The organism is Sulfitobacter sediminis (assembly GCF_040811725.1).
In the GTDB taxonomy this organism is placed as follows: domain Bacteria; phylum Pseudomonadota; class Alphaproteobacteria; order Rhodobacterales; family Rhodobacteraceae; genus Sulfitobacter; species Sulfitobacter sediminis.
Genome location: NZ_JBFNXX010000014.1, coordinates 1 through 108,706 on the forward strand (window position 1 = coordinate 1; position 108,706 = coordinate 108,706).

General features: G+C 61.0%; 99 protein-coding genes and 3 pseudogenes. 73 read left to right on the plus strand and 29 right to left on the minus strand.

What is annotated here, in order from left to right:
• The first annotated feature begins 263 nt into the window (after positions 1-263).
• Positions 264-884, plus strand: coding sequence for a sulfotransferase family protein (locus tag AB2B41_RS16690; RefSeq protein WP_367878955.1), 621 nt, complete (start codon positions 264-266; stop codon positions 882-884).
• A 233-nt stretch (positions 885-1,117) separates the two neighbouring features.
• On the opposite strand, the gene AB2B41_RS16695 is transcribed toward AB2B41_RS16690, so the two are convergent.
• A complete protein-coding gene (locus tag AB2B41_RS16695) occupies positions 1,118-1,768 on the minus strand; it encodes a hypothetical protein (protein WP_367878956.1) in 651 nt (216 codons plus the stop codon).
• Positions 1,753-2,235, minus strand: coding sequence for a hypothetical protein (locus AB2B41_RS16700; RefSeq protein ID WP_367878957.1), 483 nt, complete (start codon positions 2,233-2,235; stop codon positions 1,753-1,755). The genes AB2B41_RS16695 and AB2B41_RS16700 overlap by 16 nt, the downstream gene beginning before the upstream one ends.
• Positions 2,236-2,433: 198 nt before the next feature.
• Between AB2B41_RS16700 and AB2B41_RS16705 the strand changes: the two are divergent.
• Positions 2,434-2,631 (plus strand): annotated as a pseudogene (locus AB2B41_RS16705) (transposase); the annotation flags it as partial.
• Between the two features lie 139 nt (positions 2,632-2,770).
• Here the strand turns inward: AB2B41_RS16705 and AB2B41_RS16710 are convergent.
• Entirely contained in the window at positions 2,771-3,649 is an 879-nt protein-coding gene (locus AB2B41_RS16710) for a LysR family transcriptional regulator (protein WP_367878958.1), read from the minus strand.
• A 163-nt stretch (positions 3,650-3,812) separates the two neighbouring features.
• Here AB2B41_RS16710 and AB2B41_RS16715 point away from each other — a divergent pair, with 163 nt between their 5' ends.
• The 3 genes from AB2B41_RS16715 (at position 3,813) to AB2B41_RS16725 (ending at position 8,405) form a co-directional block, all read left to right on the plus strand.
• Positions 3,813-4,064, plus strand: coding sequence for a DUF4242 domain-containing protein (locus tag AB2B41_RS16715; protein WP_367879051.1), 252 nt, complete (start codon positions 3,813-3,815; stop codon positions 4,062-4,064).
• A gap of 422 nt (positions 4,065-4,486) precedes the next feature.
• Complete coding sequence (locus tag AB2B41_RS16720; protein WP_367878959.1) at positions 4,487-6,406, plus strand: elongation factor G; 1,920 nt, start codon at positions 4,487-4,489, stop codon at positions 6,404-6,406.
• Between the two features lie 115 nt (positions 6,407-6,521).
• Positions 6,522-8,405, plus strand: coding sequence for an SLC13 family permease (locus AB2B41_RS16725; protein WP_367878960.1), 1,884 nt, complete (start codon positions 6,522-6,524; stop codon positions 8,403-8,405).
• 137 nt (positions 8,406-8,542) lie between these two features.
• On the opposite strand, the pseudogene AB2B41_RS16730 reads toward AB2B41_RS16725, so the two are convergent.
• Positions 8,543-8,839, minus strand: a pseudogene (locus AB2B41_RS16730) (transposase); the annotation flags it as partial.
• A gap of 545 nt (positions 8,840-9,384) precedes the next feature.
• Here AB2B41_RS16730 and AB2B41_RS16735 point away from each other — a divergent pair.
• The 15 genes and pseudogenes from AB2B41_RS16735 to AB2B41_RS16805 all read left to right on the plus strand — a co-directional run bounded on the left by AB2B41_RS16735 (position 9,385) and on the right by AB2B41_RS16805 (position 28,243).
• Positions 9,385-10,299: a sulfotransferase domain-containing protein gene (locus AB2B41_RS16735; RefSeq protein WP_367878961.1), complete on the plus strand. Its 915-nt coding sequence runs from the start codon at positions 9,385-9,387 to the stop codon at positions 10,297-10,299.
• Positions 10,300-10,581: 282 nt separating this feature from the next.
• On the plus strand, positions 10,582-11,475 hold the full coding sequence (locus AB2B41_RS16740) for an EamA family transporter (RefSeq protein ID WP_367878962.1): 894 nt from the start codon (positions 10,582-10,584) through the stop codon (positions 11,473-11,475).
• 325 nt (positions 11,476-11,800) lie between these two features.
• Positions 11,801-15,541, plus strand: coding sequence for a nitrate reductase subunit alpha (locus AB2B41_RS16745; RefSeq protein WP_367878963.1), 3,741 nt, complete (start codon positions 11,801-11,803; stop codon positions 15,539-15,541).
• A complete protein-coding gene (gene narH / locus AB2B41_RS16750) occupies positions 15,538-17,061 on the plus strand; it encodes a nitrate reductase subunit beta (RefSeq protein ID WP_367878964.1) in 1,524 nt (507 codons plus the stop codon). The genes AB2B41_RS16745 and narH overlap by 4 nt, the downstream gene beginning before the upstream one ends.
• Position 17,062: 1 nt before the next feature.
• The gene (gene narJ, locus AB2B41_RS16755) at positions 17,063-17,767 is read left to right on the plus strand and encodes a nitrate reductase molybdenum cofactor assembly chaperone (RefSeq protein ID WP_367878965.1); all 705 of its coding nucleotides are present in this window, start codon (positions 17,063-17,065) and stop codon (positions 17,765-17,767) included.
• Between the two features lie 12 nt (positions 17,768-17,779).
• Entirely contained in the window at positions 17,780-18,571 is a 792-nt protein-coding gene (gene narI, locus AB2B41_RS16760) for a respiratory nitrate reductase subunit gamma (protein ID WP_367878966.1), read from the plus strand.
• A 5-nt stretch (positions 18,572-18,576) separates the two neighbouring features.
• The gene (locus tag AB2B41_RS16765; RefSeq protein WP_367878967.1) at positions 18,577-19,374 is read left to right on the plus strand and encodes a peptidylprolyl isomerase; all 798 of its coding nucleotides are present in this window, start codon (positions 18,577-18,579) and stop codon (positions 19,372-19,374) included.
• 15 nt (positions 19,375-19,389) lie between these two features.
• On the plus strand, positions 19,390-19,941 hold the full coding sequence (locus AB2B41_RS16770) for a hemerythrin domain-containing protein (protein WP_367878968.1): 552 nt from the start codon (positions 19,390-19,392) through the stop codon (positions 19,939-19,941).
• 42 nt (positions 19,942-19,983) lie between these two features.
• The gene (locus AB2B41_RS16775) at positions 19,984-21,252 is read left to right on the plus strand and encodes a molybdopterin molybdotransferase MoeA (RefSeq protein WP_367878969.1); all 1,269 of its coding nucleotides are present in this window, start codon (positions 19,984-19,986) and stop codon (positions 21,250-21,252) included.
• A gap of 11 nt (positions 21,253-21,263) precedes the next feature.
• A complete protein-coding gene (locus tag AB2B41_RS16780; RefSeq protein WP_367878970.1) occupies positions 21,264-21,854 on the plus strand; it encodes a DUF2478 domain-containing protein in 591 nt (196 codons plus the stop codon).
• A gap of 60 nt (positions 21,855-21,914) precedes the next feature.
• Positions 21,915-22,495 (plus strand): annotated as a pseudogene (locus tag AB2B41_RS23885) (DDE-type integrase/transposase/recombinase); the annotation flags it as partial.
• A 244-nt stretch (positions 22,496-22,739) separates the two neighbouring features.
• Complete coding sequence (locus tag AB2B41_RS16790) at positions 22,740-23,057, plus strand: cupin domain-containing protein (RefSeq protein WP_367878972.1); 318 nt, start codon at positions 22,740-22,742, stop codon at positions 23,055-23,057.
• Between the two features lie 130 nt (positions 23,058-23,187).
• Positions 23,188-24,150 carry an AraC-like ligand-binding domain-containing protein gene (locus tag AB2B41_RS16795; RefSeq protein ID WP_367878973.1) on the plus strand — a complete coding sequence of 321 codons (963 nt, stop codon included), beginning with the start codon at positions 23,188-23,190 and terminating at the stop codon, positions 24,148-24,150.
• Between the two features lie 100 nt (positions 24,151-24,250).
• On the plus strand, positions 24,251-26,278 hold the full coding sequence (locus AB2B41_RS16800) for a hydantoinase/oxoprolinase family protein (RefSeq protein ID WP_367878974.1): 2,028 nt from the start codon (positions 24,251-24,253) through the stop codon (positions 26,276-26,278).
• Between the two features lie 3 nt (positions 26,279-26,281).
• Positions 26,282-28,243, plus strand: coding sequence for a hydantoinase B/oxoprolinase family protein (locus tag AB2B41_RS16805; RefSeq protein ID WP_367878975.1), 1,962 nt, complete (start codon positions 26,282-26,284; stop codon positions 28,241-28,243).
• A gap of 32 nt (positions 28,244-28,275) precedes the next feature.
• On the opposite strand, the gene AB2B41_RS16810 is transcribed toward AB2B41_RS16805, so the two are convergent.
• Entirely contained in the window at positions 28,276-29,199 is a 924-nt protein-coding gene (locus tag AB2B41_RS16810; RefSeq protein ID WP_367878976.1) for a LysR family transcriptional regulator, read from the minus strand.
• 135 nt (positions 29,200-29,334) lie between these two features.
• Here AB2B41_RS16810 and pxpA point away from each other — a divergent pair, with 135 nt between their 5' ends.
• The 6 genes from pxpA to AB2B41_RS16840 all read left to right on the plus strand — a co-directional run bounded on the left by pxpA (position 29,335) and on the right by AB2B41_RS16840 (position 34,949).
• Positions 29,335-30,105: a 5-oxoprolinase subunit PxpA gene (gene pxpA / locus AB2B41_RS16815; RefSeq protein WP_367878977.1), complete on the plus strand. Its 771-nt coding sequence runs from the start codon at positions 29,335-29,337 to the stop codon at positions 30,103-30,105.
• Between the two features lie 41 nt (positions 30,106-30,146).
• The gene (locus tag AB2B41_RS16820) at positions 30,147-30,383 is read left to right on the plus strand and encodes an acetyl-CoA carboxylase (protein WP_367878978.1); all 237 of its coding nucleotides are present in this window, start codon (positions 30,147-30,149) and stop codon (positions 30,381-30,383) included.
• 6 nt (positions 30,384-30,389) lie between these two features.
• Positions 30,390-31,748, plus strand: a complete 1,359-nt coding sequence (locus AB2B41_RS16825; protein ID WP_367879052.1) for an acetyl-CoA carboxylase biotin carboxylase subunit — start codon at positions 30,390-30,392, stop codon at positions 31,746-31,748.
• An 84-nt stretch (positions 31,749-31,832) separates the two neighbouring features.
• On the plus strand, positions 31,833-32,708 hold the full coding sequence (locus AB2B41_RS16830) for a 5-oxoprolinase subunit B family protein (protein WP_367878979.1): 876 nt from the start codon (positions 31,833-31,835) through the stop codon (positions 32,706-32,708).
• Positions 32,698-33,669: a 5-oxoprolinase subunit C family protein gene (locus AB2B41_RS16835; RefSeq protein ID WP_367878980.1), complete on the plus strand. Its 972-nt coding sequence runs from the start codon at positions 32,698-32,700 to the stop codon at positions 33,667-33,669. The genes AB2B41_RS16830 and AB2B41_RS16835 overlap by 11 nt, the downstream gene beginning before the upstream one ends.
• Complete coding sequence (locus tag AB2B41_RS16840) at positions 33,669-34,949, plus strand: ABC transporter substrate-binding protein (protein WP_367878981.1); 1,281 nt, start codon at positions 33,669-33,671, stop codon at positions 34,947-34,949. The genes AB2B41_RS16835 and AB2B41_RS16840 overlap by 1 nt, the downstream gene beginning before the upstream one ends.
• Here AB2B41_RS16840 and AB2B41_RS16845 read toward each other — a convergent pair.
• Positions 34,885-35,901 carry a GntR family transcriptional regulator gene (locus AB2B41_RS16845; RefSeq protein WP_367878982.1) on the minus strand — a complete coding sequence of 339 codons (1,017 nt, stop codon included), beginning with the start codon at positions 35,899-35,901 and terminating at the stop codon, positions 34,885-34,887. The two genes, AB2B41_RS16840 and AB2B41_RS16845, sit on opposite strands and share 65 nt — an antisense overlap.
• Before the next feature lie 240 nt (positions 35,902-36,141).
• On the opposite strand from AB2B41_RS16845, the gene AB2B41_RS16850 reads away from it, so the two are divergent.
• The 14 genes from AB2B41_RS16850 (at position 36,142) to AB2B41_RS16915 (ending at position 52,837) form a co-directional block, all read left to right on the plus strand.
• On the plus strand, positions 36,142-37,239 hold the full coding sequence (locus AB2B41_RS16850; protein ID WP_367878983.1) for an ABC transporter ATP-binding protein: 1,098 nt from the start codon (positions 36,142-36,144) through the stop codon (positions 37,237-37,239).
• Positions 37,236-38,147, plus strand: coding sequence for an ABC transporter permease (locus tag AB2B41_RS16855; RefSeq protein ID WP_367878984.1), 912 nt, complete (start codon positions 37,236-37,238; stop codon positions 38,145-38,147). The genes AB2B41_RS16850 and AB2B41_RS16855 overlap by 4 nt, the downstream gene beginning before the upstream one ends.
• 14 nt (positions 38,148-38,161) lie before the next feature.
• Positions 38,162-39,013, plus strand: a complete 852-nt coding sequence (locus tag AB2B41_RS16860; RefSeq protein WP_367878985.1) for an ABC transporter permease — start codon at positions 38,162-38,164, stop codon at positions 39,011-39,013.
• Positions 39,013-39,762 (plus strand): SDR family NAD(P)-dependent oxidoreductase, encoded by a 750-nt coding sequence (locus AB2B41_RS16865; RefSeq protein ID WP_367878986.1) that lies wholly within the window; start codon positions 39,013-39,015, stop codon positions 39,760-39,762. The genes AB2B41_RS16860 and AB2B41_RS16865 overlap by 1 nt, the downstream gene beginning before the upstream one ends.
• A 21-nt stretch (positions 39,763-39,783) precedes the next feature.
• Positions 39,784-40,536, plus strand: a complete 753-nt coding sequence (locus tag AB2B41_RS16870; RefSeq protein ID WP_367878987.1) for an SDR family NAD(P)-dependent oxidoreductase — start codon at positions 39,784-39,786, stop codon at positions 40,534-40,536.
• 45 nt (positions 40,537-40,581) lie between these two features.
• Entirely contained in the window at positions 40,582-41,796 is a 1,215-nt protein-coding gene (locus AB2B41_RS16875; RefSeq protein WP_367878988.1) for an ABC transporter substrate-binding protein, read from the plus strand.
• Positions 41,797-41,875: 79 nt separating this feature from the next.
• Positions 41,876-42,985, plus strand: coding sequence for an ABC transporter ATP-binding protein (locus tag AB2B41_RS16880; protein WP_367878989.1), 1,110 nt, complete (start codon positions 41,876-41,878; stop codon positions 42,983-42,985).
• Positions 42,986-43,185: 200 nt separating this feature from the next.
• Positions 43,186-44,559, plus strand: a complete 1,374-nt coding sequence (locus tag AB2B41_RS16885) for an amidase (RefSeq protein WP_367878990.1) — start codon at positions 43,186-43,188, stop codon at positions 44,557-44,559.
• 27 nt (positions 44,560-44,586) lie between these two features.
• Complete coding sequence (locus tag AB2B41_RS16890) at positions 44,587-46,680, plus strand: hydantoinase/oxoprolinase family protein (RefSeq protein ID WP_367878991.1); 2,094 nt, start codon at positions 44,587-44,589, stop codon at positions 46,678-46,680.
• Between the two features lie 11 nt (positions 46,681-46,691).
• Positions 46,692-48,461, plus strand: a complete 1,770-nt coding sequence (locus AB2B41_RS16895; protein ID WP_367878992.1) for a hydantoinase B/oxoprolinase family protein — start codon at positions 46,692-46,694, stop codon at positions 48,459-48,461.
• Positions 48,462-48,523: 62 nt separating this feature from the next.
• On the plus strand, positions 48,524-49,225 hold the full coding sequence (locus tag AB2B41_RS16900; RefSeq protein ID WP_367878993.1) for an isochorismatase family protein: 702 nt from the start codon (positions 48,524-48,526) through the stop codon (positions 49,223-49,225).
• A gap of 30 nt (positions 49,226-49,255) precedes the next feature.
• Positions 49,256-49,699: a DMT family transporter gene (locus AB2B41_RS16905; protein ID WP_367878994.1), complete on the plus strand. Its 444-nt coding sequence runs from the start codon at positions 49,256-49,258 to the stop codon at positions 49,697-49,699.
• 39 nt (positions 49,700-49,738) lie between these two features.
• Positions 49,739-50,929, plus strand: coding sequence for an oxidoreductase (locus tag AB2B41_RS16910; protein WP_367878995.1), 1,191 nt, complete (start codon positions 49,739-49,741; stop codon positions 50,927-50,929).
• Positions 50,930-51,184: 255 nt separating this feature from the next.
• Positions 51,185-52,837 (plus strand): alpha-glucosidase, encoded by a 1,653-nt coding sequence (locus AB2B41_RS16915; protein WP_367878996.1) that lies wholly within the window; start codon positions 51,185-51,187, stop codon positions 52,835-52,837.
• A 6-nt stretch (positions 52,838-52,843) separates the two neighbouring features.
• Here the strand turns inward: AB2B41_RS16915 and ggpS are convergent, their stop codons facing one another.
• From ggpS to AB2B41_RS16930, 3 genes are read right to left on the minus strand one after another with little or no spacing between them, the layout of a single operon-like run.
• A complete protein-coding gene (ggpS, locus tag AB2B41_RS16920) occupies positions 52,844-54,358 on the minus strand; it encodes a glucosylglycerol-phosphate synthase (protein WP_367878997.1) in 1,515 nt (504 codons plus the stop codon).
• Positions 54,359-54,370: 12 nt separating this feature from the next.
• Positions 54,371-55,153, minus strand: coding sequence for an HAD-IIB family hydrolase (locus AB2B41_RS16925; protein WP_367878998.1), 783 nt, complete (start codon positions 55,151-55,153; stop codon positions 54,371-54,373).
• Complete coding sequence (locus AB2B41_RS16930; RefSeq protein ID WP_367878999.1) at positions 55,150-55,401, minus strand: hypothetical protein; 252 nt, start codon at positions 55,399-55,401, stop codon at positions 55,150-55,152. Before AB2B41_RS16930 ends, AB2B41_RS16925 begins: the two co-directional genes overlap by 4 nt.
• Positions 55,402-55,667: 266 nt before the next feature.
• Between AB2B41_RS16930 and AB2B41_RS16935 the strand changes: the two genes are divergently transcribed.
• A complete protein-coding gene (locus AB2B41_RS16935) occupies positions 55,668-56,126 on the plus strand; it encodes a sugar phosphate nucleotidyltransferase (RefSeq protein ID WP_367879000.1) in 459 nt (152 codons plus the stop codon).
• A gap of 369 nt (positions 56,127-56,495) precedes the next feature.
• Here AB2B41_RS16935 and AB2B41_RS16940 read toward each other — a convergent pair whose 3' ends face one another.
• The gene (locus AB2B41_RS16940; protein WP_367879001.1) at positions 56,496-57,212 is read right to left on the minus strand and encodes a DUF1194 domain-containing protein; all 717 of its coding nucleotides are present in this window, start codon (positions 57,210-57,212) and stop codon (positions 56,496-56,498) included.
• A gap of 294 nt (positions 57,213-57,506) precedes the next feature.
• Between AB2B41_RS16940 and AB2B41_RS16945 the strand changes: the two genes are divergently transcribed.
• Positions 57,507-58,043, plus strand: a complete 537-nt coding sequence (locus AB2B41_RS16945; RefSeq protein ID WP_367879002.1) for a histidine phosphatase family protein — start codon at positions 57,507-57,509, stop codon at positions 58,041-58,043.
• A gap of 147 nt (positions 58,044-58,190) precedes the next feature.
• Here AB2B41_RS16945 and AB2B41_RS16950 read toward each other — a convergent pair whose 3' ends face one another.
• Positions 58,191-59,786, minus strand: coding sequence for a gamma-glutamyltransferase family protein (locus AB2B41_RS16950; protein WP_367879003.1), 1,596 nt, complete (start codon positions 59,784-59,786; stop codon positions 58,191-58,193).
• 164 nt (positions 59,787-59,950) lie between these two features.
• Between AB2B41_RS16950 and AB2B41_RS16955 the strand changes: the two genes are divergently transcribed.
• Positions 59,951-60,982 (plus strand): acetamidase/formamidase family protein, encoded by a 1,032-nt coding sequence (locus AB2B41_RS16955; protein ID WP_367879004.1) that lies wholly within the window; start codon positions 59,951-59,953, stop codon positions 60,980-60,982.
• Here AB2B41_RS16955 and hemN read toward each other — a convergent pair.
• The 9 genes from hemN to ccoN all read right to left on the minus strand — a co-directional run bounded on the left by hemN (position 60,887) and on the right by ccoN (position 70,388).
• The gene (gene hemN, locus AB2B41_RS16960) at positions 60,887-62,239 is read right to left on the minus strand and encodes an oxygen-independent coproporphyrinogen III oxidase (protein ID WP_367879005.1); all 1,353 of its coding nucleotides are present in this window, start codon (positions 62,237-62,239) and stop codon (positions 60,887-60,889) included. The two genes, AB2B41_RS16955 and hemN, sit on opposite strands and share 96 nt — an antisense overlap.
• Positions 62,240-62,246: 7 nt before the next feature.
• On the minus strand, positions 62,247-62,438 hold the full coding sequence (ccoS, locus tag AB2B41_RS16965; protein WP_367879006.1) for a cbb3-type cytochrome oxidase assembly protein CcoS: 192 nt from the start codon (positions 62,436-62,438) through the stop codon (positions 62,247-62,249).
• The gene (locus tag AB2B41_RS16970) at positions 62,435-64,627 is read right to left on the minus strand and encodes a heavy metal translocating P-type ATPase (RefSeq protein ID WP_367879007.1); all 2,193 of its coding nucleotides are present in this window, start codon (positions 64,625-64,627) and stop codon (positions 62,435-62,437) included. Before AB2B41_RS16970 ends, ccoS begins: the two co-directional genes overlap by 4 nt.
• Positions 64,624-65,088, minus strand: a complete 465-nt coding sequence (locus AB2B41_RS16975; RefSeq protein ID WP_367879008.1) for a FixH family protein — start codon at positions 65,086-65,088, stop codon at positions 64,624-64,626. Before AB2B41_RS16975 ends, AB2B41_RS16970 begins: the two co-directional genes overlap by 4 nt.
• On the minus strand, positions 65,085-66,701 hold the full coding sequence (gene ccoG, locus AB2B41_RS16980; RefSeq protein WP_367879009.1) for a cytochrome c oxidase accessory protein CcoG: 1,617 nt from the start codon (positions 66,699-66,701) through the stop codon (positions 65,085-65,087). The genes AB2B41_RS16975 and ccoG overlap by 4 nt, the downstream gene beginning before the upstream one ends.
• 182 nt (positions 66,702-66,883) lie before the next feature.
• The gene (gene ccoP, locus AB2B41_RS16985) at positions 66,884-67,780 is read right to left on the minus strand and encodes a cytochrome-c oxidase, cbb3-type subunit III (protein ID WP_367879010.1); all 897 of its coding nucleotides are present in this window, start codon (positions 67,778-67,780) and stop codon (positions 66,884-66,886) included.
• Positions 67,777-68,001 carry a cbb3-type cytochrome c oxidase subunit 3 gene (locus tag AB2B41_RS16990; protein ID WP_367879011.1) on the minus strand — a complete coding sequence of 75 codons (225 nt, stop codon included), beginning with the start codon at positions 67,999-68,001 and terminating at the stop codon, positions 67,777-67,779. The genes ccoP and AB2B41_RS16990 overlap by 4 nt, the downstream gene beginning before the upstream one ends.
• 12 nt (positions 68,002-68,013) lie before the next feature.
• On the minus strand, positions 68,014-68,772 hold the full coding sequence (ccoO, locus tag AB2B41_RS16995) for a cytochrome-c oxidase, cbb3-type subunit II (protein ID WP_367879012.1): 759 nt from the start codon (positions 68,770-68,772) through the stop codon (positions 68,014-68,016).
• Between the two features lie 11 nt (positions 68,773-68,783).
• Positions 68,784-70,388, minus strand: a complete 1,605-nt coding sequence (gene ccoN / locus AB2B41_RS17000; protein ID WP_367879013.1) for a cytochrome-c oxidase, cbb3-type subunit I — start codon at positions 70,386-70,388, stop codon at positions 68,784-68,786.
• Between the two features lie 199 nt (positions 70,389-70,587).
• Between ccoN and AB2B41_RS17005 the strand changes: the two genes are divergently transcribed.
• Positions 70,588-71,427, plus strand: coding sequence for a universal stress protein (locus AB2B41_RS17005; protein WP_367879014.1), 840 nt, complete (start codon positions 70,588-70,590; stop codon positions 71,425-71,427).
• A gap of 13 nt (positions 71,428-71,440) precedes the next feature.
• Here the strand turns inward: AB2B41_RS17005 and fnrL are convergent, their stop codons facing one another.
• Positions 71,441-72,187 (minus strand): transcriptional regulator FnrL, encoded by a 747-nt coding sequence (fnrL, locus tag AB2B41_RS17010; protein ID WP_367879015.1) that lies wholly within the window; start codon positions 72,185-72,187, stop codon positions 71,441-71,443.
• 191 nt (positions 72,188-72,378) lie between these two features.
• Between fnrL and AB2B41_RS17015 the strand changes: the two genes are divergently transcribed.
• From AB2B41_RS17015 to choV, 3 genes are all read left to right on the plus strand, one after another.
• Positions 72,379-73,302, plus strand: a complete 924-nt coding sequence (locus AB2B41_RS17015; protein WP_367879016.1) for a choline ABC transporter substrate-binding protein — start codon at positions 72,379-72,381, stop codon at positions 73,300-73,302.
• 82 nt (positions 73,303-73,384) lie between these two features.
• Positions 73,385-74,218: a choline ABC transporter permease subunit gene (gene choW / locus AB2B41_RS17020; RefSeq protein ID WP_367879017.1), complete on the plus strand. Its 834-nt coding sequence runs from the start codon at positions 73,385-73,387 to the stop codon at positions 74,216-74,218.
• A complete protein-coding gene (gene choV / locus AB2B41_RS17025; RefSeq protein ID WP_367879018.1) occupies positions 74,215-75,231 on the plus strand; it encodes a choline ABC transporter ATP-binding protein in 1,017 nt (338 codons plus the stop codon). Before choW ends, choV begins: the two co-directional genes overlap by 4 nt.
• A 15-nt stretch (positions 75,232-75,246) precedes the next feature.
• On the opposite strand, the gene AB2B41_RS17030 is transcribed toward choV, so the two are convergent.
• Entirely contained in the window at positions 75,247-76,272 is a 1,026-nt protein-coding gene (locus tag AB2B41_RS17030; protein WP_367879019.1) for a LacI family DNA-binding transcriptional regulator, read from the minus strand.
• A 134-nt stretch (positions 76,273-76,406) separates the two neighbouring features.
• On the opposite strand from AB2B41_RS17030, the gene AB2B41_RS17035 reads away from it, so the two are divergent.
• From AB2B41_RS17035 to AB2B41_RS17095, 13 genes are all read left to right on the plus strand, one after another.
• Positions 76,407-76,592 carry a hypothetical protein gene (locus AB2B41_RS17035; RefSeq protein ID WP_367879020.1) on the plus strand — a complete coding sequence of 62 codons (186 nt, stop codon included), beginning with the start codon at positions 76,407-76,409 and terminating at the stop codon, positions 76,590-76,592.
• Positions 76,593-76,617: 25 nt separating this feature from the next.
• A complete protein-coding gene (locus AB2B41_RS17040; RefSeq protein WP_367879021.1) occupies positions 76,618-77,766 on the plus strand; it encodes a TRAP transporter substrate-binding protein in 1,149 nt (382 codons plus the stop codon).
• Positions 77,767-77,876: 110 nt separating this feature from the next.
• Positions 77,877-78,389, plus strand: coding sequence for a TRAP transporter small permease (locus tag AB2B41_RS17045; RefSeq protein WP_367879022.1), 513 nt, complete (start codon positions 77,877-77,879; stop codon positions 78,387-78,389).
• Positions 78,390-78,401: 12 nt separating this feature from the next.
• On the plus strand, positions 78,402-79,730 hold the full coding sequence (locus AB2B41_RS17050) for a TRAP transporter large permease (RefSeq protein WP_367879023.1): 1,329 nt from the start codon (positions 78,402-78,404) through the stop codon (positions 79,728-79,730).
• 11 nt (positions 79,731-79,741) lie between these two features.
• Positions 79,742-81,049, plus strand: a complete 1,308-nt coding sequence (hisD, locus tag AB2B41_RS17055) for a histidinol dehydrogenase (protein WP_367879024.1) — start codon at positions 79,742-79,744, stop codon at positions 81,047-81,049.
• Positions 81,042-81,803, plus strand: coding sequence for an SDR family NAD(P)-dependent oxidoreductase (locus AB2B41_RS17060; protein WP_367879025.1), 762 nt, complete (start codon positions 81,042-81,044; stop codon positions 81,801-81,803). The genes hisD and AB2B41_RS17060 overlap by 8 nt, the downstream gene beginning before the upstream one ends.
• Positions 81,800-82,780 carry an alcohol dehydrogenase catalytic domain-containing protein gene (locus AB2B41_RS17065; protein WP_367879026.1) on the plus strand — a complete coding sequence of 327 codons (981 nt, stop codon included), beginning with the start codon at positions 81,800-81,802 and terminating at the stop codon, positions 82,778-82,780. Before AB2B41_RS17060 ends, AB2B41_RS17065 begins: the two co-directional genes overlap by 4 nt.
• A 21-nt stretch (positions 82,781-82,801) precedes the next feature.
• A complete protein-coding gene (locus AB2B41_RS17070) occupies positions 82,802-83,212 on the plus strand; it encodes a universal stress protein (protein ID WP_367879027.1) in 411 nt (136 codons plus the stop codon).
• A 47-nt stretch (positions 83,213-83,259) separates the two neighbouring features.
• Positions 83,260-83,766, plus strand: coding sequence for a sulfopyruvate decarboxylase subunit alpha (locus tag AB2B41_RS17075; protein ID WP_367879028.1), 507 nt, complete (start codon positions 83,260-83,262; stop codon positions 83,764-83,766).
• A complete protein-coding gene (gene comE, locus AB2B41_RS17080) occupies positions 83,763-84,317 on the plus strand; it encodes a sulfopyruvate decarboxylase subunit beta (RefSeq protein WP_367879029.1) in 555 nt (184 codons plus the stop codon). The genes AB2B41_RS17075 and comE overlap by 4 nt, the downstream gene beginning before the upstream one ends.
• Positions 84,317-85,423: an alpha-hydroxy acid oxidase gene (locus AB2B41_RS17085; RefSeq protein ID WP_367879030.1), complete on the plus strand. Its 1,107-nt coding sequence runs from the start codon at positions 84,317-84,319 to the stop codon at positions 85,421-85,423. The genes comE and AB2B41_RS17085 overlap by 1 nt, the downstream gene beginning before the upstream one ends.
• A gap of 117 nt (positions 85,424-85,540) precedes the next feature.
• A complete protein-coding gene (locus AB2B41_RS17090; protein ID WP_367879031.1) occupies positions 85,541-86,620 on the plus strand; it encodes an OmpA family protein in 1,080 nt (359 codons plus the stop codon).
• Complete coding sequence (locus tag AB2B41_RS17095) at positions 86,621-88,219, plus strand: caspase family protein (protein WP_367879032.1); 1,599 nt, start codon at positions 86,621-86,623, stop codon at positions 88,217-88,219.
• Positions 88,220-89,123: 904 nt separating this feature from the next.
• Here the strand turns inward: AB2B41_RS17095 and AB2B41_RS17100 are convergent.
• Together AB2B41_RS17100 and AB2B41_RS17105 are read right to left on the minus strand one after the other, a co-directional pair.
• Positions 89,124-89,444, minus strand: coding sequence for a c-type cytochrome (locus AB2B41_RS17100; protein ID WP_367879033.1), 321 nt, complete (start codon positions 89,442-89,444; stop codon positions 89,124-89,126).
• A 552-nt stretch (positions 89,445-89,996) separates the two neighbouring features.
• The gene (locus tag AB2B41_RS17105) at positions 89,997-90,548 is read right to left on the minus strand and encodes a recombinase family protein (RefSeq protein ID WP_367879053.1); all 552 of its coding nucleotides are present in this window, start codon (positions 90,546-90,548) and stop codon (positions 89,997-89,999) included.
• A 189-nt stretch (positions 90,549-90,737) separates the two neighbouring features.
• Here AB2B41_RS17105 and AB2B41_RS17110 point away from each other — a divergent pair, with 189 nt between their 5' ends.
• Entirely contained in the window at positions 90,738-90,929 is a 192-nt protein-coding gene (locus AB2B41_RS17110) for an adenylate/guanylate cyclase domain-containing protein (RefSeq protein WP_367879034.1), read from the plus strand.
• A 14-nt stretch (positions 90,930-90,943) separates the two neighbouring features.
• Here the strand turns inward: AB2B41_RS17110 and AB2B41_RS17115 are convergent, their stop codons facing one another.
• The gene (locus AB2B41_RS17115) at positions 90,944-92,203 is read right to left on the minus strand and encodes an adenylate/guanylate cyclase domain-containing protein (protein ID WP_367879035.1); all 1,260 of its coding nucleotides are present in this window, start codon (positions 92,201-92,203) and stop codon (positions 90,944-90,946) included.
• The gene (locus tag AB2B41_RS17120; protein ID WP_367879036.1) at positions 92,181-92,534 is read right to left on the minus strand and encodes a GIY-YIG nuclease family protein; all 354 of its coding nucleotides are present in this window, start codon (positions 92,532-92,534) and stop codon (positions 92,181-92,183) included. Before AB2B41_RS17120 ends, AB2B41_RS17115 begins: the two co-directional genes overlap by 23 nt.
• Positions 92,535-92,943: 409 nt before the next feature.
• Here AB2B41_RS17120 and AB2B41_RS17125 point away from each other — a divergent pair, with 409 nt between their 5' ends.
• Positions 92,944-94,089 carry a tyrosine-type recombinase/integrase gene (locus AB2B41_RS17125; RefSeq protein WP_367879037.1) on the plus strand — a complete coding sequence of 382 codons (1,146 nt, stop codon included), beginning with the start codon at positions 92,944-92,946 and terminating at the stop codon, positions 94,087-94,089.
• 63 nt (positions 94,090-94,152) lie between these two features.
• The gene (locus tag AB2B41_RS17130) at positions 94,153-94,353 is read left to right on the plus strand and encodes a helix-turn-helix transcriptional regulator (RefSeq protein WP_367879054.1); all 201 of its coding nucleotides are present in this window, start codon (positions 94,153-94,155) and stop codon (positions 94,351-94,353) included.
• Between the two features lie 254 nt (positions 94,354-94,607).
• Here the strand turns inward: AB2B41_RS17130 and AB2B41_RS17135 are convergent, their stop codons facing one another.
• Positions 94,608-96,158 carry a recombinase family protein gene (locus tag AB2B41_RS17135; protein ID WP_367879038.1) on the minus strand — a complete coding sequence of 517 codons (1,551 nt, stop codon included), beginning with the start codon at positions 96,156-96,158 and terminating at the stop codon, positions 94,608-94,610.
• 460 nt (positions 96,159-96,618) lie between these two features.
• Between AB2B41_RS17135 and AB2B41_RS17140 the strand changes: the two genes are divergently transcribed.
• The 3 genes from AB2B41_RS17140 to AB2B41_RS17150 all read left to right on the plus strand — a co-directional run bounded on the left by AB2B41_RS17140 (position 96,619) and on the right by AB2B41_RS17150 (position 98,041).
• The gene (locus AB2B41_RS17140) at positions 96,619-96,963 is read left to right on the plus strand and encodes a helix-turn-helix transcriptional regulator (protein ID WP_367879039.1); all 345 of its coding nucleotides are present in this window, start codon (positions 96,619-96,621) and stop codon (positions 96,961-96,963) included.
• A complete protein-coding gene (locus AB2B41_RS17145) occupies positions 96,953-97,432 on the plus strand; it encodes a hypothetical protein (protein ID WP_367879040.1) in 480 nt (159 codons plus the stop codon). Before AB2B41_RS17140 ends, AB2B41_RS17145 begins: the two co-directional genes overlap by 11 nt.
• Before the next feature lie 78 nt (positions 97,433-97,510).
• The gene (locus AB2B41_RS17150) at positions 97,511-98,041 is read left to right on the plus strand and encodes a DUF3768 domain-containing protein (protein ID WP_367879041.1); all 531 of its coding nucleotides are present in this window, start codon (positions 97,511-97,513) and stop codon (positions 98,039-98,041) included.
• Between the two features lie 15 nt (positions 98,042-98,056).
• Here AB2B41_RS17150 and AB2B41_RS17155 read toward each other — a convergent pair whose 3' ends face one another.
• Positions 98,057-99,235, minus strand: a complete 1,179-nt coding sequence (locus AB2B41_RS17155) for a type IV secretory system conjugative DNA transfer family protein (protein ID WP_367879042.1) — start codon at positions 99,233-99,235, stop codon at positions 98,057-98,059.
• A gap of 483 nt (positions 99,236-99,718) precedes the next feature.
• Positions 99,719-100,603, minus strand: coding sequence for an HAD-IIA family hydrolase (locus AB2B41_RS17160; RefSeq protein ID WP_367879043.1), 885 nt, complete (start codon positions 100,601-100,603; stop codon positions 99,719-99,721).
• A 237-nt stretch (positions 100,604-100,840) separates the two neighbouring features.
• On the opposite strand from AB2B41_RS17160, the gene AB2B41_RS17165 reads away from it, so the two are divergent.
• The 7 genes from AB2B41_RS17165 to AB2B41_RS17195 are packed head-to-tail and all read left to right on the plus strand — an operon-like array spanning position 100,841 to position 108,171.
• Positions 100,841-101,617 carry a DeoR/GlpR family DNA-binding transcription regulator gene (locus AB2B41_RS17165; protein WP_367879044.1) on the plus strand — a complete coding sequence of 259 codons (777 nt, stop codon included), beginning with the start codon at positions 100,841-100,843 and terminating at the stop codon, positions 101,615-101,617.
• Positions 101,614-102,663, plus strand: a complete 1,050-nt coding sequence (locus AB2B41_RS17170; protein WP_367879045.1) for an ABC transporter ATP-binding protein — start codon at positions 101,614-101,616, stop codon at positions 102,661-102,663. Before AB2B41_RS17165 ends, AB2B41_RS17170 begins: the two co-directional genes overlap by 4 nt.
• Positions 102,664-102,685: 22 nt before the next feature.
• Positions 102,686-103,942, plus strand: a complete 1,257-nt coding sequence (locus AB2B41_RS17175) for an ABC transporter substrate-binding protein (RefSeq protein ID WP_367879046.1) — start codon at positions 102,686-102,688, stop codon at positions 103,940-103,942.
• Between the two features lie 60 nt (positions 103,943-104,002).
• Positions 104,003-104,896, plus strand: a complete 894-nt coding sequence (locus tag AB2B41_RS17180; protein WP_367879047.1) for a carbohydrate ABC transporter permease — start codon at positions 104,003-104,005, stop codon at positions 104,894-104,896.
• Entirely contained in the window at positions 104,893-105,702 is an 810-nt protein-coding gene (locus AB2B41_RS17185) for a carbohydrate ABC transporter permease (protein ID WP_367879048.1), read from the plus strand. The genes AB2B41_RS17180 and AB2B41_RS17185 overlap by 4 nt, the downstream gene beginning before the upstream one ends.
• Before the next feature lie 4 nt (positions 105,703-105,706).
• A complete protein-coding gene (locus tag AB2B41_RS17190) occupies positions 105,707-106,504 on the plus strand; it encodes a phosphodiesterase (protein WP_367879049.1) in 798 nt (265 codons plus the stop codon).
• Positions 106,505-106,515: 11 nt separating this feature from the next.
• A complete protein-coding gene (locus tag AB2B41_RS17195) occupies positions 106,516-108,171 on the plus strand; it encodes a Na/Pi cotransporter family protein (protein ID WP_367879050.1) in 1,656 nt (551 codons plus the stop codon).
• The last annotated feature ends 535 nt before the right edge of the window (positions 108,172-108,706 follow it).

A 108,706-nucleotide genomic window follows, 5' to 3' on the forward strand; every position in this document is an offset into this window, starting at 1 on the left:
CCCATCATCGCCGCACCTCCACTCTTAATCAGAGTGAATCAGCGGCAGACCAACCAATCAACGGACTTTTTCAACACCATCTCCGCTCAGCGGACCTCGATACCAAGCGCAGCTAAAGGCAGGAACGAGCCCATTGCTTCCGCGCTATCCAACACCCCCTGTTTCGCATTATTTCAATTGCTATGCGGTGCCGTCGGTTCCAGTGTGCTTGGTGCGTGTTGCTGATACTTTGAGACGACTGATCATCACAAGGATATTGACCTATGGCACTGGACGTTATTGGCGCGGGCTTTGGCCGGACCGGGACGGATTCACTCCGGGAAGCTCTAAACATCCTTGGTTTGGGGCCCTGTCACCATATGCACGAGATCCGAGATAACCCGGAGAAAGCCCAACCGTGGCACGACTATTTCTGCGGCGGGGCACCCCTCGATCTAGACCTTCTATTTGAGGGCTACCGTTCGCAAGTGGATTGGCCAGGCGCCCATCTTTGGCGCGAATCCGCTGAGCGATACCCGGAGGCGAAGATCATCCTTTCTATCCGTGACCCCGAGGATTGGTGGGCGTCCTACTCCAAGACGATCAAGGTCTTTCGTGAGACCGAGATGCCGCCTGAAGCACCACACATGCGTCAGATACAGGAATTTGTGGATGTTTTTCTCGGCGACCGCTTCGCCACTAAGGACCGTGCGATTGCAGACTTTGAGGAGCACATTGCTGCTGTAAAGTCAGCCATACCAGCAGACCGACTCCTAACTTACGAGCTTGGATCAGGCTGGGAGCCGCTTTGCGCATTCCTTGAAGTGCCTGTCCCGGAAAAGCCTTACCCTCACACAAACGCAACGAAGGCTTTCCAGGAGCGTAATATCGAACTGCGGGAGTAGTCGCGGCAAGCTACCCTAGATCTACTGAGCGGCTTGTGCATGTGTCGCTGCAGAATGACAGTGCATCCGCTCAAAGGACCTTAATTTTGAGCGCAGCTAAGGGCTGGGAAGAGCCTTTAAACGTCAATGGGTGAAGCTGCAGAATATGTCTCAAGAGCGGACACCGGCCGTTCGCTGAGACGACTGCTAAGGATGGCCCCGCTCACTAAGTGGCCGTTTGCACTGAAACGGGGTTACAGCTCCAGGACCACAAACATTAAAGGAAAAGGTGCGACAGCGATCAGTACGGTGATCAGAAAAGCCCAAAAACTGTAGATCCCGGACAAGCCCGCCATGAACGCAAGACCGCCTCCGCCACCAATGACCGAGTTTACCGGCAGGTTCAGAAGGAGAGCCAAGACAACGTATCGATTCCTGACAGCTAGATGGCTGAGGCGACTGTTGAGCTTTTCCGAGATCATCTTTGGGCGTTCGTGTCTGGGTGTTTTGGCCAAGGCGTCAACAAAGCTGGCGGTGCGCCTCAGCCTTAACCAGAATGACAACCTCGCAAGCGAGTGAAGCGGTACGAAGCGGGCGATGCTAAACGACAAAACAAGCGCGCCGACCATGCCAGCATACACGATGGGGGATGCCTTGCCTCCAAACATCAGCAACAAAGCGAACCCAATTTCTGCACCCGGTACAAAGGGAATTGCAGCAGTCACCACAAACAGGACCAGAGACCCCATAACCAGCCTGTGGATCAAAGGCTCGTTCATTGGCCGCATCTCTGGGATGGTGACGCTCAAAAAGGTTTCTCCCGCGATCCAGCCCGCAGCCAGAAGGGTAACGTATAGCGCAAATGCGCGCGGAGCGGCCCACAGGCGCTTCAAAAGCGCGCGCATAGTGGGTTCTCGGTCGGATCGAAGCCTTGCATCTCGCTTCGAGCTTCAGCCAGAGAAGGATCAGCAGAGGGCGTTTGGGACCCCCGAAAAGTGATGTCCCGGCTCGAAGTCCAGTACCAGCGTTTGCGCTCCCAACGGATGGAAACCGTGATCGCGCCATTGTCTCGGACAAGGCCGTCATATTTGAAGTGTCCGCGATCGTCGCTTTCGAGAACGCCTGAGAGGCGCACACCATCATCCGTCCCTTCAGACACGTAGCGGCCCGGCACAAAGCCGCAGCGGGTGCAGATATCGGACCAGAAGTGTCCGTCGCTGAAATGGAGGCTGTCTTCAAGATCAGGGTTTTCTTCGGGCCCGATCATACCCATGAAAACGCGTCCATCCAGGACGCCTTCGGCCTGGGCGAGACAGGCGCAGAATATCCATGCAGTGAAAGTCGAGAAAATAATTTGGACTGCTGGTTTCATAGCGCACCCATTTTACCTATCCGAAAACCATAGCCGCTCAGGCCAAATCGAAAAAGACCAACTCGTGAGGTTAGCAGTTGCGGTACAAAATTGTTTGGGCATTCAGCGTGGCATCTGCTATTAGGAGTAAGCAAATATTTGAGCTGAATGCCTCTAAAATGCAAAGATGTCCAAGCGTGAGGCAGTGGACACGGTTGCTGGTTCCTGTTCTTACCGCCTTACAGCCCGGACCTGAACCCGATCGAGATGGCGTTCTCAAAACTCAAAGCCCACCTGAGGCGTATTGGAGCGCGATCATTCACGGGGCTGTTCGAAGCCCTCAGCGAAATCTGTGATCTCTACACCCCGCAAGAATGCTGGAACTACTTTTGCGAGGCCGGATATGCTTCTACGTAAACTGGAAAAGCTTTAAGCCGCAATCAGAGAGCTCGGATGACCCAAAGGAGCCCCATTGCGGCTATTCTATCAGACTTCTGCGGTTGCGCGGCAGCGAATGGTTACACGGAGCGTGAAAGCAAACGAAAACGCGCTGCGATTAACCTGGCCAAGCAAATGATTGAGACGCCCGCATCAACGCTCCAACTGGCGGCGAATGTTTGCGCCCCGGGACCGTTACGGCGGCAATGGTTCTCTCGACAGATGGTTCGACTAGTGGCCTTTGCAGCAAACCTGGAAGTGTCACCGAGTATTCCGGCATGAATGCGAACCCAATACCAGCGAGAACCATCGCCTGTACCCAATCTTCGCGTTCGGATCGAAACCTCGCGTAGAGCTCCACGCCGTCCGTTTGGCAAACCGACATAACCATCTCACGCATTTCGCAAATGAGTCGATCAACGTAATCCTCGCCAGACAGCTCTTTCAATGGGACTGCATTCAGACGACCAAGACGGTGTTCCGGAGGAAACACAACGATATATCGCTCTGTATAGAGCGGGTGAACTCGGAAATCGTTTTCCAGTTCTTCAGTCACGGTCATGAAGGCTACATCAATCTCCCCCTCAGACAGCTTGTCTTTTAGCTCCGACAGATTGGCCTCGCTTACAGACAACTCCATTCCTGCGTGCTGCTTTTCGAAATTGGCAAGAAACCGCGCTAGTCGAACATGGCCGACCGTCGACAGAACGCCCAGCCTTACCGGTACCTTCTCAAGAAGCCTAAAGTTCTGTGCCAACGCGCGTGTTGCTTCAGCCTCATCAGCAATGTGCTGAAGGTGCGGAAGCATAGATTTTCCGAAATCTGAGATGAGTATTCGCCGCCCTTCGCGATGAAATACCGGCGCACCCAACTCTTCCTCCAGCGTCTTGACACCCTTGGTCAGAGCTGGCTGGCTGACGTTGCACTCAGCTGCAGCTTTGGTGAAGTTCAGGTGCTTTGCTGCGGCGAGCATGTATCTGATCTGTGACATCTCCATAGTGCAGGTCCTTGGCTTCGAAATCGACACCTACAATACACGATTTCACTCAAACCTTGAGTTGTTGAACCATAACGAATTGCTCGTTCCTTCCGGGAACTTCTGATGCTGAAATGGTGGTGTTTCAAAAATGATTAGGAAAGGAAGGCCCATGCCAGTGTATATGGTGGAAAGAAACCTTGCTGGGATCAGCATGGAAGATTTAGGCGGCGCCCAAAAGGCCGCTATTTCGCAGGCTAAGCAGATGTCTGATCAAGGTGAAGCTGTAAGCTATATCAGGTCGACTTTTGCACCAGAGGATGGGCGTTGTATGTGTCTGTTCGAGGCTAGTGACGAGGCCCAGGTTCGCAAACTAAACGATACGGCAGGTCTGCCATACGATCGAGTGGTGTCAGCGATGGACCTAACGCCCTAGTCAAAGAGCCTTTTCGAAAAAGCATGTGAGCGGACACCAGACAGAATCTCTGGTGTCTGCTTCGTCCGCAACTGAGACGTCTGAGGCATCCGCAGCGAATGGCTATTGCTGTTACGAGCAGACGGTCGCCGCGCTCAAATGGCCAGGAGTCGTCATTCAAGGCAACTCGGCGGACAACTGAGAAAATCCGCAGTTGGCAGCTGCACACTGCTGCAGCACGTTGCAGACCTACGCAAGAAGACTTGCCGCAGGCCTTGACCTGACCGACCCTAATGTCAGAGGCTTTGATGAAACGCGCCGCAACTTGTTTGACGGGCGATTGCAAGAGGCAGAGAGCCGCTACAGGCTATTATGCAGTGCGCAAGCCACCTGAGCACAGCAGGCATTGTTATGAATGTCGAAAATGCACAGGGGGTATTAGCATGAGAGCCATTGGAGTCATAGGGCCGTCGCAGTCCGGGAAATCAACGCTGATTGATGGCATTGCGGGCATTGATGGAGCCCGATCAAGTTCACTGACATTTCTAGGTGAAACGGCAATAACCCCGTTCGACTACATAGGGGACGCCTGGGCGGCACTTGAGGTGCCCGGGGGCCATGATGCGCAGTCGCAGATCGGACCTGTCCTTGCTGCGTGCGATGCCGCTGTCCTGTGCGTTCCGGCCGCAGTGGAGGCAGCTGTCTTGGCCGCTCCTTATCTTCGTCTACTTGATGAAGCGAAGATTCCAACTTTCCTGTTCATCAATAAGATCGACGTAACTTCTGAGCGAGTCGCAGATATCGTCGCGTCTCTTCAGCACTACTGCCGCCACGGCATAGTCTTGCGACAGGTTCCCATCCGTGTAGGGGATGAGATCACAGGGGTAATTGACCTTATCTCAGAGCGCGCTTGGGCCTATCACGAGGGATGCAGATCATCTCTGGTTGAATTGCCTGAAAACATGCGCGAACGCGAGGAGCAGGCTAGGTCTGAACTGTTAGAAGCCTTCGCGGACTACGATGATAGCCTGCTTGAACAAATCATTGAGGACAAGGCCCCAGTCGCGAAAGACGTCTACTCGATCTCGACCAAGGTGCTACAGCACCGCGATTTGGTGCCTGCTTTCCTAGGCTCTGCAACCCTCTGTAATGGTTTTCAAAGACTGCTCAAGTCGCTTCGCCACGAAGTGCCTTCTGTCGGCACGCTTCGCGATCGACTTAGTCCCGAAAACAACGTGCGTGCTGTTGGCTGCCTTGGAGATTTCAAGAAGCATCTAGGAAAAATTAGTCTCGTTCGCGCATTGGAAGACGGTCTTAGACCTAAAAGCCGGCTTGGGGGTAGTGAACTAGGCAACCTCAATTCACTTGACGCCAAGTCGCCGATCAATTCGCCTCTCAAAGCGGGAGAGTTCGCTGTCGCAATCAAGAGCGATCACATCTCTCCCGGAGGTTTATTTACAGAAAATGAAGCATTGCGACTTCCTGCATGGGCCTCAGCGCATTCTCCGGCGTTGAGACTTCGTATTCATCCCAAGCACGAGAAAGACGAAGGAAAACTTGCGACTGCGTTGCCGCGACTTTCCGAAATTGATCCGGGCCTGGAACTCACTCAAGATGAGCTTAGCGGTTCTCAGGTCCTCGGCGTTCAAGGGCCACAACACCTGAACGCGATCATCTTAAAGTTGGCTGACGCATTCGGCATTAACGTTGAATCTAGCTCACTTCCCGCGGAGCTGCGGGAAACGATACAGAGCAAGATCACAATCTATCACAGACACCGGAAGCAATCCGGTGGAGCAGGACAGTTCGCGGACGTGGTGGTCGATGTCTCCCCGCTCAGACGTGGAAGTGGCTTTGCATTTGCTGAAACAGTTAAGGGGGGCGCGGTACCGCGAAACTACATTCCATCGGTTGAGGCCGGAGCGCGCGATGCGCTGTCCAAGGGTCCGTCAGGCTTCCCGGTCGTTGATATCAAAGTAGAGCTGAAAGACGGGAAATCGCACTCGGTCGACAGCTCGGATTTCGCCTTCAGGACGGCGGGGTACAATGCAGTCAAGGAAGCCTTGGAAACGGCGGGAACGACAATCCTGCAACCAATTACAAAGCTTGAAATTCAAGTCCCATCAGTCTTTGACGGAGCCCTTGTGCAGCTCGTGAGCAGCCTCAGGGGACAGGTTCTAGGCTTCGACACGCATCCGGCCTCCGAGGGGTGGGATGTCTTCGGAGCTCTCCTGCCGATGGTGGCGGAGGAAGAGTTCTCGCTTGCGCTTAGCAGCGCGACGCGCGGAACGGCGTGGTTTCATAGCGAACTGGATCATTTTGAGGAGTTGAGAGAGCCGATGAAAAGAGAGACTGTAGGATGACCGATCCATATGCCTCTCTTGCATCATCAGAAATTCGCCTGAGGTTTTCTGTCCAATACAAATATCTACAGCCTGACAGCATTCAGCCGAAGGACGAAAGCGAGGAGGGAACACCGTGGACGTGATCATACTGACCTATCCAATGATCGTCGTCTTGGGCCTGCTGGCCTTTACAGTCGTTCTTTTCGTTTCCGAGGTTGTGCGCATTGACCTTGCGGCGATACTGGTGATGGTTCTTCTCGGCCTTTTGAGCCAGCTCCCGGGCTTGCATTCTCTTGCCGATGTGAGCCAACTTTTCGACGGTCTTGCGTCAAATGCGGTCGTATCAATCATAGCGGTTATGATTATAGGCGCCGGTCTGGACAAGACCGGCCTCATGAGCAAGGTCGCAGCAATCATTTTGCAAAAGGGCGGGAACACCGAAGGCCGAATTGTGCCGATCATTGCCGGCACTGTTGGCGTCATCTCGTCATTCATGCAGAACGTGGGAGCAGCAGCGCTGTTTCTGCCAGTTGTTAGTCGCATTTCTGTGCGCACTGGTTTGCCCCTGAGCAGGCTACTGATGCCTATGGGCTTTTGTGCGATCCTCGGAGGGACGATGACAATGGTTGGATCGTCTCCCCTGATACTCTTGAATGATCTCATCCTTACCGCGAACGTCGCGCTTCCGGACGCAGAGCAGATGGAGACTTTTGGTCTCTTCTCGGTAACGCCTATCGGGCTGGCTTTGGTTGCAACTGGCATCCTCTATTTCTTGATCTTTGGTCGTTTCGTTCTTCCGAGCGAACAAAAAGACGGCGATGCGACAAGCGGCCAGTCCATGAAAGAATATCTTAAGAATATCTATGGACTGAAAACAGACATCTTTGAGGTCACGATCCCTGAAGGACATCCTGTCGAAGGCCAGACATTCGATGACGTCATTCAGCGTTATCATATCTATATCATTGGAAGCGCATATCAGGGAAAGACCTGGTTCGCCCCGGTCATTCAAACGAAAATCACCCCGCCTTGCAGACTTGCCGTGCTCGGCCGCGAAAAAGAAGTCCGCTTTATGGCCGAGGATGCAGGGTTTACGCTCCACGACAGACTGGATGTCTTCGCCGAAGATTACGCCCCCACTAGGTCTGGCGTTGCCGAGGTTGTCATCCCACCTGGCTCTTCGCTGATTGGCAAGTGCGCGCACGATGTCGTGTTTCGGACTACTTATGGAGCAAGCATGTTGGCAATTCACAGGGGGGAAGAAACGCTAAGTCTCGTGGCGACCGAAGATCACGCGCCGACCCAAATCGCCGAAGTCCCTTTTCGCGCGGGAGATACACTGGTTATTTTGACAACTTGGGAAGCGCTCACCAGGCTAAGCAGAAATCGTGATTTCGTTGTTGTGACAACAGATTTTCCTCAGGAGGAACTGCGCCCAAAGAAAGTCGGCTGGGCTCTTCTGTTCTTTGTGATTTCTCTATCACTTATTCTGTTCACCGACTTGCGTCTCTCGCTTTGCTTGCTCACGGGCGCCGCTGGAATGATCTTGACCGGAGTTCTAGATATCGACAACGCCTACGAAGCCGTGAGCTGGAGTACAGTGTTTCTCTTGGCAAGCCTGATACCACTTGGCCAAGCAGTGCAAAGCTCAGGCACCGCCTCATGGATCGCTCAACAGATTCTATTGCTGCTAGAGGGCTGGCCTTTGTGGTCTCTGCAAGCGGGGCTGGCGATACTCGCCACCATCTTTACGCTCATCATGTCAAATGTTGGCGCAACCGTTCTACTCGTACCGCTCGCAGTATCAATTGCCGTTGCGGCAGGCGGCGACCCGGCGCTGTTCGCCTTGACGGTCGCGATCTCGACTTCGAACTCGTTTCTAATTCCAACGCATCAAGTCAACGCTCTCATCATGGGACCTGCTGGCTATAAAGTAACGGACTTCATTAAGAGCGGCGGGATCATGACTGTACTGTTTCTCGTCGTGTCTCTGACAGTAATGAACCTTTTTTCATGAGCGCGCCGACACAAGTAAGCGCCTAAATCCAGCCCGCTTTGATATCGTGACGAGTGACTGTTTTGTCCGGATAGTGTTGAAGAAGTCTGGGTCAGAGCTGCCGATGAGCGAAGCCCAAAGCCGCAAGGCCGCTCCTCTCAGCCTGTTAGTTCTGGTTGCGGGACCAGTTTGGCGAGTTTTCTGAGGTTCTGTGCTGTGGCTGCGAGCTGGAACTGTTCGTATGCGCCTTTGGGTCCTCGAAGTCGCATCATCGGCACGCCAATGTATCTCTTCAGGTGTGCGAACAGCATTTCGACTTTCCGCCTTTGAATGAACGAGGTCATGTAGGCGTCTGTTTTTCGGATATCGCGGGCAACATCTCTGGCTGCTTCGTGGACTGACCGCATGACGCGTCGCCCGGGATCACCTGGGCAGCATTGCGGTTTGAGCGGGCACGCATCATCGCCGCACCTCCACTCTTAATCAGAGTGAATCAGCGGCAGACCAACCAATCAACGGACTTTTTCAACACCATCTCCGCATCTGAGACATCGATCGTGTCCGCTGCGAATGGCCGAAGTTAGTAAGAGCTGTCGTTGTGCGCAAAAGCGGACTTTGCCGCGCCGCGAGCTAGGCATAATGACTGCTGACGGCGGCTTTGAGGTCATCCGATAGAAAGACTCGGATGTCTCAGAAGAGCCCAATGAGGTCCTTTTGTAAGGGTGCGGCGAAGGCACAGCAGGCACAGTTACGTCTTTTCGAGAACGTTGACGCGACGAGCGCGGCAATTCTTCTGTTAAAGACGAAACAAACATGTATCTTGCACCGTTTGGACGAATACCCCAAATTAAGAAATTTTCGATCACATCCTGGCTTGACCGCTGCGCATCTTCGCTTCACGCTTTTTTGCGAGGAGCGAGAGTAGAAATTTTCGATGATAGAGGTTCTTCACAGTCGCGTGCCTTTAGGCAAACGGCAGCTAGGCTCGGGGCAACGCTAATTGCGCACTTACAAGGGGTTTTTAATCGATAGCTCGCGGTGGGAAAGATTTCTGCCACGGCCGGACGACGTAATCATTGCAACGCCCGCGAAATGCGGGACCACATGGGTGCAGCACCTCGTAGGCATGCTCCTAATGGGGACCACAGAATTTGGGCAACCATTGACGCGCATCTCGCCATGGCTGGATGCCCTGTTCACTAGCGAGCAACAGGTCTTCGAGACCCTCGGCGATCAGACCCATCGCCGGTTTATCAAGACCCACACGCCGCTCGATGGGCTGCCATGGCGTGACTCTTGGATCTATATCACCGTTTTCAGGCATCCGCTCGATGCCGCGTTATCATGGCGGAACCATATCGAGAATTCTGACCCGATCCATATCCGCGAGTTGGTGGCCCAGGTAACGGGCCGTCCGCCAGAGCCGCCACCGCCGCCACTGCCTACCGACCCGGCGGCCTACCTTCGATACTGGATCGACAGCGAGGTCGAACCGAACGGCGCAGGCCTGCTCGGGCTAAGCGATTATGCAAACACGCTCCGCGCAACTTGGGAGCGCCGACACGAGTCGAACGTTCATCTGTTCCACTACGATGCGTTGTGGGGCGATCTGGGCGGGCAGGTGGGTCGACTGGCCGACATCCTCAACGTTGCCTTGGATGCGGATCGTCTCAGTGCGATCGTTGAGGCGGCAACGCTCGATGCGATGCGTTCGCGCGCCCGCGAAACTGCACCCTACGGTGACGCCACCGTTTTCAAACAGGCAGAAGCATTCTTCCGCAGCGGCGGGCGGCGTGAGTGGCCTGCCTTGCTGACGTCTGACGAAATATCGGAGGTTGCTCGACGGCTTGAGGCTATGGTCGGTCGCGAGGCCGCAGCCTGGGCGCTTCAGGATAACACCGCAAATAGAGATTGACGCCGCGGCGTAGGCTTGGCTTCGGTCACCGACATATATGCATGCCGTGTGTCCTGAGATGAAAGCTCTGCACCTCACCTGAGTGACCGCACTGAAAAAGACCTGATCGTTGCGCACGAACGGATGGGTGTGCGATTCGCCCGCTCGCATTTATCTGTGATATCCGGCACCTTGGATGCTCGGCACAAAATACCTGTAGCGCAAACGGCTGGAAGCCGTCATCTTGTAGGCAGGCCGGACTCCGAAATCCACCGCATGTCGCCCTAATTGCAAGGCCAGCAAATGGAGCTGATGGGGAAAATGGCGCTTTCCGTTCTTTTCTCTTTGGTCGCGGCCATCGCATTTTCACTGTCGTTACACGTCCAGAGGCATGCCGTTCGGCATCTTGAGGACCTTGCCGGTACGCTCGTGAGCGTCGCAACCATGGCGGCGATGTTCTGGCTTGTCGCCGGGTGGGGGTTTCGGCGGGACTTCTGGACGTCCGAGGCCGTCATATTCTTTGTGATTGCCGGCATCTTCTTCCCGGCAACCGCGCAAAGGCTCCAGATCTCGGCAACCAAGAACGTTGGACCGGCCCTGACCTCGGCCTTCGGTGCGTTTCTGCCGTTGTTTGCGGCAGCGCCGGCTGTGGTGTTTCTTGGGGAACCGGTAACGCTGCAACAGGCCTTGGGAATCGCTCTGCTGATGGGCGCGCTGTTCGCAGCGGCCGCTGCGCGCGGCCTGAACTGGAGAAACCGCGCTTTCTACGTTCTTCTGCTGCCCTTGTTTGCCGCTTTGGCCCGGGCACTCGGCATGCCGCTCGCCAAGGCCGGATACAATTACCTTGCCGAGCCGATGTTTGCGATGACTGTCATGTCGACTGTCTCGGTTCTGGTCATCTTCCTGATGGTGGTCGGCTCAGGCACGCTGGGAAGAGTCGTGAATCTCAGTGTCGGACACCGGCTATTCGTTTTGAATGGTATTCTCGTCGGGCTTGGGTTCGCGCTAGTCCAGCAATCACTGGCAATCGGGTCGGTGACCATTACCACGTCGATTGTTGCAACGGTCCCTGTCTGGACCTCTCTGATGGGGGCGTTGGTCTTCAAGAACGAGACATTGAAGTGGTGGCATGGGGCGATTGCAATTGTCGTATGCGCCGGGGCCATACTCATCGTTACAGGCGCTGGGATGCATTGAGGAGCGACTTGGGCCAGCCACTTCTATCCGCAAGAAGGCCTCTTGGAATGAAAGCAGCGGGCTAGACCAAAGAATTCCGCCAAGTCGGGTGTGGATGGCCGCATTGGGAAAAAATGCGCCCATCACGGAAGGGAACCAAACGGCCGCTTCGTCCGCATCTGAGACGTGGGACGCAGTCGCAGCGAATGCCCGGTGTTGGCAATAGCGGTCGTCGCGGTGCAAGAGCGGACAGCCGCAAAGGCGCACCGGTTCCCTGCTGACCCCATGACCATGTTGCCGCGCTGCCATCCGTGGCGCGGCCCCCGCGATCCAAGGAGACAACGACATGAGCGATCTGCTCGACAGATTGAACTTCCTCCAGTCCGCGACCCTCGAAGAGTTCTCGGACGGGTTCGGCAAGGCTACCAGCGAAAGCCGCGCCTGGGAGGAGACCTACCGCAACCGCTGGCGGCACGATAAGGTCGTTCGCTCCACCCACGGGGTCAACTGCACCGGATCGTGTTCGTGGAAGATCTACGTCAAGTCCGGTATCGTGACCTGGGAGACGCAGCAGACGGACTACCCGCGCACCCGCGCCGATCTGCCCAACCACGAGCCACGCAGATGTGCAAGGGGCGCTTCCTACAGCTGGTATCTTTACTCCGCGAACCGGGTGAAGAACCCACTGATCCGCGGCCGTCTGATGAAAGCCTGGCGCAAGCTGCGCGAGACGATGGAACCCATCGAGGCATGGACCAAGCTTCAGTCCGACCCGATCCTCCGCGCCTCCTACGTCCAGACCCGCGGAAAGGGCGGTTTTGTACGTGCAAGCTGGGACGAGGCAACCGAGATCGTCGCCGCCGCAAACGCCTACACGGCGAAGACCTACGGCCCGGACCGCGTCTTCGGCTTCTCGCCGATCCCGGCGATGTCGATGGTCAGCTATGCCGCCGGCTCCCGCTACCTCAGCCTGATGGGTGGCGTGTGCATGTCGTTCTACGACTGGTACTGCGACCTGCCACCGGCTTCGCCCATGACTTGGGGCGAGCAGACCGACGTGCCCGAAAGCGCGGACTGGTACAATTCCGGCTACCTGCTTCTCTGGGGCTCGAACGTTCCGCAGACCCGGACGCCAGACGCGCATTTCTATACGGAGGCGCGTTACAAGGGCACCAAATCCGCCGTCATCTGCCCCGACTATTCCGAGGCCGCAAAATTCGGTGATGTCTGGCTGAACGTCAAGCAGGGCACCGACGCCGCACTCGCCATGGCCTTCGGCCACGTCATCCTGCGCGAGTTCCACCTGGACCGTCAGGCCGAGTATTTCGAAGAGTACACGCGCAAGTATTCCGACTTCCCGATGCTCGTGCGGCTGGACGAGAAAGACGGCAAGCTTGTCCCCGGCCGCTTTCTTCGCGCTGACGATCTGGACGGAAAGCTGGGGGAAGAGAACAACCCCCAATGGAAGACCGTCGCTTTCGATGAAAAGTCCGAGACGCTGGTCGCTCCGAACGGCTCGGTCGGCTATCGCTGGGGCCAAGAGGGCGAATGGAACCTCGAGGAAAAGGCCAAGACGACCGAAACCCGGCTGAAGATGTCGCTGGTGCTCGAAGAAGATCACGACGACGTTATCGGTGTCGACTTCCCCTATTTTGGCGGTGAGGCCTATGGCCAGTTCAAGACCGATGCAAAGCACCCCAATGTCCTGACGCGCAACATTCCGGTCAAGAGGATCAAGACGGAAGGTGGGGAGATTGCGGTCGCGACGGTTTTCGACCTGTTCTGCGCCAATTACGGACTGGATCGCGGCCTCGGCGGCGATTGGGTCACGTCCGATTACGGAGACGACATGCCCGGGACGCCCGCATGGGCCGAGAAGATCACCGGCGTTCCCGCGGACAAGATCATTCATGTCGCCCGCGGTTTTGCCGACAATGCCGAAAAGACCCAGGGCAAGTCGATGATCATCATCGGCGCCGCGATGAACCACTGGTTCCACATGGACATGAACTATCGTGGCGTCATCAACATGCTGGTGATGTGCGGCTGCGTCGGGCAATCCGGCGGCGGCTGGGCGCATTACGTAGGCCAGGAAAAGCTGCGTCCGCAAACGGGCTGGCAACCATTGGCATTCGCGCTCGACTGGAACCGTCCGCCGCGGCACATGAACTCGACCTCGGCCTGGTATGCCCATACGGACCAGTGGCGCTACGAGACGCTGAAGGCCGATGAAATCCTGTCCCCCACGGCCCCCGAGGGCGATTGGGATATCAGCCTGATCGACTACAACATCCGCGCCGAGCGCATGGGCTGGCTGCCATCGGCACCGCAGCTCAAGACCAACCCGCTCGAGGTGGCCAGAGCGGCAAAGGCGGCAGGCAAGGAGATCCCGGCCTATGTCGCGGAAAACCTGAAGTCGGGCGACCTGGAAATGTCCTGCGAGGATCCGGACAACCCGGCAAACTGGCCGCGGAACCTGTTCGTGTGGCGTTCGAACCTTCTGGGCTCGTCCGGCAAAGGCCATGAATACTTCCTCAAGCACCTTCTGGGCACCGACAACGGCGTCATGGGCAAGGACCTGGGCGAGGAGGGTGCGCAACTGCCGAAGGAGGCCAAGTGGCACCCAGACGCGCCGCGCGGAAAGCTCGACCTGCTGGTGACCATCGACTTCCGGATGAGCACCACTGCGGTCTACTCCGACATCGTTCTGCCAACGGCCAGCTGGTACGAAAAGGACGACATGAACACGTCCGATATGCACCCGTTCATCCATCCGCTGCAAGCGGCGGTCGACCCGGCCTATGAGAGCAGATCCGACTGGGAAATCTTCAAGGCGATCGCGAAGAAATTCCAGCAGATCGTGCCGGGCTACCTTGGCCAGGAAACCGACATCGTCGCGCTTCCGATCCTGCACGACACCCCCGCCGAAATAGCGCAGGATCAGGTGAAGGACTGGAAGAAGGGCGAATGCGACCTGATCCCGGGCAAGACAGCCCCGGCCTACGTGGCGGTGGAGCGTGACTACACGGCGATCTACGACCGCTTCACGGCGCTCGGTCCCGCACTCGACAAGCTTGGGAACGGCGGCAAGGGCATCGCCTGGAATACGCAGGAAGAGATCGACAACCTGTCGGCCCTGAACGGCGTGCAACTGGATGGTGCGGCGGCGGGAAGGCCGAAGATCGATACCGCCATCGACGCCTGCGAAGTGATCCTGATGCTAGCGCCCGAGACCAACGGCAATGTTGCCGTGAAAGCATGGGAAGCTTTGTCCAAGGCCACGGGGCGCAATCATGCGCATCTGGCGGAAGGTGAGCACCACCAGAAGATACGCTTCCACGACATCGCGGCACAGCCCCGAAAGATCATCTCCTCGCCCACGTGGTCGGGCATCGAAAGCGAGAAGGTCAGCTACAACGCGGGCTACACCAACGTGCACGAGCTGATCCCCTGGCGCACACTGACGGGCCGTCAGCAGCTGTATCAGGATCACCTGTGGATGCGGGCCTTCGGCGAAGGCTTCATGTCCTACCGGCCTCCGGTGGATTTGAAGACCATAACCAAGGACGTGCGGGACGAAGGTGACAACCTCGTGCTGAACTTCATCACACCGCACCAGAAGTGGGGCATCCACTCCACCTATTCCGACAACCTGCTGATGCTGACGCTCAACAGGGGCGGGCCGGTGATCTGGATCTCCGAGAACGACGCCAAGTCGGCGGGAATCGTCGATAACGACTGGGTGGAGCTTTACAACACCAACGGCGCGCTCACCGCGCGGGCGGTGGTGTCGCAGCGGATCAAGGACGGCACCACGTTCATGTATCACGCCCAGGAAAAGATCGTGAATACGCCCGGATCGGAAAAGACCGGCCATCGCGGGGGCATCCACAACTCCGTCACCCGCGCGGTCCTGAAACCCACCCACATGATCGGCGGCTACGCCCAGCAATCCTACGGCTTCAACTACTACGGCACCGTAGGGGCGAACCGGGACGAATTCGTCGTCGTCAGGAAGATGAAGAAAGTCGACTGGCTCGATCGCGAGAAGAGCTGGAAAGCGCCTGCACAGGAGGCAGCAGAATGAGAATCCGCGCACAAATCGGCATGGTGCTCAACCTGGATAAATGCATCGGGTGCCACACATGCTCCGTCACCTGCAAGAACGTCTGGACCAGCCGCGACGGTGTCGAATACGCCTGGTTCAATAATGTGGAGACCAAGCCAGGCACCGGCTATCCGACCGACTGGGAAAACCAGGCGCGCTGGAAGGGCGGCTGGGAACGGACGAAATCCGGCAAGTTGCAGCCCAAGCAGGGCTCCAAGTGGCGGATCCTGTCCAACATCTTCGCCAACCCGGCGATGCCAGAGATCGACGATTACTACGAGCCGTTCGATTTCGACTACGACCACCTGAAATCCGCGCCCGAGATGGAAGCTTTCCCAACCGCACGCCCCCGTTCGAAGATCACCGGTGAGCGGATCGAGAAGATCGAGAAAGGTCCGAACTGGGAGGAGATCCTGGGTGGCGAATTCTCCAAGCGAAGCCAGGACTACAACTTCGAGGGTATCCAGAAGGAGATCTACGGGGAATACGAGAACACCTTCATGATGTATCTCCCCCGGCTTTGCGAGCATTGCCTCAACCCGGCCTGTGCATCGTCCTGCCCTTCGGGCGCGATCTACAAGCGCGAGGAAGACGGCATCGTTATGATCGACCAGGAAAAATGCCGGGGCTGGCGGATGTGTGTCTCGGGCTGCCCGTACAAGAAGGTCTACTACAACTGGTCGACCGGCAAATCCGAGAAATGCACACTCTGTTATCCCCGGATCGAGAGTGGCAACCCCACGGTGTGCTCGGAAACCTGCGTGGGCCGGATCCGGTATCTTGGCGTGATGCTTTATGACGCCGACAAGATCGAAGACGCCGCCAACATGGAGAACGAGCACGATCTCTATGACGCGCAACTTGGTGTCTTCCTCGATCCGCGCGACCCGGTCGTGATCGAAACCGCGCGTGCCGACGGTATCCCCGAGGACTGGATCAAGGCAGCCCAAGAAAGCCCGATCTGGAAGATGGCGATGGAATGGAAGGTCGCCTTCCCATTACATCCCGAATACCGGACGCTGCCAATGGTTTGGTATATCCCGCCGCTCAGCCCGATCCAGAACGCCGCCGAAGCGGGCGCGATCGGGACCGAGGCCGGGATGCCGGACGTCAAGAACCTGCGCATTCCCGTGCGGTATCTCGCCAACATGCTGACAGCTGGCGACGAGTCCCCGGTTGTCACGGCGCTGGAACGGATGCTGGCGATGCGCTCGTACATGCGGTCGAAGACCGTGGAGGGTGTCATCGACGAAGCCATCGCAGCCCGCGTCGGTCTGTCGGGCCGGGTGATCGAGGACATGTACAAGATCATGGCTTTGGCGGATTACGAGGACCGTTTCGTGATCCCGACAACCCACCGCGAGCAGGTCGAGGAAGCCTACGATCTGCGCGGCGGATGTGGGTTCACCGACACCAACGGGTGTTCTACCGGAGCATCGGGCAAGTCGCTTTTTGGCGGTGCCAAGAAACCCCTCAAAATGCCGTCGGAGGTGATGTGAGATGGACCGGACACTGAAAGCACTTTCGCTGATCCTGAGTTACCCGACGCGGGAACTGCAAGTGGCCATGCCCGAGATCGGGGCCGTCCTGGCCTCTGATACAAGGCTGACCGGAGCGGCCCGTCGGGCGTTGCGCCCGCTCTTGGAGGAGTTGGGCGGGCGCGACATCTATGAACTCGAAGAGCAGTTCGTGCTGCTTTTCGATCGCTCGCGCACACTCTCGCTCAACCTCTTCGAGCATGTTCACGGCGAAAGCCGGGACCGGGGCGGCGCCATGGTCTCGCTGGTCGAGACTTACCGGGCGGGCGGATTCGATCCCGTCACGTCCGAATTGCCGGACCACCTGCCGGTGCTGCTAGAATTCCTGTCGACGCGTCCCTTCGCAGAAGCACAGGAGACTCTGGCGGACGCGGCTCATATTTTTGAGGCGTTGAACGCGCGGCTTTGCCGACGTGAGAGCCCCTATGGGGCCGTGTTCGCCAGCCTTTTGCAGCTTTCCGGCGTGAAGGCCGACCACGAGGCCGTGGCGGAATTGCTCAATCAGCCCGAGGTAGACCCCACCGATCTGGAGGCCCTGGACGAGGTCTGGGAGGAAAGCGAAGTACTTTTTGGCCCCGATCCCAACGCCGGATGCCCGCAAGTGCGCGACATGCTCTCGCGGATGGACAATCCGATCAACTCTGCACCCCGCCACGCGGCCGAATAGGGAGAAAGAGCCATGTTCCCCAATCTCGATATCGATTTCATCATCTTCGGCATCATGCCTTACGCTGCGTTGACCATCCTCGTGGTGGGCTCCATCGCGCGTTACGAGCGCGATCCTTTCACCTGGAAATCGTCTTCCAGCCAGCTTTTGCGCCGCAAGCAGCTCATCTGGGGGTCGGTCCTTTTCCACGTTGGCATCATAACGATCTTCTTCGGACATCTCGTTGGGCTCTTCACGCCGGTCTGGGTACTCGACGCCTTGGGCGTTCCCTACTGGCTCAAGCAATGGATGGCGGTCATCATCGGCGGACCTGCCGGTATCGCCGCCCTGATCGGGGCGACGATGCTGCTGCATCGGCGACTTGCCGATGCGCGAATTCGCCAAACCTCGAGCTATCCCGACATCATCATCATGCTGCTGATCTGGTTGCAGCTTGTCATCGGACTTTTGACCATTACCCAGACGCTGCAGCACATGGACGGCTCGGAAATGGTCCGCTTCATGAACTGGTCGCAGAGCATTGTGACCTGGAACGTCAATGCCTGGCTGACCGTCGTAGACGTGCACTGGCTCTACAAGCTGCACATCTTCCTCGGCCTGATCATCACCGCACTGTTCCCTTTCACGCGGCTGGTGCACATGATCTCGGGCTTCGCAGCGCCGTTCCGGTACCTGTTGCGGCCGGGCTACCAGATCGTCCGCTCGCGCCGCCGCAAGCCGCTGCCGACACGCAAAGGGGCTACGATCTCGCGTGCCACGTCAACCAAACCGGGCGGCAACGTTGCCCCGACCCCGGCGGAGTGAGGGACATGAACGCATCTCTCTTCCCCGATCTGATCGTCAACGGCGAATTGGTGCCGCATGCGTTGGTCGCCGCCGAGACACAGAACCACGACGCGCCCAAGGGCAAGCCCGGGATTGCCTGGCGCAAGGCGGCACGCGCCATCGCGATCCGCACATTGCTGTTGCAGGAGGCCCGGTCCCGCGGGATCGCCACGGAACCAGACGAAGTCGGCCCGGGCCGCTTCGAGACCGAGGAGGAGGCCCTGATCCGGGGCCTTCTCGAAACAGCGGTGAATGTCGCAGCTCCCTCCAAGACGGAGATCCGCATCGAATGGGAGCGGGATCCCGCCCGGTTTCGCACACCGCCGCTTTGGGAAGTGTCCCATATCCTGATCGCTTGCGACCCCAAGGATAGGGCGGCCCGCGAACAGGCCGAACGCCGTGCGACGGCCTTGGCAGAGCTTGCCGTGGGCGAACCAAAGCGCTTTGCGGCACTCGCCGCGCGCGAGAGCGACTGTGGGTCCAAGACGTCGGGCGGTGCTTTGGGCCAGCTCGGACCGGGTGATACGGTGCCCGAGTTCGAGGCGGTCTTGCGGACCCTGTCCGAAGGGCAGATCACGCCCGCCCCGGTCCTGACGCGGCACGGCTTTCACATCGTCCGGATGGATGCGGTCGCTCTCGGCCAGGTGCTGCCCTTCGACGCCGTCCGGGAGAAGATCGCACTGGCGTTGGAAAAGGCGCGTTGGGCAACGTCGGCCAAAGCCTTTGTCAAGGAGTTGATCGACGCCGCTGACATCCAGGGGGCCGAGTTGGACGCAGCCTGATCGGGAGGACAGGCCATGAAAAAGGCAAAGGGAGAAAACGTACGGTCGCCACGCGGCGAAACGGCAAAAAAAAACAGGATCGGCAACCCGCTGGACTTCATCGCCGAGGATCACATGCGCGAACGGGAGGTCTGCGCGCTGATCGACAGGCTGGTGGATCTGGTGGCCATCAGCGCGGAGGAACGCGCCACGATACTGGACTTCCTGCAGGAGCAGTTGCCGCACCATCTGCAGGATGAACAGATCGACCTGTTCCCGATGATGCTGGAACGCTGCGACCCGGAGGAAGAGATCGACAAGGTGATCGACAGGCTGACCTCGGATCACGGCCACGCCATTGCCGACGCGCCAGCAGTTGTTGCGCTGATCAAGGCACAAGGGCGCGAACTGACCCCTGAGGCCAGCACCGTTCTGACGGAGTTTGCCCGGCATGCACGGCGACACCTCGTGCTGGAGAACGCGATCATTCTGCCGATCGCACGCACCCGGCTGACGAAAGAGGATCTACGGATCATGAAAGACCACATGCAGGAACGCCGAGGCCTGGATGCAACCGAAGAAATCTGAAGCACCGGGCAGGACGCCCGTACCGGAGGCGCAATAATGACCATGATCCAGAGATTTGTCGAAGCGGGATGCGGATGCGACGAAGTCGCCGCGCACCTGATCTCGATCGACGAGGCGCTGTCCCGTATCGCGCGCGAAGCATCACCGGCTACAGGGCACGAGACCGTCGCGGTTGGCTCGGCCAGCGGCCGCGTTCTCGCGCAATCGGTGCGTGCCGAGGGTCACGTGCCGCCCTTCGACAATGCGGCGATGGATGGGTATGCGATCCGTACCGGTGATTTACTTGGAGCCGGACCCTGGACGCTGCCGATCAAGGGGCGTATCGCGGCAGGCCAGGCCACTTGCCCGGTGTTCGAGAAAGGCGCTGCGATTCAGATATTTACCGGCGCGCCGATGCCCTATGGCGCGGACGCGGTGGTGATGCAGGAACACGTTCACAGGGATGGCGATACCATTCGGGTCGACCATGCGGCCTTCGCAGGCGCTCATGTCCGGCGCGCGGGGGAAGACATGACGAAAGGTCAGATGATCGTGCCGGAGGGGCGTCGGCTCGGCGCCCGGGACATCGCCGCCTGCGCCGCCGCGGGGGCGAGTCGCGTCCGCGTCAGTCGGCCGGTTCGAATTGCGCTGCTGGTGACAGGGGACGAGGTTGCACGGGCGGGCACTGCTCTCAGCCGCGCCGGTATCCGGGACGTGAACACGCCGATGCTTTTCTCTGCGATCTCGGAAACAGGAGGGGCAGAATGTTCTACCCATCGAGGCGCTGACAGTCGTGATGCCTTGCGCGCACAAATTACAGAACTTGCCGCGACAGCCGATCTCGTCATCACGACCGGTGGCATCTCGGTCGGCGAAGAGGATCATGTCAAAGCGGCACTCGCTGATCTCGGCGCCCGGATCGTCTTTAGCGGTGTGGCTGTCAAGCCGGGCAAGCCCGTTTCCTTCGGGCAACTCGAGTCCGCGCTGTGGCTGGGGCTTCCGGGAAACCCGCTTTCCGCCTACCTGACGTGGACCATTTTCGGCCCTGCTATCCTTGCGGCCCTTTCAAACCAGGATGATTGGCAGCCACGGCGCCGGTTTGTCGTGACCGACCGACCTTTGCGCCGCAGGCCGGGTCGCTGCGAGCTGCGTCTTGCGAAGGTCGCGGGCGTGGACAGCGTGGGCCGCGACATCGTGCAGGTCGAGGATGCAACCCATTCCGGCCGTGTCGCCGGCCTGCCGGAGGCGGAGGGATTCATCCTGCTGCCCTCAGACACCGACAGCTTGCCCGAAGGGGCGCTGGTCGAGTTTCAACCGTTTTGTCAAAGATGAGGATCGCTGCAATGAATATCGCCTACACCATGGCACCAGGCCGGGGAGATACCGATCTGTTGCTCTATCGTTTCGCGCAATCGCTGCTGGCTCGTGGCCTGCGCCCCTGCGGCACGGTCCAGATCAACACCGAGCGTGCCGACGCGGGCCCCTGCGACATGGATGTGATGGTCCTGCCCAAAGGCCCGGTGTTCCGCATTTCACAAGCCCTCGGGTCGGCTTCAAGAGGTTGCCGCCTCGATCCCGGCGCTTTGGAAGAAGCCGTTGGTGCGGTAAGCGCCAGCCTGCATCGCGATATCGACTGTCTGATTGTCAACAAATTTGGCAAGCACAAAGCGGAAGGGCGCGGCTTTCGCCCGGTGATCGCACTGGCGCTGGAGCTGGATATTCCCGTGCTCGTGGGCATCAACGCATTGAACAGGGCAGCCTTCCTTGAATTCACCGGGGGGATCGCGAGCGAAGTCAGCCCGGACTGCAAGGCATTGTGCGATTGGTTCCTGAATGCCAAAGGGGCAGGGCAGACTGCCGCCAAAACTCTGCTGCCGGCATCGGGTGGCGCCGATCTGCTGGCATCGGATGTGGCGAGTTGGGCGGTGATGTAAGCTTCAAGGCGCCTCAAACTGCCTGCTTTTTTCGGTAGGTCGCTCTGAGAAGTGCAGGTGCGGGGCATCGACGTCAGCCATGAAACTTTCCGCTTCTGGTGGAAGCGCTTCGGGTCGATGTTCGCATACGAGATCCGGCGCAGGCGGGTTCAACAGTTGCGTGCTTTCTCTCGATGGCAGTGGCATATCGACGTGCTTTTCGTGAAGATCAATGGTGAACGTCATTACCTCTGGCGAGCTGTCGAGAACTAAGGCGAAGTCCTGCAGAGCGTCGTGACGAGGCGAAGAAACAAGTGTGCCAAATTGAAAATGCTGAGGAAATTGGTGCGTCGGTACGGGCGACCCGAGATTCTGTTCACTGAACGATTCCCTTCCTGCAAGGCTGCGCTTCTGGAAACCGGCTGCGCCGATCTGCCGGCATGTGGCCGTTGGCTCAACAACAGGGTTGAGAGCGCGCATTTGCCATTTCGACAACGCGAACGGGCGAGGCAGAGATTTCGCCGCATGCGAATTTTGCAGAAATTCGTTTCCGTTCACGCCTTCATCTTCAACCATTTCAACCGGCACCGTAGCTTCTCGAAAAAAGACCTCTCCAAGCGAGACGTTCCGCCCCCCTGGCCGAGTGGTGCGGTCTCTGCGCGGCAAGACGGACAGCGTTACTGTCCTTGTGGAGATTGGTTCGCATTCGTCTGACAGTACCGCCAGATCAGCCAGAAGCAGTTCTTGTTTGATCCGAGCATGGTTCGGGGGGCTGACGGGCCCTGGCTGACCGGAGACCATTCATGTGATGCTTTGCCTTGGCAAAGGACTTTGCCTGATGCGGGGGCTGGTGCTAGCCTGCCCAAGACGCGAGTTGATCGCGAACGCAGGAGAGGTGGGGGAGCTATGTGCGCGAATGCCTTGGGTGGGGCCGCGGTGCCGACGGTGCTGATTGACAACGCGCGGACGCGGGTCACGGAATGGCGGTTTGCCGAGCGGGGCGACAACACCGGATGGCATCGGCATGAATACGATTATCTGGTCGTGCCCCTGCAGGACGGGGTGCTCGAGATATCGGATGGCGCGGGGAACATCACGCAGGCGCATCTGCAGAAGGGCGTGCCCTATTACCGTGAGCTTGGCGTCGAGCATGACGTGATCAACGCCAACGATGGTGCCTTTGCTTTTGTCGAGGTTGAGTTCCTGGAGGCACGCAGGGGCTGAGCGGCGCCAGAGCGCCGGTGGGAAAAATTTGGTGCGCATTCCGACAAGAAAGAAGCGGGAGGCCGGGTAGTATAGATGCAACTGGCAGACGGGGGTTCTGACGGGGCCGCCGCCATGACGGAGTGATGAGATGTATTTTTCCACCGGAGACTGCGCGGCGGAGGACAAGAACCGCGTCTGGGCGGAGACGCTGTCCAGAACGTACTTCCCGCTCTCCGCCGAATGTCACAACACGGCCGAGTTCCGGGGCGAGTTGAGATCGTGGTCGCTGGGTATTCTCGGGCTGTCCGACATGGAATGCGACGGGGTGCTCTATCACCGCAGGCGCACGGATTTCGCCAATGAAAAGGACAGCAGCCTGCTGATCACGATCCCGCATCGGGGAGATGTGCATTTCAAGCAGGCGGCGCGCAGTACGAAATGCAGCCCTGGCGGCTTTCTCGTGGAGCGGGGCGACATGCCCTACGAGTTCTGGCACGCGCGGCGCAACAAGCTGTGGGTGCTGAAGGTGCCCACCGCCAGCGTGCGGGCGCGGCTGGGCGCCACGGACCGGCTGGGGGCGCTGACCTTTGATGCGACAAGCGGGGTGGGGGCCTACTTCGCCGGTGCAGTGCGCAACACCATCGACAATATCGATGTCATCCCAGATGCGGCGCGCGAGCTTGCCGGGCAGCAGTTGCTGGAGCTTCTGTGTCTGGCGATGCGCAGTGATGACCGCCTCCTCAGCAGCGCGTCCTCCACCATCCGCTCGGCGCATCTGCAGCGGGCCGAGCAGTTCATCCGGGACAATCTGAAGAACCCGCGGCTGTCCTCTGAACTGGTCGCGGAATCCTGCGGGATCTCGCAGCGCTACCTGCAGCAGCTTTTTGCGGAGAACGACCTGTCGGTGATCGGCTACATCCGCGATGAGCGGCTGACCCGCTGCGACGAGGCGCTGAAGGCCGCCAACGATACCTCGAGCGTGGCCAGCATCGCGCTGGAGTGGGGGTTCTACGACCAGGCGCAGTTCTGCAAGCATTACAAGAAACGGTTCGGCTGCACGCCGACCGATACCCGGCGGCAGAGCCGGGGTGAGACGAAAAGGGAGCATTGATTTCTCGCGCGCGGCGGTTCGCGCGCGCATTGGCAAACCACAAAAAGACGCGTCTCGCCCGGTGACGGGACGGGCGCGCATTCAGCAACAGGAACGGAACATGACCAAGACACGCGTTGCAGTCGATGTCGGTGGCACCTTCACCGACGTATGCATCATGGATGAAGACACCGGCCAAATTCGTATCGAAAAGACACCGTCCACCCCGGATGACCCGATGCGGGCGATCCTGACGGGGGTCGATGACGCGAAGGTCGATCTGGCGGATGTGACGATGTTCTCGCACGGAACGACCGTGGCGACGAACGCGCTGATCACCCGGCGCCTGCCGCGGACGGCGATGGTCTGTACCGAAGGCTTCCGCGACGTGGTGGAAATCCGGCGCTCCAACAAGGAGGACCTTTGGGACACCTACAAGGATGTGGCCAAACCCTACATTCCGCGCCGTGACCGGCTGACCGTGAAGGAGCGCGTGGATGCGGCGGGCAAGATGCTGCAGGAACTCGATGAGGCGGACGCCCGGCGGGTGGCGGAGATACTGAAGAAGCGCGAGGTCAAGGCCATCGCGGTGTGTTTCATCAACTCCTACGCCAATGCCAAGAATGAAATCCGCATGAAGGAAATCCTTCAGGAGGTCATGCCGGACGTGAACATCTCGATCTCGTCGCAGATCATGCCGGAGATATTCGAGCATGAGCGGTTCTCGACGACGATGGTGAACGCGGCGGTGTCGCCGGTGGTAGTCGACTATGTCTCGCGGCTGAACGACAAGCTGTCAGAGGGGGGGTACACCCGCGACCTGCTGCTGCTGCATTCGGGTGGGGGCGTGATGACGCCGGCGAGTGTCAAGGATTTCGCCGCGCGTCTCGCAGGATCGGGTATCGCGGCGGGGGCCATTGCCAGCCGGTTCATCGGCAACCTCTGCGGCTATCCCAATTCCATCGGCTTCGACATGGGCGGGACCAGTACGGACGTATCGCTGGCCTACCAGGGAAATTCGACGGTGACCAAGGACTGGTACATCGAATTCGGCTACCCGATCCGGTTCCCCTCCATCGAGGTGATGACCATCGGCGCGGGCGGCGGCTCGCTCGCCTGGCAGGACGAGGGCGGCAGTTTGCGCAACGGGCCGCAGTCGGCAGGGGCCAATCCGGGGCCTGCCTGCTACGGCAACGGCAACGAGGTGGCGACGAACAGCGACGCGAACCTCGTTCTGGGGCGCCTTGGTACATCGCTGGCGGGCGGGGACATCACGCTGGATGCGGCACTCGCCGAGAAGGCCGTCAGGGAGACGGTGGCCGAACCTTTCGGGATGGAGCTGCACGAGGCGGCGGAGGCGGTCATCGACGTGGCCAATGCCAACATGGCCAACGCCGTGCGACTTTTGTCCATCGCGCGGGGGCATGACCCGCGCGACTTTGCACTGATCGCCTTTGGCGGGGCAGGGGCGCTGCATGGTGCGGCGGTGGCGAAAGAGCTGTCGATCCCTGTTGTGATCGTGCCGCCGAACCCCGGCGTGACCTCGGCGATGGGCTGCCTGCTGGTCGATATCCAGCACGACTTTTCCGACAGTTTCATGGCCGACGCGGCCTCGACCAGGCCCGAGGATCTCGAAGAGGCCTTCCAGCGCATCGAGAAAGAGGCGGTGGAGCGGCTGCGCCACGAGGATGTGGGGCCGGAGGATACCGTGCTGCAGCGCACGATCGAGATGATGTACATGGGCCAATGGCGCTCGCTCTCCGTTCCGGCACCGGCCAAGATCACCAGTACCGGCGACCTGATCGAGGCCTTCCATGCCCAGCACGAGCGGGAGTACAACTTCCGCCGGGACGAGGCGCCGGTCAGCATCTTCCGTGTGGCGGTCAAGGCGACGGGCGTGGTGCCCAAGGCCGACTTCCCCTCATTCGAAGTCAAGCAGCACACGCCGGAGGCACAGGGCACGCGCGAGGTCTGGTTCGATGGGAAGGGCCACAAAACGAATGTCTACGACCGTGCGCTTTTCAAGGCGGGGGCGGAGCTGACCGGGCCTGCGATCATCGAGCAGGTGGATTCGACGACCGTCGTGCCGCCGGGATCGAAGGCCTCTGTCGATCAGTACATGAACATCCACATCCGCGTGAAGGACTGAGCCATGAACACCACCAAGCAACAGGAGCTGGACCCGGTCACTTTCGAGGTTCTCAAGAACTCCTTCATCACCTCGGTCGACCAGATGGCCGAACAGATGCTGCGCACCTGCTATTCCTTCGTGATCTACAACCGGGATTTCTCGAACGCGCTGCACGATGCCGACGGCAATTGCGTGGCCCAGGGGAACGCCGATATCGCGGTGCACGTCGGCACGCTGCATTACACCTGCAAGGACGTGATCCGCGTCTTCGAGGGGGATATGTATCCGGGCGACGTCTATGCGATCAACGACCCTTACGCGGGCGGGACGCACTTCAGCGACGTGCGCCTGATCCGGCCGATCTTTGATGAGGAAACCCTGATCGGGTTCTCGCAGTCGAACGGCCACTGGTCCGACCTCGGCGGCTCTGTCCCCGGCTCGTTCAACGTGGCCGCCCACGAGATGTTCGGCGAGGCGGTGCGCATCACGCCCATCCGGCTGTTCCACAAGGGCAAGTTCTGTTCGGACGTCGCGAACATGATCGCGGCGAACACCCGCGATCCCGGCTCGATCATCGGGGATATCCATTCCCAGGCCCAGGCCACGCAGGTGGCCGAGCGCGAGATTCAGCGGCTGGTCGCCAAGTACGGGCGCGGGCAGGTGTTGCAGGGCATGAACGAGGTGCAGGACTACGTCGAACGCGCCGTGCGCCAGCGCATCGCGGCCCTGCCGGACGGCACCTGGGAGGCGGTCGACTACATCGACCGCGATCCCGGTGGCGGGGAGGGCATGATCCCAATCCACGTCAAGATGACGATCAAGGGCGACCAGATCGTCTATGATTTCGAGGGCAGCCATCCGACGATCTCTTCGATCTACAACTCGGCGCACGGGGCGACATTCTCAGCCGTGGTGGCGGGGATGAAGACCTTCTTTCCGGATCTGCCGCTCAACAGCGGGTTCTACCGCATGGTCGAGATCAAGGCTCCGAAGGGGTCGGTGGTGAGCGCGGAATGGCCGGTGGCCGTGACCGGTTTCCTGATGCCCTTCGAGAAGATCATGAACGCGATTTTCGAGATGTGGTCCAAGATCATGCCGGAGCGGGCCATCGCCTGTGCCTTCAACCTCGAATACCTGCTGGCGGGCGGCAACGACCTGCGCAAGCCGGAAAAGCCCATTTACATGTTTTACGAATGGCTCCCCGGTGGCTGGGGCGGGCGCAACGGCAAGGACGGCAGCGACGTGACCACCGCCTGCTTTGGCACCGGCCTGATGTCTCAGCCCTCGGAGGGGAACGAACGGGTCAATCCGACACGGGCGGACGAATTCCAGATCAAGCAGGACAGCCCCGGACCGGGCAAATGGCGCGGCGGCGCGGGGGTGATCAAGGGATCGACCCTGCTGGAGGCGGAAAACACTGTGATCTCCTACATCTGCGACCGGGAAAGGGCCGTGGTCTGGGGAATCGAGGGTGGATTGCCGTCGATGCCGCACGGGCTCATGATCGAGCATTCCGATACGGGCGAGGAGAAATGGCTCGGCTCGGTCTTTTCCAACTACAAGATCAAGAGCGGGGATCGGTTCACCCGGCCCACGGCGGGCGGCGGCGGCTTTGGCGATCCGCTGGAGCGCGATCCGAAGGCCGTGCTGGAAGACGTCATCGACGAATACGTCTCGGTGGACCGTGCCGAAAAGGACTACGGCGTGGTGATCGAGGTGGTCGATGCGGACATGCTCGACTACCGTATCGACGCGGCGGCGACCGAGAAGGCGCGCGCGCACATCCGGGCGCATCGCAAGGACTGGGCGCGGATGGACCCCGCGAAGGTCTCGCAAATGTACAAGGATGGCGAGATCGACGAGATGGACGCGGTACGTCGCTATGCGGTGGTGCTTGATTGGGGGACGGGGGAGCTGATGCCGAATTCGACGCAACAGTTCCGCGAGAGCTTCGAGAGCCGGTCAGTGGCGCACTGGAGTTGATGCAAGGTCCCTGCGGGCATTTCCGAGGTAACTCAGGGTGCCCGCAGTGCCCCCAGTGCGCTCTGCGGTGTGCCGAAGAGGCCGCGGAAGTAGTCGCGGAAGGCGGTCATCACCGGGGTGAAGGTCGCGTCCTTGCGCCAGACGAGGCCCACGTCCATGGGCGGGATGTCCACGCGCAGGTCCGCCACCTCGATCCTGCGTCCCTCCAGCGACCAGGGGCGGTAGACCATGTCGGACAGGATCGACACGCCCTGACCGTTGGCGACCATGCTGCGCACCGCTTCGATGGAGGAGGTGCGCAGAACGACGTTGGGATGCGAGGTGCTATGGCCCCAGTACCGCATGGCCGTATGGGCAGCCTCGTCTACGGTAAGCATCACATAGGGCTCTTCCGCCACATCCTTGAGGTCCAGGTCTTCCCGCCCCGCAAAGCGGTGGCGCGGCGGCAACCACAGCCTGCGCGGCGAACTGAGCAGCGTTTCCTTCGCCAGATCGGGGTTGGAGATGTTCGACGTGAGCGCCACGGCGATTTCGATGCGGCCTTCGAGCAGGGCTGTCTCAAGCGTCTGCCGAGTCATCTCGGCGACCTTGAGCGTCACATCGGGCATGACCCGGCCCAGACGTTCGAGGTGGACGGGCAGGAAGTAGCCGATCACAGTGTAAGTGGCCGCGAGGCTCAGCTCACCTTGCAGGCCGACGGTATCCGAGGTGCGCAGGCTCTCCTCGACCTTGGCGACGATTTCGTAACCGGAGGCGAGAAACCGGCGGCCCGCCTCTGTCAGGGTCATGCCATGGGCGGAACGGATGAATAGCTGCGCGCCCAGGACTGCCTCCAATTCGCGCACGGCGGCGGTGACGGCAGACTGGGAGACCGACAATTCGATGGCGGCGCGGCTGACCTGGCCGAGTTCGGCTGTCGCGATAAAGTACTTCAGGTGCCGTAGGTTATAGGACAATGCTGATCTTCTCCGAACGCGGCTTTGTGACAAATATCAGAAAAACTGATATCACAACCACAGAAAAAAGAACTTTTTATTCCTTTGAATCGGCTGCACGTTACCCGGGGTTAGGCATTCACTGGGGGTAGTGGGATGTATCGTTCGACGGTCGATCTGAATTGCGACATGGGTGAGGGCTTTGGCCACTGGAGCTACGGCGACGCGCCGGACTCGGCGCTGATGCCGCTCATCAGTTCGGCCAACGTGGCAACCGGGTATCACGCGGGCGATCCCAACCAGATGGATGCAGTCGCCAAGATGGCAGCTGAGCATGGCGTCGGTCTTGGCGCGCATCCGGGCTATCAGGATTTGCAGGGGTTCGGGCGGCGTACCATCGCGGCACGGCCCGAGGAGCTGGTGAACGACATCATCTACCAGACCGGCGCGATGCGCGAATTCGGCAAGCGCCACGGTATCCCGCTGCAGCATGTAAAGCCGCATGGCGCGCTTTACATGACGGCGGCATCCGATCCCGAATTGTCCCGCCAGCTGGTCGAGGCGCTGCAAAAGACGGGTCCCGAGCTGTTTCTCTACTGCATGTCCGTGTCCGAGACCTACCGCATCGCGACCGAGGCGGGGCAGCCGGTGATCCGGGAGTTCTACGCCGACCGCGACTACGACAACTCCGGCTCCATCGTCTTTGCCCGCAAGATGCGCAAGCTCGATCCACAGGAGGTGGCAGACAAGTGCCTGCGCGCTTGCAAGGAAGGCAAGGTCACCACGGTCGATGGGGATGATATCGAGATTCCCTTCGAGTCGATCTGCTTTCACTCCGACACGCCCGGCGCGCTCGCCATCGGTACCGCCATTCGCGACACGCTTGTCGCCAACGGGGTGACCATCGCCCCGCCAAGCGCGGGCTGAGCGCCGCTGCCGCCATTTTTTCAGAAAGAAGGAACGACACAGTGTCCAAGCAAATCCAATCGCCGTTGCCCGGCACCTTTTATCGCAAACCCGCGCCCGACCAGCCGCCATTTGTTGAAGATGGCGGCGATATCAACGCGGGCGACACAATCGGGCTGGTCGAGGTCATGAAGACCTTTCACGAGGTCAAGGCCGAGGTCAGTGGCAGCAACGCCCGCTTCTCGGTGGGGGACGAAGAGCCGGTGACAGCAGGTGCGGTGCTGGTGGAGCTCGACTGAATGGACCTGAGCGGCAAGACATTGTTCATCGCCAACCGGGGCGAGATCGCAGTCAGGGTGAACCGCGCGGCCAAGGCGCTGGGGATGACCGTCGTGCAGGCGCATTCGGAAGCGGATACGGACATGCTGGCGGTCCGCCTTGCCGACCGCGCGGTCGATATCGGCCCGGCCGCCGCGACGAAATCCTACCTCGACGTCGATAAGGTGGTCGCCGCCGCCAAGGACGCGGGCGCCGACGCCGTTCATCCCGGTTACGGATTTCTGTCCGAGAACGCGCGATTTGCCCGCGCGGTGGCGGATGCGGGGATGATCTTTGTCGGGCCGGACGCCGACACGATCTCGCGCATGGGCGACAAGGTGGCCGCGCGGGATGCGGCGATTGCGGCGGGTGTGCCGATTGCGCCGGGCAGCAAGGGGGCGATTGCTTCGGTCGATGACGCTTTGAAGGTCGCCGGGGAGATTGGCTATCCGGTGATGATCAAGGCCTCCGCCGGGGGCGGGGGGCGTGGCATTCGGGTCGCGAACAGCGACGATGAGCTTGCCAAGCTGATCCCGCAGGCAAGCTCGGAGGCGAAAGCGGCCTTCGGGGACGGCGCGCTCTATATCGAGCGGATGGTCACCGACGCCCGCCATGTCGAGGTGCAGATCATGGGTGACGGCACCCGCGCGGTGCATCTTTTCGAGCGGGAATGCTCGCTCCAGCGCCGCCGCCAGAAGGTCTGGGAGGAAGCGCCCTGCGCCGAGCTGTCGCAATCCGCACGCGATCACGTCTGCGCGGCCTCGGTGCGGCTGGCGGAGGCCGTGAATTACCGTGGCGCGGGGACGCTGGAGTTCCTCTACGAGCCTGCGCGCGATGAATTCTACTTCATGGAGATGAACACCCGCATCCAGGTGGAACATCCCGTCACCGAGATGATCACCGGCGTTGACCTTGTGCAGGAGATGATCCGGGTCTGTTTCGGCGCGCCGCTGTCCATCGAACAGGACGCACTCGACATCAATGGCCACGCCATCGAGGTGCGTGTGAACGCCGAGGATGCGGCGAACAACTTCATGCCGTTTCCCGGCGTGACCGGGGCCATGCATGTGCCCGAGGACGTGCGCTTCGATACGATGCTCTTCGAGGGTTACGCGATCCCGCCTTTCTACGACTCGCTTCTGGGCAAGCTGATCGTGCACGCCGAGGACCGCCCTGCGGCATTGGCAAAGCTGCGCCGCGCCCTTGAGACGATGAAGCTTGAGGGGCTCAAGACGACGCTGCCGCTGTTCAAGGCATTGGCGAACGATCCCACGGTGATCGCGGGAGAGGCGAACACCGCCTACCTCGAGAAATGGCTGGAAACAGCCGAGATCGAGCCCGCGTGAAGCGGGCTCTGTTCTGAACACCGGTCCTGCGAAAGGGCCAGACAGACCCAAAGGCCGCGCCGGCGGCAAGGAGGCAAGCACACGATGAAGACCAGATATTCATTCGGCGGCGACGAGCACATCTTCGTCGAAGTGGACGAGGAGATGTCGCTCGACGCGTTCTTCAAGTCGCTCTCGATGACGAACGCCGTGCGCGACAGCAAGATCAAGGGCGTGACCGAGATTTGCCCCGCGAACGCGTCGTTCCAGATCAAGTTCGACCCCGACCAAATCGCACCCGACGACATGCTGGCAGAGCTGAAAAAGCTCGAAGGGGCGGCGGAGAACGCTGAGAAAAGCATCACCACGCGGATCATCGAGATCCCCGTCTACTATCAGGACCCCTGGACCCACGAGACGCTGATGCGCTTCCGCGAGCGGCATCAGGACCCGAACGGGACCGATCTCGACTACGCGGCCCGTATCAACGGTTTCGACAGCGCCGAGGCGTTCATCGAGGCGCATCACTCGAACCCATGGTTCGTGTCGATGGTGGGCTTCGTCTCGGGCCTGCCCTTCCTTTACCAGCTGGTGGAGCGCGAACGGCAGTTGCAGGTGCCCAAGTACCTGCGGCCCCGCACCGATACGCCCAAGCTGACGGTGGGCTACGGTGGCTGTTTCTCCTGCATCTACTCGGTGCGTGGGGCAGGGGGCTACCAGATGTTCGGGATCACGCCGATGCCGATCTACGATCCGGAGCAAAAGATCAGCTACCTCAAGGACTTCATGGTCTTCTTCAAGCCCGGTGACATCGTGAAATGGAATCCCATCGGGCGCGAGGAATACGACCGGATCGTCGCCGAGGTGGAGGCGGGCACCTACACCCCCAAGATCGTCGAGGTGGATTTCGACCTGGATGCCTGGAACGCGGATGTGGACGGCAACAATGCCAAGCTGATGGAGGCGCTCAATGCCGGTTAACGTCATCAAACCCGGTCTTCTGACCACCATTCAGGACATGGGCCGCCCCGGTTATTTTCACCTCGGCATCCCCATCGGCGGCGCGATGGACCGCATGGCGCTGCGCACGGCGAACCTCCTTGTCGGCAACGATGAAGGCGCGGCGGGGCTTGAGGCAGTCTTCATGGGGCCGGAGCTGGAATTCACCGAGGATGCTACCGTCGCCGTAACCGGTGCCGAACTGCCCATCTTCATCGACGACGAGGAACAGCCGGGCTGGACCGCCTTGCAAGTGAAGGCGGGGCAGAAGCTGGGCTTCGGCTATCTCAAGGCGGGCGCACGGGCCTATATTGCCATCTCCGGGGGCATCGACACGCCACCCGCGCTGGGCTCGCGTTCTACCTATGCGATCGGTGCGCTGGGCGGGGTCGAGGGGCGCGCCATCGCGGCGAACGACAGCCTGCCGCTGGGCAAGGGGGGTGGCAGGAAGGTTGGGGCAACCGTCTCAGCCGATCTGCGCCGCAATCCCGGCAGCCCGGTGGAATTGCGCGTCTTGCCCGGCCTTTATTGGCACCGGATCACCGAGAAGGCGCAGAAGGGGTTCTTCGACGACGAGTGGAAGGTTGCGCCCGAGGCTGACCGCATGGGCTATCGCTTCCGCGGGGGCAATCCGCTGGAGTTCGTGGAGCGCGAACAGCCCTTCGGGGCGGGCTCGGACCCGTCGAACATCGTGGACGGCTGCTATCCCTATGGCTCCGTGCAGGTGCCGGGCGGTACAGAGCCCATCGTGCTGCACCGTGACGCCGTGTCTGGCGGCGGGTATTTCATGATCGGCACGGTGATCTCGGCCGACATGGACCTAATCGGACAGTTGCAGCCTCATACGCCGGTGAAGTTCGTCGAGGTCGACATGCCCACGGCACTTCAGGCACGGGCCGACCGGGCGGCTTTGATGGACCGCATTCGCGGTGCGCTAAGCTGATGGCGCGGGCGCGCGGCACTACGGCCATGGCAGCCCCGGCTGTTCACCGCCCGCGCGCCCCACTTCGCGTTCTGGGCACCTCGGTCACGCAGACCGGGGCGCTCCAGCGGGCCGCTGAGGAAGACCTTGGCATCAAGCTGCAGTTCATCACCCGCGACGGGACGGAGGCACAGCGGCAGGGCGCGCTGAACCCCGGCAGTTTCGATGTCTATGACCAGTGGTTTCACGACATCGACCTCATCTGGCCCACCGGCTCCATCCGATCCATCGACATCGCGCGCATCGACCGTTGGGACGAGATCAACGCGCTGCCCAAGACTGGCCGTCTGCGTCCCGATCTGCCACGGCCCGCGGGGGGTGATCCGTCGAAGCGGCTTTTCGTGCAACTCGACGGGACGCTGGGCGATACGCCCTCGGAGCGGATCAGCATGTTGCCGACCGTGCACAACGCCGACAGCTTTGCCGTCGTGGGCGTCGAGGCAGAGAGCGTCACAAGCTGGGCGGCGCTGCTTGATCCGCAGTGGCAGGGGCGTGTCGTGCTGCAGGCCGATGCGGCCATCGGGGCGCTGGACATGGCGCTTGGGCTGATGGCGCAGGGGGATTTGAGTGCATCGCACCTGGGCGATCTGACGCTGGAGGATATCGACGCGCTGACCACGCTTTTGCAGAAACGCGTCGAAGAAGGGTTTTTTGACTGTATCTGGTTCGACGAGGCGGAAGCGGTGTCGGCGTTCCAGAAGGAGGGTCCGAGGATTGGGTCGATGTGGTGGTCGGGCTTTTGCAGGCTGCGCAGCGAGGGCACCGCAGCCGCGATGGTCACGCCCAAGGAGGGCTATCGCGGCTGGTTCGGCGGGCTGGCCCTGTCATCGGTGATGGAGGCCCATGCCACCGATACCGCCTATGCCTATCTGAACTGGTGGCTTGACGGCAGGCCGGGGGCGATGATGGCGCGGTCCGGGGCATATATGGCCAACCCCGAGGCGGTGCGACCGCATCTGTCGGAAGATGAGTGGGATTTCTGGTACGATGGCAAACCAGCGCGCGGTGCCATCCAGGACGCCGAAGGGCGGGTGGTTTTCCAGGCGGGCGAGCGGCGGGAAGGCGGGGACTACCTGTCGCGCATGTCGCGCGTGCGGGTATGGGACGCTGTGATGAACGAGCACAATTACCTCGTGCGCAAGTGGGAAAACGCGATTGCGCCGATGAAGCGTCGTCTCAGGGCGTATGCCGCTGCAGGTAGCGCGGCAGGTCCGGATGCGGAAAGACGGAGATTGCTATGAGCCGTTGCCGTGTCCGTTCCGCAGACAGCCGTATATGTTCCTCCAGACTTTGCGCGGCTGCCCCATGAGAGCCGCGTATGATGAATTCGAGGATCATCTCGTGTTCGCGCAGGGCGATCCCGAAGGGGCTGGCGCCGATGTTGGCCGCAAAGATGCTGTTTACGACGAGGGCAAGCTGGGTCTGGCCGACCATGCGCAGAAGATGCGGATTGGGGCTGTTTTCCAGCAGTCGGACATGCATGTCCTGCTCAAGCGCCTCGTACGTTGCGGTACCCATCGCAGCGGGATTTTTCAGCGCGGTGTCGAGGGCCGCGCGCATGCGTTCGATCTCGCTCGAAGGGGTGAGCGGCGCGCTTTCGAGCAGCGCGAGCGGTTCGAGCTTGGCGCGGATGGCGAAGAAATGCGAGACATCGCGCGCCGTGAGCGGCCCCACCACCCAATGCGACCGCAGATCCTTGCGGACAAGGCCCCGGTCGCGAAAACGGCCCAGCAGATCGCGCACGATGTTCCGGCTGACGCCGAAATGATCGGCGGCGGCCTGTTCGTTGATGCGGTACATGCCGAAGGGCAGGGCATTGGTGAGGCTGGTCTGAAAACTGTGTGCGATAAGCTCGGCCGAGTCGGGCTTGGGTTCCTTGCGTTCCTCGGGATCAAGGCCGAGCATCGCGGAGGTCAGACGCCGCCTCTGGGGTTCGGGGCCGGTCTGGCCGCCGACGACAAAGCCGCGACCGTCGAACCGGCGAAGCTGGTTGTCATCGAGCATATGGCTGAACGCTGTCCGCACCGGCGTTCGGCTGGTTCCGAAGAGTTTCGCAACGGCCCCTTCGGTCAGGATGGTGCCTTCCGGGAGTTTGCCGCAGGCAATCGCCGCTTCGAGGACCGTCTTGATCTCGACGTAATGCGGGGCGGGCCGCGCAGGGCCTTCCTCGTGGCTCTGGCTGTGATTCTCCATGGCATTCTCGAATCGCCCGAACGGCGGTCCCCAGTTGGCTCTTTCAGATGATTACCGCACTTCGCAGACAAAAGTCATTTTTATTTGCACAAATTGTCGGCTGCATGCGCTCGTATACCGGGAAAATGCTCAAATGGTGCAGAATCCGAATAAAATTTTTGACTCTTGTGGACAATAAGCAGAATTTAGCTGGCAGATGGAGCGATCTGACTCGGCCTGAACAAAGGGGGAAGCGCCCACATGATGGAGCTTAAGAGCCTGTCGAAATCCTTTGACGGCAAGCCTGCCATCGTCGACCTGTCGCTTGCAGTGGAGGATGACGAGTATCTGACGCTGCTGGGGCCATCCGGGTCCGGCAAGACGACCTTGCTGCGGCTGATGGCGGGGCTGGACCGGCCTGATGGGGGGCAGATCCTGCTCAATGGCGAGGACGTGACCTATCGACCGACACACACGCGCGGCCTTGGCTTTGTTCAACAGAATTACGCGCTTTTCCCCCACATGACGGTAGAGGACAACGTGGGCTTCGGCCTTGTGAACCGGTTGATCGACCCCGTGACCGACGGCGCCGAGGTGCGCCGCCGCGTGGCCGAGATGCTGGAGCTTGTCGGCCTCGAGGGTCTTGGCGGGCGCATGGTGGGGCAAATTTCCGGCGGGCAGAAGCAGCGGGTCTCTCTGGCCCGCACGCTGATTACCCAACCGAAGGTTTGCCTGCTGGACGAGCCGCTCGGCGCGCTGGACGCGAACCTGCGCGAACGCATGACGATCGAGCTGCGCAAGATCCGCGAGGCGCTTGGGGTGACCTTCTTCCACGTAACCGGCAACGAGAGCGAGGCCATCGCCATGGGCGACCGGATGATCGTTCTGGATGACGGTCGTGCGGTGCAGATCGATGCGCCGGACGTGGTGTTTGACACGCCCGCCACGGTGCGCGTGGCCCGGTTCCTGAATGCGTACAACGTCTTTTCCGGCACGTCCGAGGGCGGCGTTTTCACCAGCGGCGATTTGCGGCTGCCGGTGCCGCCGGGAGTTCGGGCCGAAAGTGCCGCCGTGCACTTCGACAAGGCGGTGATCCTCAAGGGCGATGCAAAGCCGGACGAGGGCGCCGCGATCAAGGCAACCTTCGTGGCAAGCGAGTTCATGGGATCGAAGGTCGTTTATTTCTTCCGCCGCGCCAGCGGGGGCATGGTCGAGGTCGAGAGGCATCTCAGCTCTTCCGACCCTGAGGTCTTCGAGGCAGGGCAAGAAGTGACCCTGAACTGGAACGCTGCGGATACGCTGTTTTACGATGCCGACGGGGGGCTCATCCCGCCGGTCAAGGTCAAGGGAGCCGCATGATGGTCGCTGCGAATACGGAGACGACGGTAAGCCCGGCAGCACAGGCACATGGCGAAAGCTTCTGGGCCCGCAACCGGCATTACCTGCTGCTGGCACCCGGCGTGCTGTGGATGGTTCTGTTCCTGGTCGTGCCGTTGCTGATGATGGTCTACGTCAGTTTCTGGACGCAGACGACTTTTTCGATCAACTCGACGCTGACCACGAAAAGCTGGGAAACCTTCTTTGCCTCCGAGACCTATTTCGGGGCGCTGCTGCGCACGCTGCGCATCTGGCTTACAGTGCTCTTCCTGACGCTGCTGATCGGATACCCGGCAGCGCTTTTCATCGGGCAGTTCGTGCGCAACAAGACCACCCAGACGATCCTTCTGGTGGCTTGCGTCATTCCGTTCTGGACGTCCTTCCTGATCCGCGTGCTGGCCTGGCGCCCGATGCTGGGTAAGGAAGGGGCCATCAACATCCTGCTTCAAAGCGCTGGAATCATTGATCAACCGATCGAGGTGCTTCTCTTTACCGAGTTGTCGGTGATCATCGGTATGGTGCAGATTTACGTTGTCTTCATGGTCGGGCCCATCGCCTTCATGCTGGCGCGGATCGACGAGAGCCTGATCGAGGCTGCGCGTGATCTCGGCGCCTCGGCATGGACGATCTTCCGCACGATCATCTTCCCGCTCAGCCTGCCGGGTGTCGTCGTGGGCGCGATTTTTGTGTCGGTCATGGTGCTGGGCGAGTTCGCCACCGCCTCGGCGCTCTCGGGGCGCAAGGTGAACCTCTTGGGCAATATCATCGTCACGCAGGTGGGATCGCTCAAATGGGCCTTCGCTGCCGTCGTGGGCGTGATCCTGACCGTGGTCATGGCGGTCGTCATCACCGGGCTGTTGCGGGTCGTGAACCTGCGGCGCGAGCTTTAAGGAGGGTTTGACCGATGCACCAACTCCGCCCCCTTCGGTACGGACTGGCGATCTACACGGCGCTGTTCATCGCCTTTCTTTACGGTCCCTTCATCGTGATGGGCATCCTCAGCTTCCAGAAGGGTCCCGACGGGGGGCCGCAGTTCCCGATCATCGAATGGTCGACCTTCTGGTACAAGCACGTGCTGGGCTTTGCGCCCCCGTCGCGGGTCGCACCGCTGCCCATCGGCGAGGCGCTGACGCGGTCGCTGAGCCTGGCCTTTGCCACGATGGTTGTTTCGACCGTACTGGGTACCCTGACCGCGCAGGCGTTCCGGACGCGGTTCAAGGGGTCGGGGTTTGTCTTCTACCTCGTCGTGCTGGGCATGATGGTGCCGGGCGTCCTGCTGGGCCTCGGCATGGCGCTGGTCGCCGACCAGTTCGGCATCGACCGCAACTGGTGGAGCACGGCCTTCGTGCTGCACGTGGTCTATACCTATCCCTTTGCCTTCCTCGTGATGCTGGCGATCTTCAACCGGTTCGACAAATCCATCGAGGAAGCCTCCTGGGCGCTGGGCGTGCCGCCGGGCAAGACGTTCCGCAAGGTGACCTTCCCGATGATCTTTCCGGGCGTGCTGTCGGCCATGCTGTTTGCATTGACCCTCAGCTATGACGAGTTTCCGCGCACGCTGTTCACAGGCGGCTCGGACGTGACCATGCCGATTGCGATCTACGGCACCTTCGCCGTGGAAATCCACCCCAACCTCTTTGCCTTCGGGGTGCTGACAACGCTCTTCTCCTTCGCGCTGCTGGCGGTCTACGGCATCCTGATGGGGATCACCGTGCGGCGATCCCGCAAGGCCACCGGCATACAGGAGGACATCTGATGTCGGACCGCCTTGCCCATCATACGGCTATCGTGACCGGTGCGGGCAGCGGCATCGGCAAGGCGATCGCGCTGCGTCTGGCGGCCGAGGGCGCAAAGGTGACGGTGCAGGACCTCGCGCAGGACAAGGCAGAGGCGACGGTTGCGGCGATCAAGGATGCGGACGGCGAGGCCATCGCGGTCGCGGGAGACGTGAGCAAGGCGGCGGATGTGGAAAGTGCTTTTGCAGCGTGCCGTGATGCCTGGGGCGATCCGAGCCTGATGGTGAACAACGCCGGCATCGTCCACCAGGTGCGGTTCGAGGATATGGAGGACGACGACTGGGATCGCATGATCGCTGTCCACCTGCGCGGCACCTACCTGTGCAGCCGCCGGGCCATCGGACCGATGGTCGCGAAGGGAACGGGCGTGATCGTGAACATCGCCTCCCAGCTTGGCCAGATCGGCGGGGTAGAACTTGTTCATTATTCAGCCGCCAAGGCCGGCATCATCGGCATGACCAAGGCGCTGGCGCGCGAGGTCAGCGCGCAGGGTGTGCGGGTGAACGCGGTCGCACCGGGGCCCATCAACACGGAACTGGTCATGACCCTTTCCGACAAATGGCGTGCCGCCAAGGCGGCGGAATTGCCGCTGGGCCGGTTCGGTGAGCCGGAGGACGTCGCGGCGACCGTGGCGTTTCTCGCCTCGGAAGATGCGAAGATTTACGTGGGCCAGACGCTCGGGCCGAATTCCGGGGACGTGATGCTCTAGCAGGCGCGAAAGGGGGAAGACGTGAAGACGGTAATCATAACAGGGGCGGGGATCGGGATCGGTCGGGCGACGGCCCATGCCTTCGGCAAGGCGGGCTACCGGGTGATCGTCACGGATATCCTCGATGAGGCGGGCGAGAAGGTTGCCCATTCGATCAATGCTGAGGGCGGGCAGGCCGAATTCCACAAGCTTGACGTGACCTCTACCGAACAGGCCGAGGCGGTTGTCGCGAAGGTCGAAGACGCTTACGGCGCCATCGACACCATCGTTTGTAACGCAGGTATCGCGCACAAGGTGCCGCTGGATGAGCTAACGGACGAGAAGTGGGACTTCACCTTCGACGTCGATCTCAAGGGCATGATCCGGCTGATCCGCGCCGCCGCGCCCAAGATGCGGGAGGCCAGGAAGGGCTCGATCATCTGTCTCAGCTCGATCATGGGCGTCGCCTATGGCTGGGATGAACACGTGCATTATTCGGCCGCCAAGTCCGGCGTCGTCGGGCTGGTGCGTGGCCTCGCGGTCGAACTCGCGCCCAGCGGCATCCGCGTGAACGGCGTCGCGCCGGGATATATACGGACGGCGCAGGCGCTTTCCGAAGAACACTCGCTTGGCCCCGCGGGGCTCGAGAAAGCAGCGGAATTCATCCCGATGGGGCGGGTCGGCGAAGCCGACGACATCGCGGACGTCATTCATTTCCTCGCATCCGATGCGGCCCGGTATATGACCGGCCAGGTCGTCACGGTGGATGGGGGGTTACTCGTGGGCAGGTACTGAAAACGGGCAAACAACGGTCTTTTTTCCAACGGAGGGAGTAAAGAAATGAAACAATACAAGACATCACGCCGGGGGTTCCTGGCAGGGGGCACGGCACTAGGGGCCAGCTCGATGCTGTTCACACCGCAGATGGCGCTCTCGGCGGGCCACCTGGGCAGCCAGGAGCTGCGCACCGTGGGTCTGTCGGTGACGGTGCAGGAACGCATCCTGAACGACTTCAAGGAAAAGTCGGGCGTTGGCTCGGTCTCGGGCAAGGCGGACATCTTCCCCAACACCCAGACCGAACTGCTGTCGGGTTCCACCGCTTACGACGTGTGGGAGACCATCGGCGAGCGTCTGCCCGCCATGACGATCACCAACACGATCAAGCCGATCCCGACCGCGTCGCTGTCGAACTGGGGCAACATCCGTCCCACCTTCACCGACACCGATCCCCGGATGGAGGCGCGTGCGCAGATCTCCGGCCAGATCTGGGCGGACGAGGGCAAGACGCAGCTCTGGATGGTGCCGACGGTCTACAACTTCGACTCCATCGGCTATCGCCCGGACCTCGTGGACGCCGAAGAAGCCAACACCTGGACTGCGCTCTTCGACGAGAAATTCAAGGGCAAGACCGGTCTGAACGTGGACCCGCTCATTGCTTTCGGGCAGGCGGTGCTGGCGATGACCTCGCTGGGCCTGTTGGAGAACGAGAACCCCGGCAACCCGACGGTCGAGGAGATCGACGAGGCCGCCAAGTTCCTCGTCGCCAAGAAGAAGGCCGGGCAGTTCCGCGCGCTCTGGGGCGACTTCGGCGAGCTGGTGAACCTGCTGGCCTCGGGCGAGATGATCCTCGCCGACGCCTGGCAGCCTGCCGTGATGGCGGTGAAGGCGCAGGGCATCCAGTGTTCCTACGCCGTGCCGCGTGAGGGCTATCGCGCCTGGTCCATCGGCAACTCGCTCATCGCGAACTCGCCGAACGAAGATGCCGTGATCGCCTACTGCGACTACTGGCTCTCCGGTCCGCCCGCGATCACCGTGTCCGAGCAGGGCTACTATTCGCCCACGACCAACATCAAGGACGTGATGGACGCCGACAAGTACGGCTTCTGGTACGAGGGCAAGCCCTGGGTCGGTGCGCCGGACCGCGGCATCATGGAAGGCGATCTGCGCGACGGCGGCTCGCTCGAAGAGCGCGCGTCGAAGATCAAGTACTGGCACCAGTGGCCGGACGAGTACGATCACCTGATCAGCAAGTGGGACGAGTTCCTCAGCGCCTGATCCTGAACGACGACACCGGGGAGAGCGCGATGGCGCTCTCCTCCCTTCCCAACCGAACCGATGACAGGGGTCGCGCCCGATGGCTGACTATGATCTGGAACTTGTGAAACTGCGCAAGGTCTATCCCGGCGGTACCGTCGCCGTGGAAAATTTCGATCTTCAGGTCAAGAAGGGGGAATTCATCTCCTTCGTGGGCCCCTCGGGCTGTGGCAAGACCACGACGCTGCGCATGATCGCCGGGCTTGAAAGCATCACGGGCGGCAACCTGCTGATCCGGGGTAACGATTATACCCATGTGCCGACCGAAAAGCGGCCCACGGCGACGATCTTTCAGAACTACGCGATCTTTCCGCATATGACCGTGCGCCAGAACATCGCCTTTGGGCTGAAGGTGCGCAAGCTGCCCACGGACGAAGTCGACCGCCGTGTAGACGCGATCATCGAGAAGCTGGAGCTTGGCGATGTTGCCGGAGAGAAGGAGGCCTCGCTTTCGGGCGGCCAAAAGCAGCGCCTTGCGCTGGGGCGCGGTCTGGTGACCGAGCCGGATATCCTGCTGCTGGACGAACCGCTTGGCGCGCTGGATGCGAACCTGCGCAAGTCGATCCAGGAAGAACTCAAGATTTTGCAGCGCGAACTGGGCATCACCTTTGTCTTCGTGACCCACGCGCAATCCGAGGCGCTGTCGATGGGTGACCGCGTCGTGGTGATGAACGCGGGCCGCGTGGAACAGATTTCACCACCGTTCGAGCTTTATACCCGGCCGAAGTCGCCCTTCGTGGCGCGCTTCATCGGGCGCAACAAGATTATCGAGGGCAAGCTTGCGTCGGTTGATGCCGGCAACTCGGTGCTGGAGACGCGTTTCGGCAAGCTTCGCGGCGTGACGGGCTTCGATCCGGGCCGCGCCAGCACGGGCAGCAAGGCCATGGCCGTGGTGCCGTCTGAATACGTGAACATCCTTCCTGCCGGGGAGGGAAAGGGCAAAGACGAATTGGACACGCTGCGCGGTACGGTCACCTCGCTCGACCGGGTCGGGCAGGTGGTGCATGTCGCCGTGCGGATGGACGAACGGCTGGATGTGCGGCTTGAGGTGCACCGCGACAAGATCGCGGGCACCGAGGTCGAACCCGGACGACAGGTCGATCTGTCGTGGCGGCACGATCGCACGACAATCGTACTGGATGCCGCATGAGGACGCGGCACCCGTAGGACAGGACGCCGGGCGCAGGCGCGCCCGCGTGTCGGGGAGACGACGAAAGGAAGGACGACCATGCCGAGAGGATCGCATGGAACGGCGGCCCTTGGCCGCCGACCGGATAGGGTTTTCCGAGTGACGCAGGCGGGCGCGGCGGAGGACAGAATGCCGCTGGCGTGCCGCGGGGGAGGGGCAGAGTGAAGGAGCCGCAGTCCTATATCGGGGCCACGGCGGCCACCCTTGGTCGCGCCATCGCGGCAGGCGATCTTGACCCAGTGTCATTCGCCGAATGCCTGCTTGAGCGGATCGAGGCGCAGACCTCGCCGATTTTCCTGACCGTGACCCGCGACCGGGCTTTGGCGGAGGCCACGGCAGCCCGCGACCGCGCAAAAACGGGCAGGATGCTGTCACCGCTCGACGGGGTGCCGATTGCCTGGAAGGACCTGATCGACATGGCGGGCGAGACCACGACCGCCGCCTCGGACCTGTTCCGCGATGCGGCCCCGGCAGGGACAGATGCGCCCATCGTGGCCAATGCCGCGGCTGCAGGGATGGTGAGCCTCGGCAAGCTGAACCTCACGGAATTCGCCTATTCCGGTATCGGGCTGAACCCGCATTACGGCACGCCTTTGAACCCGCGCTCCACCGACGGACCGCGCTCGCCCGGCGGGTCGTCATCGGGGTCGGGGGCGGCTGTTGCAGGGGACCTTGCCCCCATCGCCATCGGCACGGATACCGGTGGATCGGTGCGCATCCCGGCGGCCTTCAACGGGGTGACGGGATACAAATCTTCAGAGGGGCGCATTGACGCGACGGGCGTTTTCGCGCTGTCGAAAACGCTCGATACCGTGGGTCCGCTGGCGCAGACGGTCGAGGACTGTATCCTCGCCGATGCCGTGATGCGCGGGGCTGTCGGTGGCATCATCCGTCGTGCCGATCCCAAGGCGCTGCGCGTGTTCGTGACGGAAAGCGTGGTTCTGGACGCGTTGGAGCCGGAGGTCGCTTCGAATTTTGAGGCAACGCTGGCTCGACTGGAGAAAGCCGGTGTTGCGGTTTCACGGGGCCCGTTGCCCGAATTCGCCGAGGCCGCCGCACTGGCGGGCGAGATCGGGACGATCACCGCCGCCGAAGCCTATTTCGAACATGCGGCACGGGTGGACGGCCCCGACCGCGACCGCATCGACCGCCGCGTCGTCGCGCGTATCGACATTGGCAAGGCGATCTCTGCCGCTGGCCTCATCCGTCTGCAACGGGCGCGGATGGCAGTCATGCAAAGCCTTGAAGCAAAGCTGGACGGCGCACTGATCGCCATGCCGACCGCGCCCCATGTCGCGCCGCTGACCGCGCCGCTCGAGGCCGACGATGCGCTCTTTCACAAGGTCAACCTGATGACCCTGCGCAATACCGCCATTGGCAATTTCCTGAACCTGCCCGGCGTCGCGATCCCGAATGGAACGGGTGACGGGGGAATGCCCACGAGCTTCCTGCTCTCGGCACCGGCAAACCATGACGAACGCCTGCTGGGGGCGGCCCTCGCACTTGAGGGGCTGATCCGTGGCGACGCCGCCTGAACGAAACAAAAAAGTGAGGAGTGAAACATGATACGTGTAGGAGTTGATGTCGGGGGGACATTCACCGACATCGTGCTGGAACGCACACAGGCCGCCGGGGAGGGGGATCAGCAGGTCGTCGTGACCAAGGTGCCCTCGACCCCCCATGACCAGTCCGAAGGGGTGACTGAGGGCGTCTTGCAGGTCTGCAAGATTGCCGGTGTGGAACCCGGTGACATCAGCGTGCTGTTCCACGGCACGACAGTCGCTACCAACATGGTGATCGAACGCAACGGGGCCGAGGTGGGGATGCTGACCACCAAGGGCTTCCGCGACATCCTGCACATGGCGCGCCACAAGCGCCCGCATAACTTCTCGCTCCAGTTCGATGTACCGTGGCAGTCGAAACCGCTGGTCAAGCGGCGCAACCGCCTGCCCATCACCGAACGTCTGATGCCGCCCACGGGCGAGATCGAAGTGCCGATGGACGAGGATGAGGTCTATGCGGCGGCCGAGCTTTTCAAGAAGCGCGGCCTTGATGCAGTGATCGTGGGCTTCCTGTTCTCCTTCCTAAACGATGCGCATGAAAAGCGCGCCGTGGAAATCCTGCGCGAGGTGATGCCGGACGCCTATATCTGCGCCTCGTCCGAGGTCGTGAACGTGATCCGCGAATACGAACGTTTCTCCTCGACCGCGATGAACGCCTACATCGGGCCCAAGACGGCGCTCTACCTCAACCGGCTGGAAAGCCGCCTGCGGGATAACGGCATTTCCTGCCCGGTCCGCATCATGCAGTCGAACGGCGGTATCTCGACCGTGGCGCAATCGGCAACTCATCCCATCGGCCTGCTGCTGTCGGGCCCCGCTGGCGGTGTGATCGGCGGCAAGTGGACGGGTGAGCATTGCGATACCGGCAACGTGATCACCATCGACATCGGCGGCACGTCCGCCGACATCTCGGTCATTCAGGACGGCGAGCTGCGCATCAAGAACCCGCGCGACACCGAGGTCGCGGGCCTGCCGGTGCTGGCACCCATGATTGACATCGACGCCATCGGGGCGGGGGGCGGTTCCATCGCCTATATCGACGAAGGCGGCGCCTTCCGCGTCGGCCCCCGGTCTGCCGGCGCCGTGCCGGGGCCGGCCTGCTATGGCCGTGGCGGCACGGAACCCACCGTAACGGACGCGCAGGTGGCATTGGGTCGGCTTGACCCCGAACGCTTCCTTGGCGGGGATCTCTCCATCGACAAGGCGCTGGCCGAGAAGGCGATCAAGGAAAACATCGCTGACCCATTGGGGATGAGCGTCACCGAGGCGGCCCTCGGCATTCTCAAGATCATCAACAACAACATGGCGCTCGCCATCAACGCCAACTCGGTCGCCAAGGGGATCGACCCGCGCAGCTTCTCGCTGATGGGTTTCGGCGGCGCGGGACCGCTCCATGCCGTGGCGCTAGGCGAGATGATCCAGGCCAAGGCGGTGATCTCGCCGCTGCAGCCGGGGATCACGGCGGCCATGGGCCTGCTGGTGACCGATCTCAAGTACGAATACACCCGGTCGGTCCTGCAGACCCTCAACGATGCCGATGACGAGGCACTCGCCAAAATCAACGCCATCGCCGATGAACTCGTCGCCGAGGCCGATGCACAACTTGATTCAGACGGTATCCATGCGGATGCCCGAACCTACACCAAGATCATGGAGTGCCGTTATCTTGGGCAGGGGTTCGAGCTGCGGGCTGACATGCCCCTGGTCCCCCTGACGCAGGCCAACAAGTCCGAGGTGATCGACAACTTCTTCAACGTCCACAAGGAGACCTACGGCCACGCCTTCCGTGACCAGATCACCGAAGGGGTGACGCTGCGGGTGATCGCATCGGCGCAGGTCGATCAGTTGCGGCTTCCGAGCCTTGAAAAAGGCGGGCGCAAGGACCCCAAGGAGGCGCTGCTTTATACCAAGGACACGGTGTTTGACGATGGCCAGCCGACGGCGACACCGCGCTACGACCGCGAGAAGCTTCTGGCCGAGGATACGATCAGCGGCCCCGCGATCATCACACAGCACAACTCAACCACCATCGTGCCGCCGAAATTCACCGCGACCGTCCTCGGTCACGGCGATATCCGCATCGAGCGCGCGTAAGGGAGGCAGACATGACAAAAGAACTTGACCCTATCACCCTTCAGGTCGTCGGCGGTGCGCTGCATTCCATCGCCGAGCAGATGGGCAACGTGCTTTACCGCATGAGCTATTCTTCGATCATCCGCGAAAGCCAGGACCTTGGCGCGGGGCTGTTCGACACGGAATACAACACGCTTTGCGAATCCGACTCCACGCCGATGCATATCGGCTCGCTGCCCGGCTACCTGCGCGGGATCGAGCAAACGGTGAAGCTGGAAGACTGGAAACCCGGCGACTGCGTGATCCACAACCACCCCTACAAGGGCGCGTCGCACTCGCCCGACATCGCTATCGTGATGCCGGTTTTTTCGGACGGCGAACTCGTCGGCTTCTCGGCCAACACCGCGCACCACGTAGACATTGGCGCCGCGACACCCGGTCTCATCATCGACGTGCCCGATGTCTGGGCGGAGGGGATGCTGCTTGACGGTGTAAAGCTCTACAACGAGGGCAAGCGCAACGAGGACCTGTGGAAATACATCCGTGACAACACGCGGGTGCCGGGCCTCGTGATGGGTGACCTCGAGGCGCAGATCGCGTCGGCCGAGCTAGGCGTGCGCCGTTTCGAGGAACTGATCAAGAAATACGGCAAGGACACGGTGATCCAGGCCACGAAGCAGCTGATGGACTACACCGAACGCCGGATGCGCGCGGAGATCGCGAAGATCCCCGATGGCGAGTACTTTGCCGAAGGCTTCCTTGACGACGACGGGCGGAACCGGGGCAAGACCCTGCCGATCAAGGTCTGTGTCCGGATCAAGGGCGACAGCGCCGAGATCGACCTGACGGGGTCTTCTCCGCAGGTGCCGACGGCCTTCAACGTGCCCTTCGACGGCTCGACCAAGGTGGCGGCCTTCTTCGTCTTCCGGGCGATGCTGCTCGATACCTACACGGCGACGGATGACATTCCCGCGAACGAAGGATCGTTCCGCCCGATCAGCGTGATCGCGCCGGAGGGCTGTATCTTCAACCCGATCGCGCCTGCAGCGGCCGAGGCGCGCTTCTGCCAGATCCAGCGGATGGCAGACCTCGTGATCAAGGCGCTTGCCCCCGTGATCCCTGACAAGGTGACGGCGGGCAACGCGGCGACGCTCTCCTTCGCCGCTTACTCCGGTGTGCGCCCCAACGGCGAATACTGGGTCTTCCTGGAGGTGAACGAGGCCGCCATGGGTGGGCGTCCCTTCTCGGACGGGCCGGACACGGTCGAAGAGCTGATGCGCAACACGCGCAACAACCCGCTCGAAGACCTCGGGATGCACCTGCCGCTGATCTGCGACCGCTACGAGGTGCGCGACGATGTCCCGCCGGGTGCCGGCAAGTTCCGGGGCGGATCGGGCGTGGTGAAATCCCAGCGCTACCTGACGCCGGGCTTCATGACGCACGAATCCGACCGTCACGAGGACGCACCCTGGGGTGTCTTCGGCGGCAAGGAAGGGGCCGTGGGCAAGATGGAAATCCATAACATCCATTCCGGCGAGACGCGGCAGGAGTATTCCAAGTTCTCCGGCCTCAGGACCGAGATCGGGGATGTGGTCAGCTACTATTCGCCCTCGGGTGGCGGGTTTGGCGATCCCCTGGAGCGTGACCCGAAAAAGGTGCTCGACGACGTGCTCGATGGGTTCATTACCGCCGATCACGCGCGCGAGGATTACGGCGTGGTGCTGACGGAGGTGGACGATGGCTATGGCTGGGCGCTGGACCCGGCGGCCACGGAAAGCCTGCGCGGGGAGATGCGCGCCTGAGCCTCAGCGCCCGGCCCCGGAAAGGGGCCGGGCATTTTCTTATCCGGTAGGAGAAAAGTGACATGGACGAAGAAGACCTCGACGCGGTCCTGCAAAAGGCCTTTGACGAAAGCACCCGCATCTACGCCGAGCGCGGCTTCCAGCGCCGGATCGGTTTCGGCAAGAAACCCGCGCTGGTCTCGGTCGATCTGGCCAACGCCTGGACGCGCCCCGGCAACCCCTTCACCTGCGAGGGCGTGGACGACCGGATCATTCCTGCCATGCAGGCGCTCCTGAAGGCCTGCCGCGAAAACGGGCATCCGGTGGTGCATGTCACGACCGCCTACCAGATCACGGACCGTGACAGCCCGAACTCGGACATGGGGCTCTGGCATCACAAGATTCCGGTCGAGGCGGTGAACCTGAAGGACGAACACCTCTGGGCCATCGACAGCCGCATCGCACCCGTCGAGGGCGAATGGGTGATGCTCAAGAAACGCGCCTCCAGCTTCTCCGGTACGCCTCTGGCGGGCTATCTGCGGGGGCTTGGGGTGGACACGATCCTTGTCACCGGCGTGACCGCCACCGCCTGCGTGCGCACGACCATCTGCGACGGGCTGGCCGAAGGCTTCCGGACGATTGCCGTGAAAGAAGCCATCGGCGACCGCGTTCCTGGGGCTGTGGCGTGGAACCTCTTCGACATCGATGCGAAATTCGCGGACGTGGAAAGCACCGAAACCTGCGTGGCCTACCTCGAATCCGTCAACCGGCGGAACGATACGTGAGCCGCGGCATGTCGGACCGGAGAACCTGAGATGTCTCTGATTTGGCCCATGCTGGTGGTCGGCGCCATCGGTTTTACCCTGTCGCAGCAGCCCGTGATCAATGCAGCGACGGCGCAGACGCTGAATTCGCCCTTCGCCGCAGCGGCCTTTTCGCTGACGATCTCGGCGGTTGTCGTCTTCGCGATCTTCCTTGCCACCGGCGCACCGACCCGGCCAGCGCAGGTGCTGGACCTGCCCTGGTGGTCGATCCTCGCCGGTGTGATCGGTGCGGCCTTTGTCGCTGGCGGGGCCATGCTGCTGCCGCTGACTGGGGCAGCACTCTTCTTTGTATGCCTGGTCGCCGGGCAGCTTCTGGGCGCTGTGTTCGCCGATCTCGTGGGCACCTTCGGGTTGGAGCCCCGGGGGCTGTCCTTTCAGAAAATCGCGGGCGTCCTGCTCGCCTTCGTGGGGGCTGCCCTCGTCCGGTGGGGGTGAGCACCCGTTTGACCCTTCGCAATCGAGAAAGGAAATTCCATGTTTCCCAAGACATTTTCTTCGGTCAAGATTGGCCCGATCGAGCTGAAGAACCGCCTCGTGATGGCGCCGCTCACGCGGCAAAACGCGGAGGCCGATGGCACCCCGACAGACGAAATGGCCGCCTACTACGCGCGGCGTGCGCGAGGCGGCATCGGCATGATCATCTCCGAGGGCACCTACGAGGTCGATGAGCTGAGCTGCAAGGCATATCTGTCGCAGCCGGGTATCGTGAACGACAAGCATATCGCTGGCTGGAAGAAGGTTACGGACGCCGTACACGCGTTCGGCACCCCGATCATTTGCCAGCTGATGCACGGTGGCCGGGTAGTGGACCCGCGCTGCCTGTTCGAGGGGGATAGTCCGGTTTCAGCTTCGGACACGCAAAGCGATGGCTTCGTGCTCTATACCGACAGCGATGCAGAGAAACATGACCGGGGCCTGTCGGGCGACTGGCCCAAGGTCACCTTCCCACCCGCCCGCGCATTGACCGAGGCGGAGCTTGAGAAGGTCGCCGACGGCTTTGCCGAAGGTGCCGCGCGCGCCATTGAGGCAGGCTTTGACGGGGTCGAGATACACGGGGCGAACGGCTATCTCGTCTACCAATTCATCCACCCCAAGACCAACCTGCGCACCGATGCCTACGGCGGCTCGGCCGAGAATAACGTGCGCTTTGCCAAGATGATCTGCCAGAAGGTACGGGAGGCCATCGGCCCGGACAAGCTGATCACCCTGCGGCTTAGCCAGGACGGCGTCGATGACTTCATGGGCGCCTGGCCGGGCGGCGTTGAATACGCCCGCGAGGTGGGCGCGGCCCTTGCCGATTGCGCCGCGGACGCGCTGCATTGGTCGAGCTTCGACTGGACCGACAACCGCGATCCGAATTCGGATGTGCCCATGGCCAAGGCCATTGCCGAAACCTCGGGCAAGCAGATGCTGGTGAACGGCGGTATCGCCGACGGAGCAGGGGCCGAGGCCGTGTTCGACAGCGGGGCAGGGGACGCGGCTGTCGTCGGTCGGCCCCTGTTCGCGCATCCCGACTGGCCGCATATCATCCGGTCGGGGATGGACTACCCCTGGGCGGAATTCGACCGGAAGTATGTGATCCAGCCGCCCGTCGACCTGGACAAATGCTATCCCATGGACCGCGTTGTGCCGGATTGGGTTCCGGACACGTCAAAGCGGCGGTAGGGCGCTGGGAACAGACATGCCCTGACTTGGCGCGGTCAAGGTGACGGCGAAGGCGAGGTTCTTTGCCATCTGCCTTATGGTGCCAAGCATCCGGGGCCTTCCACTCACCTGCTGAATTTCGCGGCATATGCCCGATCTGGACACGCCGTTGCCGCGCTCAGGAATAGTTCGGGTTGTTCTTACCGCCCAAACGCGCGATCAACGGCACGCCTTTTCGGGCAGGGGTGGATAAGAGCAGACCGGGGGAAGCTGTCGATGAACGAGCAGATGCGCGCAGGAGTGCAGGACGGCGTGACGCGTGCTTCGGATTGGTGGCGCGGGGCGGTGATCTACCAGATCTATCCGCGCAGTTTCCAGGACAGCAACGGGGACGGTATTGGAGATCTGGCGGGGATCATCCAACGCTTGCAGCATGTGGCGGACCTCGGTGTCGATGCCATCTGGATCAGCCCCTTCTTTCCCTCGCCGATGAAGGACTTTGGTTACGATGTGCGGGAGTACCGCGATGTGGACCCGATCTTTGGCACGCTGGGGGATTTCGACGCGCTCATCGAGCGGGCACACCACTTGGGGTTGAAGGTCCTGATCGACCTGGTGCTTAGCCACACCTCGGAAGAGCACCCGTGGTTCCTTGAAAGCCGTACGAGCCGCGAAAATGCCAAGTCAGACTGGTACGTCTGGGCCGATGCCAAGCCTGACGGCACGCCCCCCAACAACTGGCTGTCGCTCTTCGGTGGCCCTGCCTGGGAGTGGTCGACGGAGCGGCAGCAGTACTACATGCACAACTTCCTCGTCGAACAGCCCGATCTGAACCTGCATAATCCGGAGGTGCAGGATGAATTGCTCGACATCGCGCGGTTCTGGCTGGAGCGGGGCGTCGATGGTTTCCGGCTCGATACCGCGAACCTCTATTTCCACGACAATCAGTTGCGCGACAATCCCGTGCTGCCCGAAGCGCAGCGCAACGAAATCCTGACACCGGGGGTGAATCCCTACAATTGGCAGGAGCACGTCTATGACAAGAACCGGCCAGAGAATCTGGTCTTTCTGAAACGTCTGCGGGCGCTTCTGGAAAGCTATGGCGACCGCACCACCGTGGGGGAGATCGCCGATGCCCAGAAGGGATTGGAGATCCAGGCCGCCTATACGTCGGACGGTGACAAGCTGCACATGTGCTACGATTTTGCTTTCCTGTCGAAGCTGCACCCAAGTGGCGACCGCGTGGCAGAGGTGCTGACGCGGTTCGAAGACGCGGGGCCGGAGAGCTGGGCATGCTGGGCGTTCTCAAACCATGACGTGATGCGGCACGTCTCGCGCTGGGGGCTGAGCGATGCAGCGGCTCGAACCTACGCGGCGCTGCTGCTGTCGCTTCGGGGCAGTGTTTGCCTCTATCAGGGGGAGGAACTGGGGTTGGGTGAGGCCTACGTGCCCTTCGAGGACCTGCAGGACCCCTACGGCATCCGCTTCTGGCCGAAGTATCACGGGCGCGACGGCTGCCGGACACCGATCCCCTGGGTCCACGACGCGGCGAACGGCGGCTTCTCGACCGAGCGGCCGTGGCTGCCTCTGGCGGTCGATCATCTGGAACATGCGGTGGCTGACCAGATCGAGAACCCTGAGAGCATGCTGCATTTCTATCAGCGGATGATCGGCTATCGGCAATCGCGTCGGGCCATGCGGTCAGGAGCGCTTGAGATCGTGGATCAGCGGCCCGAATTCCTCAGTTTCATCCGGAGGCACGGGGAAGAGGAGATCTTCTGCGCTTTCAGCCTGAGCGATGCGCCGCAGGAAATCCGGTTGCCCGAAGGGAACTGGCGGGTTGAAACCGCTGTGCCCTTCCGTGCGCCGAGACAGATACCAGCCACCCGGCTTGACGGCTGGCAGGGTTTCTTTGCCCGCAGGTTCTGAGACGCCTCAGGCCGCGTCCTTGGGCAATTCGGTCACGTTCCTGCTGTCCGCAGACATGTCCTGACCCACACGAACCATGTCCCCCCATGCGCGGATGTCGTACTGGCGGACGGTATCGCGCAGGCTGCGCATGCGGCCCTGGCGTTCATCTTTCGGCATGGAAAGCGCATGCAAAATGGCGGTGTCCATCGACCTGTTCGAGAAGGGGTTGGTGATTACCGCCTCATGCAACTCGACCGCAGCCCCTGCGAATTCGGAGAGCACCAGCACACCGTCATCGTCCGTGCGGGAGGCGATGAATTCCTTGCAGACAAGGTTCATGCCATCGGCCAGCGGCGTGATCCAGGCCACATGGGCGGCGCGGTAGTAGGCGACCAGTTCATCGAACGGAATGGGTCGGGTGATCAACGCAACGGGCTGCCAGTCCAGCGTGCCGAAACGCCCGTTGATCTGGCCAGCCATGCGCTCGATCTCGTCCTGAATCTCGGCATAGACGGTCATGTTCTTGTTGGCGCTGACCGAGACATGCATGAGGCGCACCTTGCCCCGCAAATCGGAGTTCTGTTCCAGCAGCCTGCCAAAGCTCGCCAGTTGTTGCACGCCGCCCTTGGTGTAGTCGGTGCGCCCGACGGACAGGATCAGCTTTCTGTCGCCAAGATCGGCGCGGATGTCTGCCACACGGGCGCTGGTTTCGATGCGCTGGGCGCGGTAGTCGATAAAATCGACGTCAACACCCACGGGTGCCACGCTCAGCGTGACCTGACGGCCCTTATACTCCAACGCGCCGCTCACCCGACGCTCGGCAAGGGCCGTACCTTCGGAAAAGAGGTGATCGGGCACCGGACCACGGTCGGTGACTTTGACGTCGAAGAGGCTTTGAACGACCGAGGCGAAGTTTTCGGCGTAGCGCGGAATGTGGAAACCGACGTCGTCGCAGGCCAGCAGGCTTTCCACGATCTCGCGCCGCCAGGGCAGGACGTTGAACATGTCCGCCGCCGGAAAGGGCGTGTGGTGGAAGAAGGAAATGCGCAGATCGGGACGCATCTTGCGCAGGTAGCCGGGCACAAGCCAGAGGTTATAGTCATGCACCCAGACCAGTGCGCCATGGGCGGCCTCTTGCGCGGCGGCCTCGGCAAAGGCCCAGTTCACCTCGCGGAAGTTGGGCCATTCGACGCGGTCGTAGTTATACTTTTCCTTGAAGCTGTGCAGGATCGGCCAGAACGCTTCTTTCGAGGTGACATGGTAGAATTCCCGCACCTGCTCCGCCGAAAGCGGCAGACGCGAGACGGAGTAGTTGCCGTAATCGTCCGATATCTCGATCACTGGCTCGAAATCCGGGTTCGACGGATCGTCAGCCAGTTTCCACGCAACCCATGCCCCATGATCGACCGCGCCGAAAAAGCTTTTCAGGGTCGGCACGATGCCGTTGGGACTGGTGTTTTCCTTGAGGACAACTTTGCCACCTTCCTCCTTCTCTTCGTAAGGTTGGCGGTGGTAGACGATGACGAGATCGGACGGCATTGGCGGTCTCCTTCAAGCAGCTTTTTGGGAAAAGAATTCGAAGGCGAGGATCGCTTCGGCGATCCCGGCGGCGCCATCGGATTTGGCGACGTGGACGTGGTCGAGATCGGCCACCCGGTCGAGCAGACCCGCCTCGGCATTGCCGACCGCGACCGCAGGGAGCCCGAGTTCCAGCATGCTGAGGTCATTGAGCGTATCGCCGGCGACAAGGCAACGGCGGCTGTCGACGCCGAGGTGCGTGATGAGCCTGAGCAGCGACGGACCCTTGCTCACGTCCTTGGGCAGCACGTCGAAATAGCGGTTGTCCGAGATCAGCGCGTCGAGACCGAGCCCGGCCACGATGTCGAGCGCGCGGCTGTCAAAGCGGTCCGGGTCCATGTCGTAGCTCATCCGGTAGCGAAAGCCGGTGTTTTGCAGACGCAGCCCCGAGATCCCCTTGAGCGCGGCCTGCACCCGTAGGCCTGCGTCGTTCCAGGCGCGGGCGACTTCCGCCTCCAGGGCCTCGATCGGGGCCACGAAGTGGTTGCTTTCGTATTCGGCGATTGTGGTGCCCACGTCGCCCACCACGAAATCGGGTCGGGGCACGTTGTTCTGGCGAACGAGGTCGCGGATGAAACGCGGCTCGCGGCCGGTGACGAAGATCAGCCCGACCTGCGCGCGGTTGCTTTCGATCCAGCTGTAAAGCCTTTTGCGGGCTTCGTCGCTGCCGCCCAAGAAAGTGCCGTCTAGGTCGGTTGCGATGACCAGGGGCTTGTCGGCAATTGCGTGAGTGGATGCGCTGATATCAGGTGTCATAAGGTCCTTTCTGCAAGGTTTTGAATGGATTGACCGGAGGCGGGATGATCAAAGATCAGGTTCGCCCCCTTGGTTCTGTGTGGATGGAACGCGCCCAGAGAGCGGTCCCAGAGACGTGTCGAGGTGCCGCTCCGTGCCAGCGTGGTGGCGGTTGCCGTACCCCAGGACCCGGCCCTCACCACGGCAACGGTTTGGTACCGCAGCGCCCGGTTGCGAAAGGGGCGTCCTTCGATAGGCTCGTGCTTCATGCCGTCCTCTTGTTCCGGCCACGCTGATTGTGGCGTTCGGGTCTACGTCTCCTTGACGTTTCACTTGGCGCCCGGGTCGCGCTGCGTCAAATTTCTGCCGGACCAACCAGGGTGGATTGGGCTATTCCGGCGGCCTACGCCCAAGAATTGGGCGAAATAGGCGATAGCGTCCCAAAAAGTGGCAACTGTGAGAGTTGATATAGGGCAAAAACGACATTCTCAATGTCGTATTTTGACTTATTCTGCATCGCGGCCAGAATTCCGCAGTGCAGCAGCAACGATTGGAGAGCCCGATATCGCCCAGGATCCGCACCGCCATCTTTCCAGTCGCTGCTCTCGGGAGCCGTTTCCTGCCGGCGACCAAGGCCACCCCAAAGGAGCTGCTGCCGGTTATCGATACGCCGCTTTTCCAGTACGCGATTGACGAGGCGCGGGAAGCAGGGGGCGAGCGGATGGTAGTGAGCTTGCAGGTGGAGGAAGAAGAGACACGCAAGTACGGCATGCTCTCGGTGACGGAACGTTCAGGGCGGCTGCTACGTGCCGACGGGATGGTCGAAAAGCCCGACCCCGCCGATGCGCCGTCACGCGACGCGGTCGTTGGCCGTTACGTACTGGATGGCTGCATCTTTGACGATCTGGCCCAGACGACGCCGGGGACGGGGCGCGAGATACAGCTTACCGATTCCATTGCGCGGGGTGCGTCGCGGGTCGGTCTGGTTGGGTAGCGATTCTCCGGGACGCGCTTTGATTGTGGATCGAAGGCCCGGATGCTGGAAGCGACGCTGCTTCTGGCCGAGCGGGACCCCGAATGCGCCTCGGTCCTCGCAGAGTACCGCAGGCGGCCAGCCCCGAAACCGTCCGCAGTCGCCGCCTGATCTGCGTCATCGGTACATTAAGAATGCGCCGCGCGCGAGAGCATTCTGACCGTGGCCACGATTGTCTTGAGGAACAACAGGATCACCCAGATCAGCCTTTTCCACCGCATGCCACGGGTGCATTTCGTTGCGCAAGCTGAATGGCCGGGACAGGACCCTTACTTCAGGCGGTGGGGCGCGTCTTCGGCGAATTGGCGTCGATCCGTCCCAGGCAGTTCCTCAGTCGCAGCAGGCAGCCAAGTGCGTCTCCGGCGTCACGCCCGATATCTCCAGCACAAGCTTGCGACGCACCGCCTGCGCAAAGGTCGCCCGGCCCTCTGCGGTCACCATGAAGGCACGCGGCCCGCCGATGATGCGGTTGGCGTATTCCTCTTCGAGGTTTGCACCCGCGCGCCTTCCGTCTTCTGGGCGCAGGATCGGCAGGGCGTTGATGGTGATACCGGCGGCCAAGACCTCCGCACGGGCCGAAGCGATGGAAGGGCCGGAGGAATTGCGGATGCTGTCGCCGGAAAAGTCGATCACGGCGCGAGGCGCGTAGATGTCGTTCTGTTCAATAAGGCGCAAGCCGTCCAGCAGGGCCGCGCCGATGGCGTTGCTGCCGTAAGCCTGTCGCGGCGGCCCGGTAAGAGCATCCGCGAAGGACCGTGCTGTCTCGGGGCTGTCGATGATCATCCAGTCGGTAACAGCGGCGGTATTTGCCGCCCACTCAACATAGATCACCGCGACATTCCCGTAGATCGAGTTCTGGATGGCCGCGATCACCTCCGGATCGGTCATCGCCTGGGCGTATCCCTGCCGCTGGAAGACCAGTTCCTCCGCATCGATCGATCCCGAGGCATCGGCGAGCAGAACAAGCTCAAGCCCCGCTTCGCGCAGGGTCTGGGCCGAGGCGGTGCCTGCCAGGAGCAGGAAGAGCATGATGCGCAAGAGTGCCATGTCTTGCAGGTTACCCGGATATCGGCCCGACGCAATTGGAGTTGTGAGAGGAAGGCGCAAGGCGCAGGGGGGGCGGGCGGTGGCCGAGAAAGGGCAATCCTCCGACCTGGACAATCGGGGAATTGGGCGCGCATGAGGCTTGTCCTCCGAAGGCCATGCCCCATGTCTGCCGCAGGGTGTGCCCCGGCGTCTTGGTTGACGCAAACTTGGCGCACCGCACCGTGCTGCCGGGATGACGCGTCCGCGAAAGCGTTCCGAAATGAATGTAGAACATGAGGGATGAGGCTTAAGAATATGAAATGGTTCACCTTAATTCTGCTCCTGCTGCCCGGCCTCGCACAGGCCAATGACTGGGATGCCCTGAGGCTGCCCGGTGCCATTGCGATCATGCGGCACGCGCTGGCCCCTGGCACGGGTGATCCGGCGCAATTCGCATTGCGCGACTGTTCGACCCAACGCAACCTCGATGCACGCGGACGGGCGCAGGCGGCCGCCATCGGGGAAGCGTTGAGGAAGCGCGGGATCGCCTTTGACAAGGTTCTGTCGAGCCAGTGGTGCCGAACGCTGGAGACCGCCGAACTGCTTGACCTCGGTCCGGTGATCGAGGCGCCGTCGCTCAATTCCTTTTTCGGCGACTATTCGACACGTGACCGCCAGACTGCCGAGACGCTTGAGCTGCTGCGCGAAACGGAGGGGCGGCTGATGCTGGTGACGCACCAGGTGAATATTTCGGCGATCGCCGGCCGGTCTACGCGGTCAGGCGAGGTTCTGGTAATCCGCTTGACCGGGAGAGGTGCGGAGGTGCTGGGGAGTATTCTGATCGATCCGTGATCGAGGGTGTGGCTATAAGCTATTATATCTCAATGTTTTACGGGTCATAATTGGTCTGGGTTTCTACCGCGAGGCCAGGATTTCGGCGCAAGACCGGCACGAAAGGTGTCGCATGCTGTGCAGAAACCAATCGGCCCAAACGTTGTCTCAGAACCCGATGGCCGCCCCGTCCTTGCGCGGGTCCGAACCGCCCGCATAGCCGCGCTCCCCGAGGCGCTGGATCAGCTGGGCGCCGCCAAAGCCAAATGCATTGTCGGGGGCTTCGAGTGTGATCTCGTGACCCATGGCGCGCAGGGCCTCGATGGTGGCCTCCGGGAAGGTCGTCTCGCAGGCCACGCCGAGCCCCTGCGTAACGCGCCAGCGCGGCGCGTCGGCGGCCATCTGCACGTCCTGATCCCAAAGCTGGGTGCGCAGGGTCATCTGCACATGGCCCTGCGCCTGCATCGGGCCGCCCATGACCCCAAAGCTCATCAGAGGGGCGTCGCCCTGCATGAGGAAGCCGGGGATGATCGTGTGGAAGGGGCGCTTTCGCGGGCCCACGTGGTTCTGGTGCGCGGGATCGAGGGAGAAGCCCGCGCCCCGGTTCTGGAGTGCGACGCCGGTGCCCGGCACCACGACGCCAGAGCCGAAACCGGCATAGTTCGACTGGATGAAGGACACCATCATGCCCGAGGCGTCTGCCGCGCTGAGATAGACCGTGCCGCCGTGCTTCGGCGCACCCGCACCGAAATCGGTGGCCTTGGCGGGGTCGATCAGACGCGCGCGTTCGGCGAGATAGCCGTCGTCCAGCAGGTCTTCTGCGGTGATCCTGCCCATGTGGTCGGGATCGGCCACGAAGGCCTCGGCATCGCGCAAGGCCAGCTTCATCGCCTCGATCTGCAGGTGCAGGGCCGCGGGGTCGTCGGCATCCAGGTCGCGGATGCCGGTTTGGTCAAGGATGCCAAGGCCCATCAGCGCGGCAATGCCCTGTCCGTTTGGCGGGATTTCATGCAACGAGAGGTCGTCGAAGCCCTTGGAGATGGTACCGCACCAATCGGTGCGGTGGCCGGCCATGTCCTCAAGCGTGAGCGCCGCGTCGTGCCGTGCGGCATAGGCCGCAATCTTCTCGGCGATTTCACCTTCGTAAAAAGCTTTGCCGCGAGTCTCGGCAATCAGCCGCAGGGTGCGGGCATGGCCGGGGCTGGAGAAAAATTCGCCCGCTCTGGGTGCGCGCCCGCCGGGCATGAAGGTTTCGGCGAAACCCGGTTGATCGCCGAGCGTCTCTGCGGCGCGGGCCCAGAGGCTCGCGATGATCGGCGAGACCGGAAAGCCGCCTTCGGCGTAGCGCACGCCGGGCTCGAAGAGGTCCGCGAAAGGCAGCTTGCCGAAACGTTCCGAGAGGCTCACCCAGGCGGAAACCGCCCCGGGGACCGTCACGCTTTCCCAGCCCCGGAAGGGCATCTTTGTCAGTCCCGCGAAACGCGCTGCGGTCCAGCCCGCAGGCGAGCGGCCCGAGGCGTTGAGGCCGTGCAGGTCCTTTCCGTCCCACAGGATCGCGAAGGCGTCCGAGCCAATCCCGTTGCCGGTGGGTTCGAGCACGGTAAGCGCAATGGCGGCGGCGAGGGCGGCATCGACGGCGTTGCCGCCGCGTGCCAGCATCGTCACACCGGCCTGCGCGGCAAGCGGATGGGAGGTGGCGACCATGTTCTCGGCCAGAACGGCGGAGCGGCGGGACGGGTAGTGGTGATTGGCACGCAGCTGCATAGGACATCCCTGTCGGTTGTTCGGCGACACATGTACAGCTTTGGTGCCGCATGCCAAGGGGTGTGATCCATCTTGCGGTTTCCCGCGCCTGCGGGGCAGTCTGCCGAGGAAAGCCCGGCAGCCTTTGCACAGACCGGAAGAACTACGAACGGAAAGGACCTGCGATGATCCTCGAATCTTCCCCCGAAACCTGTCACTGGGGCTTCTTCGATGCCGCGCTTAACCCTGTGGCCGAGATCGAGAGCGGCGGAGAAATCACCGTGAATACCGTCTCAGGCGCCCCGGCCGTTGTGCCGAAGGAAGGCTTCCATGTTCCGCCGGAGTTGCTGGAGATTCACAAGACAGGTGTGCCTCCGATGCCGGGGCATATCCTGACGGGACCTGTCGCGGTCAAGGGCGCGCGGCCCGGAGATGTCTTGCAGGTCGATATTCTCGACGTCTCGCTTCGCCAGGACTGGGGGTATAATTTCGTGCGTCCGCTCGCGGGCACCTTGCCGCTCGATTTCGACGAGACGCATCTGACGATCCTGCCCCTTGATTCGGTGCGGGGTGTGGCGACGATGCCCTGGGGACTGGAATTACCGCTCAGCCCGTTCTTTGGTGTGATGGGCGTCGCTCCGCCACCCGGCTGGGGGCGCATTTCCACCATCGAACCGCGCGCGCACGGCGGCAACCTCGACAACAAGGAACTGGTGGCGGGCAGTACGCTTTATCTGCCAGTCCATGCCGAGGGGGCGCTGTTCTCTTGTGGCGACGGGCACGGGGTGCAGGGGGACGGGGAGGTCTGCGTGACGGCGATCGAGACCGCGCTTCAAGGGAGGTTCCGGTTGACAGTGCGCCGGGACATGGACGTGACCTATCCGGAGGCCGAGACGCCCGCACATCTGATCACCATGGGGATGCACGCCGATCTTGATCAGGCGGTCGAGATCGCGCTGCGACGGATGATCACCGTCATCAGCGACCGCGTCGGGATCAGCAAAGCCGAGGCCTACATGTTCTGTTCGCTCGCCGCTGATCTGCGGATCACCCAGACGGTGAACCGCGAAAAAGGGGTGCACATGATGATCGCCAAGGAGCTTCTGCAGCCCGCCGCGTGTTCAGGACACGCGCGAGAAGCCTACGTTCTGCAGGGTGAAGGTGTCGAAGAAATGCGCGAGCCTGCGGACCAGGGGGCGTGCCTCGGGCGACAATGACAGCCGGCCGGGAGACTCGGTAATGAGCCCCCGGCATTCGGCGCGCAAAGCTGCGAGGCCAGGCGCGAGAAGCGCCATGTCTGCCGCGCTCAGTGCCAGTTCCTCGAAGTCGATGGCGTAGTCGCACATGAGCATCTCGATCACCCGGCTGCGCAGCCGGTCCTCTTCGGTCAGCCGGTAGCCGCGTGCTCCGGCGAGACTGCCGTCCTTGATGAGCTTCGTGTAGGGGCCGGTTTGTGCGGTGTTCTGCACGAAACCGTCCCGGAATTTCGAAATCGAGGAGGCACCGAGGCCCAGCAGGGTTTCGCAGCCATCGACGGTGTATCCCTGGAAATTGCGGCGCAGATGCCCGGTGCGCGCGGCCTGGGCCATGCTGTCCCCGGGCTTGGCGAAATGGTCGATGCCGATGGGCGCGAGCCCGTGCGCGGTCAGCATCTCGGTGGCTTTGTTGAACAACGCAAAGCGCGCGCGGTCGTCGGGCAGGGCGGCCTCGGGGATGAGTTTCTGGCGCTGGGCCATATGCGGCACATGGGCGTAGCCGAAAAGCGCGATGCGGTCGGGATCGAGGGCGCAGACCTGATCGAGCGTCTTGCCGAAGCCGGTGATCGACTGGAAGGGCAGGCCGTACACGAGGTCGATATTCAGCGAACCGATACCGGCCGCGCGCAGCAGATCAACGGCGTCGCGGGTCTGCTCAAAGGACTGCAGGCGTCCAATGCAATTCTGAACGACTTCGGCAAAGTCTTGCACGCCGATACTGGCGCGGGTCATGCCCGCTTCGCGCAATGCCACGACCTTATCGGCATCGACCAGCGTCGGGTCGATCTCGACGGAGAATTCGGTGTCCGGGTCAAAGTCGAAGACGGTGCCGAGCGCATTGCGCAGGCGCGTGATCAATGCCGGTGGCAGGATGGTGGGCGTGCCGCCGCCCCAGTGCATCTGACCGACGCGAATGCGTCCCGGAAGGTGGTCCTTGATCAGCGCAAGTTCCGCTTCCAGTGTTCCAATGTAGTGCTCGACCGGCGCAATGGACCGGACGCCCTGCGTACGGCAGGCGCAGAACCAGCAAAGCCGCTCGCAGAAGGGGATGTGGAGGTAGAGCGATATCGGTTCGCCCGGGTCGAGTGCTGCCAGGGCCTCGGCCTGAAAGGCTGCGCCCATGCCGTCATGGAACGCAGGCGCGGGCGGATAGCTGGTGTAGCGCGGGAGGCGCTCATCGAAAAGGCCACGGGCCTTGAGATCATCGAAGCTCAACATGCGGTCTTTATCCCGCCTGATCCGTTTCGCGTCTTTGATCTTGGTCAACTGGCCTTGCCGCGTCGTCATCGAGCAACACGCGCCAGCCCGCGCCGTCGAGGTCCTCGTACTGATCGTTCTTCAGGCTCCAGAGAAAGGCCAGAAGGCCAAGACCACCAAGGCCGAGGGAGACGGGGATGAGGATCGCAAGGACGTTCACAGATTGGCCTTTCGCGACAGCCGCAGGGCGTTAAGCAGCACGGTGATGGATGACGTGGACATGGCGATGGCCGCGAGCAGCGGGGTGACGAATCCTGCGACCGCCAGCGGGATCACCAGCGCGTTGTAGCCTGCGGCGATGCCGAAGTTTTCGAGGATACGCCGCTTGGCGCTGCGCGAGGTGGCAATGAGATCGGGCAAGGGAGCAAGGCTTGACCCGAGGAGCACGACGTCCGAGGCCGCGCGCGCTGCGTCGGCGGCGGAGGCGGGGGCGAGGGAGGCATAGGCAGCCGCGAGTGCGCCGGTGTCATTGAGCCCGTCGCCCACCATCAGCACCTTGCGTCCATCGTTGGCCAGGCCTTCGAGATAGGCGATCTTGTCGGCGGGGCTTTGCCCGGCGCGCCAATGCGAGATGCCCAAATCGTCGGCAACAGCGCGGGTTGCGGCTTCGGTGTCACCTGAGATCAGGTGCATTTCTGTGCCCTTCGCGCGCAGCGTTGCTGCCATTTCCGCCGCACCTTTGCGCAGGCTGGCGCGCAGCGTCAGGTGATGCGCCGGGCTGTCACCGATTTTCAGCCATGCGCCTGGCAGGTGCGTAGACAGGGCGTCGGCCAAATCAGCAGAGCCAAGGCAGACCTCCTTGCCATTCCACAATGCCGTGAGACCCGCGCCAGGGCGTTCCTCGATCCGGTCGAGTGTCGCGGCTTTTGCGCCGTTCGCGGCAAGACCGATGGAAAGCGCGCGCGCGACGGGGTGGGTGGAGCTTTGCGCGAGGGCGAGGGCCACGTCGCGGTGTTCGGCGGGCATCCCGTCCAGCGCATCTACCTCAAGCTGTCCCTCGGTCAGCGTACCGGTCTTGTCGAAAACCACCACGTTGGTCTCCGCGATCCGCTCCATCGCGGTGCCGTTCTTGACGAGCAAACCCTCGCGGAAAAGACGGCTGGCGGCGGCGGTGGAAACGGCGGGGACGGCGAGTCCCAGGGCGCAGGGGCAAGTGATGATCAGCGTGGCGATGGCAATGTTGAGCGCCAGCCGCGCGTCACCCGCCGCCCAGAACCAAGCGATGAAGGCCCCAAGCGCCAGCAGGTGCACGACCGGCGCATAGACCCCAGCCGCCCGGTCTGCCAAGGCGGTGTATTTGTTGCGTGCGGATTCGGCCGCGTCGATCATCGTGACCATGCGACGCAGGCTGGTGTCGTCGCCCACGGCGGTGGCGCGGATGGTGAGGGGGCCGGTCAGGTTGACCTCGCCCGCATTCACCTCGGTGCCGACCTCGGCAGCGACGGGCAGGCTTTCACCCGTCAGAAGTGCGCGATCGAGGTTGCTGGTGCCTTCGGTGACGACCCCATCGACCGGCATCCGAGCGCCGGGCAGAACGATGATCTCGTCCCCGATCCGGGTTTCGGCAAGGGCCACGGTCTCGCGTCCTTGGGCGGTCTTGCGGGTAACGCGGGGCACCTCAAGTGCCGCAAGCTCCTGCGCGGCGGACCGCGCGCTGCTGCGGCAGCGGTGATCGAGATAGCGGCCGCAGAGCAGGAAGAAGGTCAGTGACAGGGCGGCGTCGAAATAGGCCTCATGCCCGCCCGCTGCGGTCTCGTAAAGCGACATGCCGCAGGCGAGGATCAGGGCCAGAGAGATCGGCACGTCCATGTTGAGCCGCCCAACGCGCAGGGCTGTCCAGGCGTTGCGGAAGAACGGCTGTCCTGCGTAGAGGATCGTCGGCAGGGTGATGGCGGCGGATATCCAGTGGAACAGCGTGCGCGTGGCATCGCCCGCGCCGGACCAGACGGCGACAGACATCAGCATGACGTTCATCATCGCGAAACCGGCGATGGCTATACGGATGAGCAGCGCGCGGCCTGCCGCATCGCCGGTCTGGCCCAGGGCGTCGGTGTCCAGAAGGGGCGCCTCGAAGCCGATGCTTCCAAGGTGGTCGATCAGGTCTTCGGGCGTTGTCATCGGCGCATGGGTGATCGTGACCTGCTTGCGGTTCAGGTTCACCCGCGCCTGATAGACGTCATCGCGCGACAGCAGGCCGCGCTCGACCGACGCGATGCAGGCGGCGCAATGAATGCCGGGCAGGGAGAGCATCAGGGTCTCGCCCGGCTGCGCCGAAGCCTGTCCGCGCGGAAGCGGATCGGCGATGCAACCGGGGCAGGCGGCAAGCCTTGGGTTTTCCGCGAGGGTCACGAGGCGTCCTTCTCCACGGTCAGAGGTATGCGGCGGCGGAAGGGCGTGCCGTCTTCGGCCTTCATTTCCAGCCAGAGCGTCCAGTAGCCGGGCGCAACGGGGGCAGTGGCGGTCAGGGCGATGCCGTTCCACTCGAAATCCGGAATGATATCCTCTGCCACATGGGTGGCGCGGCCCAGTGTGGCCTTGACCTCGGCGGGGCGCACGGGGCGACCGGCCGTATCGGTAATCGCCACGGTGAGCGTGTCGCCGGAAATCTCCGTTGCGAGGGTCCAGCCAAGGGCGTCCTGCGCATCGCGCTCGGCCTCGAATTTCTGGCTGGCGACGTAGGAATTCTTGGTCACCAGGCCCGGAAAGGTCGAGACGGCCTGGAAGGCGAGGGTCAGGTTCACCGCGATGATGATGCCGAAACAGCCGCCGAAGATCGCCAGCACGTGCCAGCCGTTCAGGGTGCGTTTCATCCGTTCTCTCCTCTTCCGTTGAAGATGGTGGCGCTGCTGGCGCGTGACTGGGTTTCAAGGTCCTCGACCCAGAGCCGCAGGTCGGTGCGGTCGGCCGAGGCCGCAGGGTCCTGCGGGCGGGCGGTGACGTAGACGCGCTGCAGGAGGGTTTCGTTGGCGGGGACGGTCACGCTTAGCTCGGGCGTGCCTTCCAGCTCGATCCGCAGGGTTTCCTCGGAGGTGAGCGAAAGGTGGAACAGGCGGTCGTCGCCGGATTTGTTGCGCAGGCGCACGTCGTAGATGTTACGGATCGACCCGTCGCTCTGCATCACGTAGGTCGGGTTGCGTACGGGAGAGACCGTGAGCTCAATATCGGAGCGGATAAAGAGCGCAACGATCAGTCCGATCCCCACGATCGACCATAGCGCGGTGTAGATCATGGTGCGCGTGCGGAAGATGTGCTTCCAGACAGGCTTGGGCTTCCATTCGGTGCTGGCGACCGCGATGGTCGGGTCGGGGTTGCCCATCGGGGCATCGGCAGTGCGGCCCTCAACCGGGACGGAGACGGTCGGCGCCGGATCGACCGCCTCGGTGCCCAGCGGACGCACGGCGGCCAGATCGCCCCGCACCGTCGGCGGCACATCGTCGAGCGCGAGGTAGTCGATCAGCCCACGCGGCTTGCCGATCTTGTCCATGATCTCGTTGCAGGCATCGATGCAGAGGGCACAGGTGATGCATTCCAGCTGCTGGCCGTCGCGGATGTCGATGCCCATCGGGCAGACGTTCACGCAGGCCATGCAGTCGATGCAATCGCCCATGGGCTCGATGTCCGGGACGTCCGCCTCGGCATAGGCTGTCGCGGTGGCGGAGCTTGCCGCCGCGCGCGCGCCCTTGCGGTGCTTGCCGCGCGGCTCGCCCCGCCAGTCGCGATAGCCCACCGTCAGCGTGCCTTCATCCATCATCGCGGCCTGGATGCGCGGCCAGGGACACATGTAGATGCAGACCTGCTCGCGCATGAAGCCGCCGAAGATGAAGGTGGTCGCGGTCAGGATGCCGATGGAGGCATATGCGACATAGGGTGCATCGAAGGTGACGAGGTTCACCGCCAGCGTCGGCGCATCGGTGAAATAGAAGACCCAGGCACCGCCCGTTGCCACCGAGATCAGCAGCCAGACAATCCATTTGCTCACCCGAAGCGTCCATTTATGCAGATCCCACTTGGACCGGTGCAGACGGATGCGCGCGTTGCGGTCGCCTTCGATCCAGCGCTCGACCAGCAGGAAGAGATCTGTCCAGACGGTTTGCGGGCAGGCGTAGCCGCACCAGACGCGGCCGAGGGCCGAGGTGAAAAGGAACAGGCCAAGACCGGCCATGATCAGCAGGCCCGCGACGAAGTAGAACTCATGCGGCCAGATTTCGATCCAGAAGAAGAAGAACCGGCGGCTGGCAATATCGGCCAGCACCGCCTGATCCGGCATGTTCGGACCACGGTCCCAGCGGACCCAAGGCAGCAGGTAGTAGATGCCCAGCGTGATGCCGAGAATCCACCATTTCAGGGTGCGGAAGAAGCCAGTGACGCGGCGCGGAAAGATCGGCTCGCGGGCCGCATAGAGGGAGGGAGGGGTGTCAGCCATTATCGGCTCCTGGTTTCTGTTCGCCCCTGCTTGATGCCAAGGACGCGGCTCCGGGGCTTTGATCTGGGTCAAGGGGGACGGCCCTGACGCAGCGTCTCGGAAAAAAGGAGGGGTGCCTTTTGACAGGCACCCCTAACGTCAAACGGGATTGGTGCGAACAGAACCGCTTGACGTATTCGCTATCAGTTGCCGGCGTCGGTCTGGCCGCCACCCAACTGGTGCACGTAGGTCGCCACCGCCTGCACCTGCGCCTCGGTCAGGCGCGGCGGCCCCCAGGGCGGCATCACGCCGAAACGGGCGTTCGTGATCGTCTCGGTCAGCGCTTCGCGGTCACCGCCGTAGAGCCAGATGGCATCGGTCAGGTTTGGTGCGCCGAGATCGACGTTGCCCATGCCGTTGTCGCCGTGACAGGCGGTGCAATTGTCGGTGAAGTTCTCGACTGCCGAGGCAGCGAGCGCCTCGTCATGCTCCATGCCGGACAGGCTGCGGACATGCTCGACAAGCGCCGCGATTTCCTCTTCCGAGAGGATCTCGCCGTAGGCGGGCATCTCGGAGTACCGTGCGTCGTCGTCCTCGTCGTTGCGGATGCCGTGGCGGACCGTGTAGGCGATGGCCTCATGCGTGCCGCCCCAGAGCCAATCATCGTCGAGCAGGTTGGGGTAGCCCTTGGCCCCAGCCGCACCCGAGCCGTGACACTGAGAGCAGTTGTTGCGGAAGACCGCCGCGCCCGAAGAGACCGCGTAGCGGTAGAGGTCCTCGTTCGTCGAAGCGAGTGTCACGAGGTCGGCCTCGGCCAGCTGGGAATCGCGCGCCGCACTTGCCTCGCGGAAGGCGTCGATATCGCGGGCCACCTCGCCGCGGGTGGAGTAGCCCAGAAGCCCAGCCGTCGCACCGCTGACCATGGGCCAGGCGGGGTAGGCGATCGTGTAGGCGATGCCCCAGATCACCGTAGCGTAGAAGGTCCAGAGCCACCAGCGCGGCAGGGGAGAGTTCAGTTCCTCAATGCCGTCCCAGGTGTGGCCCGTGGTCTCGGTGCCGGTGACGTCATCGACGGGTTTGTTCTTGTTCGGGTCGCTCATGAGGCGTCTCCCATCTTGAGGGTATCGGACCGGCCTGCGCTGCCCGTGTCGTCGTCGCGGGCCGGGATGGTTTCATTGCGGAACGGAATGTTAGCCGTGTCGCGATGGGTGGCCTTGCTGCCGGGCCGGAAGGCCCAGACGATCACGCCGAGGAAGAACAGCGTCATGGCAAGAAGCATCCAGCTGTCCGCGAATTCGCGCATCCACGAATAGGTATCCATGGCTCTTCCTCCTTACCGGCTGGCGTCGGGCGTGAAGGTGGAGAAGTCCACCAGCGTGCCCAGCATCTGCAGGTAGGCGATCAGCGCGTCCATCTCGGTCAGCTCGGGCTGGCCATCGAAGTTGCGCACGTTCGCCGTCTCGCCGTAGCGCTCGATCAGCCCGTCGAAATCGCTGTCGGGATCGGCCTGTGCGTAGAAGTCGAGGCTTGCGTTCTCCAGCATCTCGTCGGTGTAGGGCACACCCACGGCGCGGTGCGTGGCGAGCAATTCCTCTATATGCGTGCCCTCGATCTTGGTATCGGCGAGGAAGGCATACTTGGGCATGATCGATTCAGGCACCACGGACTGCGGGTCCATCAGGTGGTCGACGTGCCAGGCGTCGGAGTACCGCCCGCCCACGCGCGCCATGTCCGGACCCGTCCTTTTGGAGCCCCACTGGAACGGGTGGTCGTACATGCTTTCGGCCGCAAGGGAGTAGTGGCCGTAACGGTCCACCTCGTCGCGCATCGGCCGGACCATCTGGCTGTGACAGACATAGCAGCCCTCGCGGATGTAGACGTCACGGCCAGCAAGCTCGAGAGGCGTGTAGGGGCGCATCCCGTCCACTTCCTCGATCGTGTTCTCGAGGTAGAAGAGAGGCGCGATCTCCACGATGCCGCCGACGGTGACAACCAGCAGGGACAGAACCATCAGCAGGGTGGCCGAGCGTTCGATCATCCCGTGCTTGCCGAGGATGCCTTTGGTCGAGGGATTGTTATCAGTATCAGACATATCCTTGATCCTTATTCAGCCGGGACACCCACGGGGGCGGTCACACGCTCCCCGCTGCGGATGGTCATCCAGAGGTTCCAGACCATGATCAGCCCGCCGGTGAGATACATGACCCCGCCAAGCCCACGCACGATGTACATCGGGAACTTCGCAGCCACGGTGTCAGCGAAGGAGTTCACGAGGAAGCCCTGCGCATCGACTTCACGCCACATCAGGCCTTCCATGATGCCGGTCACCCACATGGACGCCGCGTAGAGGACGATGCCGATGGTGGCGAGCCAGAAGTGCCAGTTGATCGCGGCCATCGAATACATCTGCGCACGGCCCCAGAGGCGCGGTGTCAGGAAGTAGAGCGCGGCGAAGGTGATCATGCCGTTCCAGCCGAGGGCACCGGAGTGCACGTGGCCGATGGTCCAGTCGGTGTAATGCGACAGCGAGTTCACGGCGCGGATCGACATCATCGGCCCTTCGAAGGTCGACATGCCGTAGAAGGCGAGGGAAATGACCATCATCCGGATGATCGGATCGGTCCTCAGCTTGTCCCATGCGCCGTTCAGCGTCATCAGGCCGTTGATCATACCGCCCCAGCTGGGCATCCACAGGATGATCGAGAAGACCATGCCGAGCGTGGACGCCCAGTCAGGGAGAGCGGTGTAGTGCAGGTGGTGCGGACCCGCCCAGATGTAGAGAAAGATCAGCGCCCAGAAGTGAATGATCGACAGCTTGTAGCTGAAAACCGGACGCTCGGCCTGCTTGGGCACGAAGTAGTACATCATGCCCAGAAAGCCCGCTGTCAGGAAGAAGCCCACGGCGTTATGGCCGTACCACCACTGTGTCATGGCGTCCTGCACACCGGCAAAGACCTGCACCGACTTCGATCCCCAGATGCTGACCGGCAGCGAGAGGTTGTTCACGAGGTGCAGCATCGCGGTAGTGATGATGAAGGACAGCAGGAACCAGTTGGCCACGTAGATGTGCTTTTCCTTCCGGTTGATCAGCGTGCCCATGTAAATCGCAAGGAAGGCCACCCAGACGATGGTCAGCCAGATGTCGATGTACCACTCGGGCTCGGCATATTCCTTGGATTGGGTCGAGCCCAGCAGGTAGCCGGTCGCGGCCAGCACGATAAAGAGCTGGTACCCCCAGAAAACGAACCAGCGCAGGTTGCCGCCCCAGAGTCGCGTCCCGCAGGTGCGCTGCACGATGTAGAAAGACGACATCAGGAGCGCGTTGCCCCCAAATGCGAAAATCACCGCCGAAGTGTGGATGGGCCGAAGCCGTCCGAAGTTCGCATAGGGTTGCGCCCATTCGAGATTGAGCGCCGGAAAGGCCAGCTGGAAGGCGATGTAGGTTCCGGCGAGGAAGCCCACGATGCCCCAGAATGCCGTGGCGATCACCCCGGCGCGGACCACGTCGTCCATGTATCCGTTGGCATCGGCATCAATGCGCGCCGGTTCATCGGTGTGCCGGAGCGTCCAGATGAACATACCTGCCGCGATGAACATGATCAGCAGCGCGTGAACCTGATAGGCCAGGTCACGCCCCCAGTCGGCGGCAAGCGCCGCGAAGACGGCGATCACCCCCAATGCTATGAGTTTGAAATAGTCAGACGTCATCATGCTGTCCCTTCTTTCACCCGCGCACAGCCTGAGAGCGCACGGGTGGGTTGTTCGCTTTCGCTCGTATCTTTCAAAGGAGTTCTTTAGGGTCTTTGATCGAGATCAAAGGTCTTTGGTTTTCTTCTTGGGCAAGGTCAAAGACGGCACCGGGGCAGACCGGCAAAGTCGAGGGAAATGCGTTCGGGAGAGGAAACCCATGTCAATTCAGACGGTTACAACCATCATCTCAGACGAGAGCCAGCTGGACCAGCATCTGGCCGCCGCAACGGGCTTTGCGCGGGCGATGGACGCGCACCTGCATGTGCTGGTGCTTGTGACCGGAATGGATCAGGCGGCCCTGATGCCCTCAGCGCTTGAGGGCTTGCCGGTCGGTGTCGGGATGGAGGATGCCCGGGCGCGGGCGATGGCGCTTGAGGAACAGGTCTCGGAGCGGCTTGGGCGCGAGGATATTCGCTGGCACGTGCAATCCATCGCTACGCCGGCAGCAAGCGGCACCGCTGAGATCGTTCGTCACACAAGGTTCAGCGATCTGGTGATCCAGCAGCGACTTGCAGAAACCGAAAGCCCCGAGCAGACGCGCATGCTGGCCGAAACGATTCTCTTCGATGCCGATGCGCCGCTGTTGCTTTTGCCTGCCGGTACCGATCTTTCCGCGCCGCCGCGCAAGGTGATGATCTCCTGGGACGAAAGCGCCGCGGCCCTGCGGGCGGCCCGGCAGGCGCTGCCCCTGATCTCGGAACGCGCCTATGTGCACGTGGTGATCGTGGACCCGCCAAAGGACGCGCCCGACCGGTCGGACCCCGGCGGGGCCTTTGCGCAATTCCTGGCGCGCCACGGGGTGAGATGCGAGGTTTCGGTTTGCAACCGCACTGACAACAGCATTTCGGCCACCCTCGGACGCCGGGCTCAGGAATTGGGCTGCGAGATGATCGTGATGGGGGCCTACGGGCATTCCCGCCTGCGGCAGGCGATCTTTGGCGGCACGACACGCGACGTCCTGCTGGGGGCGGAAACCCCTGTATTCATGGCACACTAAGAAAAGGGTTGGCTCAGACCAGCAGGCCACCGTCGGTGTCGTCACCTGTCTCGGCCATCAGGACGGCCAGATCTGGGATGGTGATCGTGCGGCTGCCTTCAAGCTCGATGATACCGTCCTTGCGCAGGGCGGTCATCTGGCGGCTGACCGTCTCGATGGTCAGGCCGAGGTAGTCGCCCATCGCCTCGCGCGACATGGGCATCTCGAAGGAAAGACCGTCGGCAATCGGTTGCAGGTGCAAGGACGCAGTGCGCCGTCCAATCAGGGAAAGAAGGCATGTGATCTTCTCCCGCGCGGTCTTGCGGCCCAGAAGCATCATCCACTCGCGCGCCACGTCGAGTTCATCGAGCGACATGGCCAGCAGACGCTGACCGATGTGCGGTGTGGTCTCGACAAGCTGTTCGAAGGGCTTGCGGCGGAAGCAGCACAGCGTCACCTTCTGGATCGCCTCGACATCGTACATGACCCTGTCGCGGCCGGGACGACCGATAAAGTCCGAGGGCAGCAAAAGACCGAGCATCTGCAGCCGCCCGTCCGGCAGCGTGCGCGACAGGCGCGCGGCGCCCGAAACAACGGAAGCAACGAAGTGCATGTCGTCGCCCTCGAACATGATTTGCTGGCCTGCGTCGAAGGTCCGGTAGTACTTGATATCCTCCAGCTTGCGGAGTTCATCCGCGTCACAGGTGGCGCAAACGGCGCGATACCTGATGTTGCAGTCCGAACAAGATGTGAACTCTGAGCTGTTAGACGCAAGCGTCATCCGATCTGTCCCTCGTTTTGGCTGGACGCACCGTAACAGTCTGACCGGAAAACTCAATTCCTGATCGCCGCGTCAATCGGTCTCCGTTGGGTAAACGGACCATGGGCCTTTGGTCTTTCCAGTTGCATTGATAAGCCCTTTCGCGGTCTATTCGGTCCATCACAAAAAAAGATCATGGGGAGACCATTCAAATGAAACGCTTGCTTGCCTCTACCGCCCTTGCGCTGAGCATCGGCACGATGGCGGCCGCCGAAGGCTGCGACAAAGTCACCTTCTCGGACGTGGGTTGGACCGATATCACCGCGACGACCGCGGCTGCTTCTGTTGTACTGGACGCGCTGGGCTACGAGACCGAGACCAAGATCCTGTCCGTGCCGGTGACCTATACCTCGATGGCGAACGGCGATATCGACGTTTTCCTGGGCAATTGGATGCCCACGATGGAGGCTGACATCGCGCCCTATAGGGAAGCTGGAACCGTCGACACGGTGCGTGCAAACCTGCAGGGCGCCAAGTACACGCTGGCGGTCAACAAGGCGGCTGCCGACATGGGGATTGCGTCTTTTGGCGACATCGCCGCACAGCTCGATGCCCTTGAAGGCAAGATCTACGGGATCGAGCCTGGCAACGACGGCAACCGCCTAATCCAGTCGATGATCGACGGCGATGCCTTCGGTCTGAAAGACTTTGAGGTGGTCGAATCCTCCGAACAGGGGATGCTGGCACAGGTGCAGCGCGCCACCCGCAAGGGCGATCCGATCGTCTTTCTGGGCTGGGAGCCGCATCCGATGAACGCCAACTTCGAGCTGACCTATCTGGAGGGCGGTGACGATTTCTTCGGCCCCGATCTGGGCGGCGCGACGGTCTACACCAACACCCGCGCGGGCTATGTCACGGAATGCCCGAACGTCGGAAAGCTCTTGCAGAACATGGAGTTCACGTTGGCCATGGAGAACGAGATCATGGGCGCGATCCTCGATGACGGGCAGGACCCCGAAGAGGCGGCGGGGTCCTGGCTCAAGGCGAATGCCGATATCGTGGGGGGGTGGCTCGACGGTGTGACCACCCGGGACGGCGGCGACGCCATGGCGGCCGTCAAGGCCGCAATGGAGTAACAACGGCCGATGGCCGACAAATGCCCGTCCCGTTGCGCGGGGCGGGCACTTTTTTGAATGACCGAAGGGTGGGGCGCAACGGATGGACTGGCTGACCGAGAACAAGGTGCCCATCGACGATATGGCCGAGGCGGCTTTCGAGTGGCTGTTGATCAACGCGGGCTGGTTTTTCGACGGGCTCGCCGCAGTGATGGAGCGATTGGTCGACGCGATCCTCTGGGTGCTGCAAACGCCGCATCCTCTGATCATCATCGCCCTGTTTGCCGGCCTGACCTGGCTGATCCAGCGCAACTGGAAAACGGTGGTCTTCGTGGTGCTGGGGTTCCTCTTCATCCTCAACCAGGACTACTGGGAAGAAACCACCGAAAGCCTGACGCTGGTGCTGTCGGCCTGCGTGGTCTGCATGGGCGTCGGGGTGCCCATCGGGATCGCCGCCGCGCATCGTCCAAGGCTCTACCGGTTCATGCGCCCGGTGCTAGACCTGATGCAGACGCTGCCCACCTTCGTTTACCTGATCCCGGCCATTGTCTTTTTTGGCATCGGTATGGTGCCGGGCCTCATCGCCACAGTGATCTTCGTGCTGCCTGCGCCAATCCGGCTGACACAGCTTGGCATCTCCTCCACCCCCAAGGCGCTCTTGGAGGCTGCGCAGGCCTTTGGCGCCAAGCCCAGTCAGACCTTGTGGAAGATCGAACTGCCCTACGCCTTGCCGCAGATTATGACAGGGCTGAACCAGACGATCATGCTGTCGCTCTCGATGGTGGTCATTGCCGCGCTGGTGGGCGCAGACGGGCTGGGCGTGCCGGTGGTACGTGCGCTCAACCAGGTGAACACCGGGCTCGGGTTTGAAAGCGGTCTGATCATCGTGGTCGTGGCCATCATGCTGGATCGCATGCTGCGGGTGGGCGAGAAATGACGAACGCGGTCGAGTTTCACGACGTCTCCATTGTGTTCGGGGACGATCCCGGGAAAGCGCTTCCCCTGATGGACGCTGGCCAGTCGCGCGCCGAGATACAGGCCGAGACCGGGCAGGTGCTGGGCGTGCACAATTGCTCGCTGGAGGTGGGGGAGGGCGAAATCCTGGTGCTTATGGGGCTGTCCGGGTCGGGCAAGTCCACGCTGTTGCGCGCGGTGAACGGGCTCAACCCGGTCGTGCGGGGGCATGTGGTGGTCAACGACGGGAAATGGTCGGCCAATGTGCAGGAATGCTCTGCCTCCGATCTGCGGCGGGTGCGACGGGAATGTGTGTCGATGGTGTTTCAGCAGTTCGGCTTGCTGCCCTGGCGCACGGTGCGCGACAACGTGGCGCTGGCTCTGGAATTGTCGGACGTGCCCAAGCGGGAGCGGCTGGAAAGGGCGGACAAGCAGTTGGCGCTGGTGGGCCTGTCCGACTGGGCGGACCGCAAGGTGGGCGAGTTGTCGGGCGGCATGCAGCAGCGCGTCGGTCTCGCCCGTGCCTTCGTGACCGAGGCGCCGATCCTTCTGATGGACGAACCGTTCTCGGCGCTCGACCCGCTGATCCGCACGCGGCTTCAGGACGAATTGCTCGAACTGCAGCGCGATCTCAAGCGCACGATCATCTTCGTCAGCCATGATCTGGACGAGGCCTTCAAGCTGGGCGGTCGCATCGCCATCATGGAGGGCGGACGCATCGTCCAGCTTGGCACCCCGCGCGAGATTTTCTCGAACCCAGCCTCGCAATACGTGGCGGAATTCGTGGCCAACATGAACCCGCTCGGCGTTCTGACAGCCCGCGATGTCATGGGCGCGCCAGAGGATGGCGATGCGCCCGCCGTGCCGGTTGAAATGCCCGTTGCGGAACTTATCGAGCGGCTGAGCGAGGGGCCGGATGTCCTGCGGGTGGTCGAGGGCGGCGAAACGCTCGGCACGGTGACCGCACAAAGCATCGTCGAGCGGCTCAAGCATTAGCGTCCTTGACCGCACCTAGCGTGACGGGGACGGACCCAGTGAGTCGCGCATCTCGATGAACGTGGGAAGGTTCACCGAAGTACCCTTGCCCTCGCTCTCGATCATCTCGATCAGCGCAAGAGCGGCCCGGCGCCCCATTTCCCGGTGTGGCACGTGGACCGTCGTCAGCGCAGGCTGCGCGATCTGCGCCAGTTCTATGTCGTCGAAACCCGTCACCGAGACATCCTGCGGCACCCGCAGACCCATCCTCCGCGCTGCCAGCAGTGCGCCAACGGCAAGAACGTCGTTGCCGCAAAGCACCGCGCTGGGGCGCTGCGGGGCCGACATCAGTTCGGAAAAGGCTTCCGATCCGCTTTCGATCTCGTAGCGGGTCTCGATGAGGGGCAGGGCATCCGCGTCAAGTCCGTGGGCGCGCATCGCGTCGCGAAGCCCGTCGATTCGCAGCCGCGCGCGGTCGTTGCCTTGGCTGATGCCCGAGATCATCGCGATGTTGCGGTGGCCCAGCTTGATGACTTCCTCGGCCAGTGCGCGCATCGAAGTGCGGTTGTCGAAGCCCACCGAAGGGATGCGACCATCGGCCCTGTAGGACCAGGCGGCGACAACCGGTTTCATCTGCCGTTCCAGATAGTCGTAGACCGCTGTCTCGCGATCGTGGCCGATCAACAGGAGGCCGTCGGCGCCCCGGGCAAGCAGGGTTCTGATCTGCTCTTCTTCTGCCTCCGGCCGGTAGGCCGAACTCGAGACCAGCATCGTATAGCCATGGGCGTGCAACTCTTCCTGAAAGGCCTGCAGACCGCGCGCGAAGATGGCGTTGTCCATCGTCGGAATGATTGCGCCAATGGTAAAGCTGCGCTTGGCCGCCATCACCCTCGCTGCGAAATTGGGTGTATAGTCGAGGTCCCGGACCGCGGACATCACCTTTTCCCGAGTGGCTTTGACCACCCGCTCGGGCGCATTGAGACACCGCGACACGGTTGCGGTCGATACGCCCGCCTTCCTTGCCACATCGTCAAGCGTGGCGGCTGCCTTGGGTCGCGGCATCTACGGCCTCACCTTTGCTCCGGTTCTTTCTTAGCACATCGCAAGTCATTGAAACATAGAAAATGTAAGCGCTTGCAAAAATCGTGTAAGCGCTTACACTGAACGCCGAGCCGACTCACTCAGGAGCCTCCGTCATGTTTCTTGCCGCATCGATCATCGTCTTCGCGATCTATTTCGCAAACGTCGCCCTCGGTGCCTTCGCGGGGAGCGCGTTTCTGGGGGACGTGGGGGAAATGCTCGTTCTGTTTGCGGCCTCGATCCTATTCGTGGTCGCGATCTTGAAAGCCGAGGCTGACCGCAAGAACCGAGACGGCAGCTGACCAAAGTTCAACGGGAGGAAACCACATGGACAATGAGACCAAAGAGCTGAAATCAGCCGAGCGTCGCAACTTTTTGAAACTCGCGGCCACCGGCAGCTTTACCGCTGCAATGGTCGCAGGCGCTGGCGGCATGCTCTGGTCATCCGAAGCAGCTGCGCAAACCGCGAACGAGGAGCGCGAAAGGGAGAATGCGGCGGATCATGTGATGGTCATCGCGACCGCATATGTGCTGGGCGCATCGCGCAGCTATCCGATCATGCAGCTGGACCTGAAGGAAAACATCCAGAACGCCACCAACGGCAAGGTCTATGTCAAGCTTGCCCCCGGTGGTCAGCTGGGCGCAGGCGGCGCCCTGGTGCAGGCGGTGCAGGGCGGCACCATTCAGGCGGCTCAGCATTCGCTGTCCAACTTCGCGCCTTTCGCGTCCACCGTTGACCTGATCAACATGCCGTATCTCTGCGGTTCCAATCAGCGCTTCACGAACCTCGTGAATTCCGATTTCTGGAACAGCGAAGTGCATCCCAAGGTCGAGGCCAACGGCTTCAAGGCACTTTTCTACGTCAACATCGATCCCCGCGTCGTTGCCGTCCGCAAGGGCGGGGCAGGCGCGGTGCTGTCGCCCTCCGACCTGTCGGGCGTCAAGTTCCGTGTGCCGGGCTCCAAGATGCTGCAGCAGTACTACCGCATGGTCGGCGCCAACCCGACGCCGGTGGCATGGGGCGAAACGCCCTCCGCGATCAAGCAGGGTGTGGCCGACGCGCTCGACCCCTCCGTGGGCGCGCTCTACGTCTTCGGCTTCAAGGACATCCTGTCCCATGTCACGTTCACGCAGGCAGTGCCGGACAGCCAGGTTTATTCCTGCAACCTCGAATGGTTCAACTCCATGCCCGCCGACGTCCAGGAAGGGATCATGTGGGGTTCGGAAATGACCGCGCACCAGAACCTCGCCAAGGTGCCTTCGGCCCGTGCCTACGCCATGGCGGAGCTCTCCAAGGCCGGTGTCGAATTCCACACCCTCAGCGACGACCAGCTGAACGAATGGAAAGAAGCGGGCGGCTACCAGCGCTCCGAATGGGACGAGTTCAAGACGGAGCTTGCCGGTTCCATGGACGCCTTCGCCAAGATGGAAGAGGCGGCTGGCACCCAGGGCAAGTACTACGTGCACGACGCCTAAGCGCAATCGGCGGACGCCCGAGCGGCGTCCGCCCTCCACTCATTCGCAGTATGTCACCAACGGCCCGTCGCGGCTGAACGGGTGAGGTGCGGCCAAGGCCGGGGCGAGACATGGATATTTTACGCAAAATCGACAGGGACGCCGAACGCTGGCTGCTTTTGATGTTCTACGTGATGCTCGTCATCACGATGGCCATCGAGGTGATCCGGCGCGAGCTATTCGCTTATTCCTCGATCTGGGGCGAAGAGATCGTGCGGTACTCCTTCATCTACCTCGCCTGGATCGGCGCGGCAGCGGCGGTCAAGGAACGCGCGCATATCCGCATTGACGTGATCATGCATTACATCGGGCCGCGCCCCAAGGCGCTGCTCTATATCTTCGGCGACCTCATCATGTTCGGCGTGGCGATCATCGCGCTCTACTGGTCGTGGGAGACGGTGCACATCTCTTACAAGTTCGGATCCGTCACGGACGGGCTGCGCATCTCCAAGGTGTGGTTCCTGATGGCCGTGCCACTGGGCTTTGCGCTGATGATCTGGCGCCTGCTGCAGTCCTTCGCCCGCGATTTCAAATCCCTTCGGGACGGTGAACCCGTCTTTGAAGGCGACAAGCTGTTTGATTGAGGAGCCTGACCGATGCTTTGGCAAACCATGAATCAAACGGTGGAACTGGGCTGGGACTTTTACCTGCCCGTCCTGATCTTCGTCGCCCTTATCGCGCTTGCCGTACCCGTCTGGGCCGCCATCGGCACCGCCGCCATCACCATGCTGGTGATGTCCGGCGACCTGCCGCTAAGCCTTGTGGGCGAGAAACTCTTTACCGGCATCGACGCCTTTGCGCTGACCGCCGTGCCGCTCTTTATCCTGACGGGGGACGTGCTGGTCCGCACGGGGCTTTCCCGAAAATTCCTCGACGTGGCCGAGGCGCTGACGCAGTTCGCCAAGGGCGGCTTCGGCTCCGCCACCGTGCTCGTCTGCGGCATGTTCGCGGCCATCTCAGGCTCTGACGCCGCCGGTGCTGCCGCCGTGGGCCGTATGACCATCGACCGTCTGGTCGAAAGCGGCTACCCGCGCCCCTATGCCTGTGCGCTGGTGGCCGCCGGTGCCTGTACCGGCATCCTGATCCCGCCCTCCATCGCCTACATCATCATCGGCCTCGTGCTGGGCATATCCGCCTCGACCCTGTTCCTCGCCGCCCTGATCCCCGGCCTTGCGATCCTGATCTCGATCCTGATCACCAACATCATCATGAACCGCCTGAACGGCTGGGAAGGCGGCGGCAACATGAGCTTCGGCGAATGGGCCGGCAACCTCGGCCGCGCGCTGAAATCCGGCTGGTACGCCTTCATCGTGCCCGGAATCATCTTCTACGGTATCTTCTCAGGAAGGCTGACGCCGACTGAGGCCGGTGCGACTGCCGTTGTCGTGACGATCATTATGGGGTTCATTCTCGGCACCCTGAAACTGGCCGACTTCCCCGCGATGCTGGTCAGCTCCGCCAAGGTGAATGGCGTGATCCTTCCCATCATCGCCTTCTCCGCCCCACTGGCCGAGGCGCTGGCGATCATGGGCGTGCCGCAGGGCTTCGTCACCTCGGTCACATCGCTTACCGATGAACCCTGGCTGCTGATCCTGCTGATGATCGGCATCCTGATCGCCGCGGGCTGCGTGATGGAAACGACACCCAACATCGTGATCCTCGCGCCCATCCTCAAGCCGCTCGCGGACAACATCGGCATGAACGAAATCCAGTTCTGCATCATGATGATCACCGCGCTCGGTGTGGGCTTCATCACCCCGCCGCTCGGCCTCAACCTCTTCGTCGTATCTGGCATTACGGGCGAGTCCATTCTGAAGATAGCCTGGCGCGCCATTCCCTTCGTATTGTGCATGTTCATCGTCGTTCTTCTGATCGCCTATGTACCTGCCATTTCGACCACCCTCCTGCCCGACATTTACAAGTAGGATACCTGACCATGACCCGTGAATATCTCAAGAAAGCCCCCAAGCACGCCAAGTCGGATGCCTCCGAAGTGCATGAAACCGTCGTCAACATCCTGAACGACATCGAGGCAGGCGGCGACGCAAAGGCGCTGGAATACGCCAAGAAGTTCGACAAGTACGAAGGCAACGTGCTGCTGACGCCCGAAGAGATCGAGGCGGCCATCGCGCTGGTGCCGGAGAAACTGAAACAGGACATCCAGTTCAGCCACGACAACGTCAAGCGGTTCGCCGAAAAGCAGAAGTCGACCGTCGCCGACGTGGAGATGGAGATGAGCCCCGGCTTTATCGCCGGCCAAAAGGCGATCCCGGTGGATGCCGCGGGCTGCTACGTCCCCGGTGGCCGTTACAGCCACATCGCGTCGGCCATCATGACCGTGACCACCGCCAAGGTGGCCGGTTGCCGTCACATCACTGCTTGTTCCCCGCCCCGTCCGGGCGAGGGCGTGAACCCCGCCATCGTCTATGCCGCGCATATCTGCGGCGCGGACAAGATCATGGCGATGGGCGGCGTGCAGGGCGTTGCCGCGATGACCTTCGGTCTCTTCGGCCTGCCCCCGGCCAACATCCTCGTCGGTCCCGGCAACCAGTTCGTGGCCGAGGCCAAGCGCATCCTCTTCGGTCGGGTCGGGATCGACATGATCGCGGGCCCCACCGATAGCCTGATCCTTGCCGACAAGACCGCCGATCCGCATATCGTCGCGACCGACCTCGTCAGCCAGGCAGAGCATGGCTACAACTCGCCCGTCTGGCTGGTCACCGATGACCGCGCGCTGGCGGAAAAGGTGATGGAACTGGTGCCGGGCCTGATCGACGATCTGCCTGAGCTCAACAGCCAGAACGCCGCCGCCGCATGGCGTGACTACGCCGAGGTGATCCTCTGCGCCAACCGCGAGGAAATGGCCGCCTGTTCCGACGACTACGCGCCCGAGCACCTGACCGTACAGGCCGAGGACCTCGACTGGTGGCTGGACCGGCTGACCTGCTACGGCTCGCTCTTCCTTGGCGAGGAAACCACCGTCAGCTACGGCGACAAGGCGGCGGGGACGAACCACGTGCTGCCGACCTCGCGCGCGGCCAGCTATACGGGCGGTCTTTCGGTGCACAAGTACATGAAGATCGTGACCTGGCAGCGCACCACGCGCGAGGCGTCCAAGGACGTCGCCATCGCGACCGCGCGGATCTCGCGTCTGGAAGGCATGGAAGGTCACGCCCGTGCGGCGGACGTGCGCCTTGCCAAGTACTTCCCGGGCGAGAATTTCGACCTTTCCGCCGATGGATGACCCGCGTCACCTCTTTGACCTGACGGGCCGGGTGGCTTGCGTGACCGGCGCAAGCTCCGGCCTCGGTCGGCGCGCAGCTGTCGCACTTGCTGCGGCAGGCGCCAAGGTCGTGGGCGTGGCCCGCAGGGCGGAGGCATTGGACAGCCTCAAGGACGAGATCGGGGCAGGGGCCGAGGCCGTGGCGGCGGACGTGGCCGACCGCGACGGCATCCCGGCGCTGGTCGAGGCCATTTCCGCGCCCTTTGGCGCACCGGATATCGTCGTACATGCGGCGGGTGTGAACACCCGGCAGGCGGCCGATGACGTGACGCCGGAAGGCTGGGACCAGACACTGGCGCTGAACCTTTCCGCGCCCTTCTTTCTCAGCCAGGCCCTCGTGCCCGCGATGAAGGCAAAAAACTGGGGCCGGATCGTCAACTTCGCCTCGCTCCAGACCACGCGCGCCTTTCCGGGCGGCATCGCCTATGGGGCCACAAAGGCCGGTATTGGCCAGCTGACCCGCGCCATGGCCGAAGCCTGGTCACCCCACGGCATCACCGCCAATGCCATCGGGCCGGGCTTTTTCCCGACGGAACTGACGGCGGCGGTTTTCAACGACGAAGCCCGCGCGCAACGTAACGCGGCGCAAACCTGCATCGGCCGCAACGGCGCGATGGAAGACATCGACGGCCCATTGCTTTTCCTCTGCTCGCAAGCATCGGGATACGTGACGGGGCAGGTTCTTATGGTGGACGGGGGGTTCACGGCAAAATGAAAGCACTAGTGTACGACGGTGTTGAGGAATTGGGCTTCCGCGATGTGCCGGATGCCGAGCCGCGCGCGGGCGAACATCTGATCAAGGTCGAGGCCGTGGGCATCTGCGGCTCTGACATGCACGCCTATCTGGGCCACGACGCCCGCCGCCCCGCGCCCCTGATCCTCGGACACGAGGCCGCAGGGGTGATCGTCGGCGGCCCGATGGAGGGCAGGCGCGTGACGGTCAATCCGCTTGTAACCTGCGGCACCTGTCAGGCCTGCAAGGCGGGGCGGGAAAACCTCTGCCCGACGCGGCAGATCATCTCCATGCCGCCGCGCGAGGGGGCCTTTGCGCAATACGTGGCGATGCCGGAACGCAATCTGGTTGAGGTACCGGAGGGCGTGCCGCTGAACAAGGCCGCGTTGGCCGAACCGCTGGCGGTCAGTTGGCATACGGTAAAGCTTGCCCTTGAGGCGCTGCATCCGTCGATGGACAGGCGTGCGCTGGTCATCGGGGGCGGTGCCATCGGCCTCGCGGCGGCACTCGCCCTCAAGGCCCTGGGAATCGACGAAGTCACCGTGGCCGAACCCAACGATGCGCGCCGCGCCTTTCTCGCCGACCGCTGCGGGCAGAAGACGCTTGCCTTCGGCGAAGGCCAGTACCCGGTGATCATCGACGCGGTCGGCTACGCCGCCACCCGCGCGACAGCCTCCGAACTCGCACAGCCCGGCGGCGTGATCGCCCATGTGGGCCTTGGCGAAGACACCGGCGGCCTCGACGTCCGGCGCATGACCCTTCAAGAGATCACCTTCATCGGCACATATACCTACACGGCGCAGGATTTCCGCGACACCGCGCAGGCGATCTTTGACGGCCGCCTCGGTCCGCTCGACTGGACCGAGCAACGCCCGCTTTCCGAAGGCTTTGCCGCCTTCAAGGACCTGCGGCAGGGCAAGGTGGCCGCGCCCAAGATCGTCCTGTCCCCCTGGGCCTGACCTGAATAACGGAGAGAGATCATGTACAAGAAAATTCTCGTCCCCATGGCGCTTGATCACGGCGTCTCACCCCAGACCCTCGAAATCGCCCAGGCGCTGACCGGCGGCAGCGGAGAGATCATCGCACTGCACGTCTACGAGGCGCCGCAGGGATCGGTCACGGCCTATCTCGATGAGGACACCGTGAAAGAGGGCTTCGAAAAGGCCCGCAAGCTGCTGGAGCAGAAGCTCGAAGGCGTTTCCGGCGTCAAGGCGGAACTGATCAAGGGCCACACCTATCGCACGATCATCGACTACGCGACCGGCAACGGCATCGACTGCATCGTGATCGGCTCGCACAAACCGGGGCTCAGCGACTATCTGCTCGGCTCTACCGCCGCCCGTGTCGTGCGCCACGCGCCCTGCGCGGTGCATGTCTACCGTTCCACCTGATTTCTCAAAACGCGCCACCATGGCGCACCAACCCGAAAGGCAAGACCATGAATATCGACAAGAAGATCGTGGATGATCTTGTCGCGAACGATGTCTCCTTTGTCACAACCGTCCCCTGCAAGCAGCTGGCCGGTGTGATCGAGGAAGTCGAGAACCGCGACGGCATCTTCCACATCCCCTCCAACAAGGAAGACGAGGGCATGGGCCTCTGCGCCGGTGCCTTCATGGGCGGCAAGCGGCCCTGCATCATCATGCAGAACACAGCCATCGGCGTGACGATCAACACGCTGGCCACGCTGACCCAGTTCTACCGGATGCCGCTGCCCATGCTGATCTCCTACCGCGGAGAGCTCCGCGAGCCGGTGGCCTGTCAGGTGGAAATGGCCGTGCACACCAAGGCGTTGCTGGCACAGCTCAACATCCCCACCTACCACTTCCACTGGCAAAAGGATGTGGAAGAGCTTGATAACATTCTGAAGTACACCTTCATGTGCAACAAACCCGTGGCGATCCTGACCGACGCCAACTTCTGGGGAGGCTATGGCGACCAATGATCCGCTCTGAAATCCTGAAAGAAATCGCACCCATCATCAATCCGCACCTCGTCGTCTGCAACATCGGTCTGCCCAGCCAGGAGCTCCACTCGATCGACGACAACGAGCGCAACTTCTACATGCTCGGCACCATGGGTCTCGCGTCCTCCATCGGCTTCGGTCTGGCGCTGGCGCAGCCAAAGCCGGTGATCTCCATCGACGGGGACGGCTCGATCCTGACCAACCTCGGCACGCTGCCCACCATCGCCAACAATGCGACCGGCAACTACACGCTGCTGATCATCGACAATGGCTCTTACGGCTCCACCGGGGACCAGCCGACCTATGCAGGCAAGAAAACCAACCTGACCGACGTCGCGCGCGCCTGCGGCTGCGAGAACGTGATCGAGGTGCAGGACAAGGACCTGCCGCCGGTGCTGCAAGAGGCCATCGACAGTGACGAGATGACCATCATCGTCTGCAAGTGCGACAGTGGCAACATCAAGCTGCCGGTGATCACGCTCGATCCGGTCGTCATCCGCCACCGCTTCATGGAGGCCGTGAAAGCCTGATGAGCGCGGACGCCATCCATTCGGCAGAGGACGCGCGCCGTCTGGCGAAGCGGCGACTGCCGTGGATGGTGTTCGACTATATCGACGGCTCCGCCGGGGCCGAGACAGGGGCGGCGCGCAATCGCGCCGCCCTTGACGCAATGACGCTGCGCCCGCGCATCCTGCGCGACGTCAGCCAGCGCTCGCTTTCAGCGACCGTCTTCGGCAAAGAGGCCGAGCGCCCCTTCGGCATTGCGCCGATGGGCATGTGCAACCTGTCGGGTCCCGGCGCGGACCTGATGCTGGCCAAGCTGGCGGCAAAATACAAAGTGCCTCACGGCGTCTCTACCGTGGCCTCGACGCCCATGGAAAAGATCATCGAAATCGCCGAAGGAAACGCCTGGTTCCAGCTTTATTTCAGCGGCGATGGCAATGGCACTTTCAAGCTGGTCGAACGCGCCAAGGCGGCAGGCTACGAAACCCTCGTGCTGACCGTCGATGTCCCCGAGGTCGGGCGTCGCCCGCGCGAGCTGCGCCACGGCTTCAAGATGCCTTTCAAGATCGGCCCCTGGCAATTCCTCGACTTCGCGCTGCATCCGCGCTGGTCGATCTCGGGCTTGATCCACGGCAAGCCGCAAATGGCGAATTTCCTTAAGGAAGGCTACGAATTCGACCGCACCGAAAGCCGCGCCAAGGCCAACTGGGACACGCTCAGACGCCTGCGCGATATGTGGCCGGGCAATCTTGTGGTGAAAGGTGTGCTCGACATTGAGGACGGCGTGGCGCTGAAGGACGCGGGCGTCGACGCGATCCAGGTCTCCAGCCACGGCGCGCGCCAGCTCGAAAGCGCGCCCGCGCCCTTCGAGGTATTGCCCAATATGCGCGCCGCCCTTGGCCCCGACTTCCCGATCTTCTTCGACAGCGGCCTGCGGTCGGGCGAGGATGCACTCAAGGCGTTGGTTGCCGGAGCGGATTTCGTGTTCTTCGGACGCATCCTCCAGTTTGCCATCGCCGCGGCAGGGCGACAGGGACTTGATCAGCTTTGGAAAGTGCTGAGCGACGAGATGAGCATCGCCATGGCCCAGACCGGCATGACACACCTGAAAATCGACCGCCGGAACGCCTGAGGCGCGCTCGAATTCTCTTGTGAAAAGGATTGTTTGCACGCGGCTCTTCGTGCAACAATTGGACAATTTTTGAGACCGCGACCGTCCCGCCTTTATTTGGGGCACTGGAGGAATGTGATGAACCTATTGAAAAGACTGCAGGAAAAAGCCGCCCATAACCTGTTCTTGGTGGTCCTTGCGCTGATTGCGCTGGGACAGGTGGCGCAGGCGCAGCAGAACCCGTTTTCCGGGGGCTGGACGCTTCAGCCCGAAATGTCGAACCTGACGTTCCAGTCCGTCAAGAAACAGACCGTCGTTGAATCCAGCAGCTTCGCCACGCTGGAAGGGGAGATTTCTCCCTCGGGTGCGACTGAGGTACGGGTTCTGCTTGATTCAGTCGATACCAAGATCGACCTCCGCAACGTCCGCATGCGTTTTCTATTCTTCGAGACCTTCAAGTTCCCCACCGCCAAGATCACGACCCAAATCGACGCCAGTGCGCTTGCCGATCTGGAACAGGTCCGCCGCAAGACAGTGCCCGTCACTTACACCATGGATTTGCATGGCGTGACAAAGGACTACGAAGCCGAGGTTTTCGTCACCCTCCTGACGCCTGACCTCGTGTCTGTCGCCAGCCGCACCCCCGTCTCGGTCAGCGTCGCTGACTTCAACCTGATGGAGGGTCTGAACAAGCTGCAGGAGGCCGCAAACGTCGATATCATCCCGTCGGCAACCGTGTCCTTCGACTTCATCTTTGCCCGCAACAGCACCACGGCTGCGGCCACCCCTCAGCCCACCGCAACGGCCACACCCGCTTCCGTGGCGCTCGAAGCGGAAGGAGATTTTGACCGCGAGGCCTGCAAGGGCCGGTTCGAGATCCTGTCACGTACCGGAAACATCTATTTCGCTTCCGGCAGCTCTCGCCACGACCCCAAGAGCGAACCCCTGCTGAACAGCCTTGCGGATATCATCCGCCGCTGTCCGAACATGGTGATCGAGGTTGGCGGGCACACGGACTCTGTCGGCAGCGACGCCAGCAATCAGCGGCTGTCTGACGCACGGGCGACCACTGTGCGGGAATACCTGATTTCCCGTGATCTGACTCCGGATGTGCTGGTCAGCAAGGGTTACGGGGAGAGCAGCCCCATCGCCAGCAATGACACCCGCGAGGGGCGCTGGAAGAACCGCAGGATCGAATTCAAGGTGATAAGCAACTAGATGCGACACACAGCTTCGAAAGAACAAGCGACCTTCGGTCGCCTCATGGTCATGCTTGGGGCGATCTTTCTGGCCTTTGCGCTGCTCAGCCCGGCCAAGGCACAGGAGCTTGAGCCAAGGATCGCACTGATCGTCGGGAACGGCGCCTATGGTGCGGTCACACCGCTGGACAACACGGTGCCGGATGCCGAACTCATGGCCCGTACACTCGAAGAGCAGGGGTTCAAGGTGACCATGCTGATCGACGCGAACCAGATCGCGTTGAACCGCGCGATCGCGCAGTTTGGCCGCGATTTACGGGACGCGGGCAAGGAGGCGACAGGGCTGTTCTACTACGCGGGCCACGCGGTTCAGTCCTTCGGCAGCAACTACCTGCTGCCCACCGACGCGAGCCTGACCGATGCCGCCGATCTGAGCCTTGTCGCTGTGCCCGCACAGGCGGTTCTGCGGCAGATGTTCTCGGCCAAGAACAAGACCAACATCGTGATCCTCGACGCTTGCCGGAACAACCCGTTCGTGTCGATACCGGACCTGAATGACAACGGTCTTGCCGAAATGAACGCCCCGACCGGTACTTTCCTGTCCTACGCCACTGCACCGGGGGCGGTGGCGCTAGACGGGCTGGATGGAAACAGCCCTTTCACCAAGGCGCTGGCCCGTGAAATACCCAAGGCGGGTGTGCCCATCGAACAGCTTTTCAAGAACGTCCGCGTGGACGTCATCGAACAGACGGGCGGGGCGCAGACGCCCTGGGATACGTCCTCTTTGACCAACGACTTTGTGTTCAAGCCGGGAGAGGCGCTGACCGAGGCCGAAATCGCCGAGCTTCAACTCTGGGACTCGGTCAAGGACAGCACCGATCCTGTTCCCGTTGTTCTTTTCATGCGCGGCTATCCCGACAGCAAATTCATCCCCGAAGCACGCGCGCTTCTGGAGAAGATCATCAATTCGGAACTCGGTGAGCAGAACGCCGCTGCCGCAGTGAACGCACCGCAGCCGGAGCCCCCTTTGGCCGTCGCGGTCCCTGAAACACCCGCCGCGCCAGAGCCTCAGGCCGACACCACGCAGGAGCAGGAGCGTCTGATCGGCGTTGCCCAGGCAAGCGGGGCGGCTGAGGACTACGAGGCATATCTGACGGCCTTTCCCGAAGGGATCTACGCGGAATTCGCCGCCTTCGAGCTGAAGATACTGAAGGAAAAGGCGGAACGTGCCGCTGCTGCCGCGCAGCAGGCCCCGGCAGAGCCGAAGGCCGAGGAAGTCGTCGTTGCCGCTGCGCCCTCGCGGGCGGCCGCCGCACCCATGGGAACCGAGTTGACCTGGGAGATGCCTTTCACCAGCGGGGGAGAGGGCCTTCTCGGAAAGAGCATCTCGGAGCTGGTGACATTGTCGCCGCTCTTTCCGCCGATCGAAGGCCTGCCCGAGGAACTGTGGAAGGACCAGAGTTGCTCGAACTGCCACCAATGGACCAAGGAGGCGCTGTGCGATCAGGGCAAGACCTACGTTAATGCTGGCAACAATGAAGCGGTGTCGAAACAACATCCCTACGGTGGCGGTTTCAAGATGAACGTGCGTTCCTGGGCTGAGGGCGGCTGCAAATAGACCCGGTGGAGCTTCTCCTCCGACACGCTTCGCTGACTGTCTTCCAGGTGGAAACCATTGCCCAGGGACCATGGTCTACCGCAGCGGAAAGCACACCCGAGTCACCCGCGCAAAGCGGCCTTTGAAGGACAGGAATTGGCCGCTTTTGGGGAGATCGGTCAGGGCACGCAATTCTGGTGCGAAATCAATTTCAGTTCCCGTTGACTTAGATCGATCTAAGGCGCCAATTCCGAAACATATTAAGTGGAAGTTGTTAGTGCGCCCTGCAGGTGGTGAGGATCATTGGCAAAAAATGAAGGATTGCCAAAAAATTTCTCCAGCGGGAAGTCGCGCTTTTCATCAAGCCTAGCGGTTCTTGTCAGAAGTTTGCTTCTGCACGGCTTGCTTCGTTTCGAATGTGTTTCCGAGTTCCTGGAGTACCGTGAATGGTCCAGTCCACGCCTCAGAACAGACCCCATGTCATCAAGTCCTCGCGAAAGACCATCCTCGGCGCGGGGGGCAAGGTTTGTCCGGTCGCATCTCTGTAGCCGTTTACTGCGGTAAGGGCACAACGTGAGCCGTGTCGATAACTTTGAAACCAGGTCATACAGGCAAGCTGGCTCAACGATGGCGACCCCTACAGAGCGCCGGTCGAATTCGTAAGGACGTCGGTCGATACAGTCGATGCCGATGGGAGAACCAACAGCTATGGCGAAGAGATATACCGCCTGGGCGGTTTCCGCTTCTACCGGCTGGCCACCACGCATAAGGGCGGACACAGAGCCTGCGCCTGCGAGAGCGTCTCGAACTAGGTTGCTGTCAGGCTTCCGTTTGTGCGCCTCAGGCCGTAACGGGTGGGGTAGGGATCGCGCGGCGACCGCGGGCTCACCAACGGTTTTTGTTGCGGTCCGAACGGTGCTTGACGCTAGTTTTCGAGGGACACGATGTAAGCCACCATGTCATCGATGTTTCCGCCGATCATATAGTCGAGGTATTGCGGCATCCTGTCGTGCAACGGCATGACGATCCGGTTGCGGATCTGCTCTTTCGACCGGAACTTGGCGATCGCGGCAAAGCTGGGCGTCTGCAGCTTGAAAGGGCCATTCGGTTCGATGTTATGACACCGCGAGCAATATTCGTCCGCGATCATGCGACCCATCTCGACACTTGCCTCCTGCGCGGCGGAACCCGTGCCAAGCACAAGGCTGAGGGCCGGGGCAAGAACCGAGATCGCGCTTTTCTTCATGTAGCGTTTCCCTTTGGCGAAAGCCGGCCTCGGGTGATTTCGGGCACGCGGGAGCGGCTGCAGGACTGTCTGGAAAGGTTAGGTGCGCATCATTCCCCGGTCAAGCGCGGCAGGGGCTGCGTATAGGTTCCTGTACAACATGGTCAACGCACTTCCGGTGCCGCAAAGCGTCCGAGGCTTGCGGGCGGCAGTCGGCCTCCAAATCTTGTCCGGGAAGGGGGGGGGCCGAGCGCAGATCGCAGGCGTGGCCACCAAACGACTTTGCGGTCGTGCTATTTCAATAAAACCTTGAAATTTATGGTGCCCCCACACGGTGATGGATGCATAATTTCAACCATGCAAGTATCTGAAATTTATGCATTGTTCAATAGCCGAGAATGCCGCTGTGTTCCTTTTTGTGTTACCTTTTGCATGCGTTGCGAGTGCTGTGTTAGCCATTGTTTCAGAATGTCGAAGCGGTGACGTCGACCCCACCAATAGAGATTGGTAGGGACCCGTCTTGGCTCCTTTTGCAAATACACGTGATGGTGGTGCGTATCGCGAACTGCAACTCTAGATTGCTCCGTTCGCAATTCTATAAACCGACCGCTCAGAGATGCCCAGGCGTTCCGACACAGCCTTCTTCGTCAAACCCTCGGACAAGAGGCCGACAATTTCTTGCTTCTGCAAACGTGCTGTTGGCTTGCGACCTTTGTACTTGCCCAGCGCTTTGGCCTTGGCGATGCCTTCACGCTGTCGCTCTAACATCATCTCTCTTTCGAACTGTGCAACTGAACCCAAGACGTTTAGCATCAGTTTGCCAGTCGCATTTGTAGTATCCAACCCAAGATCAAGGATGCGAAGGCCAACGTTCTTTTCTGAGAGTTCTTCGACTATCTCCCCAAGATGCCTGACTGTACGTGCCAGACGATCCAACTTGGTAACGACAAGCGTGTCCCCGTCGCGGGCATAGTCCATAGCGGCCCGGAGCGCCTCTCTGGGAGCCACTGACGATATTTGCTCGTCATACAGCCTATCGCAGCCGATGGCCCTCAGTGACTCTCTCTGCGCCTCTATCGAGGCCTTCTGTTCGATAGTAGATGTGCGTGCGTATCCGATCATCATTCCATATTCAGTCCATTTATTGTGTTTTCGATACTGCAGAACTTGTGCATCCAGACCCACGCTTTGCTGTGTTGTGAGCGATGAATTCAACGCCCGCCTTTCCCCATAGTGGACTTGGCGCTCAAGGGTGTGAAGAGGAAATACGGGGCACACACACATCAAGCGCCACCATTGGGCAAGAGGGAAGTCATGCGTGCGATTGAGCGGCTAGCCGTGAACATCGCTTCACGTGTACAATCCTTGGCCGATCCGGGGGAAATCTTGGTCTCTCAAACGGTTAGAGAAATGCTGATGGGTAGCGGCCTAACTTTGAGTGATCGGGGAACTCATGCTCTCAAAGGAGTTGATGGTTCATGGACGGTCTATTCGTTAGGGGGCTAAGCACAGTTCGAGCCTCAGGCAGCCTTTCCTGCCAACCACCATGTCTCGACTGAACCCATGCCTTTGACTTCAACTGTCCCACGCGGCTCAAAAGAGTAATCACCTGCGAGTTCTTCATGGGCGGGGCCAGTGACCTGAATACGTCCGGGCTCACCGTGGCTTTCCATTCGGCTGGCGGTGTTTACCGTTTCGCCCCACACATCGTAGAATAGTTTCTTATTGCCAATGACCCCTGCGACTGCGGGACCAGCATGGAGGCCAATGCGGACCTCCAGCCCCTCTGGGAATTCGTCTGCCATGTCCGCGACGGTCCGTTGCATATCGAGAGCCATTTCCGCCACCCGATGCACCGGATCACCGCATGGGTTGGGCATTCCAGCAGCGACCATGTAAGCGTCTCCAATCGTCTTGATCTTCTCCAGTCCATGCTTCTCGGCCAGTTCATCGAAGGCGCGGAAGACTTTGTTCAGGAAACTGACAACTTCCTCCGGCGGGAGAGAGGCAGCTCGGGGAGTAAAGTCCACGATATCGGCAAACAGGATCGCGACCTTCGGGAGACTATCGGCGATTGTCTGGTTTGGCTCGACCTTTAGCCGAGCAGCAATATCCTCAGGGAGGAGGTTGTAGAGTAGTGCTTCCGATCTGGCGTGTTCGGCTGCAAGCGCGTCTTCGGCGGTCTCTGCACGGTTGAAGGCCACGAAGGTAGGGACCACGATCATCGCAGCCGTTGCAGTTATCAAAAATATGTAGTTTCCGATTTGAAAAATTGGGGCTCGGTAGGCTTCCACAATTGGCGTAGAGAAATATACCTCGCTCACAATAATGGATGCGATGGCTGCAATTGTGATGAGCATCAGTAAGTCCGGTCGCTTGGGGCCAATTATGAGCAATGACACTGCTGGCGCCGATAGAAGGGTTAGTTGAACACCGGTGCCATTACCGGCCAGTGCACTGATCGTAATCAGAGCGGGGCAGATCGCCATTACGATGTAAAAGGCGCCAAACTCATCGCCGCGATTAAATGCAAATGGGAGGCAGAACAGTGTCACCGTCATTACGACATTGATCAGCGCCATAGCCCAAAACTGATCAAGGCCAAGGAAAACGTGCAGAAGCGTAAACCCAATCGTTTGAGCCGAGCCCCAGGCACCAAACAGGTTAGCAATATACTGCCTGGTTCTGCGCCGTGGCGGTTTCGCCTCAAGACCATAGTTAAGATACCAAGCCAACCAGAGTGGCTGCTTTTTCCCATCAATACGCTCGGCTGCGGCCATGCAAACTCCCCCGCTGAATGGTGGTAGGTACGGTGATTGCTGTTTCCCAGAAGTCGCGTTTTAAAGCACTTTGTTTGATCCGTTCGGCTACTGAGTTGCCCGAGCCGATATAGACCCGCACGCCGCTCGCTTTGTCCGGGTCGGGACCGGAGAGCACATAGACGCCAGTGCGATCTACCTCCTCACGAGCCGTCATGTCGCCGAAAGCGGAGGCCCCACTTACGAAGAGCAATCCTGTCCACCCGTGTATCGTGGCCTTCCGCAATCCGCTCGGTTTGCCGTCAACGAGGAAGAGTTGGATGGTTCGACCGAAAGTTTCTTCAGTTGTCATTCTGATATCATCAAGCGTTGCGGATAGGTTAGCAAGCCGCTCCTGCTTAGCGATTGGAAATCACCGCTTGTCCGATTTGGTTTTGTGTTTCGTGAGGGTGAGGGCAGAGGCCAGTGGAAAGTGGTCCCCATTAACGGGGTTTGATCGCTGCGCTCAAGGTGGGCGAATAGGTGGATAAAGATTTTATATGACGAAATAATATCATGAAATAGTTGGATTTTTTGATGATATATGGCGCCCCCATACGGACTCGAACCGCGGACCTACTGATTACAAATCTGAATTCTCAGATTCACATATGTTCTCATATATGGTATTTAAGTATTGAAGATCAGCATATTAACAGCTTTCTCCCGAACATAGCTGAACATAGAAAACCGCCATTACGCACACGATTCGAGAGCCTAAAGTGAGCCTAACGGACCTACAGATAAAGCGCCTGAAGCCCCCAAACTCTGGTCAAAAGACATATTATGATCCTGGGCTTCCTGGCTTCGGCGTGCGCGTGTCACAGGGCGGCTCGAAGACATTTGTGGTGGTGTACGGGAAGAACCGGCAGCGGCGCAGCCTAGGTCGCTATCCGGAGCTATCATTATCTGAAGCTCGCATCCTCGCCAAACGCGCACAAGCTGATATTGCTCTGGAAGGTATCAATGCGAAGCAACCGCTGCCCTTGATTTCTTTTGATTTGGCCAGAGAAAGATTTATTGCGGATAGTGAAGCACGCACGAGAGAACGGACCGTCGATGAATACAGGCGCCTGCTTTACAAGCACTTCCATTTCAAGTGTCAACTATCCGAATTGACACGAGACAGCATTGCATCCTGCATCGAGAGGCTGAAATCGACACCATCTGAGCAGCAGCATGCCTTTGTTGCAATCCGTACGATGATGAACTGGTGCGTAAAGCGAGGCTTTTTAGACATATCCCCAGTTCCGCACATGGCATTCAAGTCCAAGCCACGCGAACGAGTGTTGTGCGACCGCGAGCTTTGCATTCTTTGGCACCGCGCTGACGCTTTTGGATGGCCATTTGGTCAGATCGTGCAGTTACTAATTCTTACAGGCCAACGTCGCGGAGAAATCGTTGGGCTTCGATGTAGCTGGATTGAAGACCAAATAATTCGATACCCGGCAGCTTTTGTAAAAAACCGAAGACCACACAGTGTTCCCCTTGGCAACTTGGCGATGGGGATCGTTGCCAAGATACCTGGTGACACAGATCTTCTATTCCCTTCTCGTCTTGACCGAGACAAGCCTTTCAACGGTTTTTCAAAGTCTAAGGCAGTGTTCGATCGCCCTTTGGATGTGGAACCATACACATTGCATGATCTACGTCGAACTTTCAGTAGCAATATGGCGAAGCTTGGCACTCCAATTCATGTAACCGAAAGGATTCTAAACCACGTATCTGGTTCAATCAGCGGGGTGGCTGCCGTCTACAACAGACACGCCTACATAGAAGAAATGAGAGAAGCATACGCCATGTACGAAAAGCATATACAAGAGATCATAGGCAAGCATGGACCGGATGTGACTTCTGCCGTACGGTAATCTGACCTGGGTATTGTCGTAACCTAGGGCATCGCGATGCTCTTCAATCATGGAGAGATCGCGATGAGGATACTTTCGAAGCGTCAGCTGAAGGAGCTGGTTTTGTACTCGCCGCAACATGTCGCACGTCTGGAGAAGGCAGGCCTATTCCCTAAACGGGTACAGCTGGGCCCGAACCGGGTGGGATGGGTTGAGGCTGAAGTGCTGGAGTGGCTCCAAGCACGGCTGGCCAATCGGGACGCCCCGCCCGACACTCCTGAGTAAGGAGCAGGGTGGCCGAGGGCGCACTCCTCGGTCACCCGATGAGCGGGATTCTAACAGTGTGTACTTGCCCATGGGGTCCTGCACCGGAGGTGTGCCGGTATTATCCAAGTAGGCCGCATTTGAAGCTCTGAATGAACGGGCAGTGCACGCCATCTTGAGGACACCCGTAGAAAGTCAGATGACGGGTAGTCCCCGACATCTCAGACAAGTACTTCAATTGGTGATGATCGGCCTACCGCCGAGATTCCAGAAATCTATCTGCCATCAGCAGTCGCGTCGTCCTGATGGTGTTTCTGGCTGTCCAGTACGGCCAGAAGCTTTTCAAAGGCGCTGTCTGGACTTTGAAGCTCGTTGGGTCCAGTTCGAGATGTGTCCCGATCAAGGCCACCATCGAAGACACACATGCCAGATTTAACTACCTTGAGCCAATCGCAGGGCTCTAGTTCAACGCGGTTTTGCACGACAGTTCGGTTCGAGAAAGCGTTTTCGACGATTTCGCGTTTTTCGGCGTCTTGGGCGCCAATATGAAGCCCTGTCAGGTTTTTCATAAGTTCGAGGAACTGCATGCGGTTGCGGGCGGCTTGCTCGGGGTTTGGCAGGCTGCGGAGCTTTTCTCGAGATGCGGCCAGATCAATCTCGAGCCTTTGTTTTCGGGTGTCGAACAGGCTTTTGTCGATCGTTCCATCAATCAGGAGATCGGTGAGGCGATCGAGCCGTTGTTCCTCCGCTGCAATTTGTAGCTCGATGGCTCGACGTTGTGCTTCCAACTGTCCGCTGTTTTCCTCCGCAGCCCAGGCTTTCGACAGTCGTTCCGCAGCCTCAGCGGTCATCTCCAGACTTTGCAGCGCACTCAAGATCTCCGCTTCAAGCCGATCTTCACGGATGGTCTTCGTAGGGCACTCTCTTGTTTGACAGCGGTAGTAGACGCGGCCTTTCTGGCGCTCTGGGCTCATTGGCCCTTGGCACAGACCGCATCGAAAGAGGCCGCGGTAAAGATGATTGTGTTGCGTAGAGATTTTTCCCAAGCGGTTTTCTTTGACCTCTTGGACGCGCTTGTAGAGGGAAGGAGGAACGATCGGCTTGTGGATGCCATGGTAGGTTTGGCCGGTTCTCCGCATCACAATGAGCCCCGTGTAGAATGGGTTCTTGAGGATCGTTTCAATGCCGCAGAGGCTGAGTGGCCTGTTTCGATGGTTGCGCAGGCCGCGTCGATTGATCTCTTTCCGCAATGACCTGAGGGAGTATTGGCCGCTCGCATAGAGATCGAACATGTCCCGGATCAAGGGCGCTTTCTGAGGATCCGGGATCTTTGCTTTACCTTTGCCCTGATCGAGATACCCGACGGGTGCTTTGAAGGGATAGAGCCCTTGTTTGAGGCGCCCCTGGATGCCCTTGATGGTCTCTTCGCGCAGGTTGCGGATGTAATCGGCCGCGATGACAGCCTGGATATCGGCGGTGAGCCGTCCGCCGCGTGAGGTGAAGTCGAGGCTTTCTGTGGCGACATAAACGTTGACACCGGCGTCGGGCAGCTCGCTGAACATGGCCCAGTCGCGCAGGTTGCGGGCGGAGCGGTCGATCTTGTGGATGATGATGCCAGAGGCGGCCCCGCGGCGGAGCTGCCTGAGCATCTGGTTGAAGATGGGCCGACCTCCTTTGGCCGCGGTCTGCTTTTCTTCGAACCACTTGGTGATGGTCAGACCCTTCTGACTCGCAAAGACCTGGATGGCCTCTTTCTGTGCGTCGAGAGAGACCCCTTCGCCTTGCTTCTGGGTGGAGACCCGGATGTAGCCAAAACAGGATGTCATACATCGATACTGGGGTACTCAGACTCTACCATATCGTCAGATTTTGGCGACTCTGGTGCCTCCGTCGGGGGCCAAGTCCCCTCGGCCAGCATGCGCAGGTAGATGCGGCGGCAGAGATCGAGATGGCGTTGTAGGTGTTTGTCGTGCTCCATGCCCTCAGAGTACCAGGGCAGGGGAGCTTGCCTAGACACGCGTTCATGTCCGTTGGGGTTGCGGGTGAGTCTTGCAGAGCCATGCCGGTGGCGTAAGCTGTGCCTTAGACAATCCCGACTGGATAGCGATGACCTCACCACCGGGCTGGTCTCGGGGGATCGGAGGGGTTTGACCCCTCCGAGGATGATCCCACGCGAGACTGGCCCGGTGGAGGACGAGGCAGAGACATCGCGCCATCGGGCCGTAGAGCGGTGCTGGCGGCTCAAAGGGTCGTCGGCGGATTACCAGCTTAAGTCAAAAGTTCTTTATGCAAGACTTCTCACAATGCCTGGCCGAGGCCCGTCGCAAAGCGGGGCTCAGCCAGGAAGACTGCGCTCACCTGCTCGGTGTGTCGCAAAGCCATATCTCTCGCCTGGAGCTTGGACGGGCCGTCCCGAGCGTGTCTGACCTTTGCGGGGTGGCCGTTCTTTTTGGGCGCACCATGGAGGTCATGGTGGAGCCCCTGTTCAGGGACCGGGCTGCCACCATCCGGGAACGGCTGTTTGACCTGCCAGAGCCGCGCCTGACGTGGTTGACGCGCTTTGCGCGGCACAATGCTCTGCGCAGTCTGGAAGCGCGGGTTGAGCGTATAGCCAGGTACTATGACCGCTAGGCGCAGTGTGCTGGCCTTTGCCGCCGCCAGCGGACGGGTGGCCCATGTCCTTGTGGTTCAGGGCACCGTCAAGAGTGTGGGCATGTCCCGGAAGGCGAGCATTGGCTCCAAAGAGGCCCGGGTCTACGCCGCCTGGCAGATTGAGCGGTTCAGGCCAGACACGGTGATTACCGAGAAGCTCCTGGCCCGCTCAAAGAAGGGTGCCAAGACCCGGAAGATCATCGAGGCCTTGGGATCCGTTGCGGAGCTTGCGGACGTGGAGAGTATCGCGGTCGTCCGCGGGCAGGCGCACACCAACCGGTTTGTGGAGGCCCAGGACCTGGCGCGCCGGTATCCCGCACTGCAGCCCTATCTGCCGAAGATGCGTCGGCTCTGGGACCCCGAACCCAAGACCCTGATTTACTTCGAGGCTCTTTCGCTGATCGAAGCCACCTTTGGTCAAGGGCCGTCCTCACCCCGCAGGCCTTAAAGCGAGGTCTGCTCTCTCTCCCTTCGTGGGGTGCGTCCGAGATGGTCTCGGGCGGCCACCCGACCGGAGGGAAGAGAGATGACGACCAAAGAGACAACAGGGTTCGATATCCTTGGCGAAGCACCGATCTGTGCGCGCTGTGGCTCGGAGCACGTTGTAACCGATGCCTGGGCCTGCTGGAACAGGGAGGCGGGCTTCTGGGAGTTGGAGACCCACTTCGACCAGGCCTACTGTCGCACGTGTGAGGACGAGACCGAGTTGCAATGGATCAAGCCGGAGCGCCCGGAGAATGGCCGTGTGCGCGATCTGAACGACGCGTTTCGACGACTTGGACAGGGGCGTGGCTCAGTGTTTGTGACCAACGGGGTGTCGGCACTGGGGCCAGAGTTTGTCGCCCGTGCCCTGGCGGCTGTTAGATGCTTCAACAACTTCAGTGAAGAGAACGACCCGTGGGGGGAGCATGACTTCGGAGCTTTTGAGCTCGAAGGTCACAAGCTCTTCTGGAAGATCGACCCGTTCGACCTGGCACTGCAGGCGCATTCGCCCAACCCGGCCAATGCGGCTCTCACCCACAGGGTGCTGACTCTCATGTTGGCCAGCGAGTACTAGGCCTGACCGTCTCCCTTAGCGGGAGGCGGTTTTTTGCGGTGGCGGCGCCGTCGCCACTGAGAAGGCCGGTGTCCTCTGGCCCTTTACCATGACCCGCGCATAGGCGCGGTGGTTGGGCAGATTGATCAGATCGCCCGGGGTCACCTTCTCCAACTGACGCACAAAGACGGGGGCGTCATTGGCACCCACCCGAAAGACCATGAGGCTGCCGACATTCCCGAGGATGGCCTCAAAGACGCCGGTCTCCACCTGGGCGATGTGCTGATGAACGAGCGTGAGCCCAAGCCCGTACTTGCGGGTCTCTGGCAGGATATCGGCGATGGAGGTGGTGGTGAAGGCGTGGAACTCGTCGACGTGCAGCATGAAGGGGCGTCGCTGAGGCTCAGGGAGGTTCTGACGGCTGAGGGCGGCGTTGACGATGCTGGCGACAATCAGGCCGCCCAGGACATTGGTGACGTCTGCTCCAAGACGGCCCTTGCTGAGGTTGACGATGAGGAGCTCTCCTTCATCCATGATCTTGCGGAACCGGAGGGGTCGCGTGGGCTCACACAAGGCACGGCGGACATTGGGATGGGCGAGGAAGGCCCCAAGCTTGTTGGCAATGGGGGCCACACCGTCAAAGGCTGTCTTGTAGTTCATCTTCGGGAACTCGGCGGTCCAGAAGGCGCGCACTTGCGGGTCCGTGACGTGGCTCAGCATATGTGCCTGCGCGGACTTGTCGATGAAGAGGGGGACGAGATCGCGCAGATCGGCCCGGGGTTGGGCCAGCAGGGTGAGCAGGGCGTGGCGCAGGAGGTGCTCCATACGCACACCCCAGGCGTCAGCCCATTGCTTCTTGAAGGCGTCGATCAGGCCTGCGGCCACCAGAGGGTGGTAGGTGGCCGGTACAGGCGTCAGCGGGTTGTAGCCATAGGGATTGTCCGGATCGGCCGGTGCCCAGAGATGGGCGCGGTCCCCCAGATGGGCTGCTAGCGTGTCTGCCAGATCACCGTGCGGATCGATAAGACAGAAGCCAAAGCCGCCCGCGGCATCCTGCAGAGCCAGATTGGCCAGGAGCGTCGACTTGCCGGTGCCTGTCTGCCCCACCACATGCAGATGCATCAGTCGGTCGGCCAGCCGGATGCCAAAAGGGGCATCACCGTATCGACTGAGCGCCAGACCCAGTGTGCTTACCGTCTCCGAGATGTGCTTCATTAATGAATTGTCGGGTGAAGTAGAGCAGACCGCTAGGTGCACGTGCTTGGGCCAATGTGGCGGTAGTCTGGAAGTGCTCACGCCGGAGCGGCATTAGTGAGATAAGTCGGTTTCTTTGACCTTAGTCGGCATTGCTTAAGCTATGAGCAATGGCTCAGTTGCAAACTTAACCAGTCACTCATGACTGGCTCGCGCCGTGGCAACGTCTGCTTCTTGGCCGCAACGACCGCTCATACCAATATCAGCCATTCGCTGCGGTTGCGCTCGATGTCTCAGAAGCGGACAAACCGGTCAGTCGTCTATTGGTCCCCAAAGGCGCTGAACTGCCCTAAGCGGCCGCTCGTCAGATGCTTCTGGTGCCGCGTTGCAGCTCACTTTGCTGTCATTCGCTGCAGAAAAAAATCCATCCAAGCAATGTGAAACAAAAAGCTGAGAAGCCTAATCGGTAATGTTGGCTCTACTCTTCTTGCCGGATCGGTCACGTTATATGCGAGAGAGCCGCCACGTAGGCACAAGTGCAGACTGCATGGTGAACTGGGTTGCATCTACCCCAGAAAACATACCGTCCCTTTCCACCAAAACCGTGCGCCAGCCATGGGCTGCGGCACCGAGGATGTCGGTATGTAGCGTGTCACCGCACATTGCGATCCGGTCCGGCGGCGAGCTTTCGAGGGTGTCACTCACCATTTGAAAAACATCGGGGAAAGGCTTTCCGAAGAAGCGAACGTCAGGCAGGCCCAAGTCGGCAAGTAGATGCCCAAAATGTCCCGGTTCCAGCGAAAACCCGTTGTCCCGAGGCGCCGCAATATCGGCATTGGCAATCACGACAGGGCGCTGCCGCTCCAGAAGGCTCTCAGTCAGGATGGCTTGACGATCGACATTCCAGATTTCAGTCGAGAGAAACAGGATGCCATCGACGCTGTCATATTCGGACCGATCATCGCCGAGGCGCAATGTGGCGGCAGGAATATCCGTCAAGTCGTCTGATGGCGCGGCGATACAACCCCAGAGCATATCGCCAAGACCCTTCAAAGCCGCGCTACGGCTGGTGATGATCTCTTCCGAAGCAACCTCAACACCCAGATTGCGAAATTTTTCTACCGCACGGTCATGATTGTAACTCGCTGCATTTGACAGGATGCGGATCTTATTCCCAGCGCTGCGCAACTGGTCCAGTCGTTCCGCAGCACCTGGTATTGGCGTTTCACCCACGTTCAGAACGCCGAAGGCATCGAAGACAAAAGCGTCTACCTCATCAAGCACGTCCATCAGTGAATTTATCCGCAAGGCATCGGCTGGAAAATTGGCCTTGGGCAGCCGATGGCGCACAGATTGATAACGTTCGAAAATGCTAACGACGTCATCCATGCGTCCGTTCAATCCTTCATTCAATGAGATCACGCACATTTGGTGCGGACAAAGACATGGTAGCGGGCACACACAGAAATGGAAGAAAAAACATCAAAAAAGGTTGAGTTGGTACATAAGGGAAGAAGAAAATAGCTATTTTTGGAGCGTTTTTGGAGATAGGAGACATCGGGAGTCAAAAATTTTGTTGTTTTGTTGCTTTTGCTGGTTATAGTTTTTTCACACTGCGGGGAAACTATGGCATCCAAGAAGATCAGACGTCGCGACATTATCCAGCAGGTCGTTCAGGAGCGTGGCGGCGTCAGCGTAGGTGCTCTTGCCGAAATGCTGGGGGTCTCAACCCAGACGGTACGCCGTGATATTGATCTTCTTTGTGACGGCAGCAATCTGCGTCGGGCGCATGGTCGGATCGAACTGGCAGAGGATCGGCTGAACACGCCTTTCGACCAGCGCGCGGGCACCAATCTTGCGGGGAAGCGGGCCATCGCCGAGGTGGCGGCGGCTCAGATACCCGATGGCGCGACGCTCTTTGTCTCCATCGGCTCCACGGCCCTGAGCGTTGCGCGCGCTCTGCGCTACCGCAAAGAACTGACCGTTATTACCAACAACCTAAGTGCGGCAATGGCCCTGAGTGAAGAGGTATCGAACCGCATCATTCTGCCAGGCGGGGAGCTTCGTCTTCCCGATCGTGATTTCATCGGTGAGGAAGTGGTCGAATTCTTTGGGCGTTTTCGTGCCGAGTTCGCTGTTTTCGGTACGGCAGGCGTGGGAGAGGACGGTCTGCTTTTAGAGTTTCATCAATCCGAAGTTCGCGCGTCCGAGCGGATGCGTTCCAATGCGCAGCGCGCGATTTTAGTGATTGACCACAGCAAATTCGGCCGTCTTGCGCCGGCAGCAGGCGCAAGTATCAGCGATGTCGATCAGGTCGTTTGCGACCGGCCGCCGACGGCTGTTTTCGAGACGGTCGTCGAAGGACTCGGCGACAAAATCGTTTTCGCGGAGAAGACAGTATGACCGATGCAGCGCCCTTCGTTCACGTGGACAATGTCGCTAAGCGCTGGAATGGGCAGTTAGGGGTTGAAGACATATCCCTGTCCATTCCGCGTGGGTCTTTCGTGGCGCTGCTCGGCCCATCAGGGTGCGGGAAATCAACTACGCTGCGTCTGCTCTCCGGGCTGGAGTTGCCCGATGAAGGAAGCATCACGATTGACGGGCGCGACGTGACGCATGCGGCCCCCTCCGAGCGCAACCTGTCCATGGTTTTCCAGTCCTATGCATTGTTCCCGCATCTTAACGTCGCCGAAAACGTGGTCTTCGGGCTGAAGGTGCGCAAGGTCCCCGCGACTGAGCGGCGCGACAAACTGAAGCGCGCCTTGGAGATCACCGGACTGCTTGGGTATGAGGACCGCAAGCCGGGCGAGCTTTCGGGGGGCCAAAGGCAACGGGTTGCACTGGCGCGCGCGATTGTGGCGAACCAGCCGCTTTGCCTTATGGACGAGCCGCTGTCGAACCTTGACGCCAAGCTGCGTGCCTCGGTGCGTAAGGATATCAAGAAGCTGCAGCTCGATCTGGGGATCACGGTTGTATACGTCACCCATGACCAGACCGAGGCGATGAGCATGGCAGACATGGTTGTGCTGATGAAGGATGGCCATATCCAGCAGACTGGAGCGCCGGAGGAACTATACTACAAGCCCGCAAACACCTTCGTGGCGGAGTTCGTCGGCGCGCCGCCGATGGCATTGATCGACGCTTCTGCCTTGCCAGGCTTTGGGCACGCGGCCCGCATCGGGCTTCGCGCTGAGGACGTCGCGGTGGCTGAGACCGGCAAGGGGCGGCTGAGCTGCACCGTGTCGGAATGCGAATTCCTGGGATCTGAGACATTCATCGGTCTGTCACATCCGGCCACTACTGGCCTCACCGTGAGCCTGCCGGGACTTCGCAACATTCCCGCAGGTGAGACGATGGAGATCACTTTCTCGGACGACAACCTGCACTTTTTCGACACCGTGGGCCGAAGGCTCGCGCAAAAAGCCGGGGAGCCGGCACTGCATGACTGATGCACATTCAGGGAGGAAACCAATGAACGCATTCAGAAATCTTGGACTGGCCGCTGTGTCAGCTACGGTCCTCGCCGCCCCATTGGCGGCGGAGACCGAGCTTACCATGTACTACCCCATCGCCGTGGGCGGCGCGCTGACGGAGGTGGTTGACGGTATCGTCGCCGACTTCGAGGCAGCAAACCCCGACATCAAGGTCAACGCGGTTTACTCGGGCAACTATGACGACACCCGCGTGCGGGCGCTGTCGGCCCTTGCATCCGGTGAACCGGCGCAGCTGGCGGTGATGTTCTCGATCGACGCCTATGATCTGATCGAACAAGATATCATCGTGGCTTTTGACGATATCGAAGGCGTGGATCAGGCCTGGCTCGACAGTTTCTACCCGGCGCTCATGGCCAACGGCAAGATCGAGGGAAAGACCTGGGGGATACCGTTCCAGCGATCTACCATCGTGGCCTACTACAACAAGGATATGTTCAAGGCTGCAGGGCTCGACCCGGAGGCGCCGCCCACCACATGGGACGAGATGATCTCGATGGGGAAGGCGCTGACCAAGGACGGAACCTATGGCCTGATGATCCCGTCGACGGGCTATCCCTACTGGATGTTCCAGGCGCTGGCGATCCAGAACGGCAAGGAAGTGATGTCTGATGACGGCCTGACCACCTATTTCGATGACCCCGCCGTTGTCGAGACACTGGAATTCTGGAAGTCACTTAGCCAGGAACACGGAATCATGCCCACCGGCACCGTGGAGTGGGGCACATTGCGCCAGGCCTTCCTTGAGGGTCAGACCGCGATGATGTGGCATTCGACAGGCAACCTGACTGCGGTCAAGAACAACGCGACCTTTGACTTCGGTGTGGCCGAGCTGCCCGCGAACGTCCGCAAGGGATCGCCAACCGGTGGCGGTAACTTCTACGTATTCAAGGACACAACGCCCGAAGAGAAAGCTGCCGCGCTGAAGTTGATCGAGTTCATGACTTCGCCGGAACAGGCAGCGGCATGGTCCATTGGCACCGGCTACATGGGCGTATCGCCCGCAGCCTATGAGACCGAGACGCTCAAGGCCTACACGCAGGAATTCCCGCCGGCACTGGTTGCGCGCAACCAGCTTGAGAACGCCGTGGCCGAATTCTCGACCTTCGAGACCGCTCGCGTGCGCGAAGGTCTGAACAACGCGATCCAGGCGGCGCTCACAGATGCCAAGTCTCCTGCGGAAGCCTTGGCCGAGGCACAGGCTGCCGCCGAGCGCCTGCTGCGCGACTATCAGTAAGCGAAACGGCGGGCGCCTGCCTCTCGGCGCCTGCCATCTTTTTCTCCAGGGGACCGATCCATGGCCGATCATGTCAGCAATGAACGCCGCAGGCAGGCGATCTACGGCTGGATCCTGCTGTCCCCCGCCGCGATCCTGCTGACCACATTTGCCTTCTACCCCTCGCTTGCCACGCTCTGGTCCTCACTCTTCAGCCGCAACACCCGGCGCAGGCCCAGCGAATTCGTGGGCGGTGAAAACTACACGGATCTTTTCGCGGACCCTACCTTCTGGAAAGTGGTCACCAACAATCTGATTTACGCAGGGGCCACCATCCCGATCTCTATCGCCATCGCCCTTGCCATGGCGCTTTGGGCGAACTCCAAGATTCCTGCACGCGGCTTCGTGCGCACGGCCTATTTCACGCCAACCGTCCTGCCGATGATCGCCGCCGCGAACCTCTGGCTTTTCTTCTACACGCCCGGACTGGGTGTGCTGGACCAGCTTGGCGGCCTCATTGGCCTGCCCAGCATCAACTGGCTGGGCCAACCCGAAACGGCGCTTTGGGCAGTGATTATCGTGACGATTTGGAAAGAGGCCGGGTTTTTCATGATTTTCTATCTCGCCGCGCTCCAGACGATCCCCGAGGACCTCAAGGAAGCCGCCGATATCGAAGGATGCAGCCGCTGGACCTACACCCGCCGCATTGTGTTGCCGCTCCTTATGCCGACGACACTTTTCATCATGGTGAACGCGTTGATCAACTCGGTCAAGCTGATCGACCATCTGTTCATTCTGACCAAAGGTGGTCCGAACGACGCCTCAAAGCTGATCCTCTACTACATTTGGGAAATGGCTTTTGCCTTCTTCGACGCGCCGCACGCGGCGGCCATGACGATCCTCGTGCTTGTCGTGCTGGGCGTGGTCGCGGGCATCAAGTTCACGATCCTCGACAAGCGGACCCACTACCAATGAAAGAGTTTTCGCGGCATATCGAGGCCTTCGGCGCGCTGCTCCTGGCGATCATCTGGATATCGCCACTGGTCTTTGCCTTCTGGGCGGCATTCCACTCCACTTCCGACGCGGTGAATTTCAATCTGCTGTCGCCGTGGACGCTGGAGAACTTCCGCACCGCATGGGCGGGCGCACCATGGCTGAAATACTTCATCAACACTTTCCTTCTGGTAACGGTCATCCTAGTCGGACAGTTCATCGTGACCACCCTGGCTGGCTTTGCTTTTGCGCAGGTGCAGTTTCCGGGCCGGGATTTCGTGTTCATTCTGGTGCTGATGCAGCTTTTCATTCTGCCCGAAGTGCTGATCGTTGAGAACTATGCGATGGTTTCGCGCCTTGGGCTTTTCGACACGATCTTAGGCGTGGGGATGCCCTACATGGCTTCGGCTTTTGGCATCTTCCTGATGCGACAGGCGTTCAAGGGCGTGCCGATTGAACTGCACGAGGCTGCGCGGGTCGAAGGATGTGGATGGTTCGGCATCCTGTGGCGAGTCTATGTGCCGCTGGCACGACCGACCTATCTGGCCTATGCGCTTGTTTCGGTCTCGACCCATTGGAACAACTTCCTGTGGCCGCTCATCGTGACCAATTCGCCCGACACAAGACCTCTGACCGTAGGCCTGTCGATTTTTGGCGCGCCGGAAAACGGCGTCGATATCAGTGTCATTTCGGCGGCGACGATGATGTCGGTGGCTCCGTTGCTGATCGCCTTCCTGATCTTCCAACGCCAGTTCGTGCAGGCCTTCCTGCGCGCCGGGATCAAATGAGGCAATGGCGCGGTTCCTGCAACTGACCGATTTGCATGTGGTGAATGAGGGTGCCCTAGCCTCTGGCGTTCTGGACACTCGCAACCTCCTGCGAACGGCCATTGATCGACTGCAAGAGCTGCGGCCCGCGCTCGCTCCGTTGGATGCGGTGCTGGTCTCGGGGGACATAAGCGATGATGGCAGCATCGAAAGCTATGCCTTTGCACGCACCGAACTCAACCGGCTTGGCCTGCCCTTGTATGTGGTTCCAGGCAATCACGACGCTCGCGGGCCCATGCGCGCGGCATTTGCCGATCTCCCAGAAATGCCAAAAATGGGCTTGATCGACTGGGTGGCCGACGTTGGTAACACGCGTGTCGTTGGACTGGATACACTGGTCGAAGGGCGAGGCGGTGGTCAGCTTCGCGATGAAAGCCTTGACATGCTGCATCACGCGCTTGAGGCCGCAGGATCAGGCCCCGTGATCATCATGCTCCACCATCCGCCGATCCAGACCGGAATCCGTTTCATGGATGCCATCGGTCTTGAGAACGCGCACGCGCTCGAAATGATTTTGGTGGATGTACACAACCCCGTCACACTTGTCGCAGGTCACGTCCACGGGATTCATCACGGAAGACTAGGCCACCATCATGTGGCAACCGCACCATCAACTTGCAGCGGCTTCGCAATGGACCGCCGTACCGAGGCCCCTACAGGATTCTTTCGGGGGCCGACAGGCTGTGCGGTGATCGACACGAACCCCGGCGGCATCTGGAGCGCCGTTCCGCTGAAACCAGCGGACGGGCCCTTTCCATTCTAGGACGCTGAGCCATGGAAAGCACACCTGTCGTCATCGCCCTGAACCTCGCCGCCGCTGCGGCGCTTCTGATCTGGGCAGTCCGTCTGGTGCGTACGGGCTTCGAACGGGCCTTTGGCGGCCAGCTTCGCCAATGGCTCAAACGCTCGACAGGCAACAGGGCGACCTCGGCTGCGACTGGCGCGGGTGCTGCCGTCCTTCTGCAAAGCTCAACGGCCGTTGCGCTGTTGCTTGCTGGGTTCATGTCTGCAGGTGCCATAGGGGGGACCGCAGGCCTCGCGGTCATACTGGGTGCAGACCTGGGCTCTGCCATCGTGGTGCAAATCCTGACCTCCCGGATATCGGTACTCACCCCCCTGCTGCTGCTGGTCGGGGTGCTAATCTTTCTGCGCAGTAGCCGCCGATCTCTCCGGCAGATTGGGCGCATTCTGATCGGACTCGCTCTGATCTTTCTGTCTCTGGATCTGATTGGTGAGGCAAGCTCCCCTCTTGCGCAAAGCGAGGCTACCAGATCGGCAATGACATATCTGTCTGATGATCTCATTACCGCGTTTCTTCTTGCCGCGCTTTTTTCCTGGCTTGTGCATTCCAGCGTTGCTGCTGTCCTGCTGTTTGGCACATTGGCCGCGCAGGGCGTTTTGCCGGTGCAGGCAGCCATCGCCATGGTGTTGGGTGCAAATCTGGGCGGAGCCTTCATCGCCTTCTTCCTGACTCTTCGATCGGACATCGATGTCCGACAGGTGGTACTTGGCAATCTCATACTGCGCGGCGGCGGAGCCTGCATCGCATTGGCACTTCTCCATGCGCTTGAGATCGTGGAACTGATACCCGGCGGAAGCGCGCTGCAACAGACGCTCAACGTGCACCTCGGCTTTAACGGAGCATTGCTTCTGATAGGTCTGGTCCTAATCAACCCCACAGCGCGGATGACCGCGCTTCTGCTTCCGGACAGGAAGGCTGCGCAAGCTGAAGGCGTCCGCTCGGTCCTTGATCCAAAAGTGCAAAACCAACCTGCCCGCGCCTTTGCCTGCGCACAGCGCGAAATGGTCGACATGGGCAACCGTATTGAGATCATGCTTCGCGACACGATGCCTCTATTCGACCAGTTCGATGAGGCGGTTGTCGACCGTCTGCGTACCGAGGATCGCGCAATCTCGCGCATGTCTTTTGATTTGAGGGTCTACCTGTCGGGTATCCGCAGTAATGATCCAAATGAAGACACCGGTACACGCGCGTTCGATCTTGCCGGTGTGGCGACGAACCTTGAATCAGGAGCCGACGTTATCGCTCGGAAGATGGTCAGCCTTGCCCGTCGCAAACACGAAGAGAAGACCAGTTTTTCTGAGGAAGGTTGGCAAGAGCTCTCTGATTTCCACGACAAGGTCTTACGCAATGTCCAGCACGGCATTGCCGTTCTGATGACCGAGGACATTGGAGAAGCGCGGGAATTGGTCGCGCAAAAGGAAATGATCCGCGAGGTCGAACAGCGTCTAGAAAGGAAACACCTCACAAGATTGCGGCAGGGTTTGACAGAAACGATAGAAACAAGCGCTATTCACATAGACCTGTTGCGGTCACTCAAGATGCTAAACACGGCTTTTGCCATGATCGCTTATCCGCTTCTGAAAGAAAAAGGGGAACTTCTCGAAAGCCGTCTTTCCAATGGTTGACCGGCAGTGCTTTGGGCATCGATTTTGGTGCTCAAGAGTTCGAATTCCCAATCTATTTCTCTAGACTTGGAACAGTCTCAAAGGTCATGTTGAGGGCAAATCCGAGTGAGGGACCGATTGACCCCGACCTGGTGGTCCGCGTGATGGATGATCTGTGGTATCACTGGCTCTATCTTCCCGATACTCAACAATTCTGAATTTCATTTTCGAAAAGTGGTCATTCAGGTAGAGCGCAGCGAACTTTCGCTATCCGCCCTTCGCGTCGGATGCTGCGCCACTGAACAACGTCGGGAGTGGGCTCTCTTGAGACATCTGAGCGTTTTTGTCAGATGTCCGCTAAGCCGCCTTCAGCGGTCACTCAAGGCCGCGTGGTGGCGGGGCAATGTCCGCTCTTGCACCGCGACGACCGCTATTGCCAACACCGGGCATTCGCTGCGACTGCGTCCGACGTCTCAGATGCAGGACAAAACTGACGCTCAAGAAATCTTCAGCTCACCAATTTGTACAACGGCCACTCTTCAGGAATTCCTTTGAG

Excerpts from the sequence above, each read along its gene's own strand:
- AB2B41_RS16690 (WP_367878955.1), top strand. The coding sequence starts at position 264 with ATGGCACTGGACGTTATTGGCGCGGGCTTTGGCCGGACCGGGACGGAT.
- AB2B41_RS16695 (WP_367878956.1), bottom strand. The coding sequence starts at position 1,768 with ATGCGCGCGCTTTTGAAGCGCCTGTGGGCCGCTCCGCGCGCATTTGCG.
- AB2B41_RS16700 (WP_367878957.1), bottom strand. The coding sequence starts at position 2,235 with ATGAAACCAGCAGTCCAAATTATTTTCTCGACTTTCACTGCATGGATA.
- AB2B41_RS16710 (WP_367878958.1), bottom strand. The coding sequence starts at position 3,649 with ATGGAGATGTCACAGATCAGATACATGCTCGCCGCAGCAAAGCACCTG.
- AB2B41_RS16715 (WP_367879051.1), top strand. The coding sequence starts at position 3,813 with ATGGTGGAAAGAAACCTTGCTGGGATCAGCATGGAAGATTTAGGCGGC.
- AB2B41_RS16720 (WP_367878959.1), top strand. The coding sequence starts at position 4,487 with ATGAGAGCCATTGGAGTCATAGGGCCGTCGCAGTCCGGGAAATCAACG.
- AB2B41_RS16740 (WP_367878962.1), top strand. The coding sequence starts at position 10,582 with ATGGAGCTGATGGGGAAAATGGCGCTTTCCGTTCTTTTCTCTTTGGTC.
- AB2B41_RS16745 (WP_367878963.1), top strand. The coding sequence starts at position 11,801 with ATGAGCGATCTGCTCGACAGATTGAACTTCCTCCAGTCCGCGACCCTC.
- narH (WP_367878964.1), top strand. The coding sequence starts at position 15,538 with ATGAGAATCCGCGCACAAATCGGCATGGTGCTCAACCTGGATAAATGC.
- narJ (WP_367878965.1), top strand. The coding sequence starts at position 17,063 with ATGGACCGGACACTGAAAGCACTTTCGCTGATCCTGAGTTACCCGACG.
- narI (WP_367878966.1), top strand. The coding sequence starts at position 17,780 with ATGTTCCCCAATCTCGATATCGATTTCATCATCTTCGGCATCATGCCT.
- AB2B41_RS16765 (WP_367878967.1), top strand. The coding sequence starts at position 18,577 with ATGAACGCATCTCTCTTCCCCGATCTGATCGTCAACGGCGAATTGGTG.
- AB2B41_RS16770 (WP_367878968.1), top strand. The coding sequence starts at position 19,390 with ATGAAAAAGGCAAAGGGAGAAAACGTACGGTCGCCACGCGGCGAAACG.
- AB2B41_RS16775 (WP_367878969.1), top strand. The coding sequence starts at position 19,984 with ATGATCCAGAGATTTGTCGAAGCGGGATGCGGATGCGACGAAGTCGCC.
- AB2B41_RS16780 (WP_367878970.1), top strand. The coding sequence starts at position 21,264 with ATGAATATCGCCTACACCATGGCACCAGGCCGGGGAGATACCGATCTG.
- AB2B41_RS16790 (WP_367878972.1), top strand. The coding sequence starts at position 22,740 with ATGTGCGCGAATGCCTTGGGTGGGGCCGCGGTGCCGACGGTGCTGATT.
- AB2B41_RS16795 (WP_367878973.1), top strand. The coding sequence starts at position 23,188 with ATGTATTTTTCCACCGGAGACTGCGCGGCGGAGGACAAGAACCGCGTC.
- AB2B41_RS16800 (WP_367878974.1), top strand. The coding sequence starts at position 24,251 with ATGACCAAGACACGCGTTGCAGTCGATGTCGGTGGCACCTTCACCGAC.
- AB2B41_RS16805 (WP_367878975.1), top strand. The coding sequence starts at position 26,282 with ATGAACACCACCAAGCAACAGGAGCTGGACCCGGTCACTTTCGAGGTT.
- pxpA (WP_367878977.1), top strand. The coding sequence starts at position 29,335 with ATGTATCGTTCGACGGTCGATCTGAATTGCGACATGGGTGAGGGCTTT.
- AB2B41_RS16830 (WP_367878979.1), top strand. The coding sequence starts at position 31,833 with ATGAAGACCAGATATTCATTCGGCGGCGACGAGCACATCTTCGTCGAA.
- AB2B41_RS16835 (WP_367878980.1), top strand. The coding sequence starts at position 32,698 with ATGCCGGTTAACGTCATCAAACCCGGTCTTCTGACCACCATTCAGGAC.
- AB2B41_RS16840 (WP_367878981.1), top strand. The coding sequence starts at position 33,669 with ATGGCGCGGGCGCGCGGCACTACGGCCATGGCAGCCCCGGCTGTTCAC.
- AB2B41_RS16845 (WP_367878982.1), bottom strand. The coding sequence starts at position 35,901 with ATGGAGAATCACAGCCAGAGCCACGAGGAAGGCCCTGCGCGGCCCGCC.
- AB2B41_RS16850 (WP_367878983.1), top strand. The coding sequence starts at position 36,142 with ATGATGGAGCTTAAGAGCCTGTCGAAATCCTTTGACGGCAAGCCTGCC.
- AB2B41_RS16855 (WP_367878984.1), top strand. The coding sequence starts at position 37,236 with ATGATGGTCGCTGCGAATACGGAGACGACGGTAAGCCCGGCAGCACAG.
- AB2B41_RS16860 (WP_367878985.1), top strand. The coding sequence starts at position 38,162 with ATGCACCAACTCCGCCCCCTTCGGTACGGACTGGCGATCTACACGGCG.
- AB2B41_RS16865 (WP_367878986.1), top strand. The coding sequence starts at position 39,013 with ATGTCGGACCGCCTTGCCCATCATACGGCTATCGTGACCGGTGCGGGC.
- AB2B41_RS16875 (WP_367878988.1), top strand. The coding sequence starts at position 40,582 with ATGAAACAATACAAGACATCACGCCGGGGGTTCCTGGCAGGGGGCACG.
- AB2B41_RS16880 (WP_367878989.1), top strand. The coding sequence starts at position 41,876 with ATGGCTGACTATGATCTGGAACTTGTGAAACTGCGCAAGGTCTATCCC.
- AB2B41_RS16890 (WP_367878991.1), top strand. The coding sequence starts at position 44,587 with ATGATACGTGTAGGAGTTGATGTCGGGGGGACATTCACCGACATCGTG.
- AB2B41_RS16895 (WP_367878992.1), top strand. The coding sequence starts at position 46,692 with ATGACAAAAGAACTTGACCCTATCACCCTTCAGGTCGTCGGCGGTGCG.
- AB2B41_RS16900 (WP_367878993.1), top strand. The coding sequence starts at position 48,524 with ATGGACGAAGAAGACCTCGACGCGGTCCTGCAAAAGGCCTTTGACGAA.
- AB2B41_RS16905 (WP_367878994.1), top strand. The coding sequence starts at position 49,256 with ATGTCTCTGATTTGGCCCATGCTGGTGGTCGGCGCCATCGGTTTTACC.
- AB2B41_RS16910 (WP_367878995.1), top strand. The coding sequence starts at position 49,739 with ATGTTTCCCAAGACATTTTCTTCGGTCAAGATTGGCCCGATCGAGCTG.
- AB2B41_RS16915 (WP_367878996.1), top strand. The coding sequence starts at position 51,185 with ATGAACGAGCAGATGCGCGCAGGAGTGCAGGACGGCGTGACGCGTGCT.
- ggpS (WP_367878997.1), bottom strand. The coding sequence starts at position 54,358 with ATGCCGTCCGATCTCGTCATCGTCTACCACCGCCAACCTTACGAAGAG.
- AB2B41_RS16925 (WP_367878998.1), bottom strand. The coding sequence starts at position 55,153 with ATGACACCTGATATCAGCGCATCCACTCACGCAATTGCCGACAAGCCC.
- AB2B41_RS16930 (WP_367878999.1), bottom strand. The coding sequence starts at position 55,401 with ATGAAGCACGAGCCTATCGAAGGACGCCCCTTTCGCAACCGGGCGCTG.
- AB2B41_RS16940 (WP_367879001.1), bottom strand. The coding sequence starts at position 57,212 with ATGGCACTCTTGCGCATCATGCTCTTCCTGCTCCTGGCAGGCACCGCC.
- AB2B41_RS16945 (WP_367879002.1), top strand. The coding sequence starts at position 57,507 with ATGAAATGGTTCACCTTAATTCTGCTCCTGCTGCCCGGCCTCGCACAG.
- AB2B41_RS16950 (WP_367879003.1), bottom strand. The coding sequence starts at position 59,786 with ATGCAGCTGCGTGCCAATCACCACTACCCGTCCCGCCGCTCCGCCGTT.
- AB2B41_RS16955 (WP_367879004.1), top strand. The coding sequence starts at position 59,951 with ATGATCCTCGAATCTTCCCCCGAAACCTGTCACTGGGGCTTCTTCGAT.
- hemN (WP_367879005.1), bottom strand. The coding sequence starts at position 62,239 with ATGTTGAGCTTCGATGATCTCAAGGCCCGTGGCCTTTTCGATGAGCGC.
- AB2B41_RS16975 (WP_367879008.1), bottom strand. The coding sequence starts at position 65,088 with ATGAAACGCACCCTGAACGGCTGGCACGTGCTGGCGATCTTCGGCGGC.
- ccoG (WP_367879009.1), bottom strand. The coding sequence starts at position 66,701 with ATGGCTGACACCCCTCCCTCCCTCTATGCGGCCCGCGAGCCGATCTTT.
- ccoP (WP_367879010.1), bottom strand. The coding sequence starts at position 67,780 with ATGAGCGACCCGAACAAGAACAAACCCGTCGATGACGTCACCGGCACC.
- AB2B41_RS16990 (WP_367879011.1), bottom strand. The coding sequence starts at position 68,001 with ATGGATACCTATTCGTGGATGCGCGAATTCGCGGACAGCTGGATGCTT.
- ccoO (WP_367879012.1), bottom strand. The coding sequence starts at position 68,772 with ATGTCTGATACTGATAACAATCCCTCGACCAAAGGCATCCTCGGCAAG.
- ccoN (WP_367879013.1), bottom strand. The coding sequence starts at position 70,388 with ATGACGTCTGACTATTTCAAACTCATAGCATTGGGGGTGATCGCCGTC.
- AB2B41_RS17005 (WP_367879014.1), top strand. The coding sequence starts at position 70,588 with ATGTCAATTCAGACGGTTACAACCATCATCTCAGACGAGAGCCAGCTG.
- fnrL (WP_367879015.1), bottom strand. The coding sequence starts at position 72,187 with ATGACGCTTGCGTCTAACAGCTCAGAGTTCACATCTTGTTCGGACTGC.
- AB2B41_RS17015 (WP_367879016.1), top strand. The coding sequence starts at position 72,379 with ATGAAACGCTTGCTTGCCTCTACCGCCCTTGCGCTGAGCATCGGCACG.
- choW (WP_367879017.1), top strand. The coding sequence starts at position 73,385 with ATGGACTGGCTGACCGAGAACAAGGTGCCCATCGACGATATGGCCGAG.
- choV (WP_367879018.1), top strand. The coding sequence starts at position 74,215 with ATGACGAACGCGGTCGAGTTTCACGACGTCTCCATTGTGTTCGGGGAC.
- AB2B41_RS17030 (WP_367879019.1), bottom strand. The coding sequence starts at position 76,272 with ATGCCGCGACCCAAGGCAGCCGCCACGCTTGACGATGTGGCAAGGAAG.
- AB2B41_RS17035 (WP_367879020.1), top strand. The coding sequence starts at position 76,407 with ATGTTTCTTGCCGCATCGATCATCGTCTTCGCGATCTATTTCGCAAAC.
- AB2B41_RS17040 (WP_367879021.1), top strand. The coding sequence starts at position 76,618 with ATGGACAATGAGACCAAAGAGCTGAAATCAGCCGAGCGTCGCAACTTT.
- AB2B41_RS17045 (WP_367879022.1), top strand. The coding sequence starts at position 77,877 with ATGGATATTTTACGCAAAATCGACAGGGACGCCGAACGCTGGCTGCTT.
- AB2B41_RS17050 (WP_367879023.1), top strand. The coding sequence starts at position 78,402 with ATGCTTTGGCAAACCATGAATCAAACGGTGGAACTGGGCTGGGACTTT.
- hisD (WP_367879024.1), top strand. The coding sequence starts at position 79,742 with ATGACCCGTGAATATCTCAAGAAAGCCCCCAAGCACGCCAAGTCGGAT.
- AB2B41_RS17060 (WP_367879025.1), top strand. The coding sequence starts at position 81,042 with ATGGATGACCCGCGTCACCTCTTTGACCTGACGGGCCGGGTGGCTTGC.
- AB2B41_RS17065 (WP_367879026.1), top strand. The coding sequence starts at position 81,800 with ATGAAAGCACTAGTGTACGACGGTGTTGAGGAATTGGGCTTCCGCGAT.
- AB2B41_RS17070 (WP_367879027.1), top strand. The coding sequence starts at position 82,802 with ATGTACAAGAAAATTCTCGTCCCCATGGCGCTTGATCACGGCGTCTCA.
- AB2B41_RS17075 (WP_367879028.1), top strand. The coding sequence starts at position 83,260 with ATGAATATCGACAAGAAGATCGTGGATGATCTTGTCGCGAACGATGTC.
- comE (WP_367879029.1), top strand. The coding sequence starts at position 83,763 with ATGATCCGCTCTGAAATCCTGAAAGAAATCGCACCCATCATCAATCCG.
- AB2B41_RS17085 (WP_367879030.1), top strand. The coding sequence starts at position 84,317 with ATGAGCGCGGACGCCATCCATTCGGCAGAGGACGCGCGCCGTCTGGCG.
- AB2B41_RS17090 (WP_367879031.1), top strand. The coding sequence starts at position 85,541 with ATGAACCTATTGAAAAGACTGCAGGAAAAAGCCGCCCATAACCTGTTC.
- AB2B41_RS17095 (WP_367879032.1), top strand. The coding sequence starts at position 86,621 with ATGCGACACACAGCTTCGAAAGAACAAGCGACCTTCGGTCGCCTCATG.
- AB2B41_RS17100 (WP_367879033.1), bottom strand. The coding sequence starts at position 89,444 with ATGAAGAAAAGCGCGATCTCGGTTCTTGCCCCGGCCCTCAGCCTTGTG.
- AB2B41_RS17105 (WP_367879053.1), bottom strand. The coding sequence starts at position 90,548 with ATGATGATCGGATACGCACGCACATCTACTATCGAACAGAAGGCCTCG.
- AB2B41_RS17110 (WP_367879034.1), top strand. The coding sequence starts at position 90,738 with ATGCGTGCGATTGAGCGGCTAGCCGTGAACATCGCTTCACGTGTACAA.
- AB2B41_RS17115 (WP_367879035.1), bottom strand. The coding sequence starts at position 92,203 with ATGGCCGCAGCCGAGCGTATTGATGGGAAAAAGCAGCCACTCTGGTTG.
- AB2B41_RS17120 (WP_367879036.1), bottom strand. The coding sequence starts at position 92,534 with ATGACAACTGAAGAAACTTTCGGTCGAACCATCCAACTCTTCCTCGTT.
- AB2B41_RS17130 (WP_367879054.1), top strand. The coding sequence starts at position 94,153 with ATGAGGATACTTTCGAAGCGTCAGCTGAAGGAGCTGGTTTTGTACTCG.
- AB2B41_RS17135 (WP_367879038.1), bottom strand. The coding sequence starts at position 96,158 with ATGACATCCTGTTTTGGCTACATCCGGGTCTCCACCCAGAAGCAAGGC.
- AB2B41_RS17140 (WP_367879039.1), top strand. The coding sequence starts at position 96,619 with ATGCAAGACTTCTCACAATGCCTGGCCGAGGCCCGTCGCAAAGCGGGG.
- AB2B41_RS17145 (WP_367879040.1), top strand. The coding sequence starts at position 96,953 with ATGACCGCTAGGCGCAGTGTGCTGGCCTTTGCCGCCGCCAGCGGACGG.
- AB2B41_RS17150 (WP_367879041.1), top strand. The coding sequence starts at position 97,511 with ATGACGACCAAAGAGACAACAGGGTTCGATATCCTTGGCGAAGCACCG.
- AB2B41_RS17155 (WP_367879042.1), bottom strand. The coding sequence starts at position 99,235 with ATGAAGCACATCTCGGAGACGGTAAGCACACTGGGTCTGGCGCTCAGT.
- AB2B41_RS17160 (WP_367879043.1), bottom strand. The coding sequence starts at position 100,603 with ATGGATGACGTCGTTAGCATTTTCGAACGTTATCAATCTGTGCGCCAT.
- AB2B41_RS17165 (WP_367879044.1), top strand. The coding sequence starts at position 100,841 with ATGGCATCCAAGAAGATCAGACGTCGCGACATTATCCAGCAGGTCGTT.
- AB2B41_RS17170 (WP_367879045.1), top strand. The coding sequence starts at position 101,614 with ATGACCGATGCAGCGCCCTTCGTTCACGTGGACAATGTCGCTAAGCGC.
- AB2B41_RS17175 (WP_367879046.1), top strand. The coding sequence starts at position 102,686 with ATGAACGCATTCAGAAATCTTGGACTGGCCGCTGTGTCAGCTACGGTC.
- AB2B41_RS17180 (WP_367879047.1), top strand. The coding sequence starts at position 104,003 with ATGGCCGATCATGTCAGCAATGAACGCCGCAGGCAGGCGATCTACGGC.
- AB2B41_RS17185 (WP_367879048.1), top strand. The coding sequence starts at position 104,893 with ATGAAAGAGTTTTCGCGGCATATCGAGGCCTTCGGCGCGCTGCTCCTG.
- AB2B41_RS17190 (WP_367879049.1), top strand. The coding sequence starts at position 105,707 with ATGGCGCGGTTCCTGCAACTGACCGATTTGCATGTGGTGAATGAGGGT.
- AB2B41_RS17195 (WP_367879050.1), top strand. The coding sequence starts at position 106,516 with ATGGAAAGCACACCTGTCGTCATCGCCCTGAACCTCGCCGCCGCTGCG.